The 110,368-nt window shown below is 50.4% G+C and carries 130 protein-coding genes and 3 tRNA genes (2 of these 133 running past the window's edge); 54 read left to right on the forward strand and 79 right to left on the reverse strand.

The features are described from left to right. From mgtA to AC3QL0_RS12035, 5 genes are all read left to right on the forward strand, one after another. Window positions 1-806 carry the 3' portion of a magnesium-translocating P-type ATPase gene (gene mgtA, locus AC3QL0_RS12015; RefSeq protein ID WP_493008685.1) on the forward strand. The gene continues 1,885 nt to the left of window position 1, outside the view, so 806 of the gene's 2,691 nt are visible here — the last part of the coding sequence; its start codon lies beyond the left edge, outside the window; it ends in the stop codon at window positions 804-806. Between the two features lie 146 nt (window positions 807-952). Continuing rightward, a complete protein-coding gene (locus AC3QL0_RS12020) occupies window positions 953-1,186 on the forward strand; it encodes a hypothetical protein (RefSeq protein ID WP_493008686.1) in 234 nt (77 codons plus the stop codon). 47 nt (window positions 1,187-1,233) lie between these two features. Then, entirely contained in the window at window positions 1,234-1,938 is a 705-nt protein-coding gene (locus tag AC3QL0_RS12025; protein ID WP_493008687.1) for an MgtC/SapB family protein, read from the forward strand. 30 nt (window positions 1,939-1,968) lie between these two features. Continuing rightward, window positions 1,969-3,033, forward strand: a complete 1,065-nt coding sequence (locus tag AC3QL0_RS12030; protein ID WP_493008688.1) for a sensor histidine kinase — start codon at window positions 1,969-1,971, stop codon at window positions 3,031-3,033. After that, window positions 3,033-3,665, forward strand: a complete 633-nt coding sequence (locus tag AC3QL0_RS12035) for a response regulator transcription factor (protein WP_430220765.1) — start codon at window positions 3,033-3,035, stop codon at window positions 3,663-3,665. Before AC3QL0_RS12030 ends, AC3QL0_RS12035 begins: the two co-directional genes overlap by 1 nt. Window positions 3,666-3,714: 49 nt before the next feature. Here AC3QL0_RS12035 and dnaJ read toward each other — a convergent pair whose 3' ends face one another. The 5 genes from dnaJ to hrcA form a co-directional block, all read right to left on the reverse strand. After that, window positions 3,715-4,848: a molecular chaperone DnaJ gene (dnaJ, locus tag AC3QL0_RS12040; RefSeq protein ID WP_493008689.1), complete on the reverse strand. Its 1,134-nt coding sequence runs from the start codon at window positions 4,846-4,848 to the stop codon at window positions 3,715-3,717. 101 nt (window positions 4,849-4,949) lie between these two features. Beyond that, the gene (gene dnaK / locus AC3QL0_RS12045) at window positions 4,950-6,872 is read right to left on the reverse strand and encodes a molecular chaperone DnaK (protein ID WP_493008690.1); all 1,923 of its coding nucleotides are present in this window, start codon (window positions 6,870-6,872) and stop codon (window positions 4,950-4,952) included. Window positions 6,873-6,989: 117 nt separating this feature from the next. Next, complete coding sequence (grpE, locus tag AC3QL0_RS12050; RefSeq protein WP_430220557.1) at window positions 6,990-7,553, reverse strand: nucleotide exchange factor GrpE; 564 nt, start codon at window positions 7,551-7,553, stop codon at window positions 6,990-6,992. Between the two features lie 93 nt (window positions 7,554-7,646). Then, window positions 7,647-8,702, reverse strand: coding sequence for a ferrochelatase (gene hemH / locus AC3QL0_RS12055; protein ID WP_493008691.1), 1,056 nt, complete (start codon window positions 8,700-8,702; stop codon window positions 7,647-7,649). A 50-nt stretch (window positions 8,703-8,752) separates the two neighbouring features. Continuing rightward, window positions 8,753-9,766: a heat-inducible transcriptional repressor HrcA gene (gene hrcA, locus AC3QL0_RS12060; protein ID WP_430223720.1), complete on the reverse strand. Its 1,014-nt coding sequence runs from the start codon at window positions 9,764-9,766 to the stop codon at window positions 8,753-8,755. A gap of 135 nt (window positions 9,767-9,901) precedes the next feature. Between hrcA and AC3QL0_RS12065 the strand changes: the two genes are divergently transcribed. After that, window positions 9,902-10,801, forward strand: coding sequence for an NAD kinase (locus tag AC3QL0_RS12065; RefSeq protein ID WP_493008692.1), 900 nt, complete (start codon window positions 9,902-9,904; stop codon window positions 10,799-10,801). A 9-nt stretch (window positions 10,802-10,810) separates the two neighbouring features. Further along, window positions 10,811-12,460: a DNA repair protein RecN gene (gene recN / locus AC3QL0_RS12070; protein WP_493008693.1), complete on the forward strand. Its 1,650-nt coding sequence runs from the start codon at window positions 10,811-10,813 to the stop codon at window positions 12,458-12,460. Between the two features lie 66 nt (window positions 12,461-12,526). On the opposite strand, the gene fur is transcribed toward recN, so the two are convergent. Next, a complete protein-coding gene (gene fur, locus AC3QL0_RS12075; RefSeq protein WP_135865641.1) occupies window positions 12,527-12,985 on the reverse strand; it encodes a ferric iron uptake transcriptional regulator in 459 nt (152 codons plus the stop codon). A gap of 158 nt (window positions 12,986-13,143) precedes the next feature. Here fur and AC3QL0_RS12080 point away from each other — a divergent pair, with 158 nt between their 5' ends. Further along, the gene (locus AC3QL0_RS12080) at window positions 13,144-13,626 is read left to right on the forward strand and encodes an outer membrane protein assembly factor BamE (RefSeq protein WP_493008694.1); all 483 of its coding nucleotides are present in this window, start codon (window positions 13,144-13,146) and stop codon (window positions 13,624-13,626) included. A gap of 14 nt (window positions 13,627-13,640) precedes the next feature. Continuing rightward, window positions 13,641-14,432: a 4-hydroxy-tetrahydrodipicolinate reductase gene (dapB, locus tag AC3QL0_RS12085; RefSeq protein ID WP_493008695.1), complete on the forward strand. Its 792-nt coding sequence runs from the start codon at window positions 13,641-13,643 to the stop codon at window positions 14,430-14,432. A gap of 9 nt (window positions 14,433-14,441) precedes the next feature. Here the strand turns inward: dapB and murB are convergent, their stop codons facing one another. Beyond that, the gene (gene murB / locus AC3QL0_RS12090; protein WP_493008696.1) at window positions 14,442-15,446 is read right to left on the reverse strand and encodes a UDP-N-acetylmuramate dehydrogenase; all 1,005 of its coding nucleotides are present in this window, start codon (window positions 15,444-15,446) and stop codon (window positions 14,442-14,444) included. A 317-nt stretch (window positions 15,447-15,763) separates the two neighbouring features. Between murB and AC3QL0_RS12095 the strand changes: the two genes are divergently transcribed. From AC3QL0_RS12095 to AC3QL0_RS12120, 6 genes are all read left to right on the forward strand, one after another. Continuing rightward, a tRNA-Gly gene (locus AC3QL0_RS12095) sits at window positions 15,764-15,839 on the forward strand. Window positions 15,840-15,950: 111 nt separating this feature from the next. After that, window positions 15,951-16,026, forward strand: a tRNA-Gly gene (locus tag AC3QL0_RS12100). A 160-nt stretch (window positions 16,027-16,186) separates the two neighbouring features. Further along, the gene (locus AC3QL0_RS12105; RefSeq protein ID WP_493008697.1) at window positions 16,187-17,110 is read left to right on the forward strand and encodes an alpha/beta hydrolase; all 924 of its coding nucleotides are present in this window, start codon (window positions 16,187-16,189) and stop codon (window positions 17,108-17,110) included. Window positions 17,111-17,457: 347 nt separating this feature from the next. After that, on the forward strand, window positions 17,458-18,405 hold the full coding sequence (locus AC3QL0_RS12110) for a 3-carboxyethylcatechol 2,3-dioxygenase (RefSeq protein ID WP_493008698.1): 948 nt from the start codon (window positions 17,458-17,460) through the stop codon (window positions 18,403-18,405). 51 nt (window positions 18,406-18,456) lie between these two features. Beyond that, complete coding sequence (locus tag AC3QL0_RS12115; protein ID WP_493008699.1) at window positions 18,457-19,257, forward strand: 2-keto-4-pentenoate hydratase; 801 nt, start codon at window positions 18,457-18,459, stop codon at window positions 19,255-19,257. 82 nt (window positions 19,258-19,339) lie between these two features. Continuing rightward, window positions 19,340-20,209, forward strand: a complete 870-nt coding sequence (locus AC3QL0_RS12120) for an alpha/beta fold hydrolase (RefSeq protein ID WP_493008700.1) — start codon at window positions 19,340-19,342, stop codon at window positions 20,207-20,209. A gap of 49 nt (window positions 20,210-20,258) precedes the next feature. On the opposite strand, the gene AC3QL0_RS12125 is transcribed toward AC3QL0_RS12120, so the two are convergent. The 6 genes from AC3QL0_RS12125 to AC3QL0_RS12150 are packed head-to-tail and all read right to left on the reverse strand — an operon-like array spanning window position 20,259 to window position 26,425. Further along, entirely contained in the window at window positions 20,259-21,131 is an 873-nt protein-coding gene (locus AC3QL0_RS12125) for a DNA-binding transcriptional regulator (RefSeq protein WP_493008701.1), read from the reverse strand. Then, on the reverse strand, window positions 21,110-21,922 hold the full coding sequence (locus AC3QL0_RS12130; RefSeq protein ID WP_135862732.1) for an IclR family transcriptional regulator domain-containing protein: 813 nt from the start codon (window positions 21,920-21,922) through the stop codon (window positions 21,110-21,112). The genes AC3QL0_RS12125 and AC3QL0_RS12130 overlap by 22 nt, the downstream gene beginning before the upstream one ends. Before the next feature lie 10 nt (window positions 21,923-21,932). Then, entirely contained in the window at window positions 21,933-22,718 is a 786-nt protein-coding gene (locus tag AC3QL0_RS12135) for an aspartate/glutamate racemase family protein (protein ID WP_493008702.1), read from the reverse strand. A 10-nt stretch (window positions 22,719-22,728) separates the two neighbouring features. Then, the gene (locus AC3QL0_RS12140) at window positions 22,729-23,490 is read right to left on the reverse strand and encodes an SDR family NAD(P)-dependent oxidoreductase (RefSeq protein ID WP_493008703.1); all 762 of its coding nucleotides are present in this window, start codon (window positions 23,488-23,490) and stop codon (window positions 22,729-22,731) included. An 11-nt stretch (window positions 23,491-23,501) separates the two neighbouring features. Then, entirely contained in the window at window positions 23,502-25,418 is a 1,917-nt protein-coding gene (locus AC3QL0_RS12145; protein ID WP_493008704.1) for a TRAP transporter large permease, read from the reverse strand. Window positions 25,419-25,420: 2 nt separating this feature from the next. Beyond that, window positions 25,421-26,425 (reverse strand): TRAP transporter substrate-binding protein, encoded by a 1,005-nt coding sequence (locus AC3QL0_RS12150; protein ID WP_493008705.1) that lies wholly within the window; start codon window positions 26,423-26,425, stop codon window positions 25,421-25,423. Window positions 26,426-27,208: 783 nt separating this feature from the next. Here AC3QL0_RS12150 and AC3QL0_RS12155 point away from each other — a divergent pair. Then, the gene (locus tag AC3QL0_RS12155) at window positions 27,209-27,868 is read left to right on the forward strand and encodes a response regulator (RefSeq protein ID WP_493008706.1); all 660 of its coding nucleotides are present in this window, start codon (window positions 27,209-27,211) and stop codon (window positions 27,866-27,868) included. 9 nt (window positions 27,869-27,877) lie between these two features. Here AC3QL0_RS12155 and AC3QL0_RS12160 read toward each other — a convergent pair whose 3' ends face one another. From AC3QL0_RS12160 to AC3QL0_RS12195, 8 genes are all read right to left on the reverse strand, one after another. Then, the gene (locus AC3QL0_RS12160) at window positions 27,878-28,810 is read right to left on the reverse strand and encodes an EAL domain-containing protein (protein WP_493008707.1); all 933 of its coding nucleotides are present in this window, start codon (window positions 28,808-28,810) and stop codon (window positions 27,878-27,880) included. A 186-nt stretch (window positions 28,811-28,996) separates the two neighbouring features. After that, complete coding sequence (locus AC3QL0_RS12165; RefSeq protein WP_493008708.1) at window positions 28,997-30,706, reverse strand: FAD-dependent oxidoreductase; 1,710 nt, start codon at window positions 30,704-30,706, stop codon at window positions 28,997-28,999. Next, the gene (locus tag AC3QL0_RS12170; protein ID WP_493008709.1) at window positions 30,696-31,490 is read right to left on the reverse strand and encodes an SDR family NAD(P)-dependent oxidoreductase; all 795 of its coding nucleotides are present in this window, start codon (window positions 31,488-31,490) and stop codon (window positions 30,696-30,698) included. Before AC3QL0_RS12170 ends, AC3QL0_RS12165 begins: the two co-directional genes overlap by 11 nt. An 11-nt stretch (window positions 31,491-31,501) precedes the next feature. Beyond that, window positions 31,502-32,236 (reverse strand): SDR family NAD(P)-dependent oxidoreductase, encoded by a 735-nt coding sequence (locus AC3QL0_RS12175; protein ID WP_493008710.1) that lies wholly within the window; start codon window positions 32,234-32,236, stop codon window positions 31,502-31,504. A gap of 23 nt (window positions 32,237-32,259) precedes the next feature. Further along, window positions 32,260-33,375: a C4-dicarboxylate TRAP transporter substrate-binding protein gene (locus tag AC3QL0_RS12180; protein ID WP_493008711.1), complete on the reverse strand. Its 1,116-nt coding sequence runs from the start codon at window positions 33,373-33,375 to the stop codon at window positions 32,260-32,262. Between the two features lie 21 nt (window positions 33,376-33,396). Next, window positions 33,397-34,701, reverse strand: coding sequence for a TRAP transporter large permease (locus AC3QL0_RS12185; protein WP_493008712.1), 1,305 nt, complete (start codon window positions 34,699-34,701; stop codon window positions 33,397-33,399). Between the two features lie 9 nt (window positions 34,702-34,710). Beyond that, on the reverse strand, window positions 34,711-35,223 hold the full coding sequence (locus AC3QL0_RS12190; protein ID WP_493008713.1) for a TRAP transporter small permease subunit: 513 nt from the start codon (window positions 35,221-35,223) through the stop codon (window positions 34,711-34,713). Between the two features lie 44 nt (window positions 35,224-35,267). Next, a complete protein-coding gene (locus AC3QL0_RS12195) occupies window positions 35,268-36,011 on the reverse strand; it encodes an SDR family NAD(P)-dependent oxidoreductase (RefSeq protein WP_493008714.1) in 744 nt (247 codons plus the stop codon). Between the two features lie 155 nt (window positions 36,012-36,166). On the opposite strand from AC3QL0_RS12195, the gene AC3QL0_RS12200 reads away from it, so the two are divergent. From AC3QL0_RS12200 to AC3QL0_RS12210, 3 genes are all read left to right on the forward strand, one after another. Then, a complete protein-coding gene (locus AC3QL0_RS12200; RefSeq protein ID WP_430222839.1) occupies window positions 36,167-36,880 on the forward strand; it encodes a GntR family transcriptional regulator in 714 nt (237 codons plus the stop codon). A gap of 48 nt (window positions 36,881-36,928) precedes the next feature. After that, on the forward strand, window positions 36,929-37,543 hold the full coding sequence (locus AC3QL0_RS12205) for a glutathione S-transferase family protein (RefSeq protein ID WP_493008715.1): 615 nt from the start codon (window positions 36,929-36,931) through the stop codon (window positions 37,541-37,543). Between the two features lie 132 nt (window positions 37,544-37,675). Next, window positions 37,676-38,287, forward strand: a complete 612-nt coding sequence (locus tag AC3QL0_RS12210) for a hypothetical protein (protein ID WP_493008716.1) — start codon at window positions 37,676-37,678, stop codon at window positions 38,285-38,287. An 82-nt stretch (window positions 38,288-38,369) separates the two neighbouring features. On the opposite strand, the gene AC3QL0_RS12215 is transcribed toward AC3QL0_RS12210, so the two are convergent. After that, window positions 38,370-39,344, reverse strand: coding sequence for a cyclase family protein (locus AC3QL0_RS12215; RefSeq protein ID WP_493008717.1), 975 nt, complete (start codon window positions 39,342-39,344; stop codon window positions 38,370-38,372). A 281-nt stretch (window positions 39,345-39,625) separates the two neighbouring features. Between AC3QL0_RS12215 and AC3QL0_RS12220 the strand changes: the two genes are divergently transcribed. After that, window positions 39,626-40,435, forward strand: coding sequence for an IclR family transcriptional regulator (locus AC3QL0_RS12220; protein WP_493008718.1), 810 nt, complete (start codon window positions 39,626-39,628; stop codon window positions 40,433-40,435). A gap of 16 nt (window positions 40,436-40,451) precedes the next feature. On the opposite strand, the gene AC3QL0_RS12225 is transcribed toward AC3QL0_RS12220, so the two are convergent. The 3 genes from AC3QL0_RS12225 to AC3QL0_RS12235 are packed head-to-tail and all read right to left on the reverse strand — an operon-like array spanning window position 40,452 to window position 42,009. Further along, window positions 40,452-40,922, reverse strand: coding sequence for a carboxymuconolactone decarboxylase family protein (locus AC3QL0_RS12225; protein WP_493008719.1), 471 nt, complete (start codon window positions 40,920-40,922; stop codon window positions 40,452-40,454). A gap of 29 nt (window positions 40,923-40,951) precedes the next feature. Next, entirely contained in the window at window positions 40,952-41,566 is a 615-nt protein-coding gene (locus AC3QL0_RS12230) for an FMN-dependent NADH-azoreductase (protein ID WP_493008720.1), read from the reverse strand. Then, window positions 41,563-42,009 carry a GNAT family N-acetyltransferase gene (locus AC3QL0_RS12235; RefSeq protein ID WP_493008721.1) on the reverse strand — a complete coding sequence of 149 codons (447 nt, stop codon included), beginning with the start codon at window positions 42,007-42,009 and terminating at the stop codon, window positions 41,563-41,565. Before AC3QL0_RS12235 ends, AC3QL0_RS12230 begins: the two co-directional genes overlap by 4 nt. Window positions 42,010-42,117: 108 nt before the next feature. Here AC3QL0_RS12235 and pdxR point away from each other — a divergent pair, with 108 nt between their 5' ends. Then, a complete protein-coding gene (gene pdxR, locus AC3QL0_RS12240; protein ID WP_493008722.1) occupies window positions 42,118-43,530 on the forward strand; it encodes a MocR-like pyridoxine biosynthesis transcription factor PdxR in 1,413 nt (470 codons plus the stop codon). 11 nt (window positions 43,531-43,541) lie between these two features. Here the strand turns inward: pdxR and AC3QL0_RS12245 are convergent, their stop codons facing one another. The 4 genes from AC3QL0_RS12245 to AC3QL0_RS12260 form a co-directional block, all read right to left on the reverse strand. After that, the gene (locus tag AC3QL0_RS12245; protein WP_493008723.1) at window positions 43,542-44,015 is read right to left on the reverse strand and encodes an RES family NAD+ phosphorylase; all 474 of its coding nucleotides are present in this window, start codon (window positions 44,013-44,015) and stop codon (window positions 43,542-43,544) included. Beyond that, window positions 44,015-44,521, reverse strand: coding sequence for an Xre family toxin-antitoxin system antitoxin (locus AC3QL0_RS12250; RefSeq protein WP_493008724.1), 507 nt, complete (start codon window positions 44,519-44,521; stop codon window positions 44,015-44,017). The genes AC3QL0_RS12245 and AC3QL0_RS12250 overlap by 1 nt, the downstream gene beginning before the upstream one ends. A 65-nt stretch (window positions 44,522-44,586) precedes the next feature. Beyond that, window positions 44,587-45,195: a hypothetical protein gene (locus AC3QL0_RS12255; protein WP_493008725.1), complete on the reverse strand. Its 609-nt coding sequence runs from the start codon at window positions 45,193-45,195 to the stop codon at window positions 44,587-44,589. 151 nt (window positions 45,196-45,346) lie between these two features. Beyond that, complete coding sequence (locus AC3QL0_RS12260; RefSeq protein ID WP_493008726.1) at window positions 45,347-46,735, reverse strand: FAD-binding oxidoreductase; 1,389 nt, start codon at window positions 46,733-46,735, stop codon at window positions 45,347-45,349. A gap of 169 nt (window positions 46,736-46,904) precedes the next feature. On the opposite strand from AC3QL0_RS12260, the gene AC3QL0_RS12265 reads away from it, so the two are divergent. The 6 genes from AC3QL0_RS12265 (at window position 46,905) to AC3QL0_RS12290 (ending at window position 52,498) form a co-directional block, all read left to right on the forward strand. Then, complete coding sequence (locus AC3QL0_RS12265) at window positions 46,905-47,900, forward strand: TRAP transporter substrate-binding protein (RefSeq protein WP_493008727.1); 996 nt, start codon at window positions 46,905-46,907, stop codon at window positions 47,898-47,900. A 100-nt stretch (window positions 47,901-48,000) separates the two neighbouring features. Next, the gene (locus AC3QL0_RS12270) at window positions 48,001-48,483 is read left to right on the forward strand and encodes a TRAP transporter small permease (protein WP_493008728.1); all 483 of its coding nucleotides are present in this window, start codon (window positions 48,001-48,003) and stop codon (window positions 48,481-48,483) included. Further along, window positions 48,480-49,760, forward strand: coding sequence for a TRAP transporter large permease (locus AC3QL0_RS12275; protein ID WP_493008729.1), 1,281 nt, complete (start codon window positions 48,480-48,482; stop codon window positions 49,758-49,760). Before AC3QL0_RS12270 ends, AC3QL0_RS12275 begins: the two co-directional genes overlap by 4 nt. Window positions 49,761-49,814: 54 nt before the next feature. After that, window positions 49,815-50,702, forward strand: a complete 888-nt coding sequence (locus AC3QL0_RS12280; RefSeq protein ID WP_493008730.1) for an acetaldehyde dehydrogenase (acetylating) — start codon at window positions 49,815-49,817, stop codon at window positions 50,700-50,702. Between the two features lie 28 nt (window positions 50,703-50,730). Continuing rightward, complete coding sequence (gene dmpG / locus AC3QL0_RS12285; protein WP_493008731.1) at window positions 50,731-51,753, forward strand: 4-hydroxy-2-oxovalerate aldolase; 1,023 nt, start codon at window positions 50,731-50,733, stop codon at window positions 51,751-51,753. A 115-nt stretch (window positions 51,754-51,868) separates the two neighbouring features. Continuing rightward, window positions 51,869-52,498: a LysE family translocator gene (locus AC3QL0_RS12290; protein ID WP_493008732.1), complete on the forward strand. Its 630-nt coding sequence runs from the start codon at window positions 51,869-51,871 to the stop codon at window positions 52,496-52,498. On the opposite strand, the gene AC3QL0_RS12295 is transcribed toward AC3QL0_RS12290, so the two are convergent. Genes AC3QL0_RS12295 through AC3QL0_RS12310 form a run of 4 tightly spaced genes read right to left on the reverse strand, consistent with a single transcriptional unit; the run spans window position 52,495 to window position 56,801 of the window. After that, window positions 52,495-53,328: an Lnb N-terminal periplasmic domain-containing protein gene (locus tag AC3QL0_RS12295; protein WP_493008733.1), complete on the reverse strand. Its 834-nt coding sequence runs from the start codon at window positions 53,326-53,328 to the stop codon at window positions 52,495-52,497. The two genes, AC3QL0_RS12290 and AC3QL0_RS12295, sit on opposite strands and share 4 nt — an antisense overlap. After that, window positions 53,318-54,457: a metallophosphoesterase gene (locus AC3QL0_RS12300; RefSeq protein WP_493008734.1), complete on the reverse strand. Its 1,140-nt coding sequence runs from the start codon at window positions 54,455-54,457 to the stop codon at window positions 53,318-53,320. The genes AC3QL0_RS12295 and AC3QL0_RS12300 overlap by 11 nt, the downstream gene beginning before the upstream one ends. Before the next feature lie 13 nt (window positions 54,458-54,470). Then, window positions 54,471-55,535 (reverse strand): alanine racemase, encoded by a 1,065-nt coding sequence (alr, locus tag AC3QL0_RS12305; protein ID WP_493008735.1) that lies wholly within the window; start codon window positions 55,533-55,535, stop codon window positions 54,471-54,473. Window positions 55,536-55,541: 6 nt separating this feature from the next. Then, a complete protein-coding gene (locus AC3QL0_RS12310) occupies window positions 55,542-56,801 on the reverse strand; it encodes a D-amino acid dehydrogenase (RefSeq protein ID WP_493008736.1) in 1,260 nt (419 codons plus the stop codon). A 129-nt stretch (window positions 56,802-56,930) separates the two neighbouring features. Here AC3QL0_RS12310 and AC3QL0_RS12315 point away from each other — a divergent pair, with 129 nt between their 5' ends. Both AC3QL0_RS12315 and azu read left to right on the forward strand, forming a co-directional pair. After that, window positions 56,931-57,398, forward strand: a complete 468-nt coding sequence (locus AC3QL0_RS12315) for an Lrp/AsnC ligand binding domain-containing protein (RefSeq protein WP_493008737.1) — start codon at window positions 56,931-56,933, stop codon at window positions 57,396-57,398. Window positions 57,399-57,567: 169 nt separating this feature from the next. Beyond that, window positions 57,568-58,017 carry an azurin gene (gene azu, locus AC3QL0_RS12320; RefSeq protein ID WP_493008738.1) on the forward strand — a complete coding sequence of 150 codons (450 nt, stop codon included), beginning with the start codon at window positions 57,568-57,570 and terminating at the stop codon, window positions 58,015-58,017. Between the two features lie 68 nt (window positions 58,018-58,085). Here azu and hpaI read toward each other — a convergent pair whose 3' ends face one another. The 3 genes from hpaI to nhaA all read right to left on the reverse strand — a co-directional run bounded on the left by hpaI (window position 58,086) and on the right by nhaA (window position 60,697). Further along, entirely contained in the window at window positions 58,086-58,889 is an 804-nt protein-coding gene (gene hpaI, locus AC3QL0_RS12325) for a 4-hydroxy-2-oxoheptanedioate aldolase (RefSeq protein ID WP_493008739.1), read from the reverse strand. Window positions 58,890-58,988: 99 nt separating this feature from the next. Continuing rightward, complete coding sequence (locus AC3QL0_RS12330; RefSeq protein ID WP_493008740.1) at window positions 58,989-59,348, reverse strand: thioredoxin family protein; 360 nt, start codon at window positions 59,346-59,348, stop codon at window positions 58,989-58,991. Then, window positions 59,345-60,697: a Na+/H+ antiporter NhaA gene (nhaA, locus tag AC3QL0_RS12335; protein WP_493008741.1), complete on the reverse strand. Its 1,353-nt coding sequence runs from the start codon at window positions 60,695-60,697 to the stop codon at window positions 59,345-59,347. The genes AC3QL0_RS12330 and nhaA overlap by 4 nt, the downstream gene beginning before the upstream one ends. Window positions 60,698-60,918: 221 nt before the next feature. Between nhaA and AC3QL0_RS12340 the strand changes: the two genes are divergently transcribed. Then, window positions 60,919-61,176, forward strand: a complete 258-nt coding sequence (locus AC3QL0_RS12340) for a DUF2789 domain-containing protein (RefSeq protein WP_493008742.1) — start codon at window positions 60,919-60,921, stop codon at window positions 61,174-61,176. Window positions 61,177-61,341: 165 nt separating this feature from the next. On the opposite strand, the gene AC3QL0_RS12345 is transcribed toward AC3QL0_RS12340, so the two are convergent. Together AC3QL0_RS12345 and AC3QL0_RS12350 are read right to left on the reverse strand one after the other, a co-directional pair. Then, window positions 61,342-61,683, reverse strand: a complete 342-nt coding sequence (locus AC3QL0_RS12345; protein WP_493008743.1) for a metalloregulator ArsR/SmtB family transcription factor — start codon at window positions 61,681-61,683, stop codon at window positions 61,342-61,344. 80 nt (window positions 61,684-61,763) lie between these two features. Beyond that, window positions 61,764-62,636: an MBL fold metallo-hydrolase gene (locus AC3QL0_RS12350; protein WP_493008744.1), complete on the reverse strand. Its 873-nt coding sequence runs from the start codon at window positions 62,634-62,636 to the stop codon at window positions 61,764-61,766. A 74-nt stretch (window positions 62,637-62,710) separates the two neighbouring features. On the opposite strand from AC3QL0_RS12350, the gene AC3QL0_RS12355 reads away from it, so the two are divergent. Then, complete coding sequence (locus AC3QL0_RS12355) at window positions 62,711-63,022, forward strand: ArsR/SmtB family transcription factor (RefSeq protein ID WP_493008745.1); 312 nt, start codon at window positions 62,711-62,713, stop codon at window positions 63,020-63,022. Window positions 63,023-63,069: 47 nt separating this feature from the next. Beyond that, the gene (locus AC3QL0_RS12360) at window positions 63,070-63,264 is read left to right on the forward strand and encodes a YgaP family membrane protein (RefSeq protein ID WP_493008746.1); all 195 of its coding nucleotides are present in this window, start codon (window positions 63,070-63,072) and stop codon (window positions 63,262-63,264) included. A 517-nt stretch (window positions 63,265-63,781) separates the two neighbouring features. On the opposite strand, the gene AC3QL0_RS12365 is transcribed toward AC3QL0_RS12360, so the two are convergent. The 4 genes from AC3QL0_RS12365 to AC3QL0_RS12380 all read right to left on the reverse strand — a co-directional run bounded on the left by AC3QL0_RS12365 (window position 63,782) and on the right by AC3QL0_RS12380 (window position 71,821). After that, window positions 63,782-65,176 (reverse strand): amino acid permease, encoded by a 1,395-nt coding sequence (locus AC3QL0_RS12365; protein ID WP_493008747.1) that lies wholly within the window; start codon window positions 65,174-65,176, stop codon window positions 63,782-63,784. Between the two features lie 233 nt (window positions 65,177-65,409). Next, the gene (gene putP, locus AC3QL0_RS12370) at window positions 65,410-66,903 is read right to left on the reverse strand and encodes a sodium/proline symporter PutP (RefSeq protein WP_493008748.1); all 1,494 of its coding nucleotides are present in this window, start codon (window positions 66,901-66,903) and stop codon (window positions 65,410-65,412) included. A gap of 89 nt (window positions 66,904-66,992) precedes the next feature. Continuing rightward, the gene (putA, locus tag AC3QL0_RS12375; RefSeq protein WP_493008749.1) at window positions 66,993-70,928 is read right to left on the reverse strand and encodes a trifunctional transcriptional regulator/proline dehydrogenase/L-glutamate gamma-semialdehyde dehydrogenase; all 3,936 of its coding nucleotides are present in this window, start codon (window positions 70,926-70,928) and stop codon (window positions 66,993-66,995) included. Between the two features lie 185 nt (window positions 70,929-71,113). After that, window positions 71,114-71,821, reverse strand: coding sequence for a peptidoglycan DD-metalloendopeptidase family protein (locus AC3QL0_RS12380; RefSeq protein WP_493008750.1), 708 nt, complete (start codon window positions 71,819-71,821; stop codon window positions 71,114-71,116). 331 nt (window positions 71,822-72,152) lie between these two features. On the opposite strand from AC3QL0_RS12380, the gene AC3QL0_RS12385 reads away from it, so the two are divergent. After that, a tRNA-Cys gene (locus tag AC3QL0_RS12385) sits at window positions 72,153-72,226 on the forward strand. A gap of 209 nt (window positions 72,227-72,435) precedes the next feature. After that, window positions 72,436-72,858, forward strand: coding sequence for a LexA family protein (locus AC3QL0_RS12390; protein ID WP_493008751.1), 423 nt, complete (start codon window positions 72,436-72,438; stop codon window positions 72,856-72,858). Between the two features lie 5 nt (window positions 72,859-72,863). Here the strand turns inward: AC3QL0_RS12390 and AC3QL0_RS12395 are convergent, their stop codons facing one another. Genes AC3QL0_RS12395 through AC3QL0_RS12405 form a run of 3 tightly spaced genes read right to left on the reverse strand, consistent with a single transcriptional unit; the run spans window position 72,864 to window position 74,096 of the window. Next, the gene (locus AC3QL0_RS12395; RefSeq protein ID WP_493008752.1) at window positions 72,864-73,376 is read right to left on the reverse strand and encodes a DUF2514 family protein; all 513 of its coding nucleotides are present in this window, start codon (window positions 73,374-73,376) and stop codon (window positions 72,864-72,866) included. Beyond that, window positions 73,355-73,870, reverse strand: coding sequence for a lysozyme (locus tag AC3QL0_RS12400; protein ID WP_493010989.1), 516 nt, complete (start codon window positions 73,868-73,870; stop codon window positions 73,355-73,357). The genes AC3QL0_RS12395 and AC3QL0_RS12400 overlap by 22 nt, the downstream gene beginning before the upstream one ends. A gap of 4 nt (window positions 73,871-73,874) precedes the next feature. Then, the gene (locus AC3QL0_RS12405) at window positions 73,875-74,096 is read right to left on the reverse strand and encodes a hypothetical protein (RefSeq protein WP_493008753.1); all 222 of its coding nucleotides are present in this window, start codon (window positions 74,094-74,096) and stop codon (window positions 73,875-73,877) included. Window positions 74,097-74,193: 97 nt separating this feature from the next. Here AC3QL0_RS12405 and AC3QL0_RS12410 point away from each other — a divergent pair, with 97 nt between their 5' ends. Then, window positions 74,194-75,189 (forward strand): tyrosine-type recombinase/integrase, encoded by a 996-nt coding sequence (locus AC3QL0_RS12410; RefSeq protein WP_493008754.1) that lies wholly within the window; start codon window positions 74,194-74,196, stop codon window positions 75,187-75,189. Here the strand turns inward: AC3QL0_RS12410 and AC3QL0_RS12415 are convergent. Together AC3QL0_RS12415 and AC3QL0_RS12420 are read right to left on the reverse strand one after the other, a co-directional pair. After that, window positions 75,174-75,389, reverse strand: coding sequence for a hypothetical protein (locus AC3QL0_RS12415; RefSeq protein WP_493008755.1), 216 nt, complete (start codon window positions 75,387-75,389; stop codon window positions 75,174-75,176). The two genes, AC3QL0_RS12410 and AC3QL0_RS12415, sit on opposite strands and share 16 nt — an antisense overlap. After that, the gene (locus tag AC3QL0_RS12420; protein WP_493008756.1) at window positions 75,379-75,750 is read right to left on the reverse strand and encodes a hypothetical protein; all 372 of its coding nucleotides are present in this window, start codon (window positions 75,748-75,750) and stop codon (window positions 75,379-75,381) included. Before AC3QL0_RS12420 ends, AC3QL0_RS12415 begins: the two co-directional genes overlap by 11 nt. Before the next feature lie 47 nt (window positions 75,751-75,797). Here AC3QL0_RS12420 and AC3QL0_RS12425 point away from each other — a divergent pair, with 47 nt between their 5' ends. Further along, entirely contained in the window at window positions 75,798-76,217 is a 420-nt protein-coding gene (locus tag AC3QL0_RS12425; RefSeq protein ID WP_493008757.1) for a hypothetical protein, read from the forward strand. Here the strand turns inward: AC3QL0_RS12425 and AC3QL0_RS12430 are convergent, their stop codons facing one another. The 31 genes from AC3QL0_RS12430 to AC3QL0_RS12580 form a co-directional block, all read right to left on the reverse strand. Further along, entirely contained in the window at window positions 76,218-77,012 is a 795-nt protein-coding gene (locus AC3QL0_RS12430) for a hypothetical protein (RefSeq protein ID WP_493008758.1), read from the reverse strand. 1 nt (window position 77,013) lies between these two features. Beyond that, a complete protein-coding gene (locus AC3QL0_RS12435) occupies window positions 77,014-77,229 on the reverse strand; it encodes a hypothetical protein (RefSeq protein ID WP_493008759.1) in 216 nt (71 codons plus the stop codon). A gap of 44 nt (window positions 77,230-77,273) precedes the next feature. Next, on the reverse strand, window positions 77,274-77,930 hold the full coding sequence (locus tag AC3QL0_RS12440) for a hypothetical protein (RefSeq protein WP_493008760.1): 657 nt from the start codon (window positions 77,928-77,930) through the stop codon (window positions 77,274-77,276). Next, window positions 77,930-78,262 (reverse strand): hypothetical protein, encoded by a 333-nt coding sequence (locus AC3QL0_RS12445; RefSeq protein WP_493008761.1) that lies wholly within the window; start codon window positions 78,260-78,262, stop codon window positions 77,930-77,932. Before AC3QL0_RS12445 ends, AC3QL0_RS12440 begins: the two co-directional genes overlap by 1 nt. Beyond that, complete coding sequence (locus AC3QL0_RS12450) at window positions 78,259-81,552, reverse strand: phage tail tip fiber protein (protein ID WP_493008762.1); 3,294 nt, start codon at window positions 81,550-81,552, stop codon at window positions 78,259-78,261. Before AC3QL0_RS12450 ends, AC3QL0_RS12445 begins: the two co-directional genes overlap by 4 nt. Window positions 81,553-81,620: 68 nt before the next feature. Beyond that, window positions 81,621-82,019, reverse strand: a complete 399-nt coding sequence (locus tag AC3QL0_RS12455; protein WP_493008763.1) for a DUF6950 family protein — start codon at window positions 82,017-82,019, stop codon at window positions 81,621-81,623. Continuing rightward, window positions 82,016-82,345 carry a hypothetical protein gene (locus AC3QL0_RS12460; RefSeq protein WP_493008764.1) on the reverse strand — a complete coding sequence of 110 codons (330 nt, stop codon included), beginning with the start codon at window positions 82,343-82,345 and terminating at the stop codon, window positions 82,016-82,018. Before AC3QL0_RS12460 ends, AC3QL0_RS12455 begins: the two co-directional genes overlap by 4 nt. A 908-nt stretch (window positions 82,346-83,253) precedes the next feature. Then, complete coding sequence (locus AC3QL0_RS12465; protein WP_493008765.1) at window positions 83,254-85,857, reverse strand: phage tail tape measure protein; 2,604 nt, start codon at window positions 85,855-85,857, stop codon at window positions 83,254-83,256. 111 nt (window positions 85,858-85,968) lie between these two features. Next, the gene (locus tag AC3QL0_RS12470; protein ID WP_493008766.1) at window positions 85,969-86,211 is read right to left on the reverse strand and encodes a DUF1799 domain-containing protein; all 243 of its coding nucleotides are present in this window, start codon (window positions 86,209-86,211) and stop codon (window positions 85,969-85,971) included. A gap of 62 nt (window positions 86,212-86,273) precedes the next feature. Beyond that, on the reverse strand, window positions 86,274-86,591 hold the full coding sequence (locus AC3QL0_RS12475) for a hypothetical protein (RefSeq protein ID WP_493008767.1): 318 nt from the start codon (window positions 86,589-86,591) through the stop codon (window positions 86,274-86,276). After that, the gene (locus AC3QL0_RS12480; protein WP_493008768.1) at window positions 86,591-87,256 is read right to left on the reverse strand and encodes a phage tail tube protein; all 666 of its coding nucleotides are present in this window, start codon (window positions 87,254-87,256) and stop codon (window positions 86,591-86,593) included. The genes AC3QL0_RS12475 and AC3QL0_RS12480 overlap by 1 nt, the downstream gene beginning before the upstream one ends. 46 nt (window positions 87,257-87,302) lie before the next feature. Further along, a complete protein-coding gene (gp17, locus tag AC3QL0_RS12485) occupies window positions 87,303-87,668 on the reverse strand; it encodes a tail completion protein gp17 (protein WP_493008769.1) in 366 nt (121 codons plus the stop codon). Continuing rightward, the gene (locus AC3QL0_RS12490; protein ID WP_493008770.1) at window positions 87,665-88,201 is read right to left on the reverse strand and encodes an HK97 gp10 family phage protein; all 537 of its coding nucleotides are present in this window, start codon (window positions 88,199-88,201) and stop codon (window positions 87,665-87,667) included. The genes gp17 and AC3QL0_RS12490 overlap by 4 nt, the downstream gene beginning before the upstream one ends. Next, window positions 88,194-88,529 carry a phage head closure protein gene (locus AC3QL0_RS12495; protein ID WP_493008771.1) on the reverse strand — a complete coding sequence of 112 codons (336 nt, stop codon included), beginning with the start codon at window positions 88,527-88,529 and terminating at the stop codon, window positions 88,194-88,196. The genes AC3QL0_RS12490 and AC3QL0_RS12495 overlap by 8 nt, the downstream gene beginning before the upstream one ends. A 1-nt stretch (window position 88,530) precedes the next feature. Further along, a complete protein-coding gene (locus tag AC3QL0_RS12500; protein ID WP_493008772.1) occupies window positions 88,531-88,869 on the reverse strand; it encodes a head-tail connector protein in 339 nt (112 codons plus the stop codon). An 8-nt stretch (window positions 88,870-88,877) separates the two neighbouring features. Next, complete coding sequence (locus AC3QL0_RS12505) at window positions 88,878-89,129, reverse strand: hypothetical protein (protein ID WP_493008773.1); 252 nt, start codon at window positions 89,127-89,129, stop codon at window positions 88,878-88,880. 11 nt (window positions 89,130-89,140) lie between these two features. Then, on the reverse strand, window positions 89,141-90,382 hold the full coding sequence (locus tag AC3QL0_RS12510; protein ID WP_493008774.1) for a phage major capsid protein: 1,242 nt from the start codon (window positions 90,380-90,382) through the stop codon (window positions 89,141-89,143). Continuing rightward, on the reverse strand, window positions 90,379-91,224 hold the full coding sequence (locus AC3QL0_RS12515) for a head maturation protease, ClpP-related (protein ID WP_493008775.1): 846 nt from the start codon (window positions 91,222-91,224) through the stop codon (window positions 90,379-90,381). The genes AC3QL0_RS12510 and AC3QL0_RS12515 overlap by 4 nt, the downstream gene beginning before the upstream one ends. Beyond that, window positions 91,202-92,488, reverse strand: coding sequence for a phage portal protein (locus AC3QL0_RS12520; RefSeq protein WP_493008776.1), 1,287 nt, complete (start codon window positions 92,486-92,488; stop codon window positions 91,202-91,204). The genes AC3QL0_RS12515 and AC3QL0_RS12520 overlap by 23 nt, the downstream gene beginning before the upstream one ends. Before the next feature lie 7 nt (window positions 92,489-92,495). Then, window positions 92,496-94,214 (reverse strand): terminase large subunit, encoded by a 1,719-nt coding sequence (locus AC3QL0_RS12525; protein WP_493010990.1) that lies wholly within the window; start codon window positions 94,212-94,214, stop codon window positions 92,496-92,498. Continuing rightward, window positions 94,214-94,702, reverse strand: a complete 489-nt coding sequence (locus tag AC3QL0_RS12530) for a terminase small subunit (protein ID WP_493008778.1) — start codon at window positions 94,700-94,702, stop codon at window positions 94,214-94,216. Before AC3QL0_RS12530 ends, AC3QL0_RS12525 begins: the two co-directional genes overlap by 1 nt. An 863-nt stretch (window positions 94,703-95,565) precedes the next feature. After that, on the reverse strand, window positions 95,566-95,943 hold the full coding sequence (locus AC3QL0_RS12535; RefSeq protein WP_493008779.1) for a hypothetical protein: 378 nt from the start codon (window positions 95,941-95,943) through the stop codon (window positions 95,566-95,568). Continuing rightward, on the reverse strand, window positions 95,943-96,305 hold the full coding sequence (locus AC3QL0_RS12540; protein WP_493008780.1) for a DUF1064 domain-containing protein: 363 nt from the start codon (window positions 96,303-96,305) through the stop codon (window positions 95,943-95,945). Before AC3QL0_RS12540 ends, AC3QL0_RS12535 begins: the two co-directional genes overlap by 1 nt. After that, complete coding sequence (locus tag AC3QL0_RS12545; protein WP_493008781.1) at window positions 96,305-96,748, reverse strand: hypothetical protein; 444 nt, start codon at window positions 96,746-96,748, stop codon at window positions 96,305-96,307. The genes AC3QL0_RS12540 and AC3QL0_RS12545 overlap by 1 nt, the downstream gene beginning before the upstream one ends. Beyond that, the gene (locus AC3QL0_RS12550) at window positions 96,745-97,392 is read right to left on the reverse strand and encodes a DUF6475 domain-containing protein (RefSeq protein ID WP_493008782.1); all 648 of its coding nucleotides are present in this window, start codon (window positions 97,390-97,392) and stop codon (window positions 96,745-96,747) included. Before AC3QL0_RS12550 ends, AC3QL0_RS12545 begins: the two co-directional genes overlap by 4 nt. After that, window positions 97,392-98,276, reverse strand: a complete 885-nt coding sequence (locus tag AC3QL0_RS12555; RefSeq protein ID WP_493008783.1) for an LvrA C-terminal domain-related protein — start codon at window positions 98,274-98,276, stop codon at window positions 97,392-97,394. Before AC3QL0_RS12555 ends, AC3QL0_RS12550 begins: the two co-directional genes overlap by 1 nt. Continuing rightward, window positions 98,273-98,617 carry a hypothetical protein gene (locus AC3QL0_RS12560; RefSeq protein WP_493008784.1) on the reverse strand — a complete coding sequence of 115 codons (345 nt, stop codon included), beginning with the start codon at window positions 98,615-98,617 and terminating at the stop codon, window positions 98,273-98,275. Before AC3QL0_RS12560 ends, AC3QL0_RS12555 begins: the two co-directional genes overlap by 4 nt. Then, the gene (locus AC3QL0_RS12565; RefSeq protein ID WP_493008785.1) at window positions 98,618-99,085 is read right to left on the reverse strand and encodes a Ref family recombination enhancement nuclease; all 468 of its coding nucleotides are present in this window, start codon (window positions 99,083-99,085) and stop codon (window positions 98,618-98,620) included. 78 nt (window positions 99,086-99,163) lie between these two features. Beyond that, entirely contained in the window at window positions 99,164-99,292 is a 129-nt protein-coding gene (locus AC3QL0_RS12570; RefSeq protein ID WP_493008786.1) for a hypothetical protein, read from the reverse strand. A gap of 2 nt (window positions 99,293-99,294) precedes the next feature. Continuing rightward, window positions 99,295-99,582: a hypothetical protein gene (locus tag AC3QL0_RS12575; RefSeq protein ID WP_493008787.1), complete on the reverse strand. Its 288-nt coding sequence runs from the start codon at window positions 99,580-99,582 to the stop codon at window positions 99,295-99,297. Then, window positions 99,575-100,153: a toxin YdaT family protein gene (locus AC3QL0_RS12580; protein WP_493008788.1), complete on the reverse strand. Its 579-nt coding sequence runs from the start codon at window positions 100,151-100,153 to the stop codon at window positions 99,575-99,577. Before AC3QL0_RS12580 ends, AC3QL0_RS12575 begins: the two co-directional genes overlap by 8 nt. A gap of 66 nt (window positions 100,154-100,219) precedes the next feature. Between AC3QL0_RS12580 and AC3QL0_RS12585 the strand changes: the two genes are divergently transcribed. After that, window positions 100,220-100,396 (forward strand): hypothetical protein, encoded by a 177-nt coding sequence (locus AC3QL0_RS12585; protein ID WP_493008789.1) that lies wholly within the window; start codon window positions 100,220-100,222, stop codon window positions 100,394-100,396. A gap of 283 nt (window positions 100,397-100,679) precedes the next feature. Beyond that, window positions 100,680-101,342, forward strand: coding sequence for a LexA family protein (locus AC3QL0_RS12590; RefSeq protein WP_493008790.1), 663 nt, complete (start codon window positions 100,680-100,682; stop codon window positions 101,340-101,342). An 81-nt stretch (window positions 101,343-101,423) separates the two neighbouring features. Here AC3QL0_RS12590 and AC3QL0_RS12595 read toward each other — a convergent pair whose 3' ends face one another. Then, the gene (locus tag AC3QL0_RS12595; protein ID WP_493008791.1) at window positions 101,424-101,786 is read right to left on the reverse strand and encodes a zinc ribbon domain-containing protein; all 363 of its coding nucleotides are present in this window, start codon (window positions 101,784-101,786) and stop codon (window positions 101,424-101,426) included. A gap of 448 nt (window positions 101,787-102,234) precedes the next feature. On the opposite strand from AC3QL0_RS12595, the gene AC3QL0_RS12600 reads away from it, so the two are divergent. The 16 genes from AC3QL0_RS12600 to AC3QL0_RS12675 form a co-directional block, all read left to right on the forward strand. Continuing rightward, window positions 102,235-102,585 (forward strand): hypothetical protein, encoded by a 351-nt coding sequence (locus tag AC3QL0_RS12600; protein ID WP_493008792.1) that lies wholly within the window; start codon window positions 102,235-102,237, stop codon window positions 102,583-102,585. After that, window positions 102,582-103,415, forward strand: a complete 834-nt coding sequence (locus tag AC3QL0_RS12605; RefSeq protein WP_493008793.1) for an SPFH domain-containing protein — start codon at window positions 102,582-102,584, stop codon at window positions 103,413-103,415. The genes AC3QL0_RS12600 and AC3QL0_RS12605 overlap by 4 nt, the downstream gene beginning before the upstream one ends. A 117-nt stretch (window positions 103,416-103,532) precedes the next feature. Further along, entirely contained in the window at window positions 103,533-103,958 is a 426-nt protein-coding gene (locus tag AC3QL0_RS12610) for a hypothetical protein (RefSeq protein WP_493008794.1), read from the forward strand. Further along, on the forward strand, window positions 103,955-104,194 hold the full coding sequence (locus AC3QL0_RS12615; protein WP_493008795.1) for a hypothetical protein: 240 nt from the start codon (window positions 103,955-103,957) through the stop codon (window positions 104,192-104,194). Before AC3QL0_RS12610 ends, AC3QL0_RS12615 begins: the two co-directional genes overlap by 4 nt. Before the next feature lie 332 nt (window positions 104,195-104,526). Then, window positions 104,527-104,724 (forward strand): hypothetical protein, encoded by a 198-nt coding sequence (locus AC3QL0_RS12620; protein ID WP_493008796.1) that lies wholly within the window; start codon window positions 104,527-104,529, stop codon window positions 104,722-104,724. 568 nt (window positions 104,725-105,292) lie between these two features. Next, window positions 105,293-105,493 (forward strand): hypothetical protein, encoded by a 201-nt coding sequence (locus AC3QL0_RS12625; protein WP_493008797.1) that lies wholly within the window; start codon window positions 105,293-105,295, stop codon window positions 105,491-105,493. 3 nt (window positions 105,494-105,496) lie between these two features. Then, on the forward strand, window positions 105,497-106,000 hold the full coding sequence (ssb, locus tag AC3QL0_RS12630; protein WP_493008798.1) for a single-stranded DNA-binding protein: 504 nt from the start codon (window positions 105,497-105,499) through the stop codon (window positions 105,998-106,000). Window positions 106,001-106,070: 70 nt separating this feature from the next. Further along, window positions 106,071-106,406, forward strand: coding sequence for a YfdP family phage-associated protein (locus AC3QL0_RS12635; RefSeq protein WP_493008799.1), 336 nt, complete (start codon window positions 106,071-106,073; stop codon window positions 106,404-106,406). Between the two features lie 14 nt (window positions 106,407-106,420). Further along, entirely contained in the window at window positions 106,421-107,212 is a 792-nt protein-coding gene (locus AC3QL0_RS12640) for a DUF2303 family protein (protein WP_493008800.1), read from the forward strand. 158 nt (window positions 107,213-107,370) lie between these two features. Further along, on the forward strand, window positions 107,371-107,604 hold the full coding sequence (locus tag AC3QL0_RS12645) for a hypothetical protein (protein WP_493008801.1): 234 nt from the start codon (window positions 107,371-107,373) through the stop codon (window positions 107,602-107,604). Window positions 107,605-107,829: 225 nt separating this feature from the next. Beyond that, window positions 107,830-107,976, forward strand: a complete 147-nt coding sequence (locus AC3QL0_RS12650) for a helix-turn-helix domain-containing protein (protein WP_493010991.1) — start codon at window positions 107,830-107,832, stop codon at window positions 107,974-107,976. After that, window positions 107,973-108,653: a hypothetical protein gene (locus tag AC3QL0_RS12655; protein WP_493008802.1), complete on the forward strand. Its 681-nt coding sequence runs from the start codon at window positions 107,973-107,975 to the stop codon at window positions 108,651-108,653. The genes AC3QL0_RS12650 and AC3QL0_RS12655 overlap by 4 nt, the downstream gene beginning before the upstream one ends. Window positions 108,654-108,666: 13 nt before the next feature. Further along, window positions 108,667-109,308: a hypothetical protein gene (locus AC3QL0_RS12660; RefSeq protein ID WP_493008803.1), complete on the forward strand. Its 642-nt coding sequence runs from the start codon at window positions 108,667-108,669 to the stop codon at window positions 109,306-109,308. A gap of 35 nt (window positions 109,309-109,343) precedes the next feature. Continuing rightward, window positions 109,344-110,069 (forward strand): DUF2786 domain-containing protein, encoded by a 726-nt coding sequence (locus AC3QL0_RS12665; RefSeq protein ID WP_493008804.1) that lies wholly within the window; start codon window positions 109,344-109,346, stop codon window positions 110,067-110,069. Window positions 110,070-110,091: 22 nt separating this feature from the next. Then, window positions 110,092-110,310: a DUF4224 domain-containing protein gene (locus AC3QL0_RS12670; RefSeq protein WP_493008805.1), complete on the forward strand. Its 219-nt coding sequence runs from the start codon at window positions 110,092-110,094 to the stop codon at window positions 110,308-110,310. A 4-nt stretch (window positions 110,311-110,314) separates the two neighbouring features. Then, a protein-coding gene (locus AC3QL0_RS12675; RefSeq protein WP_493008806.1) for a tyrosine-type recombinase/integrase crosses the window boundary here: on the forward strand, window positions 110,315-110,368 show its 5' end (the start). The gene runs 1,005 nt beyond the window's last position; the window shows 54 of its 1,059 coding nt (coding positions 1-54); it begins with the start codon at window positions 110,315-110,317; its stop codon lies off the right edge, out of view.

Genomic DNA, 110,368 nt, shown 5'->3' on the forward strand with positions numbered 1-110,368 from the left:
ACGGTCATACCGTAGGTTTTTTAGGCGATGGCATTAACGATGCCCCAGCCCTACGTGAAGCCGATGTAGGTATTTCAGTAGACAGTGCCGCTGACATTGCCAAAGAGTCGGCCGACATTATTTTGCTGGAAAAAAGTTTATTGGTACTAGAAGAAGGCGTTATCAAAGGTAGAGAGACCTTCGGCAACATACTCAAGTACCTGAACATGACAGCCAGCTCTAACTTTGGCAACGTGTTGTCGGTATTGATAGCCAGTGCTTTCATCCCCTTTTTACCTATGTTGGCCATACAACTGCTGATACAAAACCTGTTGTACGACCTGTCGCAGCTCTCGTTGCCATGGGACAAAATGGATAAAGAGTTTTTAGCCAAACCGCGTAAATGGGATGCTCGCAATACTGGCCGATTTATGTTGTTCATGGGGCCTACGTCATCCGTCTTCGACTTAGTTACCTACGCCGTATTGTGGTTTGTCTTTGCTGCGAACAGCACTTCGGCACAAGCGCTGTTTCAGTCGGGCTGGTTTATGGAAGGCTTACTGTCGCAAACACTGGTAGTACATATGCTGCGCACCCAAAAAGTGCCGCTCCTACAAAGTACGGCCACCTTACCGGTGTTGCTCATGACAGGTAGCGTTATAGCTTTAGGCCTGTATCTGCCCTTCTCCCCATTGGGGCCAATGTTAGGGCTAGAAGCATTGCCATGGGAGTACTTCCCGTGGTTGGTGGGTATTTTATTCAGTTATTGCCTGACTGCCCAACTGATGAAAACACTCTACATACGCCGCTTTGGCCGTTGGTTCTAACCTCACTCTAGGAGATTTCTATGGACGATGACCCGGGATCGTTGTGTTGTCTATGCGTTGAGACACACCCTCTTTACCCTTTTACTACACACTGGTTCCCACACTAAGCAACGCATAGTGGGAACCTCAACACAATGGAGGCTCCCATGTTCCGTATCGCTTTTTCTGGTGTTCACCACTCCCTGACTCGCCGCTTTACTGCACTGCATACACACCGCCTGTACTTCTCTGTCGTGGCGCTGTATCTGGTGTCGCTCTTTGGATTACTGGCCTTGTCATGGACAACCCAAGCCGCTACCGTGGACACAGCCGACAACGCTGCACAACACTCTGACACAACTCAGACATCCAAACGTGCTAGCGTCACACAGGCTTCGTAAACATATTATTGACCACGTTGGTTCTTAGTCTTGGAGGATTCGCCATTATGGATTTTCACGATCTGTCTTCTGTTGCCATCAACCTGTTCGGTGCTTTAGTACTGGGCGGGCTAGTAGGGTTTGAGCGGCAATGGCATCAGCGTCAGGCCGGACTACGAACCAACACCTTGGTGGCATTAGGTGCTGCTACCTTTGTGATTTTTGCAGGGCTATTTCCTGGTGAGGCTAGCCCTACCCGTATTGCTGCACAGGTGGTGTCTGGCATAGGTTTTTTAGGTGCAGGGATTATTTTTAAAGAAGGGATGAACGTACGCGGTCTGAATACTGCTGCCACCTTGTGGTGCTCGGCTGCCATTGGGGTGCTATGTGGTGCTGGCTATATATTCCACGCCACCATTGCCGCTTTTTTCATTATCGGAGTGAACGGCTTGCTGCGCCCTCTGGTACGTTTAATTGAGCGCCAAGCCATCAGCAACACTGACATCACTAACAGCTACAGCATCGCCTTGGTGTGCTATAGCGAAGCTGAGGCTCATGTGCGCGCCCTATTGCTGCGAGACCTAGGGCAAAACATCCACATCCAAGAGTTGGAAAGCACCAATATTGAAGACACCAACCGTGTAGAAGTAAACGCGTTGGTACGCGCGGAAGACAAACAAGATAGATTGGTAGAGCAAGTCATTGGTAGGCTGAGTTTGGAGCCAATGGTAACATCGGTACGCTGGCGTACAGTTTCTGATCACGAAGATTAACGACGCCATTTTGCTCACCAAGGACACACCATGACGGGTAGCCTGAACTTTCGCCGTATTCTAGGCGGCCTTACTATTGCGGTAGTAATGGCCGCAATTTTCATTGCTGATACCGTCACGGATTACGCGATTGCGTTCGCTGTGTTCTATTGCGCTGTACTACTCGCTGCCACGAACTTATACAGTGTACGTACTGTGAGTTGGTTATCGGCAGCCTGCATCAGCCTGACAATTTTGAGCTTCTATCTCACCAATGACGGCGAGTACGAAATAGGCCTGTTAAATACCGCCATCAGTTTGGTGGCAATTGGCATCACCTCGTTGTTAGGTATCAAAATCATGGCAGCCCGCACGGCGGCGGAAGTCTCGCAAGCACGGCTACAACAACTATCACGTATTACGAGTTTGGGCGAGATGGCCGCCTCTATCGCTCACGAAGTGAACCAACCGCTAGGGGCGATTATCGCCAGCAGTAATGCTTGCCAACGTTGGCTGAACTTTGAACCACCGAATATGGAAAAAGCACGCTTGGCCATTGAGCGCATTATCGCCGATGCCAACCGTGCCAGTGATGTGATCACTCGCATACGCGCCCTTACCCGAGGTGAAGCGCCACAAGCCAGCTTATTCGATATGAATCAAGCCATCGTAGAAGTGGTGCAGTTTTCGCGTAACGAATTAGACCGTCACAATATTTCGCTAAAACTTAGCTTGGCGGAAAATCTGCCTAAGGTATTCGCCGACCGCATACAATTACAGCAAGTTCTGGGTAACCTGCTGAATAATGCCATTGAAAGCATACGTCAGAACTCGCGCAATCCTCACCGTGAAATCGAGTTCACTACCCAAGTGGATGAACAAGGTGCGTTGTTGGTGGGGATTACCGATTCCGGCAAAGGCTTCAGCAACGATGCGCTAGAACATATGTTCGATGCATTCTGGACCGAAAAGGAAACTGGTGTGGGCTTGGGGCTAGCCATTAGCCGCACCATCATGGAGGCCAATCAGGGACGTATTTGGGCCTCCCACCGTCCTGAAGGCGGTGCCCGTTTTCAATTTATTCTTCCCCTGAATCACTCTGTTGCCAGCTCATGATGTCTACTCAAACCACAGATACCTCCAACGCCTTGGTCTACATTATTGATGATGACCCATCTATGCGCGCCGCACTGGACGACCTGCTGGCATCGGTAGGTTTACATACTCGCACCTACAGCTCGGTGCAAGAGTTTCTGGATCAAGGTGTGGAAGACACCCCCGGCTGTTTGATTCTGGATATACGTATGCCAGGCCAAAGCGGTATGGACTTCCATAGACACATGGCTCAATACGGTATCCAACTGCCTACTATCTTCATCACTGGCCACGGCGATATTGCTCTGGGTGTAGAGGCCATGAAAAATGGGGCAATAGAATTCCTCACCAAACCTTTCCGCGACCAAGACCTACTGGACGCCATCCAGTTAGGGCTGCAAAAAGACACGCAACGTCGACAAGAAGAGGCACAAATCACGGTGCTGCGTGATCGCTGGAATAGGCTCACTGCGGGGGAACAATCCGTCATGCGCTTGGTGGTACAAGGTTTGCTGAACAAACAAATTGCCAGCCAACTGCATGTGAGTGAGATCACCGTCAAAGTACGTCGCGGGCAAGTAATGCGCACCATGGAGGCTGGCTCACTTGCTGAACTGGTACGCATGGCAGATAGGCTGCAGTTACAGCCATAAAAAAACCGGTGCACGCCTAAACGTCACCGGTTTTTTGTGTGAGACACACTTAGGAGAAGAAGTTCTTCACCTTGTCTGTCCACGACTCGCTTTTGGGAGAGTGCTTGTCGCCACCTGATTTCAACGCCTCTTCGAATTGACGCAGAATTTTCTTCTGCTCTTCGCTCAAGCGCACAGGAGTTTCTACCTGAATGTGGCAGTACAAATCGCCGGGGTAGCTAGAACGTACACCCTTAATCCCTTTAGCACGCAAGCGGAAGGTTTTTCCGGTTTGTGTACCTTCAGGAATAGTGATCTCACCTCGGCCAGTTAGGGTAGGCACTTCCACTTCACCACCCAATGCCGCGGTCGTGAATGGAATGGTCAGACTGCAGTGCAGGTCATCGCCGTCACGCTGGAAAATACCATGTGGTTTCAGCTGAATTTCCACATACAAGTCACCGGCTGGGCCACCGTTCACACCTGGCTCACCATTCCCCATAGAGCGGATGCTCATGCCGTCATCAATACCGGCGGGGATCTTCACTTGCAGTGTTTTCTCTACACGTTTGCGACCTTCACCATGACATGCGGTGCAAGGATCTTTGATCTCTTTACCTGAACCATGACATGTAGGGCATGTTTGCTGCACGCTAAAGAAACCTTGTTGCATGCGTACAGCACCCGAACCACCACATGTACCACATGTAGTAGGTGAGCTGCCAGGCTTAGCACCAGAGCCGTCACAAACCGAACAGTTTTCCCAGCTAGGTACTCGGATTTCCGTGTCAAAACCTTTGGCTGCCTGCTCTAGGCTGATTTCCAACGAGTACCGTAAATCTGCACCACGGTACACTTGTGGTCCACCTTGGCCACGGCGTCCCGCGCCACCAAAGATTTCACCAAAGATATCGCCCAGATCACCAAACCCACCGAAACCTCCGCCACCACCCATGCCGCCCATACCGGCAGCACTAGGGTCCACACCAGCGTGGCCATAGCGGTCGTAAGCCTCACGTTTCTGATCATCGCTCAGAATTTCGTAAGCCTCTTTTGCTTCCTTGAACTTCTCTTCGGCCTCTTTGCTGTCAGGATTACGATCCGGGTGGTACTTCATTGCCATCTTGCGATAGGCTTTGCGGATCTCATCCTGGCTCGCATTTTTGGCGAGACCCAGTATTTCGTATAAATCGCGTTTTGCCATTTTGACTGTCAGGCTCCTAAAAGCCTTTTCATGGAAAAAAGGATGCCCGGAGCCCACACATAAGGTTGGCTACCGGGCCTGTTCAGTGCACAGTCACTGGATTACTGATCGCGCTTCACTTCTTTGAAGTCAGCGTCAACCACGTTTTCATCCGCGGGTTTAGCACCGTCTTCGCCTGCTTGCTGTGCAGCGGCCTGAGCCTGCATATCAGCGTACATTTTCTCGCCCAGTTTCTGCGATGCTGTGCTCAATGCTTCGACTTTGGCGTCGATGGCTTCTTTGTCGCCATCTTTCAATGCACCTTCCAGCTCAGCGATAGCAGCTTCAATCGCTTCTTTCTCGCTAGCTTCCAGTTTGTCACCGTACTCACCCAACGATTTACGTGTGGAGTGTACCAGTGCTTCACCGTTGTTGCGTGCAGTAGCCAGTTCAGCCAAACGACGGTCTTCCTCGGCGTGTGCCTCGGCGTCTTGCATCATGCGCTGTACTTCTTCATCACTCAAACCAGAGTTGGCTTTGATGGTAACTTTGTTCTCTTTACCTGTGCCTTTGTCTTTGGCGGAAACGTGCAAAATACCGTTTGCGTCAATGTCGAAAGTCACTTCGATCTGTGGCATACCACGTTGTGCTGGTGGGATACCTTCCAGATTGAACTCACCCAACGCTTTGTTACCCGCAGCGATTTCACGCTCACCTTGGAAAACCTTAATGGTTACCGCAGGCTGGTTGTCATCGGCTGTGGAGAACACTTGCGAGTGACGAGTAGGAATCGTGGTGTTCTTCTGAATCATTTTGGTCATCACACCACCCAGGGTTTCAATACCCAAGGACAGCGGTGTAACGTCCAGCAGCAATACGTCAGAACGATCGCCAGATAATACGGAACCTTGAATTGCTGCACCAGCGGCAACAGCTTCGTCAGGGTTCACGTCACGGCGTGGATCACGACCAAAGAACTCTTTCACACGTTCTTGCACTTTAGGCATACGTGTCATACCACCAACCAAGATCACATCGTCGATCTCTGACACTTTCACGCCTGCATCTTTGATAGCAATGCGGCAAGGTTCGATAGAACGCTCGATCAGATCTTCAACCAACGCTTCCAATTTGGCGCGTGTGATTTTCAGGTTCAAGTGTTTAGGACCGGAAGCATCTGCTGTGATGTACGGCAGGTTGATTTCAGTCTGTTGTGCAGACGACAGTTCGATCTTGGCTTTTTCTGCGGACTCTTTCAGACGTTGCAGTGCCAATACATCTTTGGACAGGTCTACGCCACTTTCTTTCTTGAACTCGTCGATGATGTAGTCAATGATACGTTGGTCAAAGTCTTCACCACCCAAGAAGGTGTCACCGTTAGTGGACAGCACTTCAAACTGTTTCTCACCGTCGATGTCAGCGATTTCAATGATGGATACGTCAAACGTACCGCCACCCAAGTCGTACACAGCGATTTTACGGTCGCCATCGGCAGCCTTATCCAAACCAAACGCCAATGCAGCAGCAGTAGGTTCGTTGATGATACGTTTTACTTCCAGACCAGCGATACGGCCGGCATCTTTAGTTGCTTGACGCTGGCTATCGTTGAAGTACGCAGGCACAGTGATCACGGCTTCGGTCACTTCATGACCCAAGTAGTCTTCAGCTGTTTTCTTCATTTTGCGCAGGGTGTCAGCAGAAACTTGCTGAGGAGCCAACGCTTTGCCTTGGGCTTCAACCCATGCATCACCGTTATCAGCCTTAACGATTTTGTAAGGCATCAACGAAATATCTTTCTGTACCGCTTTTTCGTCGAATTTACGACCAATCAAACGCTTCACAGCAAACAATGTGTTCTGTGGGTTTGTTACTGCTTGACGCTTAGCAGGTGCACCTACCAGTACTTCACCATCAGGCATGTAAGCAACGATGGAAGGGGTGGTACGAGTACCTTCTGCGTTTTCAATAATTTTGACCTGGTCACCGTCCATTACGGCAACACAACTGTTGGTTGTACCAAGGTCAATACCAATAATCTTGCTCATATTTTTGATTTACCTTGCAAAAATCAGCGTACCCAACTTAGGGATACGACTCAGTTATTACTATGATTTACAGATGGGGACTCGCTAAACATTTTCAAGCCCCCATAACAAAATAATTTAGGCTGGCGCTTGTCCGGAGGACACCATCACCAATGCAGGACGCAATACGCGATCGGCCAATACATAACCTTTTTGCAATGCCATCGCGACAGTACCTTCGGCTTGATCGGAGGGCACTGTAGAAATTGCTTGATGCAGATGCGGGTCGAATTTATCGCCTGCTTGTGGAGCTACTTCTTTAAGCTGATTGCGTGTGAACGCGTTATCCAACTGACGCAGCGTAGTTTCCACGCCTTCACGGAAGGCTTCAATCGTTTGTTCTTCTTGTGCCAGCGCAGCTTCCAAGCTATCACGTACTGGCAACAGGCTCTCGGCAAAGGACTCAGTCCCAAATTTACGTGCCTTAGATACCTCGTCATCCGCACGACGGCGAATGTTTTCCATTTCGGCTTTAGCGCGCAGCAACTGGTCGTAGTACTGGGCTACTTTAGCCTGAGCTTCTTCCAACTGCTGATCCAGTCCAGATTCGACAAGCGATTCTGCTGCCACATCAATGGACTCGTTTTCAGGTTGGTTGTCTTCAGGAATCTGGTTTTCGTTCTGGTCTGTTGATGCAGACATAATGGATCTCCACGGCAAAAAAACATCACTGTTTTCCATATGGGGATCACACACCCCATATTCAAGAGATCCACGGCTATTTTTACATTTAACTTATGAAAGCCAGCCTGCCGCGTGTTCGCGTACCAATTGCGCTAAGCCATCTACCCACTCTTTATCATCGTTCAAACAGGGGATATAGGCGAACTCTTGACCACCTTCTTCCAAGAATGCATCACGGCACATGAGTTTGATTTCTTCCAGTGTTTCCAAGCAATCCGCCAAAAACCCAGGACACACCACATGTACGTTTTTCACACCCTCCTTAGCCCACTGACGCAACAGCGGTTCAGTGTACGGCTCTAACCAACGCTCGGCTCCAAAACGACTTTGGAAGGCAGCTTGTACTGGCACTCCAGTGGCTTCCAGTTCACGGCGTAACGCTGCCGTGGTCAGCATACACTCGCGGTGATATGGATCGCCCTTTTCAGCACAACGACGTGGCAAACCGTGGAAGCTCAGCAGCAAACGTTCTGGTTTGCCCTGCGCTTCCCAATAGGTAGTAATAGATTGTGCTAACGGCTTTATGTACGCAGGATGATCGCAATAACTGCGTATAAAACGTAGCTCGGGTTGGTTACGCATTTTCGCAGCATAACGCGTCACAGCATCTACCGCCGTGGCTGTGGTACTTGCTGCATACTGCGGATACAACGGCACCACCAAGATGCGTTCACAGCCCTGTGCGCGTAATTTATCAACAGCACGTTCTACAGATGGATTTCCATAGCGCATCGCCAGTTCTACTTTGACGTGCTGGCCGGTTGGGTCCAAACGTTGCTGCAACCCATCGGCTTGTCGCTGGCTATACACCAACAGCGGAGCCCCTTCAGACATCCAGATCATTTGGTATTTTTCTACCAGCTTACGTGGTCTGAATGGCAAGATCGCCCCGCGTAAAATCAATTGCCACACAGGTTGTGGAATCTCAATTACACGCGGGTCCGACAAAAACTCTTTGAGGTAACGTCGTATGGATCCGGCATCTGGGTGATCCGGCGTACCCAGATTCATCACCACTATGCCTACTGGCGTAGCAGGACGACTGGCAATGTGCGCATCCAACAAAGATGGATCCGATGGTTCAGGCAAATAGGTAGTTAACAGCATATGTACGCCCTATGCGCCGCACTGAGCCCTCTCAGGCAGCGCCATTCTTATCAATTATTCTGGTTACAGCTCAAGGCATTGGACAATAACTTGGCGGTGATGTCCACGATAGGAATAACCTTGTCGTAAGCCATACGTGAGGGACCAATCACCCCCAAGGTGCCTACCACCTCGCCATCCACACCATAAGGCGCTGTCACCATGGAAACGTCGTCTAAAGGCAACAATGTAGAATCACCACCAATATAAATTTGTACGCCATGCGCATGACTGGAGGCATCCAGCAAATGCAGCAATTCAGTTTTCTTTTCAAACAACTGGAACAAGCGGCGCAAACGACTTAAGTCATCCGTCATTTCACTCACGTCCAAGAGCTTACTCTCACCGAAAATCACCACATCTTCTTCAATGTCGGACTCCGCCGTGCTGGCCGCTACCGCTGCTTGCATCAGCTTAGAAATGTCTACTTGCAAGCTAGACAGCTCGTCTGCCAACGACTCACGCACTACAGAAAACGACTTTCCTGAGAAGTGCTGATTAAAGAAATTACTGGCTTCGGTGAGCTCTTCTTCGCGATACTCTCGTGACATGAACAAAATGCGGTTTTGCACGTCACCGTCGGGCGATACCATGATTAGCAGCACCCTTTTGCCCGAGAGGCGAATGAACTCAATGTGTTTGAAAGTTTGGGCACGGCGCGGCACCATCACCACACCTGCAAATTGCGACAAGTTAGACAACAACGCTGCCGCTGATGACACCGCACGAGCTGGCTCTTCCATAGGCAAACGTAGCTGTAAGGGCTCGATGTGAGGCACCTCGAACTGCGGTACTGCCAAGAGCCTGTCCACAAACATACGGTACCCTTGAGGCGTTGGTATACGCCCCGCCGAGGTATGCGGACTATGAATTAACCCTAGGTCTTCCAAGTCAGCCATCACGTTGCGTATGGTGGCTGGCGACAAGTCAAAAAGCCTAGATAGAGTACGTGACCCAACCGGCTGACCGTCAGCTATGTAACGCTCAATTAATAGCGTCAATAATGCGCTTGATCTATCGTCCAGATATTTTGCCATGCTTATTTCATACACTCACATCAGGATCAAACTGCAGCATCAATGCCCTAAACCCTTACACAATTCTATAATCCAGTAATTCAGATTATCCTATTCCTATTCCATCATAAGGCAATTTACCTCATGCATTTCAAAACGGTCGCCCTCGTGGGTCGCTATCATGACTCGGGACTTGATGCCCCGCTGCGAGCCGTTGCCCACACGCTAAAGCAAGCGGGTTGCTCGGTCATTATAGAAAGCGATACAGCGCACTACACAGGTATACAGGATATCCCCTGTGTCAGTTTTGATGAAATCGGCCAACACGCTGATCTCGCTATCATCGTGGGTGGTGACGGCACGATGCTGGGTGCAGCACGTCAATTGGCGCACAGTGGCGTCCCCTTGATTGGGATTAACCACGGCCGACTAGGTTTCATCACCGACATCCCACTGCCACACGCTCACGAAGCGATCACCAGCGTCATCAACGGCCAGTACGAAACTGAACACCGCAGCCTGCTGGAAGGTCGCATCATACGCGATGGTCAGACACTGGTTTCAGGCATTGCGCTCAATGATATCGTAATTAACCGCGCTGGTCGTGGCGGCATGATCGAGCTGCGTGTAGAGCTGGATGGTGTGTTTATGCACCGCCAACGTGCTGACGGTATTGTCGTAGCCACACCAACCGGCTCCACTGCCTACGCACTGGCCGCTAACGGCCCTATTTTGTATCCCACACTCAATGCCTTCTTACTGGTGCCTGTAGCGCCGCAAACACTGTCTAATCGCCCTGTAGTGGTGCCTGACAGCAGCACCTTGAGTTTGACCATTACAGCGTTAGGCAGAGTTGAATCGGGTGCCAGCGTGCACTTCGACATGCAAGCGTGGTCTGACTGCCAGCCTGGCGACTGCGTAGAGATTCGCCGCGCTCAAAAAACAGTTTGTTTTATTCACCCCACCGGCTACAGTTTCTTTTCTACTTTGCGTCAGAAATTGGACTGGAACCGTATCCCACAACCCAACGACGCCAACGAATAATCCCTGCTTATGCTGCGATCCCTGCATATACGTGATTTTGTCATTGTGGATGAAGCCCTCATCGATTTCGAAGACGGCTTCACGGTTTTTTCTGGCGAAACTGGTGCCGGGAAATCCATACTTATAGACGCGTTGTCGCTGCTGCTTGGTGCTCGCGGCGACACCCGTGTCATACGTGAAGGATGTGAAAAAACCGATCTCAGTGCACACTTTGATCTGAATGACGACATTCGTGAATGGCTGAAAAATAACGATTTGGAAGACGGCGAAGATTTACTGCTACGCCGTGTCATCGACGCCCAAGGACGCAGCCGCGCCTACATCAACGGTACCGCCGCCACCTTGGGGCAACTGCGTGATGTGGGTGAGCACCTCGTAGACATACATGGCCAACATGCTCATCAAAGTCTGCTCAAAAGTGCGAATCAATATGCCTTATTAGATTCCCAAGGTGGGCACCTAGAGCTTTCCAAGCAAGTCGCTACAGCATGGAATACCTGGCAATCATTGCAGCAACGTTTGCGCCAAGCACAAGAGCAATCAGCGGGCCTACAAGCCGAACGCGAAAAGCTGCAGTGGCAATATGATGAGCTGCAAACCTTAGCGTTGCAACCAGGCGAGTGGGAACAAACCGGTGTAGAGCATCAGCGCTTAGCACATGCGCAATCGCTACTGGATGGTGCGACGCGTGCTTTAAATTTACTGGATGGTGAAGACCAAGCCGCACAACGTGCATTGTTTTCAGCCACTCAAGAAATCACCAAATTGCTGCACCATGACCCAGCGGCATTGCAGCCCATTCTGGACACCTTAGAATCCGCACGTATTGCGAGCTCTGAAGCTATTTCAGATCTGAACAGCTATGTCAGCGCGGTAGAACTAGATCCTGATCGTTTGTCTGTACTCGAAGAACGCATGGCAGACATTTTCAGTATGGCACGCAAATACCGCTGTGAACCCGAAGAGCTACTGGCGCTGTTTGAGTCTATTACCCAACAGCTAGAACAACTGACCGAAGATGCTGACTTAGAACAGTCGGAAGCCAAAGTCGCCCAAGCCAAAGCCAACTACAACACGGTAGCCACTCAACTCAGTGAAGCGCGAGCGCGCACCAGCAAACAGTTGAGCCTACAAGTCAGCCAAGCCATGCAGGAGCTTTCCATGCAAGGCGGCCAATTTGCTGTAGAGCTGAGTGCCTGCAAGCCCTCTGCGCACGGCAATGAGCAAGTGGAATTTCTCGTAGCGGGTCACGCCGGTGTACGCCCTGCTCCATTGGCTAAAGTCGCGTCTGGAGGTGAGCTAGCAAGGATATCCCTCGCGTTAGCCGTGATTGCCAGCCAAGCTGCCCAAGTGCCTACCTTAATTTTTGATGAGGTAGATACCGGTATTGGTGGCGCCGTGGCCGAAGTAGTAGGTAAATTGCTGCGTGAATTGGGGCAACGCCATCAAGTACTGTGCGTGACTCACTTACCGCAAGTTGCTGCTCAAGGCCAACACCACTTGCAGGTCAGCAAGCGTAGTCAAGACGGTCAAACCCGTTCACACATACAAGCACTGGACAGCAACGCACGTGTGGAAGAAATTTCGCGCATGTTAGGCGGTATCGCTATCACCGACACCACACGTCAGCACGCCAAAGAGATGCTATCTCGCCCATAAGAAAACGGCTTGCGCATTACTGCACAAGCCGTTTTTCATATTACTTACGGTACTGACTACTGCACCTTAGCGAGGCATGCCTCGGCCTGTAGCGCGGCCAGTGCTAGTGCAATCATTGCACAAGCCATACAACACCATGGTGTGGCTTTCTAGCTCAAAACCCAACTTATCAGCAATTTTGTGCTGACGTTTTTCAATTTCAGGATCAGAGAACTCAACCACTTTGGCACAATTGGTGCAGATGAAGTGATCGTGGTGATCCCCATCGTTCAATTCAAATACCGCTTTGCCACCATCAAACTGGCTGCGTGCCAAAATACCGGCTTGCTCGAATTGAGTCAGCACACGGTACACTGTGGCTAAGCCAATATCCACGTCGTCGGCAATCAGCAAACGGTACACATCTTCCGCGCTTAAATGGCGCAGTTCTTGGGTATCGTCGTTGCGGCGAAAAATATCAAGAATCTTGAGGCGTGGGAATGTCGCCTTAAGCCCCATGCTTTTCAGTTCGTTTTGATCGTTCATAGCTAAAATTAATATCTGAAAGGGGGAAGGGTTCGTGGCCCATCTGGCAACTAGCACCGACGGATTCCGAGATGGCTTACATCGTAGCATAATGCACGGATGTCCAAACTCATATCCCTTATAATAACGATTTTATTTAACAAGAGCACGGTAAGCTGATGAAAGCAAAAAACTACTCTTCTGTCCTACGCACCGGCGCAGCCATGTGTTTTACCGCACTATTACTGAGCGCTTGCGGCGGCACAAAGTGGGGATTTCCTTACAAAGCAGACATTCAGCAAGGTAACTGGATTACCTCTGAGCAGGTAGAACAACTGCGCGTCGGCATGACCCGTGAGCAAGTACGTTACGTACTGGGCACCCCTACTCTGCAAGATATCTTCCACTCTGATCGTTGGGATTATCCTTACTACAACAAACCCGGCTACGGCGACGTAGAGAAACGTTTGTTTACCGTTTGGTTTGATGGCAACACCTTGGTACGTTGGGATGGTGATCACCAACCTAACCACGAGCCATTCCAAAACCCAGCAACCATGGGGCCAGATACACCTAACGCTATTCAGCAAGACGTAGATGAAGCTCCATTGGAAGCAGAAAACCCCAATATTACAGACAGCTACCGTAGCCCTGATCAATAATTTCTGGAATTTGTATGCGTATCGCCATTGCTGGAGCAAGCGGCCGTATGGGCCGCATGCTGATTGAAGCTGTACTGAACAGCAACGACCTCACTCTTACTGTTGCCTTAGACCACGCTGGTTCTAGCTCCATCGGCCAAGACGCGGGTGCTTTTTTGGGTCAGAACACAGGTGTGCTAATTAGCGACAAACTAGATCAGTTGGCAAATGCTGACTGCTTGATTGACTTCACGCGCCCTGAAGGCACGTTGGCACACTTGGATGCGTGCGTGCGTCACAATACCCAATGCGTGATTGGCACTACTGGTTTTTCTGAAGAAGAAAAAGCCCGTATTCAACAAGCCGCTGAAAAAGTTGCCGTCATGTTTGCGCCCAATATGAGCGTAGGTGTGAACGCCACACTGAAACTATTGGAAGTTGCCGCAAAAATGCTGCAAAGCGGTTTTGACGTAGAAGTGTTTGAAGCCCACCACCGCCATAAAGTAGATGCACCTTCTGGTACGGCATTGGCAATGGGTGAAGCCGTTGCTAAGGCGTGGGACAAACCGCTAGACGAGATCGCCGACTGGGCACGCCACGGTCACACAGGCGCGCGCAAAGAAGGCAATATTGGTTTCTCGGTAGTACGTGGTGGCGACATCATTGGCGATCACACCGTATTTTTCTGCGGTGAAGGTGAGCGTATTGAGATCTCTCACCGTGCTAGCAACCGTACTATTTATGCACAAGGCAGCCTACGCGCCGCTCGCTTCTTGAAAGGCAAAACACAAGGCCTATTCAACATGCAGGACGTATTGGCAGGCTAACCGCCTCGGTTAGGCGTACAGCACGGGCTCTTGTTCCAGCTGTACGCCAAACTTCTGCTGTACATCACTCTGAATCTGCTGCGCCAGGTTCAACACATCTTCCAGCACCGCCCCACCACAGTTAGTCATCACTAACGCTTGACGTGGATGCATGGCTACTGCTCCTGCTTCGCGCCCTTTCCAACCGGCTTGATCAATCAACCACCCTGCTGCCAGCTTATAGCGGCCATCGGCTTGCGCATACGCCACCACATTAGGGTGCTGTGTACGCAGCACTGCGTACTGCTCAGCCTGAACCACTGGATTCTTAAAGAAACTGCCTGCATTGCCCACTTTAGCGGGGTCTGGCAACTTGGTACGTCGTACCTCGCACACTGCTTCAAACACGGCCTGCGCGCTAGGCACATTCTGCAGTGAAGCATGATCACGTAAATCGGGGTACTGCAACAATGGCTGCCACTGTCTGGGCAATCTAAAGCGCACCGCAACAATCAACCATGTGCCCGGCTTAGCGCGTTTAAACATACTGTCTCGGTACGAGAACTCGCACTCTTCTGCACTAAATTCGTACAGCTCACCTTCTAGCAAATTCCATGCCAATACGCTGTGTACGCGCTGCTCTAGCTCTAGACCATAGGCCCCAATATTTTGTACGGGTGCCGCGCCTACTGTGCCAGGAATCAACGCTAAGTTTTCTAAACCGTACCAACCTTGCTCTAAGGTGTAGGCCACAAAGTCGTGCCACACCTCGCCAGCACTAGCTTCCACCAACCAGAAATTATCGTGCTCACACAATAAACGTATACCTTTGTTGGCCACTTGAATGGTCAACCCAGGCAAGTCGGGATGCATAATGACATTGCTACCACCACCTAATACACGATGCTGCGCATACTCTTTAATGGCTGCGCTCAAGGCCGACAGCTGAGACACCTGCTCAAAACGAAACAGGGTCTGTGCCACACAAGGCAGTCCAAAAGTATTACAACGGGATAAATCTTGGTTATTCAACATAGTTAGGTGTGTTTGCTTGTCACGTCAGCAGAGGAAGTACAGCCTTGAGTATAAAGCAGGTACTGTCCCTACTTCGCTGCATAACCGGCCTTAGGCACATTTATTTCAAATCATTTCTCAAATTTGCTTGACACCGTAGAGCAAAAACAGCTATATTCACTTTCTCGCTTGATTGAACACCAAACAATCAAGTAGCCAAACAAACAGCAATGCAAGTGCGGCAGCGATTAGAAAAGTAGTTTCAAAGTTCCAGCAAGACACTTGCAAAACAAAAGAAACCAACTTATAATTCTAATCTTTCCTGAGAAGGAAAATATGCGGGAATAGCTCAGTTGGTAGAGCGCAACCTTGCCAAGGTTGAGGTCGCGAGTTCGAGCCTCGTTTCCCGCTCCAAATTCTTTAAAGAGCCCAAGCCATTGTTTGGGCTTTTTATATCAGCTAAGTTAGCGCTAGTTGAAGCCTGAAAACAGGCAGCAGTGTTAGCAAAGCAGGCAACGCTTAAATGCGGGAATAGCTCAGTTGGTAGAGCGCAACCTTGCCAAGGTTGAGGTCGCGAGTTCGAGCCTCGTTTCCCGCTCCAAATTAAAAAAGCCCAAACTTCGGTTTGGGCTTTTTTGCGTTTATTCCCTGCTCCTTATTACTTCACACACCAACTAACACTCTGATTCAACCTCACCTCCCCATCTTCTAGCATTAATGTGATAATAACGATTCCCATTTGCATCATTAGAAACACGATAATGCCTGTCTTACGCCGCCTTCTAGCTAGTATCGCTGCCCTCTCATTGGCTTACGCCACATCTACTTCCGCACAGCCAACACAACAAAACACACGTCAGGTAGAACGAGCATCTTCACCCTCTATCGTCGATCAAGAACACGCCACCTACCGCTTCGAGACTTTCACCCTCTCCTCAGAAGATGGCAAACGTCATTACAAGATAGAAGTAGGCATACCCAATCGCCCGGCCCCGGCTACCGGCTTTCCGGTGATTTATATGCTGGATGGCAATGCAGCGTTAACCAATATTGATACCTCCGACCTCGCCACCATTGATGCGTTGTCGCCTACGGTATTAGTGGCTATTGGCTATGACATTGATGGTAGCCACGATACGACAGCCCGCGCTTATGACTACACTCCACCGGTATTGAAAGATGGTGTTGCTCAAAATGTTGAAGTACGGGGTCGCCTAGGTGGTGGCGCGGCTGAGTTTCTGGAACTCATTGAAACCCGTATTAAACCGGAAGTAGATTTACGTGCACCTACTGACCACTCTCGCCAAACCTTGTGGGGGCATTCTTACGGTGGGTTGTTTACCTTGTATACCCTGTTCACTCGCCCTGAACTGTATCAACGTTACGTCGCTAGCGATGCTTCACTGTGGTGGCACGATGGTTTTTTGGTGACGGATACCTTTAAAGGCTTTGACCGCAGCAAGGCTCAGGGCAAGAAGATACGCATCATGGAAGGTGGCAATCGCTCTAACAGCAGAAGCGCCACGGATTCACGTGCCCAATGGTCAGCAAAGAATATAGTCAGGGATTTGCAAATGGCTGGCCTAGATATTAGCTATGAGAACTTTAGTGATCTGAATCACGGCCAGATGTTGAGAGCATCACTGAGACCCGCTCTACGACTAGCGGCTACACCAGCACAATAAGCGACAACACTCACAGCCTACGTCGTCTAGCACTTAGCCCCCATCAAGATCCTGCTTTTGCAGGATCTTTTTTTATGCCCTCTGGCGGTGCACAGAGTGCACCTGCAAACAACTATTTTTGTGCGGCTACAAGGCCATCCATAAAATCAGTTCATACAAATACGAGGGTGCATGAGCCCCTCCAAAATACAAGATACCGAGACAGAAATGACGCCCTCTTGCTAGCCCATGACTATACACATAGCGGCAAAGCGCATTTCCTCCCCTACCTGATTAAGACAAAAGCCATCCTGAATCGGCGATTTGCTGTAGAGCCTGCCGGTTCAGCCACGAAATCTGGAGATTCTATGAGTACCAGCGTTGTTAAGCTTAAGTGCCTGTCGCACACCCCATTGCGCGGTCTCAATGACCCTGCCCCTGGCGTTGTCGCCGAAGTTGATGCGGTGATTGCTGCCGCTCGTGCCGAGGTGGAAGCCTTTGATCCAGAGCTGATCGTGGTCTTTGCACCGGATCATTACAACGGCCTGTTTTATGACTTGATGCCACCCTTTGTAGTGGCAACTGCAGCGGAATCCGTTGCGGATTACAAAACGCTGCCAGGCCCTCTGTCTATTCCAGACAAGCTGGCCCTAGACTTAGTACGTCACCTGCTGGATAGCGATCTGGACGTAGCGCTGTCTCATCGCTTGCAGGTGGATCACGGCTGCACACAGATTCTGGAAGAAATGACTGGCAGCCTTACCCGCTACCCAGTGATTCCTATCATCATCAATTCCGTAGCGCCACCGTTTGCCCCCTACCGCCGTATTCGCCTGTTGGGCGAGGCTGTGGGTAAGTTCATCGCTGGCCTAAATAAACGCGTACTGATTTTAGGTTCCGGCGGCTTGTCACATGAACCTCCTGTACCCGTGTTTTCCGGTGCTAAGCCTGAGATCTCTGAGTTCTTGATTTCTGGGCGCAATCCTACTCCCGAAGCACGTGCCGCACGTCAGGCACGCACGCTGGCAACTGGGAAGATTTTTGGTACGCCTGACTGCGATCTAACACCACTCAATCAAGAGTGGGATCACGCTTTCATGGATCTGCTGATCAACCGAGATCTGCACAAAGTGGATGACTTTGAAATTGATGTCATCTCTAAAACAGCGGGCCGTTCCACCCATGAAGTACGTACCTGGATTGCCGCCTTTGCCGCGCTGTCTACCATGGGCCATTACGACGGCACTAAAGATTACTACCGCCCCGTGAATGAATGGATTGCTGGCTATGGCGTGATGAGTGCCGAACCTGCCTAACGCTCACAGCCCCCACGCCACTTCCTGATCTCGTCTGTAGGACACACCACTATGACACTCGATAACCAACTCTCGTCACTCACTGTTGCTGATGCCGCGCTCGCGCTACGGTTAGCTGCAGAACAAGGCCAGCCTATTGCCGCACTACGTGAGCGTCTGCAAAACGTCAGCGCTGATACTGCCTACGCGGTGCAAGAAGCTAATACTCGTTTCGCCTTAGAACAAGGCCGCCGCTTAGTGGGTAGAAAAATTGGCCTGACTTCGTTGGCTGTACAAGCACAATTGGGCGTAGATCAACCCGACTTTGGCATGCTCTTTGATGACATGCACGTAGGTGATGGCGACTCTATCGCCGCTGGCCGCCTGATTCAGCCCAAGGCCGAAGCAGAAATCGCTCTGGTGTTGGGCCGCGATTTAACTCGCGAACACCACAACTACGCCGACCTGATTAACGCCACCGAATACTGCTTACCCGCCATCGAAGTGGTGGACAGCCGTATTGCCAACTGGGACATACGCTTTGTGGACACCGTGGCCGACAACGCCTCTAGCGGCTTGTTTGTATTGGGTAGCCGCCCTGTACTGCTGCGCGACATAGACCTCACTGATTGCTTCATGGAAATGGAATGCGATGGTGAAGTGGTCTCACGTGGTAACGGTAGAGCCTGCTTGGGCAACCCCATGAACGCTGCCGTCTGGCTAGCTAACACCATGGTGCGTTGCGGACGACCACTGCAAGCAGGTGACATCGTGCTGACTGGCGCGCTAGGCCCTATGGCGGTAGCGAAAAGCGGCCAACACTTCAACGTCAAGATTGCCGGCATGGGCCCTGTGTCCGTGCGTTTTGAATAACTCTGTTGTGCAGGCTGAATAACCAGCCTGCTCCTCTCGCATTTCCCGGTGCTTAGGTACCGATCAATGACAAGGAATCATCATGACCACAACCGTGCTACATACTGAAGCCAGCACCAGCCGCTTCGCTCATATCAAAGAACAAGATCTAGACCTACAAATTCACTACAACGACACCGGCGGTAATGGCCCAGTAGTCGTGATGATTCACGGCTCTGGCCCTGGTGCTAGCGGTTGGGCTAACTTCAACCGCAACGTACAACCCTTGTACGACGCAGGTTTCCGCGTAATTTTGATGGACTGCCCCGGCTGGAGCAAAAGCGATCCTATCGTTTGTACCGGCTCTCGCTCTGACTTGAACGGCCGCGCACTGAAAGGCTTGTTAGATGTGCTGAACATCGAACGTGCTCACATCATCGGTAACTCCATGGGCGGCCACAGTACCGTTGCCTTCTCGTTGGCCAACCCTGAGCGTCTGGGCAAAATTGTCTTAATGGGTGGTGGTACAGGCGGCCCTAGCCAGTTTGTACCTATGCCGCCAGAAGGCATCAAACTGCTGCAAGCGCTATACCGTGAACCTACTATCGAAAACCTGCGTCGTATGATGCAAGTGTTTGTGTTCGATACCAAAAACCTGACTGAAGAACTGTTCCAAGCTCGTTTAGACAACATGCTGTCCCGACGCGAACACTTGGACAATTTTGTGAAAAGTTTGGAAGCTAACCCACGTCAGTTCCCTGACTTCGGACCACGCTTGGGCGAGATCAAAGCACCTGCATTGATCATTTGGGGCCGTGACGACCGCTTTGTACCGATGGATATTGGTCTGCGCCTACTGTGGGGCTTGGCCGATGCTGAACTGCACGTTTTCAGCCGTTGTGGCCACTGGGCGCAGTGGGAGCACGCTGATAAATTTAACCAGATGGTTATTGAGTTCTTCAGTAAAGACTAACTCCAAACGCGGCTTCGGCCGCGTTTCTTTTGCTAGTGACTCGCCACATCTACCACATACCGGAACTGTTCAGTTGTGCCTCTATTTCATCCACAGTAGAACGCAACACGGGTAATAAACGTTGCTCGGCTTCTCGGGTAGTCATCGCATTTTTAGTAAAAATAATATTAAGACATCCCAACACGCGCTGCTCATGGCAAATGGGTAAAGCAATCGCTCCCATACGAGTTTGCTCATGCCAATCCCCATCATTAGAGCCAAAACCTTGTTCCCAGGTTTTCTGCAATAACGCAGATACCAACTGCGGATTACGCGCTAATCGAGCCTGTTCGTCAGTGCCTGATCGCAATAAGTGCAGAATTTCCTCGCGCTCAGAATCCAAACAAGCACTTAAATACGCCCTGCCCACCGCAGTAAATAAAATGGGCATACGTCTACGTATCATGGCTTTATGAAACGACAATGGGCTAAACCTATGCGTAGTTTCTCGTACCACCATGTTGGCACCATCCAAGACGCACAAGTCCGATGGCCACACGGCTTTTTGCTGCAAGCGTTTCAAGGCTTCGCTGGCAATTTGAGACACCCAATCTTCGTCAGTAAAGCCGTCGCTCAACTGCCGTACTTTCTGATTCAAGCTATAGCATTCATCCGCTGCATTACGACGTACATAGCCTTCGTTCTGCAAGGTTTCCAGCATGCGGCGTACCGTTGTGCGATGTATGCCCGTGGCCGCACTGATTTCTTTGATAGAGGCGTATCCCCCTGCTGCCTGATTCAGGCTGCGTAGAATTTCCAAACCACGGCGCAAACTCTCAATAGGCCTATAGCACGATGGGTCATCTGACTCATCCCACTCTTTTACAACAATACTGTCGGCCACCCACGATGGGGAGGCTCTTAAGGCTTGTACCTGGGCCATCCATACTCTCCCAACGGTAAGGAATCGAGTTCACTTTCTATGTCGCGCACACACTTATGCAGTGCATCCAGATAACGCTCAGCGGCTTTGGCTGGTGTCATCGCACTTCTGAAAAAGATGATATTGATCGCCCCCAAAACACGATTGCGCCAGCATACGGGGTAGGCAATGGCGCTGATATTGGGTTCGGTACCGCCTGAAGATTCAGCGTAGCCCAAGCGGCGGGCTTCTATGCGACGTTGCAGCAACTCGTGCCGCATATCGTCTTTAGAGACACCATCAGGCTGCACGAGACTGGCAAGATCCAGCATTTGCTCTAAGCTCTCGTCTGCCACTTCACTCAGGATGGCAATGCCCATCGCTGAGCGCAGTAATGGCCGTGTTTTACCTACCATCGCACGGTTCACCGACATAGGGCTGAAACGGTGCGTGGATTCGCGAATTTCCAAATGCCCCGACGTAAAGGTCGCAAAATCGCTAGGCCACTGCACCTGTGCAAGCAAACGCCCCATATAGGGGCCAATGACCTGCACCACCCAGTCTTCGTCTTTCACACTATCGGCAAAACGACGAAAATGCTTGGTCAGAAAATAACGTCCATCACCGGATCGTAGGTATACGTAGCCCGCCTGTTCTAAGGTGAACAACAGGCGGTAAACCGTAGCTCGGTGTATGCCGGTGTACTTCGCCAGCTCCCCTGGCGTAGCCCAACCCAGATCACTCAGCGCACCAATGAGTTCCAAACCCCGCTCTAGGGCTCTGACTCTGGGGTAGATATCAGTTTCTGGCATAGTCTGTGTCTCAAATAGGAGGATAGAGCTTCAGCATTTCTTCGCTGGGCTTAACGTAATGCCACCGTCTCCCCGCATGCAAACCGGTGAGCTTATACAACTTAGCCAACATCTCTGCATACGATAGTGGCGCACCCACACCATCCAGCACACTGACGCCATCTATGTCATACACATCATTGGCGGCCAGCACTTCGGCTACCAAGCCTTCAGCGGGCACGATAAGATCAGCCCCTTCTGCAATGGCACGACGTGCAGTTTCTGTGAAGGCTGCAATGTATTCGCTAGGGTCCAGAAACACCTGCTCAATGCTGCGCTCTGGTAGCTGCGGCTCAATCACATAGATGCCACTGATACGTGCCTCGAAACGATGGCGGTGCATGGCGTTTTTTAGGAACCACTGATTTTCTTCATTCAGCGTCACCAAGCCAATTTGCTGTGCCATAGAGCATGAAATCAGCACGGTGCTTTCTGGCATGGAAATCACTGGAATATCCACCAACGAACGGCACTCACGCAGCATCGGCTCTGTGTAGGTGCCAATCACAAATGCGTCATAGCCTTCTTGTTCAGCTTGATGCACATTGTGCAAAAGCTGCCTGCTCATGGCTTTGTGATAGGCATAGGGTACTTTCATCACTTCACTGGGCGACTTGCCGTGCCACATAGACTCCGGCACCCCATGCAATACGATTTCTGTACCGGGGTTGGCAATGTGCGCATAGTGCTTTGCCAACGAGGCTTTATACACAGGGTAATTATCCAGATCAACGCTGGACTGATGCCAGATTCTCATCGCCATCTCCTTACACCATGTAGTAGCCGCCGTTGACGTCTACGGTGCTACCTGTCACATAGGATGCCAAAGGCCCTACCAAATACGTCACCGCAGCCGCCACTTCTTCCGGCAACCCCACACGCGCTAACGGGACCAACCCTACGGACTTGTGATCATCTTCAGGGGCTAAACGAGTACGCAACATAGGCGTGTCGATTAGACCAGGCGACACCACGTTAGCCGTAATGTTCATGGGGGCCATTTCACGGGCCAAAGCTTTAGTGAAGGCAATAACTGCTGCCTTGCTGGCCACATAGGCCGTGCAAGAACGGTAGCCACCTAACTGCGCCCCTGTTGAAGCAAAATTAATGATGCGACCATGCTGGGTATCTTGATCTACTTGCATCACAAATGCTCTGCAAATGGCATAGGTACCAAACGCATTCACAGCAAAGACTTTGTCCCACAGCTCTGGGGTAGTGCCTTTTACATCAATCACCGCACCGCCCTCACCTACCGGAGAAATAGCGGCGGTGTTCACTAATACTGACAAACGCACACCATCGTCGCGCAAACTGGCAAACAGCTGCTCTACAGACGTAATGTTGCTGATGTCCACGCTGGCTGCTCGGTGGCCGTGGCCTGGCAATGTTGCCATCACGGCCTGTACTGCAGTTATATCCAAATCGGCCAATACCACTTGCAAACCTTGCTCAGCCAAGGCTTTACATACGGCTTGACCAATACCACCAGCAGCGCCCGTTACTAGGGCAATACGATTTTCATTCATGTTTACTTCCCTCAATTACCACTCAGCACGCTAGGCAACCACATCGTAATGATGGGGAACGATGTGAGTAGAATGACGCGGATTAAATCGGCGACCAAGAAAGGCGTCACGCCTCGGAAAATAGTAGATAACGGTAGGCGATCACCCACCACACTGCGCATCACAAATACGTTCATGCCCAGCGGTGGCGTAATCATGCCAATCTCTACCAACGACAGCGTTACTACGCCCCACCAGATCAGGTCATAGTTCATGCCTAGGATCAGAGGCACTACCAGTGGTGTAGTCACCAACACGGCAGCCAAGGTATCGAACACCGTACCCAACAACAAATAGAACACCACCAAGCCAAATAGAATCAGCCATTTAGGCATAGTTTCTATGTCGATAATGCTCAATACCAACTGAGCAATATCAGTGAAGCTCATGAAACTGGCGAAGATATTTGCACCAATAAAGATGACGTAAATCGCCCCGGCATTGATGGCCGTATCCACCAACGAGGCTTTGAATTTTTCTAGCGTAAAACCTTTGGTGCTGATGGCAAACACAAAAGCCAACAGCGCACCAACAGAGGCTGCTTCTTGCGTCGTAAAGATGCCGCCATACAAACCGCCCAACACCAATGCGAATAGCAACACAGGACGCCATGCTTTGATTAACGCTGCACGCGCAACTGGCCAGTTAAACTCTTCTACATCGGGCGCTAAACTAGGTTTGAGTCGTACCGACACAAAAATCGCCAGTACATACATGGTCAGTGCCAACAGGCCAGGAACCAATGCTGCTTGGAAAGCGATCTGAATGGATTGCTCTACCACCACACAGTACACAATCAGCACGACAGACGGAGGAATCAACGCCCCCAACGTACCGCCCGCAGCAATACAACCCGCTGCCAAACTGTGCGCGTAGTTACGGCGTTCCATCTCGATGAAAGCCACTTTACCGAAGGTAGCCGTGGTCGCAATGGAAGAACCACAAATGGCACCAAAACCACCACACCCCAATACGGACGCCATCGCCAAACCACCACGACGCGATCCTAGCAAGGCTGTACCAGAGTTAAAAATATCGCCAGACAGACCTGCCCACGTTGCAAAGTTACCCATCAACAAGAACAGCGGAATTGCTGCCATGTCCATACTGGTCAACGCACGGCCTACTTCGTTTTGGGATACCACCAACGCCTGTTCACCGCCCATGGTTAACGCCAAACTAGCTACACCAACCAACATCAGTGACACGCCAATAGGAATCTGTGCCGCAATCAGCAAGTACAAAACCAAGAACGCCATACTGGCTTGCATGCCGGGGCTACTGTCTTCATTGATGAACAGCACCGTCAATACAGCACACACTGCAATGGTGCCTACGGTGACCAATGCACCACGCCAGAACCCTGGCTGTGCATAACCTCGGTCACGGCATAGCACATACCAATGTTTTACCGTTTGGATCAGCACAGTCAGCACCGCCAACGACATCAATGCACCAGCCACTGCCCACCAACCCGCAGTATGCCAACCCACTACCATCGTTTTTTCGCCGTACTCTTGTGCATCCATCGCACGAAACAGCAACGATGCCGCTAACCACCCAAACACCAGCACCTCAGCGATTTCACACACCAAATGCACGGCAGTTTGATTGCGGCCAGCCACTACCTTCATCACATCCATACGGATATTCAGATGGCGCACAAACACTAGCCCTGACAAGCCTGCCACGATGATGGCCATGAACAGGCCATTCAATTCGAATAGCCCCCTCACGGTGTAAGGCGTAAAGGCACGCAGCAAGATATCCACTAACGTTCCGGCTGATACCACCAACAGCAACGTCAATACCGCCCACGCCATTACCTTACAGAACAGGTCTGCCCAATCAGCCTTGGCGGAATTTTCCACAATATTGGCTGAACTCATGCTTATTGTGCTCCACGCTGGGACTCAATACCTTGGGTATACACCTCCCACACACGCTGACCATTCGGCGTACTTTCCACCCATGCGTCGATCACAGGTTGGATCGCTGCCGACCAACGCGCTACATCTGCTTCGCTAGGCGTCACAATAGTATGTGCTGGATTCTCGGCTAATTGAGCGCGTAGACGTGCGTTCTCACCGCCCAAGCCCTCAGACCAACGTGGCAAGAAGTTAGCACCACCGTGTTTTTCCAATGCGGCTTTAGCTTCTGGAGGCAGACGATCATACGCACGTTGGTTGATCACCAAGAACACGGTGCTAGAACCCATAGGCACATCGATGTGATACGGCACAAAGTCCAGTACCTGCCATGTGTACACAGCGTTCCAATCGTTTAAGCTGCCGCTCAAGGTTTTCTTGGACAGGTTTTCAGCCGTCTGAGACACTGGCAAGCCCACAGGAATAATACCCAGCGCTTCTACCGAGGCACTGGCCAAGGGGCCTGCAGCACGAATGCGGTGCCCTTTGAAGTCATCCAACGAGCTGATTTCACTCACGCTGTGGCCAGTCAAAATACCGGACGACACCATGGCAAATACTTTCACATCATCAAAGCCATCCAATAAACCCTCTTCGTACAAGCGCCATACGCCAGTAGAAGCTTCGCCTACGGTACGGGCTTGGAAAGGAATTTCGGGAATATCCGCGACTTTAAAGCGACCGGGTGTATAGCCTGTTACGCCCCACGCCATATCCACTAAACCACGACGCACAGCGTCAAAAGTATCCTCGGCTTTGACCAATGAACCACCTGAGTACAACTGAATTTTCAGCGTACCTTGTGAGTCTTCCTCTATGTCTTTGATCAAGGGCTCAAACATCCCTTTGGTCAAGTAAGCGTTTGGCCCCGCAAAGTTGGCGAATTTTAGTGTTGTAGGTTTAGCCGTCGCCGTCACCCCGCATGTTAAAGAGAAGGCGCAAAGAGCTGCCATGAGGATTCGTTTCATCGTTATCTCCGTATTTTGGTTGGCTTACCGTGCTGAGCTAGCTCGCACTGCGCGCATCTGTGGCGGGATACGCTGCCGTGCCATTCACTTTTTTTGATCGCTTACCTAGGGTTAGGTCCGGCAAGAGTTCGTATTACACACACTCGCGTGTAGCAGATCAATCGAAATCCTTGAGGTGTTCATCTGGTAAACACATCTTCAGGGATAACCCCATAAGCCTTTATTTGCTTTGTTCTGCTGTGTTTTCAGGGTGTTTACCAGATGAACTTTACATATACTTCAAGAATATAAAGCGAGCTTTACACCCTTAATGGCAAGACACAGAACGTGAATTAGCACAGCACTCATCGCGAAGATCTCCCTTATTAACGGGGTGAGAATGCACAGATAACGCTCTCATTACCTGAGCCAGCAAGAACCAGTTCGTTGCCTTACACCTACAGGCATTCGGCACTGCTCTGCTCTATGACAATACTTAACAAAGCCGTGTTTTCGTCCACACTATCACCGCTACCTCACCACGTTGTTACGTCATACGCCCAGAAACTGACTTAGCAAAAGCCAGACACCCGCCTAGCAGCCTTGTACAATCACCTAACATCAGCGGCGCGCGCAGTGAAAGGGCTACCACATGCGCGCTAGATACTAGGAACACGACTTACAAGGTCGTTTTCCCCTATGTTCTGTTGGTAAAATAAAGATTACTCATCCCACAATTGCTTCTACGCAGCACTACGCGGTCCGCTACGTAAAACGTAGCCAAAAATACGCTAGGAACCTTGCATGTTAACTTTGAAGAAACTACGAGTCGTCATTGCTGATGACCATCCATTGATTCTTATGGGTATACGCGAGTTACTTAGCCGCGATATCAACATCGCCGTAGACGCTGTAGCAGCGACGCCATCCGAGCTCGTACAACAGTTGGAGACATCTCCACCAGATGTGGTGATTACCGACTACTCTATGCCGGGCGACGAGCAATACGGTGATGGAATTCGCTTTATTTCCTACTTGCAACGTCGCTTTGAGAACGTTCAGCTTATTGTGTTAACCATGGTGTCTAACCCCATGATTATTTCGTCGTTATATGATGCTGGCGTTCAAGGTGTAGTTCTCAAACAAGACGAGCTTTCAGAAGTGCTGGTCGCCTTGCATCTGCTTCGCCAAGGGGTCAAATACTACCCGGCGACCTTCAAGCAGTATGCGTCTAGAGCGGTGTTGCATAGTTCTGTACAAGAACGGCTTAACACGCTTAGCCCACGAGAATTTGAAGTGCTACGACTTTTTGTACAAGGCAACTCTATTAGCAACATTGCCGAGCAATTAAATCGTAGTATCAAAACAGTCAGCTCACAGAAAGTGACTGCTATGCGCAAACTCAATGTGGATAACAATCAAGACTTAATTACATTCTGTTCGCAGCACAATCTCTTTACATAGCGAGCGCTGTCACACTACGACATGCTCACATATCCATGCTTCTAGCGCGTCAGCATGTAGGGGTTTAGCAAACATATAGCCTTGAGCGTAATCACAGCCCGCTTGCTGTAAAAACGCCATTTCTGCCTGCGTTTCTACCCCTTCTGCGGTGACTTTTACACCGCGCTGTTTACTGGTACGAATAGTGGCTCGCACCAGCTCAGCGCGTTCAGGTTTCTCGGCAACGCCCTGCACCAAACTACGGTCTAACTTTAGTTCCGAAAAAGGCGCTAACAACAGGCGTTGTCTAGAACCATAATCGACACCAAAGTCATCCAACGCTACACCAAATCCAAACGCAGCCAAACTACGTACCCCCGTCAATAACGCATGAGTAGTGGCAGTATCTGAGGTCTCTAGTAATTCGAACGAGATATCGCTATGTCGTCCTTGTTTGGCCTCTACAAACTGCCCCAACCTTTGTGGCAAGGTGGAATCATCTAATAAATGGGTAGGTAAATTAATGGCGACAGGAATCACTACGCCCTGTTCACGCCACTGCGTTTGAAAAGCCAATGCCTTTTCCAACATATACATCAGTAGCATCTCGTCCAAACCATATGAACTAAACCAAGGCAGAAACACATTGGGTGTTAGTACGCCCCATTCAGGGTGTGACCAACGCGCCAACGCTTCCATGGCGACGAGTTGCTGCGAGTCCAGCGCTATCTTGGGCTGTAACCACGCTTGGATCTGTTTTTTCTCTAAGGCACTGATCAAGGTATTGCGTGTGATGAGTAAGCCAACCTGCGCACTCTTCCACAGCACATTATTTTTATGCGGCCTAGTTGCCCCATCCATTTGTTTACGCTGAGTTGCACGCCACCCTGTACTGGTGTGTGATGGCGAACTGAATAGCGAATACATAGGAATCCCCGAAAACAGACGGGCATCTGCAAACAAAAGGGTTTGCTCTCTAGGCCACCGTCAATGTCCGTAGCATAGAACTCTTAATCAGCGTTTTAACTAAGAGAAGTCTGAAAGTTCGGTCCTGCAAATCTGATACCTAGGTACGAAGCCCAACCATGCAAAACTGGGCATACCCTATAAAAAAACAGGGTGCAAAACCTTGCACCCTGTTGATCCTACTTAGGCCTGCACACGTGCAGCACGCCTACCGACTAAATAACCGAAGGTTAATGCCGGGCCTAACGTAATACCGGCCCCCGGATAGGAGCCTGACATCAGTGAGTTGGCATCATTACCCACCGCATAAAGACCAGGAATCACTTGCCCTGCCTGATCGCGGACTTCACCGTGTGCCGTAATATCTACGCCCATGGTTGTACCTATATCGCCTGAGAATAGCTCTACGGCATACAACCGACCTTCCAAAGGCTTAACACATTGATTAGGAGTATGGTCCGGATCGCCTAGCGCTGTTTGATACGGCGTAGAGCCTTTACCAAAAGCAGGATCTTTACCCTGTGCCGCATGTTCATTGAATTGCTGAATGGTTTGCGCCAACCCTGCAGCATCAATACCTGTGACCTTAGCTAACTCGGCCGCTGTAGCGCCTGTTTTCAAATAGCCAGAACGCAAATAACGCCCTATGCGACCAGGTGAGCAAGGCACGGCCCCCAAGCCATAACGTCGCAAAGCTGCATGATCACAAATCAACCATGCTGAGTGGCGCTTTTCTACCAACAGCTTAGCCACCATGTTTTGTACAAAGTCGTGATAACTCAGCGCTTCATTGGTAAAGCGTTGACCATCATGCCCCACGGCAATAATGCCCGGCTTGGCTCTATCCATAAACAAATGTGGAAATGGCCTCTTAGAACCATCCGCTTGAGGAATCAATGACACCGGCGCCCAACTGGCTGCATCCGAGTTAGTGTCCACAAACTTGGCCCCAGCTTGCTCGGCAATGCGCATGGCTGCGCCGGTAGAACTTTCAGGAGCCATAGAGTAATGTGGCAACCCTGCTTTCACATGAGGCACTGTTGCAGCACGACGCTCGGCGTCTTGTGGATAACCACCTGCCGCCAACACCACACCAGACGTAGTAGCGATACGCTGCTCACCTTCTAGCGTGCGTACTACCGCTGCCACCACTCGCCCCTCTGCATCACGCTCTAGGGACTGCAATGTGCAGTTAGTAAATACAGGAATGCCCATCTCAAAGGCTGTTTCAGCTAAGGGCGCCACCAATGCCGCACCCAGTTTGATTTTGGTATCACGCCCATGTGTTAGACGATCTTTGTAATACGCCGCCACCGCTTTCGCTGCCCACACAAAAGACGCAAACTGCCTCGTCATACGAGGGAAGTGGAACAGCCCCATACGGCCCAGTTGTAAGCCGCCCAAAATGGTGAACTCACGAATGGGGGGGCGCAAGCGTGCCAACTCTTTACCCAAGCGCTTGCCGTCGTACTCCACGGGGTCCATCACCCGCCCACCTAACGCCGCCCCCTCTACTTCAGGGTGATAATCAGGTGAAAATGGCCTATAGGACAATTTCAGTGCGGTGTTCTCATCGAAAAAACGTATGGCGGTAGGCGCATTTTCCAGAAAGCAGTCTACCAACTCGGCATTGAAACGCTCGCCCGTTTCATTCTGCAAATAACGTCGGGCCGCAGCAGGATCATCCTGCATGCCCGCTGCTGTCATCAAATGATTCTGTGGACACCAGATTGCACCGCCCGACAAGGCGGTAGAGCCGCCGAACCACTGCGCTTTTTCAATAATGATGGGCTGCAACCCATGTTTCGCTGCAGAAATAGCGGTGGCAAAACCAGCCGCCCCCGAACCTACTACTACTAAATCACACGATGTAGGCAATTGCTTACTCTGCATCAACAGCCTCCTGCCTAGGGAATCGGCCAATGGTCCAACCACCATCAACGGTAAGTACTTGCCCCGTAATAAACGAGGCTTCATCTGACGCTAAAAAACGCACCGCGCGCGCAATGTCTTGGGGCGTTCCCACTCGCGGTAAAGGTGTCTGCTCAATCATAATTTGACGACGCCACGGCTCTGAACGAATACGTTCAGCCGTTAAAGGGGTTTCAATAAGCCCTGGCGCTACGGCATTAATCCGTATACCGGATGGTCCAAAATCAGTAGCCATTTGACGCGTTATACCCACCACAGCAGCTTTAGACATGGAGTAACCAGCCGAGTTATGCGCCCCCACCAGCGCGTACACCGATGCGGTATTCACAATGGCACCGCCCTGCTTACGTTGCACCATACGTGCAATCGCCCAGCGAGATAACGCAAAAATACTTTTCACGTTGATGTCGAAATAGCGCTGTACGTCGTCGTCGGTAGTGCCCAATGCGTGGGTGCCACGAGCTACCCCTGCATTGTTAATCAAGATATCTACCTCTAGACCGGATGCCGCCAATACAGCATCTAAGGCGTTGGGTAAGCTGGTATCGGTCACATCACCCACCAACGGCGTAATGCTGCCAGGGTTAGCGGCTGCCAATGCGGTAATACCCGCCGCTTCACAATCCACTGCAATCACGTGCGCGCCCACTGCAACCAAAGCGAGGGAAATGGCTTCCCCTATGCCTTGCCCGGCTCCGGTAACAACCGCCGTGCTCCCTGCTAATGAAGTAGGTTCAATAGACATTGTTTACCTCCTTAAAACGCAGCGGTGCCACCAACCGAACGGCCACCATCCACAATCAGCACTTGGCCGGTCACAAAGTTGGCACGAGAATCAGCAAAGTACGACACGGCATGCGCGATATCTTCAGGCACACCCAACTCACCAGTAGGCTGTTGATCACGCAATAAATGCAGATCTGGCCTAGCCAACAACATATCCGTTTGGATCACACCGGGGGCGACGGCATTCACCGTAATTTGCTTCTCGCCCAAGTCCAACGCTAAGGCTTTGGTGAAACCTGCTACGGCGGCTTTAGAGGCCACATAGTGCGCATAATTACGTGCACCAAATGCAGCACGCGATGCCAAGTTGATGATGCGCCCCCAACGTGGCAGCTTGCGAGCTGCTTGCTGGGACAAGGTAAACATGCTCACCAAGTTGATCTCGTACATGCGACGGAAATCGTCTACTGTGAGCGAGTCAAAGGCTTTCACCTCAAAGATGCCAGCGTTATTCACCAACACCCGTAGGTGCGCAGCATCATCGATCAACTTTTGTGTAGCGACGGCATCGGTAATGTCCAAGATTTCAGCTCTGGCCATAAAGCCACGCTCTTGCAACTGACTCACCGTCTCCAGTGCAGGAACTTCTGCCCTATCTGCCACAATCACATAGAAACCATCTTCCGCTAAACGGTGAGCAATGGCCCGGCCTATGCCGGAGCCTGCTCCCGTTACGATCGCTGTTTGTTGAATGGAAGCATTCATTAGTGTGTTAGTCCTTGAATGCTTCACAGCCCGTAGCTGTTTTCATCGATTTTTTTGTAGATTTCCGCATCGATCAGTGCGGTCAATGCATCTTCATCATAGCGGTCGATGTTCGCCAGCAACTTGCTCCATTTGTCTTGCAGTGCCAAGAATTCATTAGCCAATGCGCTTGGGTCTGCCACACGACGCTCTGTTGCGGTACGGCCAGGTGTACGCTCAATTAACCCTTGGCGGAAACTTGCCAACGCCTCTACCAAACTAGGATCAGGTTCATTAATAGCAATACCGCGTTCTTTAGACTCTTTCAGGCCAGTATCTACAAACTGAGAGTAGGCAATTTGGGTACGGGCCACATTACGCGCTGTGACATCTAGCAGTGCTCTGCGGTTTTCTGGACCAATCTCTTCCCAGAAATCTTTGTTGTACACATAGGTCAGCCCTAACACAGTACCTTGCTGCAGCATGGTGATCGTCTTCACGACTTCGGCCAGCTTGTAGCCTGAAACCAAGTTAGTAGGGTCAGACAAGGTGCAATCAATAGAGCCACGTTCTAGACCGGAATACACATCACCCATAGGCACAGCGACAGGAATAGCGCCCAAGGATGCAATCCATTCATTTTGTGCTGTACCGGCGGTACGTACTTTTTTGCCTTTGAGAGAGTTCACATCACCCAGTTCGCTCATGCAGAAAAACAGGTACGTAGGCGTGGAGTACCCACTCAAGGTCACTGTATTGTGTTTGGCGAACTCTTCCACCAATCTAGGGTTGTTCAGCGTAATTTCTGTAACGGCTAATGCAGTCGCCATATCGTCATCGGCCACAAACGACAAGTCGTTAATCATGCCGGACAACGGTAGCTCAGAAGGTGTGTAGGAAGATGCCACCACGCCCAACTGCGCCACACTATCGCCCACCGCACTCAATGTAGTTTGTGCAGGTACCAACGATGCTGACGAAAACAGCTCGAAGTCTATCTTGCCTCCTGTTGCTTCTTTAACATCGGCAATAAAACGTTCGTAAGCCACACCATTCAAAATATGGATGGGTGCCATCCAATTCGTGGCTTGGTAAGTTTCAGCCTGTACAGAGGTAGCAAATACCAACGACGAAATAGCAGTAACCAAAATCTTTTTCATGTCTCACTCCTAGAGTTTTTATTAGCCTTGCATGAAGCTAGGCAGCCACAACGAAATGGCGGGGAACAGAATTAACAAGGCCAAGGTGACAAAATCGATGGCAATAAACCAACTCACGCCTTTGAAGATTTCACCCAGCGTGACGCGATCGCCCATCGACGACTTAATGACAAATACGTTCATACCCATGGGCGGCGTGACCAAACCAATTTCCAGCAGTTTGATGGTCAGAATCCCGAACCAGATCAGGTTGATGTCGTGTGCCATCAGCAGTGGCCCCAATACAGGCAAGCACAGCAGCATGATGGAAATGGATTCCAAAAATGCACCCAGCACCAAGAACAGTAAACAAATCAGCAGCAGTACTTGCAGCGTAGAGAAACCATCAAAGGCACCCACAATCCATGTAGGAATGGTGGCAAAGCCCACAAAGCGCGAGAACAACGCAGCCCCCAGCATCACCATGAAAATTTCTGCTGTGCCGGCTGCGGTATCAATCAAGGCTTTACGCATGATGCTGTAGCTCAAGCGTCGACGAAGCAGGGCTAATACAAAGGCCAAGAACGCGCCTGCAGCACCGGCTTCCGTTGCCGTGACGATGCCGGAGAAAATACCGCCCATCACCCCAAGAATCAGTACCGGCAATGGCCATGAGTCACTAATCAATGCCCATTTCTCGGCTTTAGTGACCTCAATCTTCACAGCAGGTGCCAAGTTAGGATTGAAGTAGCAACGAACGGTAATCAGCAGCAAGAACATCACTGCCGTCAAAATTCCGGGAATAATGCCTGCGATAAACAGCGTTTTAATGGGCGTGTCCAACATCATCCCGAACACAATCATCAGAATAGAAGGTGGAATCAATGCACCCAGCGTACCGGCTGCCGCTACTGACCCTGTTGCCAACCCTTTGTTGTAGCCCGCGTTTAGCATCTCGGGCACAGCAATGCGGGAAAAAGCCGCCGCCGTTGCTACTGATGATCCCGATGCAGAAGCAAACAAGGCCGACGCCACTGTCGTCGACGATGCCAACCCGCCCGGTAACCACGACAGCAATACACGTGCTGCCCCAAACAAGCCTTTGGTTAACCCCGCTTCAACAGCAATAAAACCCATCAACAAAAACATAGGTACGGCAGACAAGTTCCAGTCGCCGATCAAGTGAAAAGGCACCGCCTTCACAATACCTACTGTGGCCTTCCAGCCCATCATGGCCCAGATACCCACAAATGCCGTCGCGCCCATCGCTGCCCCTATAGGCACACGTACACCTATCAGGCCCAGTAAGAGAGCAATACCTAGAAAACCAATTTCAATGCGATCCATGCTGCTTCCTTACAGTTCTGGAGTGGACTCAACAGGCTGCTCTACCAGCTTGACTCGGTCGCCACCAAAAATCTTCAGCAGCAACACGATGCAAGCAATAGCCAACCCCAATGGCAGCAAGAACTTTGCAGGCCACACAGTCACTCGCCATAAGCCATCTACGCTTTCATTGATCCTGAAAGCACGCATGGATACATCCCACGAGAACCAGCCTAACCCGGCATAAAACGCCAAAGTGCCTATCTGACCTACCTTACGCATCCACGCTTGAGTACGTGGGCCCACGCTGTCGTAGATCAGATCCACAGAAATAGCAGAACCGCGCGCCTCTATATACGCCAATGCCAAAAACACGCAGGCAATCATGTAGTAGTTAGCGACTACCTCGGCAGTGCTGGGTACAGGCATGTGGAACAAATACTTGCCCAGTACATCGGCCATGACATGAAACATCATCAAAGCCACCGACAAACCCGCTAACCACGCTAATGCATTCGTTAGTGTTCTTATCGTTTTAATCATCTTTCCTCCTTTGACGGTTGCCTGCAGAGCAGGCAACCAACCTGTTACTGCATCCGGTAGCCACCGTTCACGTCAATCACTGACCCCGTGATGTACGCGGCATCGTCACTCATTAAGAAAGCGACTGCTCCCGCCACATCAGCCGGCGTACCCACGCGTTGCAGTGGGATATTGCCGGTGACGGTGTGGTAATCCTTTGGATCCAATGACTGGTGCAACATGGGAGCATCAATCAACCCAGGTGCGACACAATTCACGGTCACGCCCAAGTGAGCAGACTCACGCGCGGCGGCTTTCATGAAACCCAACACCGCAGATTTGGATGCAATGTAGGCCGAGCTGGATCGGTAGCCACCCAGCTGTGCCGCCACAGAGGCAAAACCTACGAATCGGCCATTAGTAATGCGTTGTTGATTGGCTCTACGCAAGAAGGCACGCGTCAGCAAAAACGTACCGGTGGAGTTAACACGTTGTGTGAGTTCCCAATCTTCCAGGTTCATTTCTGTGATCAGTGGTCTATCGCCATTGGGGGCAAACAGCAGAATGCCCGCAGCAGCCACCACTTGGTCTATGTCATACTTTGCAAAGAGCGCGTCCACTGCCTTTTCGTCGGATACATCCAATGCAACTGCTTCATGCCCTGCACCGGGAACTCCTGCTAAAGACTGGGCCGCTTTTTCTTGCGACAAGTCTGCCGCTAACACCTTGAACCCATCCGCCGCCAAACGGCTAACGACTGCATTGCCTATGCCACCACCCGCACCTGTAACCAAACAAAAACCTGACATTTCGCTTAAACCTTCATCTCATTGCAAAGAAAATGTATCCAATCTATAGTTAAAAAAGCCTCTAGATCGAAATTTACGGCTAATATACCAATTAATGGATACATTTTTTCAGATCAATCCATAATCGAGGGAAAACCCCGAACAGGAATACCGTCATGACTGGAAACCAAACCAACGCAGAAGCCGCCGCAGAAAGACTACGCGAGGCCATACTGTCTGGGGAGTTACAACCAGGAGAGAAACTGCATCAGAACCAAGTAGCAGAAATGCTGGGTGTGTCGCGCACGCCACTGCGTACTGCTTTATCTATGCTGGCGCAGTCCGGCTTAGTGGTTTATGAAAGCAACAAAGGCTTTCACGTGAGGGAATATTCGCCCGCTCATATACGGCACGCCTTTGTCGTGCGTGCAGAGCTAGAAGCGCTGGCCTGTAAATTGGCCGCCGACAACATGACGGAAGAACGCGCAGAAGATTTACACAATTTGGTCGTTGAGGGCGACAGGCTCTTGGCCAGTGAAACACTGCTGCCTGAGCACCATGCCGCCTACCGCCAAATGAACGTCTCGTTTCACGGCAACATCATGGAATACTCGGCCAATCCGTGGGTCAAAGAAATGATCGACCAGATCTACAACGTGCCCCTGATTTCTGATCGCGTCATCATCTGGAAAAGCCGCGAGATTTTCATTCGTACACACGATGACCATCACCGTATTGCGCGTGCCTTAGCCAACCGCGACGGTGCTCGTGCCAGCGCCATCATGCGTGAGCACGTCAGTTTCTCTATTGAATACATGCTGAGTCAGCTTCAAGAACACACAGACCTAGCAGGGTCTAACCACGGAAAACTTCATCATATTGGCCTTTGATGCCAATCCACTCGTAGCAGTGCAATTTAGACAATAAGGATAATCAACATGAGACTATTCCACTCCCCCGCCTCACCCTATGTACGCAAAGTCATGGTGGCTGCTTGGGAACGTAACGTACAAGATTCTATTGAGATTCTGAGCTCGGCCGCAGGCCCTGTGGTACGCGACCAAACTATCGTTGCCGTGAACTCTTCCGGCAAAGTACCGTGTGCCATTTTGCCTAACGGCGCGCCGCTGTTTGATAGCCGTGTCATTTCGCAATATGTAGACAGCCTAGGTACACCTGAAAACAGTCTGTACCCCGCTGACCGACGCTTCGAGATTTTGACATTAGAAGCCTTGGGCGATGCCATGTTGGACGCTTGTCTGCTCTGCCGCTACGAAACCGTGATGCGTCCCAAAGAGCTGTATTGGGAAGACTGGTTTAACGGTCAAATGGCCAAAGTTGATTCAGGCTTGGACGACCTAGAAAACAAATGGTTTGAGTCCCTCACCAACGGTGGCTTCCACGCGGGTGCTATTGCCGCTGCCTGCACACTAGGCTATTTGGACTTCCGTTTTCCAGATAAAGACTGGCGCACTCACCACCCTAAATTGACGCAGTGGTTTGCGGATGTATCCAAACGGACATCCATGAAAGAGACCTTTCCAAAAGGCTAGGCATCACCTAGATTTGGGTCACAAGTGCTACAATCGCCGGCACCCATATAGGTCGAATACAGGCCCAAACTCGTGTTTGGGCTTTTTGTTGTACGGCGCTATGTTTCGTGGACGATTAAGGAAAATCAAGCAATGGATATTGCATTAACCCTATTGGCAGTCTTTGTGGTTTGGCATGTGCTACGCACGAAGTATCAGCGTACGCATATTGCACTGCTGGGGCGACATTTATCCAATCTGCAACTGGAGCGCCACATGGAGACGCTAACGCAGGGCTATACCCGCGCCATCAAAGAAACCGACGAAATGCGTCAGTTGCAGGTGCTGGAAACCTATGCGCAAACCGAACGTGCTGTGGCTGCACAAATTCAAACCTTGGCCACTTCCATACAAAACGAAAGCCTAGAAGCCGCTAGTATGGTGTCATTGCCCATGTGTGTTCCTTATGCCGAGCGTTTCTTGCCCATGATTACCCGCGATTTTCGTGAGCTACTGGCTATTCATGCCGTTGGCCTGCGGTATGTGGTGGATAACGAAGAGGGTTTGGATGCAAAAGGCCGTGCCTTCCATTTGTCGGCTGAACTCTACTTGTTCCAACACAGTTGCCACTGGTTTTGTAAATCCAAAGCCGTGGCCGATGCGCGCTTGGCGGTACGCCATCAAGTCACCCATCAGAAGGTACTGGAATCGGTATCTAGTGTGACGCGTGCAGCGTATCAGAACTGGTTAAAAAACCGTGCGTAGTTGGCGCAATACCAACCTTCGCAATAGAATTACGGCCACACTTTGTGTGGCCGTATCTCTTTATGCCTTCCCTCTACATTCACTATTTAATCACCACTGGATTTACCGGTGAGCCTGATGCTTGGTGAATTTTCAGTGGGGCCGCTACATACAAGAATGTGTATTGCCCATCGGTCGCACAACTGTGCGCCAATGACTCTAAATCGCAGATCTCGGTTAAGGTCACACCCAAGTTACGCATTAGCGCGCAGTGTAACGGTAACGCTACCCCTGTTTTAGGATCGTAGGTAGTTTCGTTAGCGATCGTATCCGTGACTAGATTAGGGATTTCTTTCTCATAAAACCATTCTACTAATTCGCGAGAATAACAAAGCCCTGGCTCGCAAAAGTCGTCATAAAAACGCTCTTGATCCTCAAAAAATTGCGACAGGAAGTTAGTACGAATAATCACAATATCGTGTTTATCTATGGTGTGCCCTTGTGCTCTGGCGCACGCTTCTAAATCTTTGTGGGTAAAGATTTCTTTTTTATCCAGCGATGATTTACCTCTAAACCTAGCCATATCCAGCAACACACCACGCCCCACTATGCCACGCTGCGCTAAGGGCTCTACACTGGCTTTATGCATGCCTCCTACTGTGGTGCGTGCATCGTAGCCATTCCAGATTTTGCCATCGTACCAAACATGCCCCAATGCATCGTATTGCGTAGAACCCTGCAAAAAGGCTTCTATTTTGTCATCAGAATAGTGCATGCCACCCGGAAACTGCGGTGCCCCTGTGGCATCACCGTCCCAACTGGACTCATCCATTACCATGGTTCGTACTGCAGGTGTACGACCCGGCCAAACAGGATCCCCTCTGGGATCTCCAATCAATCGCTGCAGAGTAATCACCTTACCTTGCTGTATGTGTTTTACCCCTCGCAGCACCTCGGCTGAGGTTAAGAAGTTTAAAGCCCCTACCTCATCATCAGGCCCCCAACGCCCCCAGTTGCTGGGAGTATCTTTAAGCAATTCCCCCATAGCGGGCACATCATGCGCATGGTTATGTCCCATTACCGTCTCCTTGTGCGAACCGTTAATGACGCAACACCCTACGCATTCAATCTAGCATAGAGCCTTAGGTGTACCAAGTTAGGGCTCTCCCGCAAGTAATACGAGCTGGTGGTAGACCAAAGCCACTACGCATCACACTCGTTATTACAGCCTAAGACTATATATTCTCTTGGTATCTATGTTATATAGTCCTGCTTGCGAATGGTTACTGATCCATTGCATTGCCATTTGCGCTATGCTAAAAAACGGCGCTCAATCAAACATAGCGGGAGACATTTGCTGTGATAGACCAAGGTCATCGGTCTGGGGAAGCCCACTGGCCCACACCTGAAGAGAAAAAAAGCAAAACCCAAGCCAGCCAAACGCTGCTTCGTGGGTTAGATATTATTGACGCCGTCGCTAACGGTATCGATGATCTGTCTGAGATCGCTAAGGTCACTGGCATGACCTACAGTACTGCCCACCGTATTCTTAGCGCCTTACAACAACGCCACTACATACGCCGTGAACCCGACCAAGGGTACAGATTAGGGCATGCGCTGTTAGGGCTAGGCTATCAAGCTCAAGCCCAAATTGACCTGGTCAAACTAGCTAAACCGCTATTGGTAGAGTTGGCCAGACAAACCTCAGATACTGTGCATCTGGGTATGCCTTCGCAAGATAGCATTGTGTATTTGGAAAAAATATCCAGCCGCCGCCCCGTGGAAATCAGTTCGCGCGTTGGGGGCAACAAGCCGCTATTTTCTACCGGTATTGGTAAAGCGCTGTTGCTAGACCAAACCGAAGAACAATGGTTAGCGCTGTATGACCGCAGCCCTGCTAATCTGCAAGCTATCTGCGATCGCGATAAATGGCTACAAATGATGCGTCACTATGCACAAGGTGGCTATGCATTTGACTTGGGTGAAGATGAATCCACCATTCGCTGCGTGGCCGCCCCCATCAGAGACGGCCGCAGCCATATTGTGGCAGCCGCTAGCGTATCCAGCACAGTAGAGTACATGCCACCAGGACGTATGCAGCAGTTAGTGGCAACCGTACAAGAAACGGCGCAGAAAATCAGTACTGCATTGGGCTACCGTGCCGTTTAAGTGGCTGGTTGCCGCATTATTCTGTACGCATCGACGCCTCAGCTACTGCTTGAGGCATTTTTCTAAAACTCACACCCATGCGGTTATACGCATTCATCACACTGATCGCAATGGTCAGGTCAGCGACTTCTTTCTCGTTAAAGACCGCACTCACGGCCACGAAATCGGCCTCTGGTACGCCAGTGATCGCAACGTTAGTCACGCTTTCGGTCCATGCTAACGCCGCACGTTCTCGTTCATCAAACAAGGGGCCTGCCTCAGCCCACGCCTGTACCAAGGAGATTTTGTCTACTTTCACGCCACGTTTCAGTAAGTCACGGGTATGCAGGTCTAAGCAGTATGCGCAGTTATTGATTTGCGACACACGCAAGTACACCAAATCAACCAATACCGGCGACAAGCCTGATTGCGCCACGTAACCATAAACCGAACTCAGCGCTTTAGCACCGCCAGGGGCAACGTGAGCATAATCTAGTCGTGTAGTCATGTGATCATCCTTTGAAAATGTGAACTGCATTACTTCATAGCGGCAAAGTGGCGGGCGATTTCGGCGTGAGCATCCTGCTGGGCTGCTTCACGTGTAGTCGCTTCTAAGGCCGTGCCCTGTACCGAAAAGAAGGTTAGGTTGTGAATGCCAATCGTGGCAAAAATAGTGCGTAAATACGGCGTAAGAAAATCGGGTTGTCGTGCTCGCTCACCCGTTACCATGGCCCCAGACGACATGGCCACAAACACGGGTCTATCCGTTAGTGTGCCCACCTTGCCTTCCGCTGTGGCATGAAAGGTATGGCGTACACGCACCACATGATCTATCCACGCCTTCAAGCCAGAAGGCACGGTGAAATTATGCATGGGCGTAGCAATCACCACGTAATCCGCCTCTGCTAAGGTCTGCATCAGTTGCTTGGATAAGCTCAGCGAACCACCCTCTTGGTATTCAAGATCTACTGCTGAACCCAGCGTAATAGCGTATTCCTCATCCACATGGGGCAACGAACTGGTGTGCAGCTCAGTGACCTCTGTCGCCCGCGCAGGGTCAAACGCAGCTAAGTGCTGAAGGACATGCTGTGATAGCAAATAGCTTTCTGAACGCTCACCCTGAGGGCTGCACGTTAAACGCAAAATACTCATACTGCCGCTGCTCCCAACCATTTGCTAAACCGAATGGCCCCAGTCAACAAACCCTGTCTGAAATAAAAACGCTGTGCCAACGCATTATCAATGCCGGTATCTAACACCAGTTTGGCACAACCTTTTTCTATTGCCATGTTTTCTAAAGTATCTAACAGCAACGCGCCATAACCACTGCTACGGTGCGCTGCCGTCACCACCAAATCATCCACATACATAAACGTCCCATAGATCAGATTTTCTTGAAATCTATAACCAGCTAACGCAACGGGCTGATGATTATCCCAAACGGCTAACAATGCATAATTTTGCTGACGCATACGGGCTATACGTGCGGCAAAGTCGGTTTCATCCACCAAATGGGGGCGTAGTTCTTGCATGACTGCAAAACATGCATGCAATGCCTCGGTTGTTTCTATGTGACGAATATCGTGATGACTCATGGTAATTCCCAAGTGATGATGCTCTAAGTAGTGCACCAGTTTGAGCATCCATTGTAGGAGTCACATGCTACACTCTAAAGAGCCATAAATTGATCTTTTGTCTAGGCCATGATTTCATCTATTCTTGTCACAACGCTATCTACCAATCAAGGTGATACGCCTATTTATAGGCAGATTTATGATCGATTTCTGGCTGCTATCGCTCAAGGTAACTTACAACCCGGCGATCGCATTCCTTCTGCTCGAGCACTGGCCAAAGAGTTAGGTGTGGCACGCGGTACGGTAGAACTAGCGTACTCATTGCTGCATGCCGAAGGCTATGTACAACCCAAAGGCCAAGCTGGCACCGTCATTACTCCGGGGCTACTTGCTGCCTCAATGAGTAAAGCACAACCCGTCGAAAATACCACCATATCCACTGGGCCAGCACTGCCTACTCTGCTGCCCTTTCAAATGGGTATCCCTGCGCTAGATGCTTTTCCACGAAAAATATGGGCACGCTTGGGAGCACGACAATTACGTGCCACACAAGCGGTAGATTTGTCCTATCCACCCGTCAATGGTTTGCCAGCTTTACGCGCTGCTATTGCCGCGCACTTGCAAGTGGCCCGTGGCATTCAATGTTCACCTGCACAAGTATTTATCACCTCTGGCTACCGCGAAAGCGTCAATCTGATCATACAAACCCTGTTGAAAACAGGTGACCAAATATGGACAGAAAACCCTTGCTACCCACCCACTCGTGAACTGCTACAGCACACTGGGTTAACCAACGTTCCTCTTAGCGTGGATGCTCAAGGCATGGATATTGCTAAAGGGCTAACACTCGCCCCGCGTGCCAAAGCAGCCATTGTGACACCAGCACACCAAAGCCCGCTAAGTGTGACGCTATCACTGCCACGACGCCAAAGTTTATTGGAATGGGCTGAGCAGCAACAAAGCTGGATTATTGAGGACGATTACGACGGCGAATATCGCTATATCAGTCGTCCATTACCCGCACTGAAAAGTTTGGATAGGCATGGTCGAGTGCTGTATGCCGGCACCTTTAGCAAAGTGCTATTTCCCGGAATTAGATTGGCGTACTTAGTGGTGCCCGAAGCACTGGTATCGCGCTTTGATGCGATGATCCGTGTTCTAGGTAATGGTGCCCCCGCTCTCACGCAAAGCATCGTGAATGCCTTCATGACAGAAGGCCACTTCGCCCGCCACATTCAGCGCATGCGTAAGTTATATGGTGAACGCCGCACCGTCACGGCAACAGGGTTAGTTAAGGTTTTGGGTAAAGCCATGCGCATTGATCCACAGCCAGGCGGCATGCATTTGATTGCGCGCTTAACTGGTGGGCATAGCGATACCGAACTAGCACAACGCCTACATGAAAACGGGCTCTATGCGCACGCTCTATCACGTTGGTTTTCTGGCGTCCCCCACGAGTCGGGCCTGCTGCTAGGCTTTACGAATATACGCTCGCAAGACGAAGCAGAAGAGTTGGGGCATAGGATTCGCGCACTGCTGTAGCAAGCCATTTTTTATTTGGCAGCACGATCCGCAAACATTCGGTCGTCATACATGAACTCGTATTGTTCCTCTATCTGCACCTGTTTAATCTCAGGGTGCAACGGATTGATCACAATATTGTGTTCCAACGGTAATACTGCCGACGGTACAACCAAGCCTAAGTACTTCCCTTCACGCAACCATGCTGTGCCATAAGCCATACTTCCTCTATCGGGAGGAATACTATTCCAGCCTTTGGGCAAGGTGTGCGGGTCGGGGGTTAAATACAGCGAGTCATCATCAGGCAATAGGAAACGTGTGATTTTCAGCGGCAACATGGGGTAGCTGTTGGTATGCACAAAAGTTTCCAGACAGCAGATGGCTGGCGATAAGCCCATGTATACCGCCCGTACATCGGCTTCATTCCACCGCCCGCCTTCTAGGGCCGCCCCTACGCCGGATAGGTCGTTCGCGCGTTTGGCTTTAGCGATCCGCCATGCAATCATCAGGCTACACCGCCCCACTCTAGTGAGTTCAAGATGCGCAGCACTTGCTTAGCACCAATGGCGGTTTCGCAGTTCATCACGGGGCTATTACCGTTTAACGCTTTATGGGGTGTAGACATCCACTTGGCTGCTGCTGCACTGTCCTCAAACACACTTTCAGCTTGCAGTGCTACCGTGGCAACCCTATCTAAACGCTCTGATGCGGTAACGTCCAACGGTTTATCAGCAACGCGTCGCCTCTCGTAGGTGGCAGTAGAAACGTTTAACAGTTCTACCAACGAACGCATATCCATATTGAAGGTTTCGCGTACGGCATCAGCCATGGCCACGGAATGGCCCGCTTTGATAAAGCTGATACGGTCGGACTCACTCATTTGGCCTACCGAATGCGCCATCGCCCAAAAGCCGGCATCCTCTGCGCGGCGTCGAGTGCGACGCTTGCTACCATCTGCCGATACCCCAGCACTTCGTGTCGTGCGGCTGCTACGTACAGGGTTGGTTAGCATGGTTTTCTCCTACAGAGTGACAACAGCAAAATACATCAATTGATTGAAACTATACCATCAAAAGATCAAATCAATACACAAAATGGGCCATTAGCTTTCAAATACAAGGACTCTGTTTTGACCTTTTCCAGCATGTGTTTTCCTATCCTAAAACCTGAAACCGCATAGCCGGCTGTAGCCTGCACTTTCGCTGGCAAGGTAGTCTGCTGAAACACTTTCCAAATCAACTTAAGCTGTGCAGTCAATTCTGCTTGAGCGGCCTCATCACCATCTTGCGTATTCCAACGTATAGCCATGCGACCACACTCCACCATGTTTAGCGTTGGCGGGTAACGGTAGTCAGGCGCGTAGTTATCAATCACATGGCTAATTGTCTTGGGCGGGAAGAGTAGAAACTGCAAAACAGAGAACTCAAACTCAACAAAAGCTTGGCTCACAAACGGTGACGCGCCGCAATGCAATGCGTCACTCAAGCTATCAAAGTGGTGCACCACCAAATGATCGGGGCTGGGGTGCGAACACCGCCACGACAAACTAGGCAAGACTTCACGCAGTTTGTCGCTGAACTCTGTCACATCGTCTTCACTTAACCAAAAATAAATAGATTTAGTTTTCTGCCCTTTAGGTCGCATAGCTGTAGAGTGCTGAAAAGTAGATTGGAAGGCTGTACTCATCAAAACGCCTAGCGTCTTGCCATCCCTTGTATTGTCATCTGCCTTGGCGCCATTCCCAACCAGTATTTGTATGCCTACAGACAAAAAATACCCCAACGATTGATATTTCTCAGTCGTCGGGGTGCTTTACCTAGCGTTGTGTACTACACGCTTAGTCCTGAATTTTGCCGGGGTTCAGAATATTGCGTGGGTCTAAGGCTTGCTTCATTAGTTTCAGCGTGTGCAACTCGGCTGCGCTACGGCTGTATGGCAGCCATGGTTTTTTATGCAACCCAATACCGTGCTCAGCTGACACAGAACCTTCGTTGTTGCGCACAACTTCGTAGAATGCCGTTTCAATGGCAAGGCCAGTTGCTTCGTCTGGGAATGGGCCCACCACTACGTGTATGTTGCCATCGCCCACGTGACCAAAGAACATCGCGCGAATACCATCAAACTTGGACGACATCACGTCTTTCAAAGTCTCTACACAACGGCCAATGCTAGAGATTGGGAAGGAAATATCGAAGTTAATGGTCGGTGCGTACGCTTGCAGCAACTCAGCAATCGCATCACGCAATTCCCAAAATGCTTCTGCATCAGCGTGGGATTGTGCAACCGCTGCATCCACTACCCACCCTTCTTCCAAGGCATGCTCCAACACCGCTTCAAACTGAGCCGCTTGCACTTGTGGATTAGCACTTTGCTGATCCATCAACACGTAGATGGGGTAATCAGCAGGTAGCGGTGCACGAATACCGCCATCGGTGGTGGCTTCTTTGTAGTAGTCGTTCCACATTACTTCGAAGGCACTCACTTGGCCTGACAACTGCTGCTGTGCATACACCAGCAGTTTTTCTACACCCTCAAAGCTTTCCAATGCCATCAACGCCGTGTTGGCACCATTCACTTGAGGATGCAATTTCACTACCGCTTTGGTGATCACACCCAGCGTACCTTCGGCACCAATAAAGGCTTGTTTGATATCAGGACCCGAATTATTTTTGACCATTTTGTTCAGCATGGTTAGCACAGTGCCATCAGCCAACACCACTTCCAAGCCCAACACCAAGTCACGCGCCATACCGTAACGGATCACACGGTTACCGCCGGCGTTGGTGGAAATATTGCCACCAATCTGACACGAACCTCGCGCACCCAAATCCAGTGCGAAGAAGAAACCGGCTTTCTGCGCCGCCTCTTGCATCACTTGCAAGGGAGTACCTGCCCACACTGTCATGGTGCCTGAAATGCCATCCAGCTCTAGGATGCCATTCATGCGTTCCATGGAAATGGCTACACACCCATCAATAGGCGTTGCGCCACCAGCTAAACCTGTTAGGCCACCTTGAGGCACCACTGGGCACCCGTGCTCATTACAAATTCGCAGAATTTGCGATACCGCTTCGGTGCTACGCGGCAGCACTACCGCGCTCAAATCACCGCCTTTTTCACCGCTCCAGTCTTGGCGGTATTTGTCGCTGATGGCGTCACCAGTCAATAGCTCGTCTGCGGCTAATACGCTGCATAGCGCATTGATGGCCTCTACATTACTGCTCATCTTTTACGTCTCCCTGCTTTACGATTAAATTCTCATATATTGAGAACAAATATCAATAGTTGAAAAATTTTACCACTGATACTAGAATTTCCTCATTAATAACGATGACAGGTCGATACAATCGCTGTCACATTTTGAACCACCACCCTTGTCACACTCGGAGACTCTTATGCTGACAAAAACTTTGCGTAACCGCACTTTGACCTTGGGCTTAGGCCTCTGTGTATCCCTTTTCGCTGGCTTAGCAAACGCTAACACTGTTCTGAAAGCCGGTCACGCCTCCTCCAATACTAGTACTGGGCAAGCAGCATTTGAGTTTCTAGGCAAAGAACTTGCCGAAAAATCCAACGGCCGCATCACCGTAGAAATTTTCCCTAACTCCCAGTTGGGTAGTGAGCGTGAACTGATTGAAAGTATCCAGTTAGGTAACGTGGATATGGCGTTTGCGTCTTCCGCTGTGCTGGGTAACTTCAATAAAGAATTTTTTGCACTGGATATTCCATTCCTGTTTAAAGATCGTGAAAGTGTGTACCGCGTTCTGGATGGTGAAATTGGTCAACAACTGCTGCAAAGTTTGGAACCTGTAGGCATCAAAGCCGTCGCCTACTGGGAGAACGGCTTTCGCCAACTGACCAACAACAAAAAAGCCATCACGTCGCCTGACGACTTGAAAGGCATGAAAATGCGCACGATGGAAAACGAAGTGCACATTGCCGCGTGGAAAGAAGAAGGCGCAAACCCTGCTCCTTTAGCTTTTGGTGAACTGTTCACAGCCTTGCAACAAGGCACATTCGATGCACAGGAAGGCCCAATCAACCTGTTCTACGACATGAAATTCTATGAAGTTCAGAATCACATCACCAAAACCAACCACGTGTACTCACCATGGCCTTTGATGATCAACCCTGATGTCTACAACAGCTTCAGCGACGAAGACCGTGCAATTTTTGACGAAGCCGTAAAGAAAACCACTGAATACCAGCGTGCTCAAGCACAAGAAGCCGACGAAAAAGCAGTTGCCAACATGCCCAACGTCACTATTACTGAGCTGACACCAGAACAGCACGCCGCCTTTGCTGACCGGATGGGCCCAGTGCACGAACTGGTAAAGAAAAAAATCGGCGCAGATATTGTTGATCGTATTGTGGCAGAAGCCAGCCGTTAATACCCCTGATCAGCCTCTTCAAGGCTGATTCCCTTTCTCGAAGCAGGCAAGCAACACGCTTGCCTGCTTGCCGACCCTCAAGTCGGTACCGGAGATCCCCATGCTCAAATTCCTAGACAAGCACTTTGAAGAAAGTATCTTGGTGCTGTTGCTTGCGCTCATGTCCATTTTAATTGGCGTGCAAGTATTCATGCGTTATGTATTGAACGACTCTCTGACATGGTCTGAAGAACTCGCACGTTACTGTTTTATCTGGGCTACCTATATTGGTGTGTCCTACGGTGTACGCGAAAACGCCCACATCTGTGTGGAAGCCGTGACCAACCGGTTGCCGGAGTTATACCAACGCTATGCCGCCATTCTTGCCCACATCATCTTTATCATTTTCGCGGTATTAGTGATGAAAGAAGGCTATGCCCTGAGCATGAAAGTCTTCAAATTTGGTCAAACCTCCTCATCCCTCAGTATCCCCATGGGCTACATCTACTTGGCTCCTACCGTAGGGTTTGGGCTGGTTATCTTGCGCCTGCTGCAAAAAATCGTGCAGGAAATCCGCATTATCCGTATTGAGAGGCAGTCATGATTTCATTATTGCTATTTGGCTGCTTTGCCCTGCTATTAATTATCCGCGTACCAGTAGCCATTTCGCTGGGCTTGTCATCAGCATTGGCCTTAATTTACAGCGGGAAAGTCAGCAGCACCTATATTGCTCAAGGTCTGGTGACCTCTATTGATTCATTCCCATTGATGGCTGTGCCGTTCTTTATTTTGGCCGGCGACCTGATGGGACAAGGCGGGTTGTCTCGCCGTCTGCTTAGCGTTGCTAACGTATTTTTTGGCCGTTACACCGGCGGCTTGGCCATTATTGCCGTAGTGACCTGCATGTTCTTTGCAGCGATCTCTGGTTCAGGCCCTGCTACGGTTGCCGCGATTGGTGGTTTGCTGTTACCAGCCATGGCTAAAGCGGGCTACGACAAAGGCTACTCCGTTGGTTTGATTGCGTCTGCAGGCAGTATTGGGATCATTATTCCGCCTAGCATTCCTATGATCATCTACGCGGTATCTGCCAACGTATCCATTACGCAAATGTTCTTGGCCGGTATTGTTCCTGGTTTGCTGATTGGCGTGGGCCTGATTGTTACCGCCTATTTGAAAGCTCGCAAAGAAGGCTACAAGGGCTCTGAGAAACGCTATTCCGCTACCGAAATCTGGCAAACCGTCTGGGATGCCAAATGGGCCCTGCTCGTACCCGTCATCATCTTGGGCGGTATTTACGGTGGTGTATTCACCCCTACCGAAGCCGCTGCTGTGGGCGTGATCTACGGTTTTGTTGTGGGCGTGTTTGTCTACAAAGAACTGAAATGGTCTGACCTGTACCGCGTGATTGCAGGTTCTGCTCTGACTTCTGCCACTGTGATTGTGATTGTAGGTACCGCCACGATCTTCGGTCGCATGCTGGCGATTGAACGTATCCCGTTCATGATCGCTGACTACATCGTGCAGTTGACCGATAGCCCTATCCTGATTCTGTTGCTGATCAACGTACTGCTGCTGTTTGTGGGCATGTTCATGGAAACGTTGGCCGCCATCATTATCTTGGTTCCTATCTTGCTACCTGTGGTAACCGCTGTAGGCATCGATCCGGTGCACTTCGGTATTGTGATTATCGTCAACTTGGCGATTGGCATGGTGACTCCACCTGTAGGCGTGAACTTGTTTGTGGGTTCACGAGTAGGCGAAACCTCTTTGGAAAAATCCATTGTGGGTGCCATCCCCTTCATCATCTCGATGCTGGCCGTGCTGTTACTGATTACTTATGTTCCGTGGTTGTCGCTGTTCCCCTTGAGCCTCATAGGCTAAAGACAGCCCCAACTCCTTAACGCATTTATCTTTTGTTTTACCCTGGAGACATACATGGCTGAGAAAATTCGTACTGCCATTATTGGGCCCGGCAACATCGGCACTGACCTGCTTGCCAAGCTAATGCGCAGCCCTGTACTTGAACCCGTATGGATGGTGGGTGTAGACCCACAATCCGACGGTCTGAAACGTGCTGCTGAACTGGGCCTGAAAACCACATCCGAAGGTGTGGACGGCCTGTTGCCACACGTAGAAGCGGACAACATCCAAATCGCGTTTGACGCCACCAGCGCCTACGTACACAAAGACAACTCTGACAAGCTCACCTCCCGTGGCGTCATGATGATTGACTTGACCCCTGCAGCGATTGGCCCATTTTGCGTACCTCCTGTAAACCTGCCAGAACTGCTGGTTGAAGGTGCCCAAAACGTCAACATGGTCACCTGCGGTGGCCAAGCCACTATTCCTATGGTGCACGCCGTATCCCGTGTGCAATCTGTGGAATACGCAGAAATCGTAGCTACTGTGTCCTCACGTTCTGCGGGCCCTGGCACACGTAAAAACATTGATGAATTCACCCGTACTACCGCCGGTGCTGTAGAGCGCGTGGGCGGTGCCCGTCGTGGTAAAGCCATCATCATCTTGAACCCTGCCGAGCCACCACTGATCATGCGTGACACCGTTCACTGCTTGACCGACGACACGCCAGATCAAGACCGCATCACTGAATCCGTACACGCCATGATCGCCGAAGTACAAAAATACGTACCCGGCTACCGCTTGGTGAACGGCCCAGTATTTGATGGCAACCGCGTTTCCATTTACTTGGAAGTGGAAGGCTTGGGCGATTACCTGCCTAAATACTCCGGCAACTTGGACATCATGACTGCCGCCGCAGCACGTACAGCAGAAATGTTTGCTGAACGCCTGCTGGCCAAGTAATGACACGCGCTTTTGCAAGGATTGTGTAATGAGCAACAAAAACATTATTTTGCATGACATGTCGCTGCGCGACGGTATGCACCCAAAACGTCACCAGATCTCTCTGGAGCAAATGCGTAACATTGCTCGTGGTCTGGACGAAGCTGGTATCCCTCTGATCGAAGTCACTCACGGCGATGGTCTGGGTGGCGCATCGGTAAACTACGGTTTCCCTGCACACAGCGATGAAGAATACCTGAGCACAGTTATCCCTGAGCTCAAACAAGCTAAAGTGTCCGCTTTGTTGATTCCCGGTATTGGTACCGTGGACCACCTGCGCATGGCACACGGCTTGGGCGTAAACACCATTCGTGTGGCTACACACTGTACCGAAGCTGATACCTCTGAACAGCACATCAGCCTTGGTCGTGAGCTGGGCATGGATACTGTGGGTTTCTTGATGATGAGCCACATGAACAGCCCTGAAGGTTTAGTGCAACAAGCCAAACTGATGGAAGGTTACGGTGCAAACTGTATCTACATCACCGACTCCGCTGGTCACTTGCTGCCAAACACCGTTAAAGAACGTTTGCTTGCGGTACGTGATGCACTGAAGCCTGAAACTGAGTTGGGTTTCCACGGTCACCACAACTTGGCAATGGGCGTAGCAAACAGTGTTGCTGCTATCGAAGCTGGTGCAAACCGTATCGATGCTGCTGCCGCTGGTTTGGGCGCTGGTGCCGGTAACACACCAATGGAAGTGCTGGTTGCCGTATTGGATCTAATGGGTATTTCTACTGGCGTAGATGTATTCCGTATTCAGGACGTTGCTGAGGATTTGGTTGTTCCTATCATGGACTTCCCCATCCGTTTGGACCGCGACGCTCTGACACTAGGTTATGCCGGTGTTTACGGCTCATTCTTGTTGTTTGCTAAACGTGCTGAACAGAAGTTCGGCATTCCTGCTCGCGAAATTCTGGTCGAAATGGGCCGTCGCGGCATGGTTGGTGGACAAGAAGACATGATCGAAGACACCGCCCTGTCTTTGCTGCGTCAGCGTCAAGCTGGCTAAGCAAAAAACGAGCATATCACCCTACCCCAAAAAAGCCTCAAGGTTCACGCCTTGGGGCTTTTTTAGTTTTACACTATAGGCACTTTGCACCGCACACATTTAGGCTGTTGGACTTATGGATTGGATGACACTCATGCTGTATAGCGTAACCGTTGCGGTTGTTACGGTTACGCCCGGCCCCACCATGCTGTTGGCACTGAATAATGGTGCTCGCGGTGGCATGCGTACAGCGGCCTGCGGCATTGCAGGTGCAGCCTTGTCTGATTTAATTTTGATCTCTGCCGTAGGTTTTGGGCTGGGTGCTGTGCTGCAAGCCTCTGAACTGCTGTTTAGCGTGGTGAAATATGCGGGTGCTGCCTACTTGTTGTACTTGGCTTGGCTGTTTTGGCACGCCCCCGTACAACTGGTGAATGCTTCTACCACCGAACTACAACTGCCACCCAGTGGTCGCACAGCGTTCATACGCTCATTGTTAGTAGCCTTATCCAACCCCAAAGGCTTGCTGTTTTTCTCGGCCTTTTTGCCGCAATTCATTCAGCCCAACGGCAGTGCTTTTCAGCAATACGCCACACTAGCCATCGTCACCGCTCTGATTGATATCGCCTTGATGACGCTCTACGCATTCAGTGGTAAACAAGCCATGCGCGTGTTATCTGGCAATGCGTTGCGTTGGTTAAACAGAAGTTGTGCAGGTTTATTGGCCGGTTTGGGCGCAGCACTAGGCTTTTATCGCCGACACGATTAAATACCGGGTACGCCCTTACGGATGGCGCTAGAGAAATTTTCGCCAGTTTGGTCGGCCTGCAACGCCCGCTCATTAATGTACCCGGCTTGCTGCAAGGCTTCATACGACACGTTAGGCGTTAAACCGTTTTGCTCTTGCACGTATTCGGCTATATGGCCCGATAACAGTAAGCGGTAATCCATAGGCAACGGAGCGATCACTTTTGCCAACTCATAAATCACTGTTGTGCAATTACTGGTCAGGGTGTTGTAGAACTCTGGCTGCTGCTCTAGCTCTTGGGCTTTGGCCACATAAGCTAAAAATAAATGCTGTAACGCCGGCTTATCTAACTGCACCCTATAGATATAGACATCTTCTCCGCGTGCATTGCTACGGGTACGCACAATATCGCTTTCTTCTGCAGCCACTAGTACCTGTTCATATTGGCGGAAAAAACCTTTCCACGCCGAAAACTGCTCATGGCTTTCTTTACGTATTTCTAGTGAAAACGTTAGGTAGCGACCATCAGCAAAGCCGAAAGACACTAAGGTATGGGCAATGTGTGGCCCCATCCAATACGACAGAATCAGATCGGCGCTTTGTAGCTGATCTAGTGGGTATGCTCGCGATTCCCACCTAGGGGTGTAATCATCCTCGGTACGCCAGGTGAAATTACGTACGTTATTCAGATGCACGGTATTACCGTCTACCCGTGCCTCTAACAACCTTGCTACATCGTCTGCCCAAATACGATCATGTGATGGTGTTTGGCTAAACCACCACCCCGCTGCCAGTGCGAACAGCAATGCTATCCACGGCAAACACCCTATGCGACGCAATTTACTGAACATCGCTGCGCAAGGTAATTTCAGCGATTTCAGATGGGCGACCTAAGCGCAATGGAAAACCTGACCACAGTCCTGCCCCATTACCTACGTACAACTGTCGCCCCCCAACGCCCACTTGGTACAAGCCCGACACAAAGCCCTCGTTTGCCATACGTACCACTTGGTCTATGCCCAAAATGTGGCCACCATGCGTATGGCCTGACAATTGCAGGCTCACCCCTTTGGGTTCGTTACGCAGAATATTGCCTGGTCTGTGATCCAGCAAAATCACGGGTACCCCTTTTGGGGCGTTAGCTAAGGCCTTAGTAATATCGGGCTCAACCTGCCCAAAGTTAGCGCTGATGGTATCGGGTACACCGGCTAACACTAACTGAGCGCCGTCTTTATTCAGTACCACATGCTCATTTTCTAGCATGCGTATGCCTAGCTCATTAAACACACGCATCCAGCGTTTGAAGTACGCATAGTATTCGTGATTACCGGCTACGGCATACACCCCATCTTTAGCGCGTAAATCACCCAAAGGGGGATAATCGTTTTGGCGTGCTTCGGGCGTACCGTCAATCAAATCCCCCGAAATCACAATCAAATCTGGTGACAGTGCATTCGTGCGCTCTACCACCTGCTGCGCCCACGGCCCTTGCAACAACTTGCTTAAGTGCAAGTCTGTCAGATGCACCACCTTGTAGCCATCGAACTCTTTAGCCAAACCGGGAATGGTGATTTCCAAGCGTTTTACCTGCGGCACACTCACCGCCTGCCATACGCCAATCACCGCCAGCGCGCACGCTAACACACCTAAGCTATGTGCTACTGGCATGCTGCGCCATAACGCCCTCGCTTTAGGGCGCGACACCACAAACAGCAGCAGCCCTACTACGTCACGCAGCAGCAAGAAACATGCAAATAAAATGACGGCGCCTAAGCAAGCGCCTAAGACCCATAGCGCTTGAGGCGCAATTTCTGGGGATGCAATGCTGCCACCAAATAGGTATTTCACTATCCTATGCTGCAAGACTATTAGTATAGGCACGGCGCTCAACAGCACTCGCCATGGCCATGCCAGCTTGAGTCTCCACACATAGCGCCAAAGCAAATACAGCCCAATCAGCCCTGCAGCATTCAGAATCACGTTACAACACTTCCTATTCGGATTGGTACACCAGCGGCACACGCTTCACATTACACATCAGCTCGTAAGAGATAGTGCCTGCAGCATTTGCCACTGCATTCACATCAACTTGCTTGCCCCAAAGCTCCACCTTACTGCCTATGCCAGCATCCGGCAAATGAGTCAGATCGACGGTCAACATATCCATGGATACACGCCCTATCAATCGAGATGGTTGGCCATCAATACTCACTGGCGTGCCATTAGGTGCGCGGCGTGGATAGCCATCGGCATACCCCACAGCCACCAACCCCACACGTACCAGATCTTCTGCTACAAACGTGCCGCCATAACCTAATGCCTCGCCGGGTAACAAGGTACGTACGGCAAACACTTCGCTCTGTAAGCTCATGACAGGCTGCAAGGCATGCTCAAAAGGAGTAGGGTCAGCACCATACAACAAAATACCGGCACGTCCCCAACCTTGTCTGGCCTCAGGCCATTCCAATATCCCTGCTGAATTGCAAATACTGCGTCCTCCTGCCAAGCCTTCCACTGCTGCTTCAAAGACAGCCAACTGTGTTTCGGTGGCCCCACTGTCTGGTTCATCAGCCCGTGCAAAGTGCGTCATGAACGTGATGTCCATCACTTTGCCCGTCTCCAGCAAACGCTTATAAACATCTGCAACTATTTCTGGTCTGAATCCCACGCGATGCATGCCGCTATCCACTTTCAGCCAAATGCGTAAACCATGTACATCATTCAACTGCTCGATCATGCGCACTTGGGCTTCGTGATGCACCACAGTCCACAATTTATGGGCCTGTACCAGCTCTAGTTCATCGGCATGAAACACCCCTTCCAACAACACGATGGGCTGTGTAATACCCGCCTCGCGCAGTGTCAGTGCCTCGGCCAGAAAAGCGACGGCAAACCCATCTGCTATATCGGCTAATGCCTGGGCACACTCTACCGAGCCGTGACCATAGGCATTGGCTTTTAATACAGCCAGCGTAGGACCATCCTGCAGACGACGTGCTAACAGGTAGTTATGGCGCAAAGCGCCCAAATCAATCATTGCTTGAGAAGGACGAGTCATAATGAATCAGACAGAAGTGTGATAGCGGTTAATCGCCAAACCATCCGTAGGGATTTCCGGCTTCTGGCCTGCAATCAGGTCGGCAATAAGCTTGCCTGATCCACATGCCATGGTCCAGCCTAAAGTGCCGTGACCAGTATTCAAATACAGATTAGGGTAACGCGTTGCTCCTATGATAGGAGTACTGTCTGGTGTCATGGGTCGCAGCCCTGTCCAGAATGTGGCTTTAGGCACATCGCCTCCTGGGAACAACTCGTTAACCACCAATTCCAACGTGGCTCGTCGGCGCGGATCTAACTGTGTGTTGTAGCCTGCTAATTCGGCCATGCCACCTACACGTATGCGTTGATCAAAGCGCGTTACCGCAATTTTATAACTTTCATCCAACACTGTGGACTGTGGTGCTAAGGCAGGATTCACTAATGGCACAGTCAATGAATAGCCCTTGACGGGATACACCGGTAGGTCTATATCCAGTTGCTGCAAAGTCTGGCGTGAGTAGCTACCAAAGGCCAAGACATATTTATCGGCTTTCAGCACCTTGCCGCCTATACGCACACCAGCGATTTGCCCTTGCTCAATCACAAAGCCATCCATACTTTTCCCAAGCATGAATTCCACACCCAACGCTCGTGCTTTCTCAGCTAAAGCTTGGGTGAACAGGTGACAGTCACCCGTTTCGTCATTGGGTAAACGTAAACCTCCAGTGAGCTTTTCTTTGGCTTGTGCCAACGCAGGCTCATACTGACACAGCCCTTCTCTGTCTAACAACTGATACGGCACGCCGCACTGCTCTAATACTGTGATGTCACTTTGTACGCCGTCCAATTGAGCTTGTGTACGGAACAACTGTATCGTGCCGCCAGTACGTTGCTCGTACTGAATATTGGTATCGGCGCGTAGCTGTTGCAGGCAATCACGGCTGTACTCCGCCACACGCATCATACGTTCTTTATTCACGCTGTAACGCTCGGGTGAACAGTTGCGCAGCATTTGTAGCATCCAACGTAGCTGAAACAGGCTGCCATCTAATCGTATCGCCAATGGCGCATGCTTTTGAAATAACCACTTCAGCGCTTTGGTAGGGATACCCGGAGCCGCCCATGGTGTGGAATAACCGGGCGATACTTGACCGGCATTGGCAAAGCTGGTCTCATCCGCCACCCCTGGCTGCCTGTCTATCAGCGTCACCTCCATGCCGGCTTGACGCAAGTAGTAGGCGCTGGTGACACCCACCACGCCACCACCCAAAACAATGACATTCATCCCCATCTCCACTCTCTATAAGTATTTTTACTATTTTAAGTAATGACTTATAGTTAGTATGGCTAAAATTTAGCCCTAAAGCAGTGTTAATCACTATAAAAAATCACACTATTCTTCTTTAAAAGTGAAATGCACCAGTTAGACAGAATCGATAAAAAAATCCTGCATATACTGCAGCGTGAGGGCCGTATTCCCATGACGGAACTAGCAGAGCGCGTCGGGCTATCTGCTTCGCCCTGTACCGAGCGTGTAAAGCGTATGGAGCGCGATAAGGTCATCACCGGCTACCACGCAAAGCTTTCTCCTGCCGCCGTAGATAAACCCATGTTGGTGTTTGTAGAAATTAAATTAGCGTCTAAATCAGAAGAAATTTTTGATAAAGTAAAACAAGAGCTTTCGTTAATTCCAGACGTACAAGAATGCCATTTAGTATCAGGCAGTTTTGATTATCTGATCAAAGCGCGATTAAGCGGTATGCTGGAGTACCGCCGCCTGCTAGGTGATATACTAAAACGCCTGCCTGTCGCGGCAGAATCTCAGAGCCACGTGGTCATGGAAGAGGTAAAAGAAAGCCTAGGTTTAAACCTCGATCGGTAAAACCTATTAAAATGCCCTTGAATATAGTTGGCTTCTGTATTGATCATTGAGCGCTGTCAATTACACTTGAGAGAAGAGCGTGTTTCAATAGCTCTATCTGATTTCATGACATGGTACACGCCATTTTGCGTCTGCCTTTTTCTTGTTTTAAGCATGGAGATTGTGACTTATGTCTATCAAATATATTGCTGCAGCTTTGTTGACCGCTGCTAGTTTGCCTGTTTACGCTGCACAATGTGATATCACTATTGAAGGCAATGATGCCATGCAGTTCAACATGCAGGAAATCGTTGTAGATAAAACCTGCACCGAGTTCACCGTAAACCTGAAGCACGTTGGTTCCATGCCTAAAGTAGCAATGGGCCACAACTGGGTACTGACAAAAACAGCCGATTACCAAGCTACAGCCACTGAAGGCATGTCAGCAGGCATCGATAACAACTACGTTAAGGTTGATGACGAGCGTGTTATCGCTCACACAGACATAGTGGGTGGTGGTGAGAGCACATCCGTAACGTTCGACGTAGCTAAACTGGCTGCTGGCGAAGACTACACATTCTTCTGCACCTTCCCTGGCCACTGGGCTATGATGAAAGGCACACTGAAACTGAGCGAATAACCCCCCTAGTCTCTTGCATGCCAAAAGCGCCGCTATTGCGGCGCTTTTTTGTGTCTGCTAACTACGTATTAGTAACCAGGGCCAGAAGCTGCTTTAGTCACTGGTGTGCCGCCCTTATAGCGAGCCGACATGCTGCGCAAACCAGAAGCCAGCACCGATGTATCTAAGCCTACCGCTACAAATTCGCAACCCAAGTCTAGATAATGTTGAGCGTACTCTTCGCTCACCGACAAAATACCAGCGGCTTTTCCTGCAGCTTTAATGCGTGCAATAGCCGTATCAATCGCTTCTTGCACATCAGGATGGCCAGGGTTTCCTAAATGCCCCATAGTTGCGGATAAGTCAGCAGGGCCAATGAAGATACCATCCACGCCTTCTACCGCCGCAATCGCTTCGATGTTTTTCAGCCCTTCTAGGCTTTCTACCTGTACCAATAAGCACATTTGATCATTGGCTAGCTCTGCGTAGTTTTCAATAGCATTCCAGCGAGAAGCACGCGCTAATGCTGCCCCTACGCCACGTATCCCTTGCGGTGGATAACGCATGGCTTGCGCCATTAAGGCTGCCTGCTCTGCTGTATCAACCATAGGCACTAGCAAGGTTTGCACGCCAATATCCAACATCTGCTTAATCAACGCCACATCCCCTACCGGCGGACGTATCACCGGGTGCGTAGCATAAGGCGCAACCGCCTGTAGCAATGGCAATAATGAGCGCACATCGTTAGGGGCATGCTCGCCATCCAACACCAACCAATCAAATCCAGCGGTTGCCGCAATTTCTGCTGCAGTGCTATTGGGTAAACCTACCCACACACCCACTTGTTGTTCGGTACGTAGACGCTGCTTAAACGTATTGACGGGGAGATCCATACTTCAACCTTAGAAAGAAAAAACCATTGAAGTAAGGTAGCACACTACACTGTGCTTATCGCCTGCATAGTGCAATGTTGTTGGATGGCAGCACGAAAACTACAACGTGTGACGTTGCTCGTGCAACAGTCGCTCTAACGTGGATAGCGCAGCTAACTGGCCCGGCAATTGCGCAATCACACTGCCCTGCTTGAACACCACAATTACCGGCACAGAGCGTATGCCATAACGCTGACTAATCGCCGAAGACGCTGCCACATCCACCTCGCCGTAATAGGCTAACTCAGGATGTTGCTGTGCAAAGGCTTGCACCGCTGGGCGCAATTGATGACAAGGCTGACACCACGGTGCCGAAAAATACACCACAGCAAGCTCAGCCTGCATAACTGTTTGTGAAAAATTATCCAGGGTTAGCGCATGCCAACCCTGTTGTGTAGAACTGGAAGACGTAGTCGTCATGCCTGAGCGGCGTTACGTTTAACATTACGCACCACAACGGCGCCCATACTTAAACCCAAGATGGCAGCCAGCAGTGAAGCGGTCAACACACCCAACTTAGCAGCACCCAGTAAGCTTTCATCTACAAACGCCAGCATGGCGATAAAGATGGACATGGTGAAACCAATACCTGCCAGCAAGCCAATCAATGCAATACCAGACCAGCTCACGCCTTCAGGCAGCTTGCACAGCGTCAGTGTCACCATCAACCAGCTCACACCCATGATGCCTATAGGCTTACCCAGCACCAAGGCTGCGATCACTCCAACCATCACCCAACTTGCACCATCTTGGCCTAGGTCTATACCATCAAAGCTCACACCCGCATTAGCCAATGCAAACAGTGGCATCACCCCAAACGCTACCCATGTGTGCAACGCCATTTGTACACGAGTCACAGGTGCCAACATATCGCGTTGTGCACGGCGTACATCGCTCAATGCATGGGCAAGCTCTTCGGGCTCAACAGAATCTCTACGCTTACGCAGGTCTTGTACCACACGCTCTAAGGTTTGCATAGGGCGCTCAAGACGACGGCTAGGCAGCACTGGCGTCATCAAGCCCAATACCACACCCGCCAAGGTAGGGTGCGCGCCAGTCATCAGCACACCGCCCCAAATAATCAACCCAGGAATCACGTAGGCATAGGCACTACCGATACCAATGTGCTGTAACCCCAATACCATCGCAATACCCAGCGCTACCACCAAAAAGCCGCTGTAGTCCAAACCGCCGGAATAGAAGAAGGCAATAATCAGCACCGCAACGATGTCATCAATGATGGCCAACGCCAGCAAAAAAACGCGGATATTAGAAGGAATGGAACGCCCCAACAAGGCCAACACCCCTACCGCAAAAGCAATATCTGTCGCGGTAGGCACAGCCCAACCGTGACTCTGCGGGGATTGGCTATTGAACGCTACATAAATCAATGCCGGTGCAGCCACACCACCAAAAGCTGCTGCAATAGGCAGCATCGCTTGGCGTATATCGCTCAACGCACCTTCGTGCATTTCACGGCGTATCTCCATCCCCACCACCAAGAAGAACAACGTCATCAAGGCATCGTTAATCCAGAAGTGCAACGGACGGTCGAACACATATTCGCCCAAACCAATGGAAAACGAGGTATGCCATAACGCGTGGTAGCTATCAGCCCAAGGCGAGTTCGCCCAGATCAATGCCACGGCCGCTGCAAGCAACAGCACCATGCCACTAACGGCTTCAATGTGGAGGAAACGACTTACTGTAGAAAAGGCGCGCTCGGTCAGTACCTGAGCTTTAGGCAGGATGGGTGTATTCTGGTTCATTGTCTTTGATACTTTGCGTGGCGGCCCGACCAACGCTTGTGAACCTGTCTCACTGCCGGATTGCAGCTGACACCCAGCTGAAAATTTTAACGCGTCTTCCCATTTCAAAAATTAGGGTTTACCACTATTTTCTGTTTTATATCAGGAAATCACGTAGAAATAGCCCCAAATCAGCGATCAACGGTAGACTATTTATTTCACCTATTGCTTTGGAGCTGACCATGACTTCCACTACGCCCCGCATGACCAATTTGTTTCTGCAATTAGGGCTAGACGCCAGTGAACAAGCCATTGCCGACTTCATTATCAGCCACCAATTACCTGCCGACACCTACATTGCGGATGCCCCTTATTGGGATGAAGGCCAACGTCAATTTCTGGCAGAACAACTCAAAAGTGACGGTGCTTGGGCAATCATTGTGGATCAACTCAATGAATCCTTGCACGAAGACGCCGTCAAAAAAATCACTGGGCTATAAACCCCACTAATACCGCATCACACGGTAGAATCTGCCTCGCTAAATTCCTTGTATGCTGCCACCGCATTGGCGGCATACATTACCGATGGAGCAGCGCCCATATACACCCGCTGCACTACCTGCTTTATTCAGCTCGTTCAGCCTTTGAGCACCTGCGGAATGTTCTTACTCAACCGGTGTAGTCACCTCGGCAGGACCACAATAAATGTCCCACAAGGTTTGCATTAACCGCATCGTGCTGGGATCTGCCAACCGGTAATACACGTATTTGCCTATCTTTTCTGTCTCTACTACGCCCTCTTGCCGCAGCACAGCTAGCTGCTGCGATAAGGTAGGCTGATGTATGCCTGTCCGCGTTTCTAACTGCCCTACATTCAATTGCTCCAAGGCAATCTGGCACAGCAACATCAAACGATCTTCATTGCCCAAGGTTTTGAGCAAGGCACATGCTTTGCCCGCGTGCTCACGCATCTTTTCTGGCGATAAATGAATGGAAGGTGTGGTCATGGCAAAAATTCACTGAAAACAATATATCTAATTATATATTGTTAAATAAAAAATCTACCACCATCCTTCTAGATAGCGGTTTAACTCGTCCACTTCACTGGAATTTTCAGATACGAGACGCCATTATTTTCTGGCTCAGGTAAGTTCCCTGCCCTGATATTCACTTGTACCGATGGCAACAACAACACAGGCGCCGCCAGCGTTGCATCACGAGTTTCGCGCAACGTCACATAGGTGGTTTCATCCACCCCGTCGTGTATATGTATGTTCTTGGCACGTTGCTCAGCCACCGTGGTTTCCCATGCATACTCATCACGCCCTGCTGCTTTGTAGTCATGGCACATAAACAAACGCGTGTGGGGCGGCAACGCAAGTAATTTGCGGATGGACTGATACAACTGCTTGGCACTACCACCGGGGAAATCTGCACGAGCAGTACCGTAATCTGGCATAAACAAGGTATCGCCCACAAACACAGCATCGGCAATGTTGTAGGCCACACAAGCAGGTGTATGACCTGGCGTATGCAAGACCTCTATACGCAAATTACCTAAGCCTATCACCTCGCCATCACTCAGTAATTTGTCGAACTCCACACCCTCACCCGACACATCACTCACATTGAACACATCGCTAAAAATGCGTTGTACCGTACAGATATGTTCGCCTATGGCTACCTTGGCACCCGTGTGCTGCTTTAAAAATGGTGCAGCGCTTAAATGGTCCGCATGAGCATGGGTTTCTAAAATCCATACAATCTTCAAACCTTGCTCGCCAACATAATCCAGTAATTTCTGTGCTGAGCGCGTAGACACAGCGCCGCTGCGGTGGTCGTAGTCCAAAACAGGATCAATCACTGCCGCCTGCTTAGTCGCGGGGTCAGACACCACATAACTTACGGTATTGGTGGGTTCATCAAAAAAAGCCTGTATATGAACAACATCCTTAGACATGGCATTTTCCTTTCACTGGATTTTTTAATTTAGGATATGCTAAATTAGATATAACTAAAATACAAGACCACACCATGACAGCATTACCTGACTCCATCACCTTCTTACAAGAAGGCGCCAGCCAAGCGGCTGCTATGCTGCGTACCGTTGGTAACGAACACAGGTTACTGATTTTATGCTTATTAATAGAACATAAAGAAATGACGGTAGGTGCATTAAATAGTTACGTAGACTTAAGCCAATCGGCACTGTCGCAACATCTGGCCAAGATGCGAGAAGAAAACCTAATCACCAACAGACGCGATGCCCAAACCCTACATTACCGCATCGCCGATCCCAAAATCGAGCAATTAATCAGTACCCTGAAAACCATTTTCTGTCCGTGACAAAACGGATCACACCCATTACGTACCTGTGTATAACTGGAGTCCATATGAAAACCAACGTAGGCGGTATAGATAGAATTTTGCGCGTCGTTATAGGGCTAGTCTTGGTGATACTTGCTAGTAGCGGCACGGTAGGCTGGTGGGGTTGGCTAGGCTTGATTCCACTGCTAAGTGGCTTGTTCCGTGTTTGCCCGTTGTATTCGATGCTGGGGATTAATACGTGTAGTTCCTGCCGTAAGTAAGAGAGTTAGCTAGCTGACTGCTAGCGTATGTGTAAGCCACTTCTTGATGAATTGAGAGGTGGCTTATTTTTTGAGCTTGTGTCTTGCTTTACTGCAGTTTCCAACGTGTGTGATGAACGTAGCACCAACTTACTCACCACTGGCTGCTGTAGCTAGCACTGCGAAAAGTATTTTTTAATTTGTACACCAAATAAAAAAATACTTTCCTCCGTTTTCCCTCCATCGCTTGCCACGGTTTTAGTGTGGTTGCCGTTGCGGCTAATGCGTACTTCTGTGACAAACAAAAGCCGTATATTTACCAATTGGATCAAACCGTGCCAACGCCCCAAAAGAAAGGGCTGTAAGCATCATCACATTCAGAACAATCGGGTGGTGGAGGGAAACTTTTTTGATACAGCATATCAACCTACTCAGCCCTTCGCATAAAACATACTCTTCACACATAGCCACCTTCGCTAACAGCCATAAAAAAACCGCCCGTAATCACGAGCGGTTTTTCTTTGCGAATAGATCAGCGTTATTCTGCTTTAACGGTAGGAGTAGCCGTGGCTGCCTGTCGGCGGTCCACAATCACACCTAGCAGCACAATCACCAATGCCAAACCTGTGGTGTAGAGCACTTCTGTACGGTATGTACCTTCAATCACCATCACAATCAGCGCACTGATAATAGTGACGATAACCGCATAGGTTAACCACGGGAACAACCACATTTTGAAGGTAAGCTCGCGCTTTTCTTTTATCAGCTTACGACGCATACGCAATTGCGAGAAGGCAATGCATAGGTACACATACAGCGCAATAGTACCGGTAGCTTGCATCAGCACATCGTAAATATCCATCGTTTCAGTCGCAGTCAAATACACAGCCACCAGCGCAAATACACTGGATGCCACCACACCTACGTACGGCGTACCTGTGCTGCGACCTACTTTCTGGAACGACTGAGGTGCATCACCGCGTCGCGACAAGGAATACAGCATGCGGGATGACGTATAAAGTGCCGAGTTAAAGCAACTACACACCGATGTCAGCACCACAAAATTCACAATTTCGCTGGCATGCGGGATACCCAATGCATTCAAGGTAACGGCATACGTACCTTCAGTGGATAACCCCAAACCTGGGCTGTTATAGGGAATCAAACACACTACGATGAAAATCGAACCCACGTAGAACAGCGAAATACGCCATGCTACGGAACGTGTAGTTTGCACAATAGCTTTACTGGGGTTTTCGGACTCTGCCGCCGCAATGGTCACGATTTCCGCACCAATAAACGCAAACATCGCCCCCAGTAACGCTACCACCACCGCTCCAAAGCCATTAGGCATGAAACCTTGAGATGTTAGGTTAGACCACCCTTGGGTAGTGCCAGAAGGCCATAGATGCACGATCGCCAGCGAGCCAATGATGATAAACAGCACAATGGCAACCACTTTGATCAAAGCAAACCAGAACTCGAACTCACCGTAATTGCGTACGTTCATGAAGTTAACAACCATTAACCCCACGGTCACAATCAACATGTAGCCCCAGATAGGAATCATTGGGAACCAGCCGTGCAAGATCGCACCGGCCACATAGGCTTCCCATCCCATCAATAATGACCAGAAACTCCAATACAGCCAGCCAATCGTAAACCCTGCCCAGTGACCAATAGCTCGGTCGGCATAGGTAGAGAAAGACCCAGTATCAGGCTGAGCAACGGCCATCTCACCCAGCATTCGCATTACTAAGATTACGAGCGCTCCACCGCCCATATACGCCAGAATGGCAGCCGGTCCAGCATTCGCAATTACTTTCCCGGATCCTACAAATAACGCTCCACCAATGACGCCTGCTATAGATAGCATGGTCAAGTGGCGGGATTTCAGCCCACCCTTTAACTTATTTTCTTCTGCGCAACTCATTTGTGCCGCCTTTTAAAACGGATTAACTCTTAATGCCCATTAAGCGTTTGACAAGATAGTCATGGAATGTGTTTTGCCCTCCTTTGCAGACAATTGAAACCATAATAATTATTTTTTAATGCCAAAACTATAACGCCATATGCCTCAACAGTACGATTTTTTCTCTGAAAAATTATGATTTAAGACAAGAAAACGGGGCTTACACCCCGTTTTCCTGAGCACTTCTAGCCCTGTTAATGACTAACGTGACTGAGATCTTCTTTAACAGAATCAAAGACTTCCGTAACACTATGCTGCGGCTCTTTACCCATCAAGCTCACTACCACGATTGCGATAGCGCCCAAGATAAAGCCAGGGATAATCTCGTACAAGCCGAACCAAGCGTAGTGATTCCAGATCAGCACTACTACAGCACCCACGATCATGCCTGCTAACGCGCCGTTGCGAGTCATTCTGCGCCACAACACGGACAGCAAGATCACTGGACCAAAGGCTGCACCAAAACCTGCCCATGCATAGCTCACCATAGACAGCACACGGCTATTTGGATCCCATGCCAAGATGATGGCCACAATGGCTACCAGCAGTACCATCGCGCGACCAAACCACACCAATTGCGCATCAGTTGCATCGCGTTTGATGAAGGTTTTGTAGATATCTTGAGTCAGTGAGCTTGAGCACACCAGCAACTGTGCCGACAAGGTGCTCATCACTGCAGCCAGAATGGCGGCCAACAAAATACCGGCAATCCATGGGTTAAACAGCAGCATAGACAACTCAATGAACACGCGTTCAGAGTTCTCATTCACGCCAGCGGCTTGACTTGGGTTCGCAGAGAAGTACGCAATACCGAAGTAACCCACTGCCACCGCACCAGCCAAACACAGAATCATCCATGTCATACCGATACGACGTGCGTTAGGGATAGTTTTTACCGACTCTGCTGCCATGAAGCGCACCAGAATGTGAGGCTGACCAAAGTAGCCCAAACCCCATGCCAACAAGGAGATCACACCCACGAATGAGGCGCCCTGCCACAAATCAGCATGCAAAGGATTAATAGCAATCACTGCAGCGTTTGCATCCGCAAAGCCACCAGCGCCCAAGATCACCACCAGAGGGGTCAAGATCAGCGCTGTAAACATCAAGGAAGCCTGAATGGTGTCTGTCCAGCTCACCGCCAAGAAACCTCCAATGAATACATAAGCAATGGTGCAGAATGCGCCCACAAACATCGCAGTGGTGTACGACATACCGAACATGCTTTCAAACAATCTGGCGCCTGCCACCACACCGGATGCACAATACAGCGTGAAGAACACCAGAATTACCACGGCCGACACAATACGCAGCACGTTGGATTTGTCTTCAAAACGATTTGAGAAAAAGTCGGGCAATGTCAGCGCATTCCCAGATTTCTCGGTGTACACACGTAAACGTGCAGCCACGAAGCGCCAGTTTAGATACGCCCCCAAGGTTAAGCCAATGGCAATCCAGGATGCGGAGATCCCGTTGTCATAGACCGCGCCTGGTAAGCCCATCAGCAACCAACCGCTCATATCCGAAGCCCCAGCGGCAAGTGCCACCACGAAAGGCCCCAGTCTGCGTCCGCCCAAAATATAGTCGGACAAGTCATTTGTAGCCCTGTAGCCCAGCCATCCGATCAACAGCATTCCCACGATATAGATTACGAACATCGTCGTAATCTGCATATTGGCTAATTGCATAGCATTCTCCCTTTTGAGGCAGACAAGGGGTGTAAAACCCCTTGTCCCTGCACATTGCTATCCGTGCATATCGCTTGTTGTAGTAAAAATTAGACTACTGCCATTAGCGTGGCATTCCCTCCCGCAGCCGCGGTGTTTACGCTAAGAGAACGTTCTGCTACCAGCAGCTCCATCCTATAGAGCTGACCATCAGCCAACTCTGCACTGGTGCGACCCTGCGCTTGTAACACGGGGCCATCCTGCTCCGCTAAGAACTGCGATAGCGATTTCAGCGCATCACAATCCCCCTCGAAGACCACACCCCCTACGCGACGTGTCATCGCGTCTTTCAGGGAGTCCACCACGACCACCTGCTTACGAGCAGCTTCAGGCAGTTGGGTTAAAACGGGTTCCAAAACTTCTGCAGCAACGCCTTCACGCACGATCAGTGCTTCGTTACCACATGCCAAGCTAGTTGCTACCTGCACCAGCAAACCATGTTTGGTGGCTGGCACACACACGACTGCACCACGGCCTTGTAGGCTGTAGGTGTTCGTTTCGCCGGTAGGGCCTGGCAATTCAACGCGTGTGTTGAACAACGACACAGCAGACAAGTGTTTCAAGCTTTGACTTAGATCTTTTTCGCCATGTTTATCGGCCCACTGTTGCAGGCTTTCCAAGGCTTCGTTGCTAGCTGCTTTTTGTGCTTTACCACCCAGCACCAACTGGTCTGGACGCTGGCTTAACAAACGATTCAAGTAAATAGGACCGCCCGCTTTAGGACCAGTACCCGACAAGCCTTCACCACCAAATGGCTGTACACCTACTACCGCACCCACAATATTGCGGTTCACGTACATATTGCCGGCGTGTACTTGGGCTACCAAACGGTTGATGGTTTCATCAATACGGGAGTGCACCCCAAAGGTCAGACCGTAGCCAGTGTCATTGATGGCTTTCAGCAAGGCATCTTGCTCGGCACGCTTGTAGGTCATGACGTGCAGCACAGGGCCGAACACTTCACGCTCTACATCCGCAATGCTCTTGATCTGGATGATGGTTGGTGGCACAAACGTACCGTGCTGGCATGCGTCGCCCAATGGCAACTGCTCTACATCAAAACCACGGCTGCGCATAGTGTCAATGTGGCTGCGGATATTGCCTTGTGCTTCAGCATCAATCACGGGGCCCACATCGGCGTACAACACGTCAGGGTTACCCACACGCAATTCACGCATCGCACCACGCAACATGGTGATCACGGTGTCAGCCACGTCTTCCTGCACACACAAGATACGCAGTGCCGAACAACGCTGACCAGCCGAGTCGAAAGCAGAGTTCAGTACGTCAGCAATCACTTGCTCTGGCAACGCGGAAGAATCCACGATCAACGCGTTCTGACCACCGGTTTCAGCAATCAGCGGGATAGGTTGGCCATTGTTATTCACACGCTGTGCCAAGGTAGCCGAAATACGTTTAGCCACTTCGGTAGAACCGGTGAACATCACGCCTTGAACACGATCATCGCCCACCAACATCGCGCCCACATCACCCTCACCAGGCAACAGTTGCACAACGTCGTGTGGCACACCCGCTTCGTGCAAGAAGCGAATACCTTGGGCGGCAATCAAACCAGTCTGTTCAGCAGGTTTAGCCAACACGGTATTACCGGCAGCCAATGCCGCAGACACCTGACCCAAGAAAATAGCTAGCGGAAAGTTCCAAGGGCTAATACACACCACAGGACCCAAAGGACGGTGGCTGTCATTAGAGAAATGCTGGTCGATACGGTTAGCGTAGTAGCGCAAGAAGTCTACCGCTTCACGAATCTCTGCTACCGCATTCGCAAAGGTTTTACCCGCTTCACGCACGATCAAACCAATCATGGTGGTTTGCTGGGCTTCCAATAGGTCAGCCGCACGCAGCAAGCAACGAGCACGTTCTTGCTCAGTTGTGGACTGCCAAATTGGTGCAGCAGCTACCGAACGTACCAACGCGGCATCTACTTCAGCAGCAGAGCTGAAAATTACTTTACCCACCACATCACGGTGGTCAGCTGGGTTCAGCACAGCCTGCTCACGCGCTTCATCTACCACAGCCAATGTGGCTGGGCTGGCGTGCCAGTTGTTGGTGGTGCTGGACAACAATGCTGCCGACAACGATGCCAAACGGTGTTCGTTGGACAAGTCCAAACCTTGGGAATTCTGACGGTTCTCGCCCTGCGCTTTGTACAACTCTGCTGGCAGCGGAATCATAGGGTGAGGTGCGCCTACTGGGCTGATGCTTTCAGCTTCATCAATAGGATCACGGATCAGCTCATCAATAGAGACGTTTTCATCGGCAATACGGTTTACGAACGAGGAGTTCGCACCGTTCTCCAGCAAACGCCGTACCAAGTACGCTAACAGTGTTTCGTGTGTACCTACTGGTGCGTAAATACGGCAAGGACGTGCCAATTTACCTTGGCTAACAGGGCCTACCACTTCTTCGTACAACGGCTCACCCATACCGTGCAAGCACTGGAACTCGTACTGACCCAAGTAGTAGCTAGAGCCTGCCATTTCATAAATAGCAGCCAACGTTAAGGCGTTGTGTGTTGCAAACTGCGGGAAGATCGCATCCGGTGCGCTCAACAGTTTTTTCGCACATGCCAAGTACGCGATGTCGGTGTAGATTTTGCGGGTGTAAACAGGGTAGCCTTCCAAGCCATCAACCTGCGCACGTTTAACTTCCGTATCCCAGTACGCGCCTTTCACTAAACGCACCATTAAACGGTGGTTAGTGCGTCTACCCAAATCGATCACATAGTCGATCACGTATGGAGCACGTTTTTGGTAGCCTTGAATCACAAAGCCAATACCGTTCCAACCGGCCAGATCTGGGTCCTGACACAGGGCCTCTAACAGATCCAACGAAATTTCCAGACGATCCGCTTCTTCGGCGTCGATATTCAGACCCACATCGTATTGGCGCGCCAACATCGTCAATGCTTTAACGCGTGGCAACAGCTCGCTCATCACACGGTCGTACTGGGCACGAGAGTAACGAGAGTGCAGCGCAGACAACTTGATAGAAATACCAGGGCCTTGGTAAATACCTTTGCCACCTGATGCTTTACCAATCGCGTGAATGGCTTGCTCGTAAGACGCGTAGTAGCGTGCCGCATCTTCTTCGGTCATCGCAGCTTCGCCCAACATATCGTAAGAGTAGCTAAAGCCTTTGTTTTCCCATTTTCTGCCATTTGCCAAGGCATCAGAAATGGTTTCACCACACACAAAGTGCTCGCCCATCAAACGCATCGCCATGTCCACACCTTTGCGGATCAATGGCTCACCACCTTTGCTGATCAGTCTACCAATGGCGGAACTCAAACCTTTTTCGCTGCTGGTGGTCACCAATTTGCCAGTCAGCATCAAGCCCCATGTCGCCGCGTTCACAAACATAGAACCGGAGTTCAGGTGAGCTTGCCATTCGCCTTTGCTCACTTTGTCGCGAATCAATGCGTCGCGTGTGGCACGGTCAGGAATACGCAGCAATGCTTCGGCCAAACACATCAAGGCCACGCCTTCTTGGCTAGACAACGAGAACTCGTGGATCAAACCATCCACACCACTGCCTTGACCTTTAGCACGCAACGCTGTCACCAGCTTACGGGCTAACTCGCGTACTTTAGCTTGGTCTTTGCTGCGTGCTTGGCTAATCAAGCCAGGCAAACAGTCTTCTTCGGCGCGACGATAGGCGCTAGTAATCGCAGCACGCAACACAGATTGTGGTGCAATAGATTGGGCAAATTCCAAGAACGGCTGTGTAGGCTCATTGTCGCCCACGCTCAAACCGGCTTGCTCCAGATCCACCCCTTTCTCACCCTCTGTCTGGGCAAGATAGGCTAAGGATGGCGGTAACTTACCCGACTCGATTTCTTCCAAGAACGAAAAAATGGCTTGCTTGATGAACCAATGCTGAGTTCTTCCAATGCGTTCAGCCGCCTCGCGTATACGCCCACGTAATTCGGCGTCTACTTTCACCCCTAGTGTCGTTGCACTCATAACCCTCTCACTTACAGACAGAGAGGTTGCAACCTTATAAATTTAAAAGGTGCAACCTTAATGATAGATATGCGAATTCTAGGTGCAACCTTTTTGAAGTCGTATAGGTACTTACCCTAGATCACAGAGAGAACTGTTGCGTACACTTACAAAAAAGCCCGGATTTACCAGGCTTTTTTACATCATCACTTCTTAGGCAGATAGCGCAGTGCATCTACCGGTTTACCGTTATAACGCAGCTCAAAATAGAGCTGCACCTGCGATGTACCCGAATTTCCCATCTCGGCAATGGTTTGACCTTGAGTCACCGTAGCCCCCTCGGACACCAGCAAACGGCGGTTATGCGCATATACCGTTAAAAAGTTATTAGCGTGGTTCACGATCAACAAATTACCGTAGCCGCGCAATCCATCACCTGAATAAATAACCTTACCTGCCGCCGCCGCTTTGACCGGCGTACCTGCCGTATTAGCGATATACACACCTTGAGAGTGCGCCGCCGACACACCACGCTTAGACGTACCTGCTGCCGGCCAAATCAAATTAATATTGCGCGGCGCGGCCACTGAATTGGTAGACGCATTACGCGGCGGCAACGCAGTGCTGCTGCCTGCACTGCCTGTAGGCCCGCTTGACGCTGCCGCAGGCGCTGCTGAACCACCTTGTACTTTCAAGCGCTGCCCCACCGTTATACGGTTAGGGTTAGAAATATTGTTCATGCGCATCAGTGACGACAAGCTTTGATTATGCTGACGCGCCACCTTACTTAAGGTGTCGCCACGCTGCACCACATAATAGCCATCCTTAGTTCCACTCGTACTTCCACATGCCGCCAACGTCACTGCCACAGCGCCATACAGCACCCAGCGCAATACAGAAGTACGACCAGACATGAAACGGGAATAAAGCGATAACAAAGACACGGTATCAGGCTCACACCAAAGTAAAAGCAGTCTTAACACTGCGCAAACAGTAGCATAGCAAGAATTACAGCTAGGCAAAAACCCCGCTTGTAACGTTGACGGAACCTAACAATGACGGCAACACATGAAATTTCATGTGCACAAAAGGCCAACATTAGCGCCACACACCTTGCCAAACCGTCGTATACACGCTATAGTTCTTTTCTTTTGGAGCAACGCGCTCAGGTCTGCATCGTACTTGTACGGCTGCATGAAACCATCGCGAATTACTCCAAAAACAATTTCCGCAAGGAAATGCTATGGCGCAATGGCAGATAGGTTATGCACCGGATTGCAAATCCGTGTAGGTCGGTTCGATTCCGGCTTGCGCCTCCAAGAATACCAAGGGCTTAGAGAGAAATCTCTAAGCCCTTTTTTTCCGCATATTCTGCACTTTTCCGCAAATAACTCTCGTCGGCGGGAATTGAGGCGGCCAGTCTAAAAAATTTAGGTAGCCGCCGCATACCCTCTACGCACACACTCGGTAACTTTTTCACCATCAAACCGCACTAAAATACTGGTTTTTTAATCAGTACCAGTGCGCCATGTCTAAACCCATCCCTATAACACCAAACTCCCCCTGCCTAGTCACAGCACTAGACGCTACTGTGCAGTGCGGCTTCCCTCTCCCATGCACAACTGAAGTTGGCAAAACATTAGACATCAGCGATCTACTAATCAAGCACGCAGGCACAACATACTGTGTTGCTGTGCGCGGCGACTCAATGCGTAATGCAGGCATTTGGGACGGTGACCATGTAATGGTCGATACATCCCTCATCGCAAGACATGGCAGCATCGTTCTAGCCATAGTTGACGGTGACTACACTGTGAAGCGCCTGTACAAGCAGAATGGCATCATCAAACTGCTGGCCGAAAATCCAGACTTTCCAGACATCGAGCTTAATGATGGGCAAGAGCTGACTGTGTTTGGAGTCGTGACGTGGACGCTTAAACCTCTTCTATAAGCCGTCTACTGCGTCGCGCCACGTTTTCTGATGCTATCGTACCCAACCTCACACGCTAATCCTGCTACTCGCCGCCTGTCAGCCTCTGCTGCGTAGATTTCCGCCAACCCATCAAGTTCTCCAAGCAGCTCGGTAAACATTCGGATGGCGGTGTCTGCTGCCTCGCGCTCTGCGGCAGCGGTGGCAAGCGCAACGTCTCGCCTGTAGCGGGCAGCGTATTCTTTTGCGGCGTCCCGCACGCGCTGATCAGCAGCAAGCCGCTCAGTAATAGCAATTTGCTTAATCTGCTCTTGTGTCTCACGATCCCTTATCTCCATTGCTTCAGTTAGTTCATGCTCTATCTGACGAGCCAAGGCCTCTGCATGTGCAACATCAGTCATGCGTGCAGCCAGCTCTAGTGAGTGCTGAGCCTTTAAATCAGAAAGCTGCGCCTCATACCGCCAGCCCTGCACCCACCAGCCAGCCAAAAAAATAGCCGCTGCAATAGCGGCCCCTGTTAATCCAGACTTGATATGCATAGTTTCTTCCTGTCTAGAGCGCGGTGATAAAGCCCACGGTAGAACTGTTGGCCAACATAGGACCAAACAGGGCGACCGCTCGGAGCATGAGCGAAAGCGTCGCATGCCTCCTCCCATCTCCCCTCCCACATCAAGCCAACAGCTCTGCTTGCACACGTCCGTGGGTTTCCATAGTGATGCCCCATATCGCTGGCAGCATCAAACGCCCCTTGCCTGATATCTGCTGGTAAGCATTCAGCCAGAGAAATTTGCCCTTTCTCTACAACGACACGCTCCACCTCTTCGCATCTTTCTGGCGACCAATAATCCCCAATAACGATAGGCTCGTTTACTGTGTGTTTGGTTAGCCCTCGGCACACTGTGGGCAGGTTTCCAGCTAGTTTGTCTGGGTACACAATGTTCTGCCCCTCCCCTTCCCAGCGGCTAAGCATATTGTTTAGGTCGTCACTATAAAGAGTCAGCGATCCAGCCGCGATTGCTACCGCAGCTGTCATTGCTTTAGTTCTTAGATCCACGCCACCACTCCTTTAGTCTGGCACAACGGCCCTGCACACAAACATAGATGCGACTTACTGCCCTATGCAGCTCCGGCAACTTCGTCACAATCAAAATGACCACATACAACGCCCACAAGATCAGCACCAACTCTTGCAACGTCCATCCATAAATTAAAAAAGCCGACCCCGTAGTGATCGGCAGATGCATCGCATCGTTGTGCATCGTGTGTATCCTTTGGGGCTGCATAGTGGCCTCCAATAAAAAAGCCCCTACAAACGCAGGGGCGACAAAAATGGTTCAATAGCGGCTTTTGCTCGCAATGAATCAACGTACAAAAAGAATCGCTAAAGCCTGCCCTGTTCTAAAGGAAGCCTTTGAGCGCTATAAATCTGAAGTTTCCAGTAAGAAAAAAGGACACGCACAAGAAAATTCACTAATCAATGTATGGTCTGAAACCCTGCTAATCGGTAGACCGCTAAACAGAATCAGTCAAACTGACATACAGAAATTACGTGATGAATGGCTTGAGGATCGAGCACCAGCCACAGTGACTAGACGCCTCGCTTTCCTCTCGCACGTCTATACTGTTGCCGCAAAAGATTGGGGGATGCCAGGACTAACAAACCCTGTCGCCCAAGTTCGATGGCCACAAGCAGACAATGCCCGCGACCGCCGCGTATTTGATCGCATCCAGCACCGAGGCATACCCATTACTGAGTGCCCACGCTCCGAGCTGGAATGGCTTATCCGCAATACGAGATCCAAAACACTACCAACAATCATGATGTTGGCCGTCGAAACTGGAATGCGTCGATCTGAAATAGTAGGACTGCAACGCCCACAGATTGATATGACCTCTGGCGTTATCACGCTAACCGAGACAAAGAACGGGAAAGTACGCTATGTCCCCTTATCCCCGTTTGCAAAAGATGCCCTGCGCCGCTACTTAGCTGATCGAAGTCCTAAAGGAAAGGTCTTTGATATATCCACTAGCGCCATCACCCAAGCATTCGCCAGAGCTGTTAAAAACTCCCGTAAGGCATATGAGGCTTTATGTAAGCAGTACAACCGCATGCCCCGAGACCACTACTTTAAAGACCTGCACTTTCATGATCTACGCCATGAGTCGACATCACGCCTAGCTAGCGTATTTCAAGCCGCCGACCTAGCTAAAGTGACGGGCCACCAGTCCACGCGCATGCTACTGCGTTATTACCACCCGCATGGCCGTGACCTAGCCCGCAAGCTATCCCGCAGCACACTGGGGCGAAAACAAGCCGCAATACTACGCGCCAGAGGTCAGTCGTCAAGCTGAATAACACGGTCGCGGGCTGCTTGGCGCTTTACACGCACATCCTCGGGGACTTCAACACCAGTTTCACGAAATCGCATCACGTACCAGTCCGTGCTGTCTAGATACTGCCGAGCCTCTGCATTGATACGCTCTTGCTCGGCCCGCGCCGCTTGAGAGGCTTTTTGCTCTGCTGTAATCAAACCCGTTAGATCAATTGCCATGCTGCTCTCCATCACTCTGCTCTGGTACTAGAATTGGCCAATTCGTTTCTGGTAACGGCACAACTCCATCTACGGGGTTAACAATCGGCACTGGAAAACGTGCATCACGCGGTGCATTTGCCGCATGCGGTAAGAGAAGCGTGATTTGCAATTGCCCTTCTTCGCTGCGCTCAATGTCACCCACTACGTATGGGCATCCTGTTTTCTCTGCGCCGTCTGGCAGCGTAGCACCACTTGGTATTACGCTAAAATCCAAACGCATCCCATTGATGATTAATACCTCGCCCTGTCTTTCTAATAACAGAGCATCGCTAAACGGGTGGCCGTATGGCTCTCCCGTTGGTGATAAGGTGATTTTCATAATTTCCTTAGATATAAAAAAACCGCATTGCAAATGCGGAACAGGCCATGCTGACCAAAATCGGCAACCTTGCTGGCCTGCAAAACCTCAAACAAAGCCAGCTCAATTTGGGCGTGATTCAGTCGCTAGCAGGGGAGGTTTTTAATACCGACAACTGCACGGTCTTGGAAAACTCTAACGGGGTGTCGTATCGACATCCAACGGGGCTTCAGCTGTGTTTGCACTCTCTTAGTGCAGTCGCAAGCACCAATCCAGAAGGTGCATTATTTTCTTCTATCAATCAGCGTTGGGATTTTCCACAGCCATTCTCTAGCGGCCCATCAACCGCCGCAGTGTCAGGCACAACAATGGGTTGGGCCAATGGAACAGGGCAAGCCATGGCATTCGGAAACTTCAAACGATGGACAATCGTCAGTCATAACACGCTTATGCCTCTGCTAGTTTTAGCAGTGGGTAAATGGAAGTGATCAGCGTTTCCATTGTCCTACCCCAATAACAAGAGGCCAGCCGCCTGCAGAGGCTTGGGCGCCCATCATGTTGACGCTGTAGGCTGTTGCGTTAGTCGCACCAAAAACGCAAGAAATGCCGATATACCCTGCTGTAGTTACCTCTCCTGAAAGCGAGACGTATGAGGGCGTTGCTGCCCCACCTGGTCGGCGAATAAAAGGTTGTGGCCAATTGAAGTTTTTCTCAGTGCCACGATAGATATTTCCGTATGCAGACATTGAGGTTATTTGTTCTGGTGTCGCTATACAAAGCTGCAGCCCTTGGGGATGCCTAAACGATATGCCATGTGCGTTTTCCAAGACCGTGCAGTTGTCGGAATTAAAAACCTCTCCCGCTAGTGACTGAATCACGCCCAAATTGAGCTGGCTTTGCTTCGGGTTTTGGAGGCCCAAAAGGTTGCCGATTTTGGTCAGCATGGCCTGCTCCGCATTTGCAATGCGGCGTTCATTTGCTGCCACATTACCCGGCAAAAGTCCCACAGCACCCACCAATTCAGCAGCCCTATCTGCTAATCGTTTTTGTTGGCCAAGAATAGGAAGAATCTGGTACCACTGACCCGATGCCGTGTTTCCCATATATGCTGGCTCTATAGATAGTGCTGTATCACTTGCCACATTCGTGACTTCGTAATATCGCCCATCCGGCCCCTGCAGCGCATCACCAACACGAATATTCTGCACCCATGCTGTGCCGCCAGCGCCAGTGACCGTCTTGCTGCCCTTCGTGACTGTTATCGTCCCTGCTCTATGCCACATATCAGCTTTCCTCCTGCTGCTCTGGCTCCACAGCATGCTCTGTGGGCTGTCCTATGCCTAGCTTTTCGCGTAACTCATCACGCTCAGCTTCAACCGCCAGCAATTGCGCATGAACCTTGTCAAACTCAGCCTTGATTGCGTGATTCATCCCATTGAGCAACTCAATTGTCATGCGCTGATTAACATTGTTCATCAGCATTTGTGTAATGGCTTGCATATTTCTTCCATAAAAAAAACCCGCTTTCGCGGGCATTCAAGTTATTAGGTAACACCGGGATACCCCGTCATATCAACGACCAACAGTTCTATGTATGGGTCACCGCCCACCTGCCCGGCCAATCCTGGTGGGCCGTCAAAAATCTCGCCATCAGACTCGTTGAGCTGCGTAATAGTTAAAGTGCTATTGCTAATCTGGTACTTCATAGAGCGAAAACTCTGCGTATACAAATTTCCAACCCACTGATCCCAGCCAGCATCTTTGATAATATCTAGACCTCTCCACGCAAGAGGTGCCACACGGTACTTTCGCCCGGCAGGGTAAGTTTTTATAAGGTTGCTACCAGTACGCACATAATCGACAATGCGCAGGTAACGGTGACTACTGTCAAAAACAAGTTTTCCAGTTAATGGGTTGCGTACCCTTTTTCCTGCCACACCCGAAACCGAAACCTTATCCGCGGGCTTAAACACCCAGCAATACCCCCAGTTCCAACCGTAATACGGCTGATCATAAAGGTTGTCAGAAACAATGATGGAGTCTGCCGTAGTCCCTGATGGGGGATCGCTATTGTGTAAAAAACCCGTTGGTCTAGCGATAACAGAGAAGTTTTTTCTACCCCCATCTAAAGCAAAGTTTGAGTAGTCTTGGCCTATTTGAATCGTTCCATGGCGATTCCTGACTTTAATCCCCGCAGCCATCAATACACCCCGTAAAGAATCTGGTAGGAGTAACCTGCCGGCAGCCCTCCTTTAGACCATTCAAAACGCCAAGAAAGAGTTTGGCCAGAAGCGCTCACACTCAAGATTTTTAACTCTCGCACGAAGTTTGTGCTTGGATAAGCACTAGGGCTAGAAACAAGACCCACCCTAAAAAAGAGTTCGCCCTCCAATAACCCAGCACTAACGGCAGTCCCCGTACCCGATGTGGTTGTAATCACATCAATAACCCTACCGGCACGAATTTCTGTATCCAGTTTCAGTTCGCCCGTTAGGTGGTCGCGAACCCTAACACCTGCCAAACCATCGCTCACATGCTATGCCCTCCAAATACACCATCTTCAGTCACCCATACACCTGTCGGTACGTATTGCGTATAACTACCGTACCCGTTACGCACCACCAGCCAATCTCCTGATCTAGAACGTGTCACTTGCTGACCCGTTCTGGTATTCCACTCCATGACCGGTTGGTTACCTACCATGGATGTGGATCGAATCCACTCCGCAAGTTTCAACGTCCCGATGGTCGCGTCACCAATCAAGGCGGTGTTAATTGAAACGACGCCGTTTTGGATAGAGAACACGGCCATGGGAGTACCATTAGGCGCGTACATCACAGCAAAGTTATCTGCTATCACCACGAACTGTGACTGCGTAACACCGGACTCGTTAGAAAGACTTATGCCATACCCTGCTGTGTAAAAAGTGCCGTTATCGTCTACCGACACACGCACTGAACGGGTGGCATTAAACTTACCCTCGATATCAACAACCGATTGGCTAATATCCTCGACCGTCGACACCACACCTGCAAGCTGTGCACCTACCTGCTGCTGCACAATGGCTTCGGCCTGCTCAGCTGTCACGCGAGTCCTGCGTAGATCGCTAATCCACGCCATAGCATCCCACGTGTTCAATACATCAGAAAGCAGGCCCTCGCCGTCGTCATTGTCTCGATAAGCAGACATCAGCGTAGAAGTGCTGGTGGCCGTTGCCGTAACAACACCCTCAATTTCCTCTATCTGCTGCGTGTTTTCGCGGGTTTGCAAAGCCAGTGCTGCAATCGCGTCATTAATCGACTCATAGTCACCGATGTACTGCCAGTAAGCCTCGTTGGTAATGGGCGTCTGTGCGGGCACGTCCTTCTTTGCCCTGTACATCTTCCCGTTATCAACGACTACGCTTCCAGACAAATACGCTTGCTCGGGGTCATGCTGACCAGCTCCGCTCAGTTCATCAAGCTTTTGCTGAATGTCCGGCAACGATTGAATACCGTTCCAGATCTGATCGCCAAGCGCTGACTCTAGGATCTGCTGAGTTATTAGCTCGTTGTATCCCTCAGCATCAGCTGACACCATCCCCCTGATACCAGGCGCACTAACATCTGGAAACCATGGGCCATCAGTGCCGTTCGCATCTACCAAACGCGCCCAAAAAAACTCTACCCGCCCCGGCGGCAGGAAAGCCCTAGTGTGCATATTCGTTGGATAGGCGAAATCACCAAGCGGCACAGAGTCAGCAAACTTGTTAGTAAGGCCGTGCCTGATTTCCGTATGGCGCAATGCATTCTTTGTACTAGGGAATGACCATGCAAGATCAATACCGTACAGAATCCCCTTAGCGGTCAAAGACGTTATAGCTGGCGGCGGTGGACGTACCCCATCGTAATCAATCCAGTTGTCCGTCCAATTGGAGGCCGCACCTACACCATTGACTGCACGCGCCTGAAATTGGTACTCAAGCCCATTTTCTAGAGCGGCCGTAAAAGATGTGCCTGTTTCGCTGCCAAGAGCAGGCGGCACGGAAATCCAATCCCCTGAAGGAATGCGATACCTAACCTCAATCCGGCCACCTTCTCTAACATAGGGTTGAGAATGCAAGTCCCATGTCAGATCAATTCTGATAACTGCTGTGCCATCCGCTAACGACTGAGGCTGCTGCGCACCAACCATGAAATTGGTGATGGGTGCCACGTTCCACAAATAGCTAGTGTCTGGTACCGGCGCAGGATCCGTTGGCAGGAAAGTATCAGGGTCAAGCGACCACACATTAGCGCGGATTTCTTGAATCGTTAGGTTAAATGTGCCGTCCCAATTATCAACGCGATTAACAATCTGGAAAGTTCTACCCGCGTATTCAGGTCTATTGGACAAATCCAACTGAACCGTGTCCATGACAGCCAGATCCTCACCAACACCAAGCACTGGAATCTCACCTGCCATAGACGGGCGTGCCGACTCTAACGCCACCCCCATCAAGTACGCTGCTTGACGCTCATCCGTCGTTGCTGGCAGCGATAAATCTAAAGGTGACTCTGCACCATCAGTTTGGACATACGCCTCATTTCGCACAGGCCGCGGACTGGACTCAAGCCAATTACGGCTCTCATTAATGAACGTTGAGGTGACCACGTTTGCCGGCGCATCATCTTGCCCCGACTTATCTAGCGAAATATCTTTATCACCGACAATATCGTCATCAGTGATGACCACCATTGCCGGCCGGAATGCACCCGCAAAAATGCGGTACCGCCCTGCTGTAAACACATAATCACCCGCCATGGACGACAGAATGATGTTCAAGTTATCGGCGGGTGGGCTTCCAGTGTCTATAAGCGTGTTGCACTCGTAACGCTTGATGCTCTCGTGGCCGTTACCATCCAGCTTTTTGACCGTTATCAGCTCATCACAAATATTTGCAGCAGCAGAAACATAAGGCCAATCAACCCACTCATCAGGAATACCCATGCCGCCTTTACTGCGCGGCAACGTCATATACCAAGCAGCTAGGATTGCAGGGTTCGTCGTGTACTGTGGATTGCTGCCGGTTCGAGGGTCGAAATACGGATGACCATCAACCCAACCACCTTTAAGGACTGCGCCAATTTGTGGCGCTCCAGAGTGGTAGATATCCTCGTCCCATAAGTTCAGCATGCGCAAGTACGCTACACCACGCAGCCTATGCTCACTCGTCCACAATGGCGTTTCCACATCAGCCCAACCATCCGTAAGCTGGTTCGGATCACCGTCCTTAAAGATCATCCGAATTTTGTGCGGCCCGAAATACTTATACGTAATAATGACGATGTTTTTTGACGTGCCTTTATGATTGATGGTGACTGTATCACCATTAACCGATACATCATCTTTAGGGTACGGAATCCCTAACAACTGCGATACTCGCACAGAGGTCGCATTAACAGGCATATGCGTCAGTGTGATTTTATTGGTACCAGGCACCACTTCAGCCGACTGACGAAAATCTATCTCTTTTCGATTGCCATACTTATCCCCGGGGAAGGCGCTAACAGCAACAAACTCATCCCCCAAGTAATAACCATCTAGTGCGCACCGGTTGCACGCCATCGCGAGTATCGAATCTAACGCTGTATTGTGCTTGCCGTTTGATTCAATATGCATCAGCGTCCCGCCAACGCGAACACGGCCAAGCACATACTTACGTGTAGAAACGCCCGACCGCACTGTGACGTGCCTGTCCTTGAGGCTACGGTTATAGGCATCACGCTGCGCACGTTCAGCCTCGCGGGCCTTTTTACGCGCACGACTCTGCTGATACGACCCCAGCGCCAACGACAGCGCCATTGTCGCGACGAACTTGCCAACAGCCGTTGAAAGGGCTGCGGCAATAACAGGAACAACTGCTGCCATGCCTACACCTCAAAAACTGCTACCACATCCGACATAGGCCGGAACACTAAACCATCCATACCCGGACCACACCAAACCCCAGCGCCAACAACAAGACCAAATGACTCACGCCCATCCACATCGGCCAAAACCAAATCACCACGCTGGGCAAGACCCACAGGCTTTTCAGGAAACGATGCCGCCAACTCACGCATTCCGCCTGCCTGCTTAATCCGCTTTGCTGCGCCACTCGCAGACCGATACCCCCGCAGGCCTTCCGCCGGATCAACGCCTGTCATCACCAAAATTCCGTCAGCGGCAAACAATGCACAATCTTGCTGCCCCCACGAAAAAGCCCGCTTGCGGCGGGCTTCTATAAATTCGGCCAACTTCTCTGGCCAATCGCTATGTCGTTTCATCATTTCATCAATGCCTCTCGCGCTGGCCACACCACAACCTTGTCCTCTAGCAGATCAGCGTATTCAGCCCCCTTATCACCGGAGTACAGGCGCTCCTGATCGGCATTGTTCAAACGCAAAGGAGCAGGACGCTGCAGCTCTGCCTCGTAATGCTCAGCACGTAGTGAAACTGTGCACTCGTTATTGTTCTCAGCAATCGGCATAGAACGGACACGGCCAATAAATTGCACCTTTGGGTCACCAATAAGATCGCCATTCTCAGGATTGATATACGCCTTCAACACGCGAACCAGCCTGCCGCGGTAAGGCTCATTTGCCGCAAGCGCCATGATTGAAGAATCAAGCCCTGACATTGAAATAACGATGCCCTCAAAAGATTTTGAGGATTCATGCGCTGCCTCGATCTTCATTAAAGGCCCTGTACGGTGATACGTAACACCGCTATGGCTCACATCCCACGGTGAAAGCGCCAGTGCTAGCCTTCCAGATGAAAAATGGACATCCACAAGGGCTATTACCATCCTATGCGGCGCCTTCGCTGCTATTCGCTGCTCAGTTGTTAGCCCCCTGCTCATGACCAGTCCTCAATCAAATCAATGGCAAAACTTGGCCGGTACATTCCAGATCTGTATGGGAACTTCACCGGATCCTCATCCTCTTTTAAAACCCAGAGAATATGCGGCCGGTCCCATACTATGGGAGTCCCAACAGGCTGCGGCAACCGCACTGCCGGGTTTACTTGAACAACCATGCTCCCACTAACTGGAGCAACATCGCTCTCAACCATCAGTAGTTGCCCGCCCAAACCAATAAAGTCACCCGCCCTCAACGTCCCGTTGCAGTTCTTTAGCGATAACGTGCCATTACCTGCCTTCACAGCAGATGCTAGAACAGGGACCCCGCTTAGTGTTCCATTCGGATAAGGTCTGCCAAAATGCGGAGCAGACAACCGATTCGCACCGCCCCGCAAACTTGTAATCAGCGCCTCTAGGCGCGGCCTACCCGACCACTCCGATGAGTCTGGAAATGTAAGCGTCATCACCCACGTAGCACCCGGCATTTCAAATGTGGAGGTCTTGCCAGAACGTGACCGATTACGCTGCACGTCTTGCTTTAGACCTACATCTGCAGACTCTGGGGAAATGCTGGTCGGCCAAGTTTTTATTGCCATAACTCACCAACAAAAAACCCCGGATGCACCGAGGTCTGATAATAAAAAAACCACCCGCAGGTGGCGCTATACCTCAACTCGGCCACGCCGAAGCTCTTCGTAAATCTGGTAACGAAGCTGCTTATCGCGCTGATCCAGCATGGCGCTTAGTTCTGCCGCGTTAGTACCAGGCGCAGCGTGTACGGTTGAATAGATGTTTATAGGTTGCTGTTGCTGCTGCTTTGGCGCCATTAACTGAGGCGTGGCAACTGGCTTACTTGCCATCCCACCCATTGAGTGCCCAATGCCACGTATGCTTTGACGTAAGGCATTAAACCCAGCCTCACCACCAATGGCTCTGATTTCATCGGCATTTAAAACGCCCTCTCCTTTGTGCACTATGCCCGCCGGATCATACTTGCCACCGTCACCGGTATAGCCGCCACTCCAAAGCTTGGCCAACCCAGATAACCCACCACCGCCAACAGCCGGGGTGCCAAACCACGTAGCCCCTGATAGGCTACCGCCAGTCAGGTTTCCTGTACCAGCGCCGCCGCCAAACAACCCACCAAACATACTGGCTAGCGGCCCCATGACGGATTGCTGGATCATAATGCGCATCAAGTCACGAATAACTGAATCCGCCAAATCAGAAAAACTGAGCTTACCGGTACGGGCGAACTCAACTAACGAGTCCTCCATCGACTTGAAGGACTTGTTAACCAGATTGCTCGTATTCAGAAAAGCGTTAGCCGCCTCGTCCGCGTAGTTGGCAAGGCCATGATTCGCACCTAGCAACCAACTGCCCTGCATTTCATCAATCGTTGCGTAGTAGTTCTGCTGCATCAATAATCGACGCTGCAGCTCAGCCTCGATCTTGGCTGTTTCTTCAGCGTACTGCGCTGCCGCACCAGCCTTTGAGAAATCCGTAGCGTTTGCCAACTGGCGCTGGTACCGCTCAAACTCCTTATAGATCGAACGCTGATCTTGCAGGCGTTGCATGGCTTTATCACCCATGCCATACGCATCTAGTTCCCGCTGATATTGAGCATTAGTGTTATCGCGGCTGGAAGCCATCTGCTCGATAATCTGAGCAGAGCGCTCCTGCACCTTAACAATGGCCTGATGAGTTTCCTGCTCCTGCTCCAATGAGGCATTGATTTTCAATTGCGCACGCAACTTGCCTTCATTTAGAAGCAAGGACCGCTCGTCAGCAGTAAGGGTTTTCTTCGTTTTTAGATCAACAATCTGCTGCTCAAACTCAACCAAACGTTTTTGATGGGTACCGAGTTTGTCATTGACCTGAAGCTGCGCTCTTAGCGAGGCCTCCTGCTGTTGGTAAGACTGAAGCAAACGAGTAGCCTCATCGTTTCTCGCACCACGCCCACCCCCTGTTTTGCGATCCTTGTACTTCTCATTGATCTGGGCAATACGTTTAGCGAGATCTTCTTCAGTAGCTCCAATGTCAGCAGCCCATTTTTTAGCATCAGCAATTTCTTTTTCACGCTGTTGCTGGCGTGACCGAACCTGCTCGCCTTGTTTACGCCAAGATTCCGAAGCCTCAATCTTGCGTTGTGCATCAGCCGCAGCTCTGCCTTGTGCCTCCGCCTCTGCTTCGGATTTAGCTAGCTCCGCTTTTTGCCGTGCCAACTCATTCTTTGCAACTCTTAGCGCCCCAAGACTTTCCTTGGCACTACTTTTAGTAGAGTTATCGATCCCTCCCAGAGCGTCAACATCAGCATCGCTCATACCCTCCCTGACGCCAAATCGACTAAGACTATCTATGTTAGCTAGATAGTCTTGAATCTGCTTTTCTTGCGCAGCAATAATCTCTCTAGCCGTACTCTCACGACCAAGCCCTTTAAACTTGTCCCACGCATCACCGGCCATCCTGCCTGCAGCATTCCACGCCCGCTCAACAAAACCAAGTGACTGCTCAACTTCACTTAGACGCTCATTAGTAACGCGGGCTAATGTTTCCTGCGCAAGACTAGCAGCCTCCTGCGCGCGCCCCTGCTGTTCTAAAGCGCGGATTTGCTCATACAACTCAAGAGTCAGAAAGTTGTACTGCTTATTTAGCTTTGCAGCGCTCTCTGTTGGCGCGTCACCAAATTTTGCAAACTCATTGATGGTCGCAGAAATTTCTCGGCCTAGAATGTGATTTGCTCGTAATGCTGTCTCTGCTACAGCCTCAATCTGATCTTTTGCAATTTTGCCATTACTAATTGCTTGCGTAATCGCGCCAACAGCCGCCCCCCGTGTGATGCCCTTTAGGTCATCAAGTCGGGCAGCCATGGTGGAAACCTGATCAACAGTAAACCCAGCAGAGTTGCCCGTCATGATTAAGTGCTTATTTAACTCTTTAAGCTCGCTCGCCCCCTGTGCCGCCGCAATGCCCATAGCCGCTATTGCCCCTGCTCCTGCAGCAATCGGGACAGGCAATCCCTTTAGTGCATCGAACAGTACGTCGCTTGCTGACTTCGTCCCACTTAGCGCTTCACGCAAACTTTGCCCTTGACGCATAAGGGCATCAACGCGCTTACGTTCTACCTCAGACAAAGAGCGGTACTCTGCTCGAGCGGCCTTCGTCATGTCACGAATGCTCTCACTCGCTTTGACCGTTGCTGCCTCAATCCCTGACGCGTCGCCCGTGATATCTATCCGAGCTGTACCAACTTTCTGTTCACTCATTTAGCTAACCAAAAATAGATAGACGTAAAAAAACCCGCCTGAGCGGGTGCTATGTTTTTGAAACAAGAGCGCTACCGGAAACGCAAGTTTGGGGCAGCGGGAAGTAACAATTTAGGAATAGAAGTGCTCCAGCATGGCCGACTCAATCACTCTGACCCCATCCATAACTTCATCAATCCCTTCTTGATCTAATCCCTGTCTAATCAAGTCCTCAATGAAAATCTGGTAGTTAAGTCCGGCTGGGCCGGCAGCTCCCTGCAACCATTGCGTCTGGTACCGCAAGTACAGCGAGAATGCAGGCCAGTTTTCTGGGAAAACATCTACATTAGGCTCTTTGTAGTGCTTCGGTAGCATCCCTGTGCCTTTAAGCTGCTCGGCTGTCGGAGCCTTCCAGACAAAAGCTGCGACAGCCTCTTTTAGTTTCCCTGCAGTTTTGTCCTGCGAGTCTGGTGAAACCCAGCAATAATTGCATCGCAGATACCAGGGCGCTCGTCCTCCATTTCCATAATGCCTTCAAGTGAAAGAGAGTAATCTGTCTCCATATCTTTCACTAGATACACCACCATGGAAGGCATAAAGGGAGCACTAGAACCCTCTAAGTCCTTGAGCCAGTTCTCAAGCTCACTTGGCTTGCGGTTGTGGTATGTCAGCTTGAGCTTGATGCTTTCGCCACCACCAACCAACTCTAGCTCAGCAGGGAAGGACTTTGGCGCATGACCTTTTTTAATCGCCATTACGCACCTGCTTCAATCAAGGTACCGCGAGAACTGCGCAAATAGAAATTCGCGGCGTTCTTCATAGGTTGACCAGAGTTCAAGCCCATGCTGGGGTTAAAGTGGAGATAGCCGCTTTCATAAATCGTATCCCCATCAGGCAATTGAATACGAAACACCGTCAACAAGCGCTTCACCGATACCGCCTCTGCTGCTGCATACCAAGGCAACTTAGAGTCATGATCCAAGCTTAGAGAAAGCTGTCGAGCAGTCTGGCCCACTGGAACTTGAAACTCTTGTCCCTGAGGATCTTCGAGATACTTCCCTGTGTAGGTCTGCGGCTCACCACCAGAACTGGTCAGTTCACCTTGCTGACTAAAGTCCACAAACTCAGTAGCAATCAGAACAGCCCCTGCACCACGGCCTTCAACAAACATTGTTGTGTCGGTCGTATCAATGCCAAGCAATTCTGTGCCTGCTGTCGCATCCACTTTCCCTGCGACAGATACACGGTTCGCAATCCCACCCCACGGCGATTCGATCAAAAGAATATCGCCTTTATTAATTTTTCCTGCAGCATGTTTAATGATGGCTGGCTTTGCATTGGAAATCTCAGTAAACGGAATAGCAACACCAATCTTTGTCGCGAACCCCACTACCGAACCATCTGGAAATTTGAGTGCCATTTAAGGCTCCTTAAATAAAAAAACCACCTAGATGGTGGTTGTGTTTTTAACGTTCTTTAATCCAGACACTGAAATCCTGTCTGGTACCGTAGAGCTTCAATACATCTTCGTACTGCGATACACGCTGCCCCACAGTTGAAGCAGAGGGAAAGATCTGCCCCTGCACAATGATTTTTTCACGGACTTTCAACGCCAAGGCACTTGCCTCTAGACGTGTTTTTGCCCAACAAAAAATCTGCACCCGATAGTGCTCACAATCTGGTAAACGTCGTTCAAGGTAATCAGGTGCTTTACCACCTACAACCTGGTAAACAATTAATGGGAAGGCTGGCTTTTGTGGTGTTATATCCGAATAGCAACGCCCATCAACAAGACTTCCCAGCAAAGAGGACACAGCGGCTTCAACACTCATACATACTTCTCCAGCTCTTCTGGTTTTGCTAACAGCTCTGCTGTACGCTCCCGCCCTCTAGCAAATCCAATTTCAATAGCTAGCGTGCTGACCGCCTCAAACGCAGGCCTCAAAAATGGTTTAGCCTCAACCCATTCTGGATTGGCCAACTCAGCCTTTCTTGGGAAGTCTCCTGCCACTACGTTGTAGCGCCAATGCCCAAACTCAAGCAGATGACCGTGTGGAGCCTTGGATGCATTCCATGAGACTGAATACACTACCAAGCCCTTTGATGGCTGCGATCGGTTATCTGAAAATGCCAGATAGATAGCATCACGCAGCAGACCCGGCTTAGGCGCCTTTTTAACGTTTGCCCCACCTTTTAGGCCTGTTGAACCGTCATAAACAGGTGCTCTATCCTTGGCCTCATCACGGAATACCTGACCTGAAGCAACAGCCATTGAACGGGGCAAATGCTCCCGCGCTGCTACACCAAATCCTTCGAGCCGTTTGATTGCTGTATCAACATCAAACCTAAAAGAGGTTTCAACCATCAACCCCTCCCTGCTGACACACCAAATCAGTCCACTCTAGGTTTTTAATATCGTGCCGAACCTGTTTGATATCGAAGATTAGGCCGCCATATAAAATACGCATAGCATCGGTAATATCAGTGCGATAGCGCACACGAAACGAGTAAGCATTGATTGACGCAGAAACATTAGAAGCATTCCGCGTAACCCCCATGCCTGTCTGCGTTTTAGGCCAAGCCCATAACTTAGCAAACTCAATCCACTCATCCAGCGGTTGGCCCGTCGCATCCTGCTTATCGGTTTGCTGCAAAACTTTAATGAGCCTGTTCCGTTTTCCAGCTGGAAGCATGCTATACCCCGTTATTTAATCTATGAGGCCACAAAAGGTTGCTGGCGATGGAAAGCTCGCTGACTGAAGTCGCCCCCATCACGATAGTTTCCCTTTGCATGTACAGATCACCGGCAATTAGAAGGATGGCAGCACGAATTGCAGCATTCACCACAATAGGCGATTGGCCGGCACGCCCAGCAGCTACCGCTGTATCTAAATCCTCTTGCGTTTTAAACACCGAGCGATTCAGATAATCAACAGCACTCTGCTGGGCAGCTGCCACATACTGCTCTAGCAATTCGTCATCCTCATCATCAACCCGTAAATGTTTACGAGCTAACTCAAGAGTGACAAACATAATTACCCCTACTTTTTGGTGGTTTTCTTTTCTTCAACCACCGCCGGTTCAACCACGGCAGGTTCTGCTACCGTAGGTTCGGCAGCAATGGGGTCAACAACCACAGGCTCACCTGCTGGTGGTTCGGCACTCTCAGCCTCGACAGCACCAACACTAGCCGCTGCACCTTGAAGCTCTCGCGGGCAATCTTCGCCCGCCTCAAACCACTTTGGGTAAATACCGCCTGCGGGAACACCATAGAAACGTTTAATGAATTTCATTGCGCCCCCTATTACTCGCCGGTGCCAATTTTCATGGCATTCATGCACTCTGGGTTCTGAACACCACCGCCAACACGCTTGGTTGTATAGAACAACACATAAGGCTTTTTGGTATATGGATCACGCATAACACGGACACCGACACGATCAATAATCAGGTAACCACGACGATAGTCACCAAACATCAGTGGAGTCGAATTAGCCGCAATGTCTGGCATATTTTCATCTTCTGCCAATGCATAACCATGCAGCAGTGATGGCTGGCCAGCCTGCGCCGATGGCTGCCATAAATAATTGCCTTGACCATCTTTCAGCTTACGAAGCTCGCCCAATGTCAGAGTATTGGAAAGAAATTGAGCATTCTTACGATATGCCTTCTTCAGCCTATACACCATGTTGAGTACAGCATCTGATGTAATTGCCGTTGCGGCGCCGCTATTCACAGCCTTAATAGCACCAAACGGATGCTTGTTTGCATTGCTGCCGCCCGCAACATAGGTCAGAATTCCTGCAGGCTTCTTAGGGCTATCACCACTAATAAATGCCTCACCTTCCTGCTCCGTAAACTCTGCCAATACCTCATCAGCCAACCAGGTTTCAATATTGATTTCCGAGTCGTCCAGCATTTGCTGTGTAGCAGCTGGATTGGCATAGATTTCACCATGCCCGAAACCCAGCAAAACCAGATTTGGCGTCGCTGTTTCTGGGCGCTGGTCGGTTTCTCCCACCCAGCCACTACCGGTTCCGCCCGTATTGAACAGCTTCGACCAACCGGCTAAGCCAGTTTTATGCACTTGCGCAAGCCCACGCATAGGCGATTCATCACGCAAACGGCTCGTAATAGTACGGTCCCACTCAACCGGAGTCAGGTAACCACCCTCGGAATCTACGCCTTTATTCAGCGCTGCCTGCACCTCACCTTTACGCATGTGTGCTTGGAAGGCGTCTGAATACTCTGGGTCTTTAGGACCGTTGCCGCCAGCACCGCCCATTTGTGCTGATGCTAAACGCATGTTTAGCTCATCAACCGTTTTCTGCAGGCTGCCGATATCCGCATTGATACGGTCTACCTTTAGTGCTTGCAAAGCATCAGCATTGCCCTGCTTTACATCATCCAACTGCTTGGTGTGCTCAGACTTAAAATCAGCAAATGCTTTATTCAGAGCATCGATTGCTGTTTTTACTTCTAATGGGCTTGGTGCGGCCTCAGCGTGTACTGAAATAATGCCGCGTTGAATTTTTTTCTGTTTCATACGTTACCTTTAACTGTAGAAAGTAGTGTGTGCAGCGACGCTGCTAGATCAGCACCAGCGCGCGGCATGGTGTCTCGTCCGGCAGCGCTCGGCGTGCCAGAAAATAGGTTCTTGAAAATATCGCGACGCATAGAACGCGAATGCCCAGCCTTAGCCATTGACGCTTCAACCAGAGCGAGGTATTTCTGCTGGCCCTGCGCATTTGCGTTACGTGTGATGTCGCTGTCACTCAGCAAGCCCGTAGCAAATCCATCATCAACAGCACGCTCTGAGGAAAGCCATGTTTCCTCATCCATTAGCGTTGCTGCATCCTTAACGCTCATGCCAGAGCGCGCGGCATATAGCCTTGCCATCGCCTCATCAAACGGCGCTAAGGTTTTGGCTACAGCTGCCATATCGTGACGATTACCGACTGCCACGGCCCACGCGTTATGAATCATCAAAAACGCGCCCTCACCCATGAGAATGTCGTCACCAGCCATAGCAATGACCGACGCGGCCGAAGCTGCCAGCCCCATTACGCGGACTGTCACTCGGTATGGGTGCTCTCGTAGGAGGTTGTAGATTGCTACCCCCTCAAAGAAATTCCCCCCTGGCGAGTTAATATTTACCATCACATCTTGGTCGCCGATGCTATGCAATGCTGCGCTGATGCGCTTTGCGGTAACCCCCTCACCATCCCAACGCTCACCAATGGGGTCATAAATGGAAATCGTGGGTTCAGAGCTTGCTGAAGCCATAACCTGTGGCTCCCAGCGCTCCAAAGCATCTGGCCGCATATCAAATTCCGCAGAGCTTAATTTGCTATCAGCCTTTATTTCAGGAAGTTTTAGAAGGCTCATTACCCTTACCCTTGTCTGTTAATCTTGGTGGCAGTTTTGCTGCCTGAGGCTCACCACTGATTGGCAAATCCAGCCAATCACGAACTTCATCTTGCGTGTGCCACGGAGCATGCCCACCCGCACCTAAGCCTTTAGCGAATGCTTCTGACTGGTCTTTTAATGTCCCTCGCAGCAGGGCGCGCTCGTTGAACTTGAAGCGCATGATTTCCATTTCCGCGTCTGTAAGAAAAACGCGTGCAAGCGCTTCCTCCCAAGCTGTGAACCAGTGCTGCAATCCGTACTGAATAAAATAAATATTCAGCTGTTCGATCCCGCTGCCCCAGCCGGTGTCATCCATCATCATCAAAGGTCGCGGTACGCCAAAGGCCCTACCTGCCTCTTCAATCTGATGGTTTCGGTTTTCTATGTTTTGGGAATCTGCCGCTGAGCCTGGGAACTTGACCGCCTTCGCCCCTTCCTCCAAGACCATCCACTTACCAGCGTTTTCTGCGCCTGAGTGGTTCTCTTTCAGTGAGCCTTGGACTCGGTTAAAAGCTTGATCTGATAACGCCTTGGGGACCTCTATCGCTCCACCAGCCATTACCCCGGTCTCAAATAGCCGTTTTGCGGCGCGCTGCGCTTGCAGAGCTAATGAAACAGCCTCTCTAGCTAGCGTGACCCTGCTTAGCCCCTTAACACCGGTAGGGCTTAGATCGCGTAAGTGAAAGACCTCTTTTGCCTGCAGTGTTATTTGCCCACCATCTTTTCTCGTGTACTGGTACTCCATTTCCCAGTTATCAGTCAGACGAGGCTCTACACGCTCATTTTCTAGGGGGATTAATGCTATTGGCCGCCCCCTAGACCAAATCACCCGCGCATATGCATTACCGTGCACCAATGCATTGAGCTGCATCTGCGACTTAAACTCATAGGGCGTTTGCCAACCGTTGGGGCGGAGCCGTAAGCGCTTATACGCTTCATGCTCTTTCACGACTCTCTTGGTTTCGTCCCGCATCTGCAAATTCAGCGGGAGCATTCCGATAGACTCAGAAATCAAGGACACACACCGCAAAACAGCCATGTTCCGCAGCGCCTTCATGCCCTTTACATAACCATCGAGTGCCGGCGAACCGTCTCGAATAAACTCTAAAAGCGCTGGATCATTCAATCCTTCAAAAGTCTGCGACTCAGCACCATCAGAGCTTGTTTGGCTATGGGCATTAACCTCTGGACGTGACTCCGCCTCCGGCTCACTCTTTCGCCGGAAAAAATTCAAAATTCCCATAGATTCCTCAGACGAAGCGAACGCCCCGCGTCTCGTATACTGAATTGCCTTGCGCTTCAGGCTCTAAGTTCATCATCGTCACTGCATCGAACAACGCCATAACTGGGTCAATCTTTGCCTTACCACTTGCGGCCTTAGTAACTAAGATGGCGTTACCTTTGTCCTCAATGCGTGCATTACTTACACACCACGCCATCATTTCCTGACCAGCGTGCACCAGATCACCGCCAGCTAAACGGCGTTCAGTTGTTTTGATAGCACCGTTCAAGGTGAAGCCCTGACGCACTGCTGTTATTTGATCAACAGTGAAACCGCACTCTGGGGCTGTTAGGGCTGCAACAATATCGGCAATACCTGCAGCATCGACGCCGATACCGAACTTCTCAGGCAAAAGGCCTACATCACGAATGCGACAAATAATCCCCGCAACCTCTTCCACATCATCACCAGGGCGAGGCACGATAACCAAGTCCCCAGCCGACTCAAAATCCTGCAACCTTGGAGCAATCTCCAACCGACGCTCAAGCACGATCTTATGCGCCCATGCTCGCCCCCAATGTAGCCACCGCCTAGTACCTATTTCACGGCCTAAGACAGCTAGTCCGAGCAAGTCATCTAAGCCGCCACCATCAATCCCGACAGTAACCACCTCACTACGGCGCAGTAGCTCATCAAGAGATAACGTCTTATCTGCAGAGGACTCCCAAAAGTCGACACCAGCCCAACGGTCAGAACGCAGGCTTAACCCGATTTCAATGTTTAAGTGCTTAGCCAAGAACTTCTGAAATGAGCCGTCCTGTCGTGCTTGGAACTTACGCATTTCATGCTCAATCCAGTCAGCATTGATTGACCTGCCTATGTTTGGATTGGTGATGTAGAAGTTCTCTGGCTTGAGATACGCCTTAGACTTGACCATAGCCTCTGGAAACTCATACAACACACCCAGAGATTTAGGGTCGTGTATTACCCCATCGCGCACGTTTCGGTAGTAGGCCAGTTTTTCTTTAAAGACACCGGCAGGCGGATCATCGCTTTGTGTCGAGAGGAAAATCACCCACCCCTCATTACGGGAAACTTGACCGCCTGTTGCCTCCATAAGCATGGCGTCAGCATTAGCGCGCTTACCAAACACCCATAACTCATCCACCAATATCCGGCCTGACTTCTTGCCTGATACCGTGTCAGTGTCTGCCGCGACCACCTTGAGAAGTGCGCCAGTAACCCGATGCGTAATTGTTCTAATGTGGTCTTGAACGTGAAAGATATCCTGCAGTTCTGGATCTGCTCTCACCATTGCCGCTGCAGGCTTAAAGCTGTTATCTGCCACTTCCTTAGTAGGTGCCAGAATCAGGTGTTCTTCGCCTGTACGCCAGCAGAGGATGACCGCCGTAAGCATGATCCCTGCGGCAATAGTAGATTTAGTGTTCTTCTTACTAATCAGCAGGAAAAACTCTCGAATCAGCTGGTTGCCTGTTTCTGCGTCATATGCCCCAAAAATTGCGGCTACAAAATCAAACACCCACTGCTCTGAACACTCGCCAAAGTTTGGGCTTCGGTGTTCACCTAAGTATTCATCCCAAACCGTTTTGGGTAGATCAGTAACCTGCAGTTGCTTAAAGATGGCTAGCGCTATTTCTGCTTGGTCCAAAAAAATGGGCGCCGGAATAATCGAGCGCCCATCTTTTAATCTTTGCCCCCAGTCTAGGCAGGCCGTACTCCATTGCATCATTTCGGCACCATCCTAAGTGGAGGCGGTTGCGGAGTAAAACGACCTGCAGCCTTTTTAGCGCTATCGTCTTTTGCTTCCTTTTTACCCTGCGGAGCAATCCTGCCATGAGTAAACGGCATTAAGGCTTTTGCAGCCTCAAGCCTTAGCTTAGGATCCTCGTCTATATCATTCATGATTGCCACGAGAACCTTCTTTGGGTCTGATGTCAGCCCTAAAGCAGCCAACGTACCAGACGCAGGAACATTAGCCACCTCGCTACCTGTTTCTGGTTTTTTCTCTGGCTGCTCTTTGTTAACTTGGTTGTTAACCTCGTTAACTTTTTTTTTACGCCCAAGTGCAGCCAGAACATCAGCATCTTTCATTAATCTAGATGCTGCTTGTGAGGCTCCATTTTTGCTGTAGCCCGCCTGTACTGCCGCTTCGGCTCCTGACAGCCCCGACTGGAGCGCTTGTACGAAACGGCGCTTTTTGTCGGTTAATGCCATTAACAACTCCGGTTAACAAATTCCTGAAAAGCAAAATTTTCTACGCGTGCGAGGACGGGTGGTCTAGGAAATGAGGGTATATGAGACTTTTACCCCCCCTCCCCCTTTCGGCTCGCTGTTTCTCGCCGCTGTGGTGAGTAGAGCAAAGCCCCTGCCATCTAGATTTATCCCAGAACACGCGCTCATTGCCTCGATGCGGATCACTATGGTCAACCACCGATGCCAGCGGCACATCAGACCCCTTCTCTGCGCACTCAAGCACTATCGCTTCTATTGGCTGCTCAGCATCAATACCCAGATCACGCAAGCACATCACACAGAACGGGCGAAGCCTCAGATACTCAGCACGCTCTTTCTGCCACCGGTACCCATAACCTCGCGCACTACTACTCTTCCCTGCGCGCCAGCTACCGGATGACACCGTCTTAATAGCGGCAGGAGCTGAAGCCAATAATGTTGGAACACTCGATAGTTTTTTACTCACCACAAAACCCAAAAGAAAAACCCGCCAACCTTGCGATTGACGGGTTTCTTCACCGTTGCACTTTCAATAGACGCGACTTCTCAACCCCTATGTTACCGTTTGCGTTACCGAATGTGCGATGCGATGTTATCGTTCGGTAACATTTGCCCAGCCGGACGCCAAACATACATATCCCCATAGCGCCCCGGCTCTGGTTTAACTATCTCAACTAACCCGTGCTCTGCTAATGCACGCATTGCCCGTTGAATCCCTCTCTCATATTTAGCGCGCTCCCCTTTAGGTAGTACACGCCCTTTAGATACGTGACGGACCAACTCATACATCCGAAACTCGCGACCGGGATAGCAAGACAACAAATCACCGGCATTGGCATAGATACTCACTTAAACGTCCCCCAAACCTTTTTCCTAAAACTCAACAGCGCTAGCTTGTAGTAGTCCACTGTTATCCCTATTTTTCTGCTGGCTACCTCTGCCCTGATGTGGTCGGGCATATTGCCGTACTCTTTGACCCTCGTGTACTCAGCGTGCAATACCCTACGATCTTCATGCGGCAGCTTCTGGTAAATCCCTTCCACCAGCTGCGCACGCTCAAAGTTCACCTGCGCGCTGTCTTGTTCTTCATCATCTATATCTTGGAGAGGGTACATGCACTGGCTCGCCTCCTGACCGATGCGACGCGGCCCCGGCATGCTCCCTACCCAATGCATACGCGCCCAGTTCTGTATCTCTAACTCTACCCATGAAGGTATTTGCATCACACCTCCTGTATTTCAATTCCGTGCACCTGCAACATCAAAGCTCTTTTGAGTGCGTACACATCAGTGCGCATCCCTTTCACATCCTCTACAACCTGCACACCATCACGCATATAAACGAAGTCAGCGTAGTAAGTGACAACTCGCACGGCAGTACCATCAGACTTACGCTGCGTAGGTATCAGCTCGTAGCGTTTCTGTAGTTCAAGATCAGTAATCCGCCCTGCCTGAAGCAATAGCTTTAGTGCTTGGTACCGCCGTGCCTCTTTCTTGCTATCGAACTTATGGCCGTCCACAACGGTTTTAATGTTCTTGTACTTGGATGCCTTCTTGCGCCCCCGCGCTGTTATGACTGCTACCATTACAGCCTCCACAGCATTGGCTTGGTGCTTTTGAAAGCGTTGAATACCTGAGGCACACCACCCTTTAAACCAAAGTGGTGCAGCGTATTGCGGAATCCAAAGTCACACACCAGTTTGAGGTACTTATCAACTATTTCTGTTCTGCTGTGCAAATCCCACCAGCAAGCAATTACTGGCTGACATTGCTCAAGCTGCTCTAATGCCCATGTGCCTACCTCTGGCCAATACGCATCACGCACTACATCTGGATCCAAGAACAACAGATCAACACCGCCCCCGCCCATAGCCTTAGCTTTGATTTCACAGTCACGCACGGATACGCGATCAATGCTCAGCGGCTCACGCAAGAACACAAACCCAACTGATGGCACAGAAGCATCCCACTGATTACGGTACCCAATGGTGCAGCGATGATCTTTTGACCTGATATACACCCCACTCATGCCACCTTCCTCATTGGCGCAGCTAGCTGCAAGTACTCTTCGGCATCCATTTGCTTCCAGCCAATAGCGATATTGTCTGCGCCGTTGGCAAGCACCTGCATTGCTTTGGGCGTATTGCCAATCAGCACAGGCGGCTGTGAACGCATACCGTTCTGACTGTTCTGCGCCTCTGCCAAGCCAACCAAGGATTTCACATACTCACGCGCCCCACCTTGTAAACGATAGCCGCGGTACCGGTTCTGAAACTCTTTGCCTACAAACGGCCACTCGTCCTCAGACTTCATTCCAAATGACACCCAGCCACCCATGTCCATAATCACGGCATGAATTATTGGATCGTCAAACACCACTGTCTGGTAAGTGCCCACGCTACGCAACGCACGGTCTACCTTCGCCCAAGCAACCAGTGCACCATCCTGCGATGTGCCGCCAAGCAGTCGAATAATGTCCGCTGGCTTTGGCAAATACTGGCCGTTATCGGGGTTCATGCAATGGCGTGTGAATGCTTCGCTAACGGCCGCAAAATCAAAACTCTTGCAGGTTTCCCACCAAATACTGATCAGTGCGTCACTTAAATCGCTTTTGTACATCGCGTATACGCCGCTTAACGTTGTTGCGAACTGAGGTTGATCTGATATCTGCATCACATGCCCCTTTGCGCCCAACGCTGGGCAACGTCCATGTTTCGCGCTTCCAGCGCTTCCTGTTTGTTCATGCCACCACTAGGCGCAGCGGATCTGCCGATCACGTGAACTCCCTGCACTGGCACCACCTCCGGCAGCCCATCCTCCCAACGGCGTTGGTTTAGGTACGTCAGTGGTGCAGGCTCGTAGCCGGTCGTCCACTGCTGCGTAGTTTTCACGGCTCGTAGGTGATCCAGAATGTCGTCAGCAACGGATTCAAGCTTTTTGTCTTTCCAGACTTGGGCACACTTTGCTTTTGCAACCCTGCGACCAGTGCTTGGATAGATTTCCCAGAACTCTTGAAACCGGCTTTTAGGCTCAGACACCTGGTCTGGTTCGGCAGAACCGGACGAAGGAGTTATTACTTCTGTTTCTTTATCTGTATCTGTTTCTTTATCTGTACCCGTTACGGTTGCGTTACGTAACGCGTTACCATCACCAGAGGGGACGTTTTCCTGCTTGTGCTCTGGATTTTCAGGTGCTGCAGGTGCAGTTTTTTTCTTCTGGCTTTCACGGTAACGACGCTGACGCTCTGCATTAGTCGGGTCTACATCACTACGCATCTGGCGTTTATCCCACGCCAATGGCTGCCAGTCGTTATCAATTAACCCGGCGGCTACCAAACGCCTCTTCACATCGCGAATGATGGCGTGATCAATCCACAAGCGCTGCGCAACGATTCGATCCAGTAGGTCATCACTACAGTCTTGATCCAGTGCGCCATCAGACTTAAGCGCTAGAACACCCATAAAGTGACGCTGATCCTCAAAGGCCAAAGAAATCATCTTTGGATCATTCAGGAAGTCCGTGTACATACGGAACCATGGCATTTTCTGGATACTCATACCGCCCTCACATACGTTCTAACTGAATGCCCCTTGGTGTAGCGGCAGATCGAAGGCATAGAGCCTGTGATGCGCACTAAACCACGCCTATGAGCCAAACGACCAACCGCCCCCCAAGCGTTTGAGCTTGGCGGCACCAGATCAGGATGATGCTCCGCTACGTATAGACGGAAGTGTGTAATCGTGAATTGCTCGTCTTGCTTGCGCACCCATGCTTCAAACAGAGACATAATCCGTTCGCCCCAATTAGGCGTTACAAACTCAGCGTGGCTTTGTGCCAGCGCTATTCCTTCATCTGCCAATTGCTTGCCAGTGAGTTTTGTTGGTATCATTTGAGTCATTCAATAGACCTCCGCGTAACGTTGAATCACTCCCAGAACTGTTCCACCAGTTGCTGGGTTTTCTTTTTTCATGCCTGCAGCTTCTATCGCTGCCTCTGGCACATCTACACCACGCGCTAGTAGCATCTGTATGCACTCGCGTAGTAAATCCATTTGCTTGCCGTAACGAGCCTCAAACTGGCCTTTGTTTGGGTGAACTGCGATGCGACCAGGTGCGCCAGTGCCGTACTGATGATTTCCTGCAGATAGCGGCAACACTAACCAGTGCGCGTTCGGCTTTGTGCGGCCATCAATGTGATGAATACTCACCATCGGGTCAAAGAAACCGTCTTTAAAGCTGGCAATACAACCCAAGCTGGCCATCTGATCGTGAAAGCGCTTTTGCTCTGCCGTAACTGGACGGCCTTTCATCCCGCGTGACGCCATAGGCTTCTTCTTGTTTGCTGTAGGCTTTTGGGGGCGCTTCATGCCTCCCTTCGGCTCCCACGGCTTCTTAGCGCGTAGTGGCTTCTTGCTGGCACGTAGAGTGCTGTTAAAGGCTTTCATTTACTCACCCGCCCAAAGAACAAAGCCAAACAACGCCAGAAAAAGTGCCAGATCATAGGCGAATTCTTCCGAGATATGAGGGGCCAAAACAATAACCGCCATCAGGAAAACCATTTCCGAGCCTTTCATCACTACACTCCCGCAGCTGCTTTTAAAGACGTTGGCAATGTGAACACCAGCCCTTTACTCGCAATCAAACGCACAAAGTCGACAGGTGGCAGCTTCGCTAAGCTATCAACACCAGTGGCTTCATAAATTGCAGCCTTGATCGCAAAGGTGCGGCTTGCCTTGTCTTGGTCATGATTCACACCAAACGCTTTCGCTACACGCGGATTGTTAAACCAACCCAGTTTGAATAGGTCTGTGTAGTCGGTACCGTAGGCTGGCCGTTCGCCCCCAATGAAGCTTGATTTAGTCATTTGGTACCGCCATATTTCGTGCAGCCATGATCTGCTCAATGGCAGCACGCGCAGCGCGGCTAGTGCCAATAGACTCACTAAGCTCTTTATGGGCTGCATTCAGGGCTTCATCAGATGAGTCCGTGGTAAGCGTCATCACAGCCTGTAAAGCCTCCGCCCCCTCTTTGCTAATTGACATTGCCCGTCCAATTGGGTCCAGTGATTCCCCCACACAAAAAATGAATTTTCTTGGTGAGTACCCCAAAGGACGCAATATTTCGCACACATAGGCATAGCGCAAATCCTCTGGCATAGCCGCCAGCACAGAGTGTTCAAAGTTTGCAGGCATGTAGTTGCTGTCTTTGGACTTGTCATCCAACCAGCGAAAAATACGGTCAGCCGCATTCTTGGCCAGCGTGAAGTGGTCGCCCTGCGTTTCAAAGCGAATACCAGTCACCTCAGACATACCGTTATGTGTATGCGCCTCAACAATGGCAACTGCCACTGCCTCCCTGCTCCCTACTCGCGCACGCCACTGATCCACGTAGTGCATCAGCGTTGCTAATTTCGAGCGGTGCGATTCATTTCGCATGACCATGATTCCTGTGTTGAGTAAAGTGCTTTCATGCACATAAATGAATAGATAGAGAGCTAACCCATGACTCAGACCGAACGACTACTGCAACAAGCCAAATCAATCTGCGCCGGTGTCACTGAAAACTCAGAAATCAGTGACGAACTGCTGTGCTCTGTGTTTGAGCGGTTATGCATGGAAAATGACATGACAGAAATGCCAACCAGCACGTCAACGGACAGCCCAACTACCCTGCACTAATGAGCTGTTTGGTTTTGGTTGAGGTCTGTTTCTTCATTGCCTGTCGATGAAGTTTTCGTAACTTCTCACCGTCTGACCACTTAATGTCCTTGTAACGGCCACTCAAAACATCAGCGACCCAAGATTGGGTACGCCCCCCCAAGGCTGTTGCTATTTGTGCCTGAGTCCAGCCAGCCAACATCAGATCAGCTATAAGTGTTTTCCAGTTCATGGGGGTATTTAATCGCATTTGCGCTTAATAAGCAAGCGCCAATGCGATTGATATATATATCACAATTGCGATATGAATAATTTAGCGAACCGCCTTAAACATGCCCGCGAACAAGCGGGACTTTCTCAAGCCTCTCTAGCCAAACTCATTGGCTCGGGTCAATCGACTATTGGCAGTATTGAAAATGGTCGTAATCAAGGCAGTGGGAAGCTCTTGCAAATCGCAAGAGCTCTGCACGTGCGACCAGAGTGGCTAGAAACAGGGCGGGGAGAAATGAGAGATAACGGCAACACTTCATCTAACGTGATGCCAGCATCGATAGGAGATCGCCGTATTCCGCTTTTAAATTACGTACAAGCAGGTGCATTTGCTGATTGTGGGCAAAACTTCACCATGGAAGATGTTGAGTACCTGCTGACAGACCTAGATCTATCCGAGCGAGCGTTTGCCCTGCAAATCAAGGGAGACTCGATGCTTCCTGATTTTAAAGAAGGGGACCGCATTATCGTTGATTGTGAGGTTACGCCTCGACCAGGCGACTTCGTGGTAGCAAAGAACAGCGAACAAGAAGCCACTTTCAAAAAGTACCGTTTGCTTCGTATTGATGAAGAAGGTAAAGAGATTTTTGAGCTGGTACCACTTAATGAGGATTACCCATCAATTAACAGCCAGCAGCACCAAGTTCAGATCATTGGAACAATGATTGAGCATCGGAAGTACTACAGAAGAAGCTAAAGACAGATCCCCCTAACGAAGCGTCACTCTCTATATAAAAGCCCTTGCCATTAGGGCTTTTTCTCTACGCAGCATAAACAACTATGCGCTCACAGGCTCTACCTCTGCCCCACAGTGTTTACACTTCTTAGCCTCAGCGCGAATAGACTCTGCGCATTGAGGGCATTTTCGCTTACCACGATATGATCCATGCTCAGCCGCCATCTGGTCGCCTGAGTTAACAATCATTGAAGCGATCACAACAATAAAAGGGAACCCCATTAGCCCAATCATCATGGCTGTTTCATTCCCCTTAGACCCATACGACATTCCTGCCGTTGCCGCAATGGCACCAACGATAGCGATCAAGAAAAAAATCCAGCCCGATCTACCTCGTTTTGCTGCAATTACAGCGGCAAGCAAAGCCAATACAAAAGCAATGATGAACATAGTAATTGGTTCCACCCCACCCTCCTTTAGAGATGCATGTAAACGGTAAATCTTAACACCTATCCACAGCATCGACTTCCCCTCTCTTCGCTTCCTGCCCCCTCATAAGAAAGACCTCGCGTGAGGTTTTTCTGTATCTAAGTTGTATATCCAACAGCCAATAATCACTTTTGCGTTTGTTTAATCGCATATGCGCTTGATATTTTTAATCGCATATGCGATTATTGATTTAACAGCAACTCAAAACAGCCACTAGCTGCCTAGAGTTTCAAACGATCTTTAAAAACTCAACGTGTGGACCACACCGCCCCAGCAGCATCGGGGCGGCGAATAACGGCACACAAAGACGCTACGCGCCACGCTGTGAAGCGATTGGTGCGGAAGGGAAACGGCTGCGCCCAGGCACAAAGAAAAGCAAAAAACCGAATAGATGCATTCCTGCGATTGGCGTGAGGCCTACAACATGCGCAGGGTTCGGCGCCCCCCTGATGATTTTGGTAGGGGGCGGTTAGGAAACCGTACCGCAGCATTTACGGAACCACACAGTACCAACGGCTTGGAAACAGGCCGCTTTGGCAAGCATCAATGGTGGTGCTTGTTGAAGCGAGAACACATGAAAGACTCAATTCTCAAGCTCATCAAGAGCGCACTCAAATCCAGACCACTGTTTATCGCCCTGCTGCTGATCTTTATTGCAGTAGTAGGGCCTGCACTGTTTTCAGCAAAGAGCACCGCACTTGTGTTGCTCGGCATTGTTATCGGGCTAGCTCTAGGGTGCTGGGGCTACGCTCTTTTCTCTAAGGGTAGTAAATGAAAATGCTCAAAAAAATCGGGATGGTGTTGGCCGTCTTAACTCTTGCCGCTTGCAGCAAGGTGCCGGCTGGTCATGTAGGTGTGAAGGTTCACCTGCTAGGTGGTGAAAAAGGTGTCGATACCGAAGAATTGGGTGTTGGCCGCTATTGGGTGGGCTGGAATGAAGACCTGTTCTTATTCCCTACCTTTACCCAAAACCATACATGGACGGGTGCTGACCGCCTGTCCTTCCAGACCGTTGAAGGCTTAGCCGTATCTGCTGATATTGGTATCTCGTATCACGTTAATCCTGAAAAGGTAACGGCTGTATTCCAAAAGTACCGTAAAGGCATTGATGAAATCACCGATATCTACCTGCGTAATATGGTGCGCGACGCTCTAGTTAAACGTGCTAGCACTCTTGGTATTGAGTCAGTCTACGGCGCAGGCAAAGCAGCTCTGATCGAGCAAGTTCAAGAAGATGTTGCCCTGCAAACAGGCGATATCGGCATCACCATTGAAAAGATTTATTGGGTTGGTGACTTAGGCCTGCCAGAAACCGTGGTCGGCTCTATTAACGCCAAGATTCAAGCCACACAAATGGCTGAACAGCGCCGTAATGAAGTTGCACAGGCACGAGCAGAAGCTGAAAAGGTAGCAGCTGCCGCACAAGGTGAAGCACAGGCGCGCATCACAGTAGCAGAAGCTGAGGCCGAGTCCATCCGAATTAAAGGCGAAGCCCTGCGACAAAACCCAAATGTCGTATCCCTCTCTGCAATTGAAAAATGGGATGGGAAGCTGCCTGTATACGCAGGTGCTGGAAACCCTGTCCCCTTCCTAGATATTAAATAACGCCCCCTCTAAGCCCTCTCTGTAGGGCTTTTTGGCAGGCGCTCTGCATGGGGGTCGGTTCCCCATTGCTTACGTAGGCTTTGCAGAGCGTCTACCAAAATTTAATAGGAGGTCAGCATGGCCAATATGACTGTTTTGAGTGATGAATGGCGGAAAGACATTTTAAGGAAATTTCAGGAATTTGAAATTGGCATAATTGATGCCGTAAAAATGGCAGAACAAGCCGTACTGCAATCCCCTGAGATACATCAAGATCAACGGGATGCGGCGCGATACCGAGCATGGAGACAAGCAACCGTAAACAAACGGCGTGAGTTTATTGATGCTGCTAGGGTATACAAAAACACGCTAGGAAATGGGGGGTTAACTGAGGATCAATTTGATACTGGAGTTGATTTGTCTATAGCGGCAATGGAGAAAGAACCTCAGTGCGAGTACTGCGGCGGTTCGGGTGATGTTAGCAGCATCACTGGCGAATGGCTGGGTGTTTGCACTTGTGAGTGTGGTGATTCTATACGCGCCAAAATGGAGCAAAAGCCATGACAATCTACGCCAAAAACCTCACGCCAGCACAACGCGCTTGGCTTGAAAACTTCGAGCAGGTTACCGAGTATGAGCCCATGAACCAAGAAGAACTAGATACTGGTGCAATGACGTTCCATGAAGTAATGCAAGCCAATCTAAGCTGGTACGAGTGGCATACCAAAGATGCCTACTTACGAGCAAGCGCGTTTCATGAAGGTCTAACAGATGCAGATAGAGGATTGGATTTGATATGAGCAAGGTAACGATGCCGGAGCCAGTGGCATGGCGAACATACCGTAGTAAACGGTGGTGCTTTGCTTACTCTCCAAATCGGCAATTATGCCAGTGTGCTGGAGATTGGCAGGGGCTATCACCACTGATCAAACCGAAGCCTACGTAAACGAGCGAGTGCGGGAAGCGTTGGAGGAAGCAGCAAAACAGCCAAGGGAGTACGCGATGCTTCTGGATAGAAACGGGTGGGGAAATAGATTCCCTGATGAGCTGACTGCCATTTTCAATGCTGCCGATAACATGGCTGATCGCATACGCGCCCTAATCCCCAAGCAGTAACCACCTAGGAGAAAGCATGAAACTTTTACCATGCGTAAATTGCGGCTGTCCCGATGAGGTTTATATCGACAGCAACAGCCAAGCAGAAGCAAGTTGGATTGAGTGCGCATATTGTGACCATAAGATTCAATTGCGGGTTGATGAGGAAACGCTTGCAGAGCGCTGGAATGCACTAGATAGAAGTAAAACACCAGAGTTCAAATACGATGATTAACCCCCCCGCCCGCGTAAGTGGCGGGGCTATCAAGACCGATCATTTCCCACGGCCATGTCGCGCATTGGCTAGACGTTGGAAACGTGTAATACCGCCATAACTCCTGTGCTGTGATTGCAGCCAATACTGAAAAGACGTTGCGGAGACGAATGGAAGTGATCGGCCTTGATGGCAGCAGTAAGCGCAGGCAAAGCGCGGAAGGAACCTCCGGCGGATAGGAAAAACGGGTCGCAACCGTACCTTGTAACGCCGCCAAGCTGGACGAAGGATGCAACCAGCGCCATCAACCAAAACGCACGTTTGAGTAGGACAATAAAACTCCTACTCTTGATGCGACTCGCTGGCAGACGAGAGATAAAGACTTTGCTCCCGCGCCTCAGAATTTGGCTTGGCAAGCTGCGGGAAAGGCCAGAGGACGGTCAGCCGCCGACTGACGCCGGAGACGTAACCGGCACAAATTAAAACACCTTGCCACATGGTCCCTTCATTTATGAGGGTACCAAATCAATAGTACGTAACTAACGTACACCTCACGGGCACACCGCCCACAACTCAACAGGAAATCATCATGAGCGTGCTTCTTAGCCTGCTCCTATGGACCGTGCCCTTTGTTTTTGTGGGTGGCGGTTCATGGGTTTGGCAAACATATATCCAGCCACCAATCAATCCAAGCGACCGCATACCACCATGGAGTTTTGTTGGCGGCTATGTGTTCTGCATTTCCTTTTTTGTATTCCTGCCCTTCATAGGCCCCTACCCCGGACAATAATTCATGGCTTCAGTTAACAAGGTCATTCTTGTAGGAAATTTGGGACGTGACCCAGAAGTACGCTACGGCGCAGAAGGTAACGCCATCTGCAATATCTCAATCGCTACCACCTCCAACTGGAAAGACCGCAACAGCGGTGAACGCCGTGAGGAAACAGAATGGCACCGTGTGGTTTTCTATAACCGTCTGGCTGAAATCGCTGGCGAGTACCTGAAAAAAGGTCGCTCCGTTTACGTAGAAGGCCGACTACGCACACGCAAATGGCAAGGCCAAGACGGTAAAGACAACTACACCACCGAGGTCATCGCAGACCAAATGCAAATGCTAGGCGGTCGTGATGGTGGCAGTGATGGCGAGTACAGCGCGCCCGCGCAGCAACGAGCACCAACCCAAAACCAAACAAACAACCCGTACCAAGCTGCAAGTCAGGGCGGTGGCGGCATCACCGACATGGACGACGATATCCCGTTCGCTCCGCTGCTCGCTCGCTGTGAATACGTAATTTAAGAAAAAACCACCCTGCCACATACCCCAACAACAGCCGCTTATCCTGCGGCTTTTTTAATCCGAGGAAATCATGAGCAATAAAACCTTTGGCGAGGTTCTTCAAGACCTCCGTTATGGAACCCTCCATGACGAACTGACCGAAAAAATGCAGGAGGTAGTGAACGCTTGCATCAATACCGGAAAAACCGGATCACTGACTCTGCAAATCAAACTCAAGCCGGGGAAAAGCGGTGAACTGGAAATCACAGACGCCATTAAATCCACGGTGCCTGAACTCGAAAAAGGCGGATCCATTATGTGGGCCACACCCGAAGGCAACCTCCAGCGCGAGGATCCACGCCAAATGACTATAGAAGGCTTGAAGTCTATTGGTTCCGAAAAACCCCAAACCCTTAAAACCGTATAAGGACAAAACAAGTCATGGAAAAAATCGTTTCTGATTCACTAGCCGCTGGCGCAGCACTTGGAAAGCCCGTTGCTATACCAGGCGCACCCAGCACATATGCCATCGTGCCTGAGGGTTATCTCCTTTACTCCCTAGAGAAACACTTACTAACCCCTAACCGAGCGACCGGCACAGTTTTTATGGATGACGCTGATAGCTTCATCCAATACTTCAACAAGCATGCTACTGACTCTAGCCAAATCTACGCAAAGCTGAATCCCCCCAGCTTCACTGGTGTACTGAACGATCACACCCTTGAAAGCGCTGGCTGGAAAGATCACTGCGTTAAATACGCCTGCCCATTCTCTGCTGAGTGGCTGGAATGGTCCAAGAGCGATGGCAAGGCTATGAAGCAAGCTGAGTTTGCTGACTTTATTGAACGCAACCTACCTGACATCGTAGAACCTGCTGGCGCTGACATGCTGGAAATCTCGCGCAGCCTACAGGCCAAAAAACAAGTGAACTTCTCGTCTGGTATCCGTCTACAGAATGGGCAGACAGAGCTTACATACGAAGAAGAAATTAAAGGGACTTCCTCCAAGGGTAAGTTGCAAATCCCTGAAACTTTCAAAATAGGTATTGCTGTTCTCGACGGCGGCGAAGGCTACAAAATTGAATGCCGCCTGCGCTACCGCATCAACGATGCCAACTTGGTGATGTGGTACGAAATGGTACGCCCCCACAAAATCATTGAAGATGCTGCGCGTGATGTGTTCACCAAAATCGCGACAGAAACCGAACAGCAGATTCTACGTGGCACCCCTTAATCCTATGGCAAACAAACCCCGCCAGCGCGGGGTTTTATGGAGAAACAAAACGTGTGGTGTAAGAAGTACGCGGGCTGGTCCATCCTCGGCGTTGTTTTAGCTCTAGCAGCTGCCGTAGGTCTAGCCTATTTCAATGAAGTAGTGAAACGTGGTGGCCTATGAGCGAACCAGAAAACAAAACAACATCCGATGGATACAAGCCTAAGCCCCGCATTCAGCATATTGAACCGGGGCAATTTTTTACCCTTACCGCAGCTGACGGCGGACACAAGCTAAAAATGCTCAGCCGCTGCAAAACATACTGCTATCACTCAACTGGAAAAATCGCCCTCGGTACCGAAATCTCATCAGATGGCCTGGTGTTCGCCGAAGGCGGATGGAAGCATCTATGAAACGAACAAAAAAAGCTGTTACCCCTACCCTATCGCCGCTTGCTCAATACAACCTTCAACGAGCGGAAGAAGCGCAGACAGCGCATGGCGGGAAGCCGGTGCAAACAATCACCACCCGCGCTAGATACAACGAGCACCGGGAAAGCAAATACATCTACTGACTTTAGCCCCCACTCAGCAGGAGCTATTTACATGACAGCTATACAAAACATGGCGGCTCAGCTCATGAGCCTGCACGGTAAACCCGACCGCAAGACACGCATCATCCAGTTGGCCAAGTCAGGAATGAGCCAGCGAAACATAGCTTTTGAGGTGGGCATATCGAGAACAACAGTTTTTAACGTGCTAAGAGCACAGAGGGCCAAGGCATGACACAAATACAAGCACTCGCAAGCATGAGCCAGCCAGAAGTCGTGGCTCTATATCAAGATCTCCTGCGACTGCACGACGATGATATGGCTCTGCTGTCTAAGGAGTTAGCAGAACGGCCCCACGCAAAAATTGATCGCCCCATGGCTATTGGCTGCGTTCGCTTTAATGTCGGAGTAAAGGCATCCACTGTCCTCGATGCTGCTGCTCGTCATTATGACTTTGTGACCAGCGAAAAGGTCGGTGGCGTAGCTGCACCTACCGCACAGGCTTTGAGCGACACAGACCGTGCTGAGCTGGCAGGCGCTATGGGCTTGCTTGCAGGGCATGGGTACAAGGGTAGCGCAGCCGCCATTAGGCGCGTACTTGATAACGCCCCCATCGCAGCCCAAGCTGTAGACCTATTGCATGACAGTAAAACCCTAGCGGACTGGTTAGCGGAAGCCCCCTCATCGTGGGATGAAGAATACCGCTCTCTATGGGCAAAGTTGCAAGTGGCGGAAGAAAAGGCGATGCAATATCGCAAAAGGTGGATGTCCGCTATAGCTGAACGAGTTGCTGGCGATCAATTCACTACCTGCTCTTGCCCATCCGGCAATGGATCTCTACGTCCTTGGCCTTGCCCTGTGCATCCACCTGAGTCCGGCAACTTGACGAAATCGTCAAATCAGCAAGTTTGAATAAGGAAGAAAAATGGGAAACACCTACGAACCCACGCTTGAGCATTTCACGAAAGAGGCTGAAGCAGCAAGTATGGAAGTTCTGCTGGATAACGGGCTATACCGACACCTACGAGTCAGATTTAAAAATGGTGGCTTTGGTTGGTTCGACATCATGACTTGGCCGGGCAATCTCACAATCACCGGCGACTGCGAAACATTCACCTTTTCCCGACTAGAGGATATGTTCGCGTTTTTCCGCACAGACTCTCAACGAATCAACCCCGGATACTGGCAGGAGAAAGTCGTGGATGGTCGCGACCGATGCAAAACATTTGACTGGGATCATTTTCGCAGTCAAGCGCTTGCCATCTTTGACTCAGCCAAAGCCAATGCCGATGACCTAGAACTACGTGCTATCGCTCGCCAAGATCTTGAAGATGAGCTAGACGGAACAGACCCCGATGAATGGGGTGCCGTAAAACTGATTAGAGAGTATCAGTATGCGCCAGATGGGTTTGGCTCCCCTGCTTACTTCTTCTTTGATCTTTCCGATGGAGCGCCAGATGGTAAGGGCTGGGACTATCACTACATATGGTGCTGCCGCGCTATTGCATGGGCAATCAATAAGTATGACGAGCATCACGCAGCCGCCCCCACTACAGACACAGACTAACACCCCGCAAATGCGGGGTTTTTACTGGAAATAATATGACGGAAAACGAAAACGATCGCTCTCGTTACGTTGAGCGTATACGTAAATTATTGGCGCTGGCTGGATCCAGCAATGAGCACGAAGCCGCTATTGCACGCAAGCGCGCTGACGCCATGATGGAAAAATATGCCATCACTCACATGGAATTGGGCCAAGCAGAGTTTGGAAGCGGCGATTTTGAAACCGCTACCAAAGACCGTGGCAAGTGGAAAACCGGACTCTACGTAGCTATTGGATTTATCTTTGGCTGCCAGACCGCTTACCACACCAATTGGCAGCAAAAGCTAGTCATCACCTTTTACGGCAAAAAACCCATGGTAGAAATCGCACTCTATATCAGCGATGTCATCACCAGGGCACAAGCCAAAGCGTGGGAGAACCACAAGCAGTTCCTAAAGGAACACTCTATTCCCTTAAACCCAGCTGCACGCAACAGTTTCTATGAGGCTTTTACAGGCGGCGTGATTACTACCGTTAACAGAATCTTTAACGGCATGAGTGACGAAGAGCGAGACACGCATAGGGCCGAGGTGGAGGCTTCAACGCATCTAACTGAAAACATCCCTGTAAAGAAAAGAAGAGATAGCAAGCCCAAAGATCAGGATGCTTTGGCTCTTACTGCGGGCTATCTCGCCGGCAAAGCGCAAACCATCAATATTGGAGTTGGTACCGCCGCCCCCAACGAGCAGGTAACCACAAACGCAACTACACACCCGGCATAGCCGGGTTTTTGTTGGAGCAATTATGTTTTTAACCGACGAAGAGGTTAAAAAGCTGACTGGAATCAGGTCAGCCAAAAACGGGAAAACTCGCGCCGAAAGGCAAATCGAACACTTGCGCAAACACGGCATCCCTTTTTGGAGGGACGCAAGAGGCGAGCCGGTAATTGCAAAAGATGCTTTAATTTCTCGCCAACACGCATCACAGCAGCCGGAGAAATGGACACCCGCCCCCTTGAGGTAAGTTTATGGGAAGAAAATCATACAGGCACAGCAATCTCCCGCCAAGGATGCGCAGGAGG

It is taken from the genome of Paenalcaligenes sp. GW821-LYS-B07-1 (assembly GCF_058803365.1).

Excerpts from the sequence above, each read along its gene's own strand:
- fur (WP_135865641.1), bottom strand. The coding sequence starts at position 12,985 with ATGAACGATCAAAACGAACTGAAAAGCATGGGGCTTAAGGCGACATTC.
- AC3QL0_RS12505 (WP_493008773.1), bottom strand. The coding sequence starts at position 89,129 with ATGAAATTCATTAAACGTTTCTATGGTGTTCCCGCAGGCGGTATTTAC.
- AC3QL0_RS12230 (WP_493008720.1), bottom strand. The coding sequence starts at position 41,566 with ATGAGTATTTTGCGTTTAACGTGCAGCCCTCAGGGTGAGCGTTCAGAA.
- AC3QL0_RS12315 (WP_493008737.1), top strand. The coding sequence starts at position 56,931 with ATGCACCAGTTAGACAGAATCGATAAAAAAATCCTGCATATACTGCAG.
- dmpG (WP_493008731.1), top strand. The coding sequence starts at position 50,731 with ATGAGCAACAAAAACATTATTTTGCATGACATGTCGCTGCGCGACGGT.
- AC3QL0_RS12110 (WP_493008698.1), top strand. The coding sequence starts at position 17,458 with ATGAGTACCAGCGTTGTTAAGCTTAAGTGCCTGTCGCACACCCCATTG.
- AC3QL0_RS12225 (WP_493008719.1), bottom strand. The coding sequence starts at position 40,922 with ATGACTACACGACTAGATTATGCTCACGTTGCCCCTGGCGGTGCTAAA.
- AC3QL0_RS12545 (WP_493008781.1), bottom strand. The coding sequence starts at position 96,748 with ATGAGTGGGGTGTATATCAGGTCAAAAGATCATCGCTGCACCATTGGG.
- AC3QL0_RS12615 (WP_493008795.1), top strand. The coding sequence starts at position 103,955 with ATGACAATCTACGCCAAAAACCTCACGCCAGCACAACGCGCTTGGCTT.
- AC3QL0_RS12640 (WP_493008800.1), top strand. The coding sequence starts at position 106,421 with ATGGAAAAAATCGTTTCTGATTCACTAGCCGCTGGCGCAGCACTTGGA.
- AC3QL0_RS12025 (WP_493008687.1), top strand. The coding sequence starts at position 1,234 with ATGGATTTTCACGATCTGTCTTCTGTTGCCATCAACCTGTTCGGTGCT.
- AC3QL0_RS12540 (WP_493008780.1), bottom strand. The coding sequence starts at position 96,305 with ATGGTAGCAGTCATAACAGCGCGGGGGCGCAAGAAGGCATCCAAGTAC.
- AC3QL0_RS12175 (WP_493008710.1), bottom strand. The coding sequence starts at position 32,236 with ATGAATGCTTCCATTCAACAAACAGCGATCGTAACGGGAGCAGGCTCC.
- AC3QL0_RS12535 (WP_493008779.1), bottom strand. The coding sequence starts at position 95,943 with ATGCAAATACCTTCATGGGTAGAGTTAGAGATACAGAACTGGGCGCGT.
- AC3QL0_RS12255 (WP_493008725.1), bottom strand. The coding sequence starts at position 45,195 with ATGAGTACAGCCTTCCAATCTACTTTTCAGCACTCTACAGCTATGCGA.
- AC3QL0_RS12270 (WP_493008728.1), top strand. The coding sequence starts at position 48,001 with ATGCTCAAATTCCTAGACAAGCACTTTGAAGAAAGTATCTTGGTGCTG.
- AC3QL0_RS12360 (WP_493008746.1), top strand. The coding sequence starts at position 63,070 with ATGAAAACCAACGTAGGCGGTATAGATAGAATTTTGCGCGTCGTTATA.
- AC3QL0_RS12620 (WP_493008796.1), top strand. The coding sequence starts at position 104,527 with ATGAAACTTTTACCATGCGTAAATTGCGGCTGTCCCGATGAGGTTTAT.
- AC3QL0_RS12200 (WP_430222839.1), top strand. The coding sequence starts at position 36,167 with ATGACTGGAAACCAAACCAACGCAGAAGCCGCCGCAGAAAGACTACGC.
- murB (WP_493008696.1), bottom strand. The coding sequence starts at position 15,446 with ATGTTGAATAACCAAGATTTATCCCGTTGTAATACTTTTGGACTGCCT.
- AC3QL0_RS12065 (WP_493008692.1), top strand. The coding sequence starts at position 9,902 with ATGCATTTCAAAACGGTCGCCCTCGTGGGTCGCTATCATGACTCGGGA.
- AC3QL0_RS12565 (WP_493008785.1), bottom strand. The coding sequence starts at position 99,085 with ATGAAGCGCCCCCAAAAGCCTACAGCAAACAAGAAGAAGCCTATGGCG.
- AC3QL0_RS12195 (WP_493008714.1), bottom strand. The coding sequence starts at position 36,011 with ATGTCAGGTTTTTGTTTGGTTACAGGTGCGGGTGGTGGCATAGGCAAT.
- AC3QL0_RS12660 (WP_493008803.1), top strand. The coding sequence starts at position 108,667 with ATGGGAAACACCTACGAACCCACGCTTGAGCATTTCACGAAAGAGGCT.
- AC3QL0_RS12585 (WP_493008789.1), top strand. The coding sequence starts at position 100,220 with ATGACTCAGACCGAACGACTACTGCAACAAGCCAAATCAATCTGCGCC.
- AC3QL0_RS12575 (WP_493008787.1), bottom strand. The coding sequence starts at position 99,582 with ATGACTAAATCAAGCTTCATTGGGGGCGAACGGCCAGCCTACGGTACC.
- AC3QL0_RS12380 (WP_493008750.1), bottom strand. The coding sequence starts at position 71,821 with ATGTCTGGTCGTACTTCTGTATTGCGCTGGGTGCTGTATGGCGCTGTG.
- AC3QL0_RS12570 (WP_493008786.1), bottom strand. The coding sequence starts at position 99,292 with ATGAAAGGCTCGGAAATGGTTTTCCTGATGGCGGTTATTGTTTTGGCC.
- AC3QL0_RS12440 (WP_493008760.1), bottom strand. The coding sequence starts at position 77,930 with ATGGCTGCGGGGATTAAAGTCAGGAATCGCCATGGAACGATTCAAATA.
- AC3QL0_RS12080 (WP_493008694.1), top strand. The coding sequence starts at position 13,144 with ATGAAAGCAAAAAACTACTCTTCTGTCCTACGCACCGGCGCAGCCATG.
- AC3QL0_RS12665 (WP_493008804.1), top strand. The coding sequence starts at position 109,344 with ATGACGGAAAACGAAAACGATCGCTCTCGTTACGTTGAGCGTATACGT.
- AC3QL0_RS12515 (WP_493008775.1), bottom strand. The coding sequence starts at position 91,224 with ATGAGCCTTCTAAAACTTCCTGAAATAAAGGCTGATAGCAAATTAAGC.
- AC3QL0_RS12450 (WP_493008762.1), bottom strand. The coding sequence starts at position 81,552 with ATGGCGCTGTCGTTGGCGCTGGGGTCGTATCAGCAGAGTCGTGCGCGT.
- gp17 (WP_493008769.1), bottom strand. The coding sequence starts at position 87,668 with ATGAGTGTTGAAGCCGCTGTGTCCTCTTTGCTGGGAAGTCTTGTTGAT.
- hpaI (WP_493008739.1), bottom strand. The coding sequence starts at position 58,889 with ATGGATCTCCCCGTCAATACGTTTAAGCAGCGTCTACGTACCGAACAA.
- AC3QL0_RS12290 (WP_493008732.1), top strand. The coding sequence starts at position 51,869 with ATGGATTGGATGACACTCATGCTGTATAGCGTAACCGTTGCGGTTGTT.
- AC3QL0_RS12475 (WP_493008767.1), bottom strand. The coding sequence starts at position 86,591 with ATGGCGATTAAAAAAGGTCATGCGCCAAAGTCCTTCCCTGCTGAGCTA.
- putP (WP_493008748.1), bottom strand. The coding sequence starts at position 66,903 with ATGCAATTAGCCAATATGCAGATTACGACGATGTTCGTAATCTATATC.
- AC3QL0_RS12525 (WP_493010990.1), bottom strand. The coding sequence starts at position 94,214 with ATGCAATGGAGTACGGCCTGCCTAGACTGGGGGCAAAGATTAAAAGAT.
- dnaJ (WP_493008689.1), bottom strand. The coding sequence starts at position 4,848 with ATGGCAAAACGCGATTTATACGAAATACTGGGTCTCGCCAAAAATGCG.
- AC3QL0_RS12350 (WP_493008744.1), bottom strand. The coding sequence starts at position 62,636 with ATGTCTAAGGATGTTGTTCATATACAGGCTTTTTTTGATGAACCCACC.
- AC3QL0_RS12610 (WP_493008794.1), top strand. The coding sequence starts at position 103,533 with ATGGCCAATATGACTGTTTTGAGTGATGAATGGCGGAAAGACATTTTA.
- grpE (WP_430220557.1), bottom strand. The coding sequence starts at position 7,553 with ATGTCTGCATCAACAGACCAGAACGAAAACCAGATTCCTGAAGACAAC.
- AC3QL0_RS12395 (WP_493008752.1), bottom strand. The coding sequence starts at position 73,376 with ATGCATATCAAGTCTGGATTAACAGGGGCCGCTATTGCAGCGGCTATT.
- AC3QL0_RS12140 (WP_493008703.1), bottom strand. The coding sequence starts at position 23,490 with ATGAATGAAAATCGTATTGCCCTAGTAACGGGCGCTGCTGGTGGTATT.
- nhaA (WP_493008741.1), bottom strand. The coding sequence starts at position 60,697 with ATGAACCAGAATACACCCATCCTGCCTAAAGCTCAGGTACTGACCGAG.
- AC3QL0_RS12275 (WP_493008729.1), top strand. The coding sequence starts at position 48,480 with ATGATTTCATTATTGCTATTTGGCTGCTTTGCCCTGCTATTAATTATC.
- AC3QL0_RS12470 (WP_493008766.1), bottom strand. The coding sequence starts at position 86,211 with ATGCTACCGAAGCACTACAAAGAGCCTAATGTAGATGTTTTCCCAGAA.
- AC3QL0_RS12390 (WP_493008751.1), top strand. The coding sequence starts at position 72,436 with ATGTCTAAACCCATCCCTATAACACCAAACTCCCCCTGCCTAGTCACA.
- AC3QL0_RS12405 (WP_493008753.1), bottom strand. The coding sequence starts at position 74,096 with ATGCACAACGATGCGATGCATCTGCCGATCACTACGGGGTCGGCTTTT.
- AC3QL0_RS12455 (WP_493008763.1), bottom strand. The coding sequence starts at position 82,019 with ATGATGAAACGACATAGCGATTGGCCAGAGAAGTTGGCCGAATTTATA.
- AC3QL0_RS12590 (WP_493008790.1), top strand. The coding sequence starts at position 100,680 with ATGAATAATTTAGCGAACCGCCTTAAACATGCCCGCGAACAAGCGGGA.
- AC3QL0_RS12420 (WP_493008756.1), bottom strand. The coding sequence starts at position 75,750 with ATGAAAATCACCTTATCACCAACGGGAGAGCCATACGGCCACCCGTTT.
- AC3QL0_RS12495 (WP_493008771.1), bottom strand. The coding sequence starts at position 88,529 with ATGCTTCCAGCTGGAAAACGGAACAGGCTCATTAAAGTTTTGCAGCAA.
- AC3QL0_RS12235 (WP_493008721.1), bottom strand. The coding sequence starts at position 42,009 with ATGAGTCATCACGATATTCGTCACATAGAAACAACCGAGGCATTGCAT.
- AC3QL0_RS12400 (WP_493010989.1), bottom strand. The coding sequence starts at position 73,870 with ATGACAGCTGCGGTAGCAATCGCGGCTGGATCGCTGACTCTTTATAGT.
- ssb (WP_493008798.1), top strand. The coding sequence starts at position 105,497 with ATGGCTTCAGTTAACAAGGTCATTCTTGTAGGAAATTTGGGACGTGAC.
- AC3QL0_RS12310 (WP_493008736.1), bottom strand. The coding sequence starts at position 56,801 with ATGAATGTCATTGTTTTGGGTGGTGGCGTGGTGGGTGTCACCAGCGCC.
- pdxR (WP_493008722.1), top strand. The coding sequence starts at position 42,118 with ATGATTTCATCTATTCTTGTCACAACGCTATCTACCAATCAAGGTGAT.
- AC3QL0_RS12115 (WP_493008699.1), top strand. The coding sequence starts at position 18,457 with ATGACACTCGATAACCAACTCTCGTCACTCACTGTTGCTGATGCCGCG.
- AC3QL0_RS12465 (WP_493008765.1), bottom strand. The coding sequence starts at position 85,857 with ATGAGTGAACAGAAAGTTGGTACAGCTCGGATAGATATCACGGGCGAC.
- AC3QL0_RS12645 (WP_493008801.1), top strand. The coding sequence starts at position 107,371 with ATGAGCGAACCAGAAAACAAAACAACATCCGATGGATACAAGCCTAAG.
- dapB (WP_493008695.1), top strand. The coding sequence starts at position 13,641 with ATGCGTATCGCCATTGCTGGAGCAAGCGGCCGTATGGGCCGCATGCTG.
- AC3QL0_RS12580 (WP_493008788.1), bottom strand. The coding sequence starts at position 100,153 with ATGCGAAATGAATCGCACCGCTCGAAATTAGCAACGCTGATGCACTAC.
- AC3QL0_RS12520 (WP_493008776.1), bottom strand. The coding sequence starts at position 92,488 with ATGGGAATTTTGAATTTTTTCCGGCGAAAGAGTGAGCCGGAGGCGGAG.
- dnaK (WP_493008690.1), bottom strand. The coding sequence starts at position 6,872 with ATGAGCAAGATTATTGGTATTGACCTTGGTACAACCAACAGTTGTGTT.
- AC3QL0_RS12190 (WP_493008713.1), bottom strand. The coding sequence starts at position 35,223 with ATGATTAAAACGATAAGAACACTAACGAATGCATTAGCGTGGTTAGCG.
- AC3QL0_RS12185 (WP_493008712.1), bottom strand. The coding sequence starts at position 34,701 with ATGGATCGCATTGAAATTGGTTTTCTAGGTATTGCTCTCTTACTGGGC.
- AC3QL0_RS12510 (WP_493008774.1), bottom strand. The coding sequence starts at position 90,382 with ATGAAACAGAAAAAAATTCAACGCGGCATTATTTCAGTACACGCTGAG.
- AC3QL0_RS12435 (WP_493008759.1), bottom strand. The coding sequence starts at position 77,229 with ATGCAAGCCATTACACAAATGCTGATGAACAATGTTAATCAGCGCATG.
- AC3QL0_RS12425 (WP_493008757.1), top strand. The coding sequence starts at position 75,798 with ATGCTGACCAAAATCGGCAACCTTGCTGGCCTGCAAAACCTCAAACAA.
- AC3QL0_RS12180 (WP_493008711.1), bottom strand. The coding sequence starts at position 33,375 with ATGAAAAAGATTTTGGTTACTGCTATTTCGTCGTTGGTATTTGCTACC.
- AC3QL0_RS12560 (WP_493008784.1), bottom strand. The coding sequence starts at position 98,617 with ATGACTCAAATGATACCAACAAAACTCACTGGCAAGCAATTGGCAGAT.
- AC3QL0_RS12490 (WP_493008770.1), bottom strand. The coding sequence starts at position 88,201 with ATGGTTGAAACCTCTTTTAGGTTTGATGTTGATACAGCAATCAAACGG.
- AC3QL0_RS12280 (WP_493008730.1), top strand. The coding sequence starts at position 49,815 with ATGGCTGAGAAAATTCGTACTGCCATTATTGGGCCCGGCAACATCGGC.
- AC3QL0_RS12625 (WP_493008797.1), top strand. The coding sequence starts at position 105,293 with ATGAGCGTGCTTCTTAGCCTGCTCCTATGGACCGTGCCCTTTGTTTTT.
- AC3QL0_RS12035 (WP_430220765.1), top strand. The coding sequence starts at position 3,033 with ATGTCTACTCAAACCACAGATACCTCCAACGCCTTGGTCTACATTATT.
- AC3QL0_RS12635 (WP_493008799.1), top strand. The coding sequence starts at position 106,071 with ATGAGCAATAAAACCTTTGGCGAGGTTCTTCAAGACCTCCGTTATGGA.
- AC3QL0_RS12415 (WP_493008755.1), bottom strand. The coding sequence starts at position 75,389 with ATGGCAATTGATCTAACGGGTTTGATTACAGCAGAGCAAAAAGCCTCT.
- AC3QL0_RS12210 (WP_493008716.1), top strand. The coding sequence starts at position 37,676 with ATGGATATTGCATTAACCCTATTGGCAGTCTTTGTGGTTTGGCATGTG.
- AC3QL0_RS12105 (WP_493008697.1), top strand. The coding sequence starts at position 16,187 with ATGCCTGTCTTACGCCGCCTTCTAGCTAGTATCGCTGCCCTCTCATTG.
- hemH (WP_493008691.1), bottom strand. The coding sequence starts at position 8,702 with ATGCTGTTAACTACCTATTTGCCTGAACCATCGGATCCATCTTTGTTG.
- AC3QL0_RS12020 (WP_493008686.1), top strand. The coding sequence starts at position 953 with ATGTTCCGTATCGCTTTTTCTGGTGTTCACCACTCCCTGACTCGCCGC.
- AC3QL0_RS12170 (WP_493008709.1), bottom strand. The coding sequence starts at position 31,490 with ATGTCTATTGAACCTACTTCATTAGCAGGGAGCACGGCGGTTGTTACC.
- AC3QL0_RS12345 (WP_493008743.1), bottom strand. The coding sequence starts at position 61,683 with ATGACCACACCTTCCATTCATTTATCGCCAGAAAAGATGCGTGAGCAC.
- AC3QL0_RS12430 (WP_493008758.1), bottom strand. The coding sequence starts at position 77,012 with ATGTGGCATAGAGCAGGGACGATAACAGTCACGAAGGGCAGCAAGACG.
- AC3QL0_RS12150 (WP_493008705.1), bottom strand. The coding sequence starts at position 26,425 with ATGAAACGAATCCTCATGGCAGCTCTTTGCGCCTTCTCTTTAACATGC.
- AC3QL0_RS12245 (WP_493008723.1), bottom strand. The coding sequence starts at position 44,015 with ATGATTGCATGGCGGATCGCTAAAGCCAAACGCGCGAACGACCTATCC.
- AC3QL0_RS12125 (WP_493008701.1), bottom strand. The coding sequence starts at position 21,131 with ATGGCCCAGGTACAAGCCTTAAGAGCCTCCCCATCGTGGGTGGCCGAC.
- AC3QL0_RS12130 (WP_135862732.1), bottom strand. The coding sequence starts at position 21,922 with ATGCCAGAAACTGATATCTACCCCAGAGTCAGAGCCCTAGAGCGGGGT.
- AC3QL0_RS12155 (WP_493008706.1), top strand. The coding sequence starts at position 27,209 with ATGTTAACTTTGAAGAAACTACGAGTCGTCATTGCTGATGACCATCCA.
- AC3QL0_RS12650 (WP_493010991.1), top strand. The coding sequence starts at position 107,830 with ATGAGCCTGCACGGTAAACCCGACCGCAAGACACGCATCATCCAGTTG.
- AC3QL0_RS12165 (WP_493008708.1), bottom strand. The coding sequence starts at position 30,706 with ATGCAGAGTAAGCAATTGCCTACATCGTGTGATTTAGTAGTAGTAGGT.
- AC3QL0_RS12655 (WP_493008802.1), top strand. The coding sequence starts at position 107,973 with ATGACACAAATACAAGCACTCGCAAGCATGAGCCAGCCAGAAGTCGTG.
- putA (WP_493008749.1), bottom strand. The coding sequence starts at position 70,928 with ATGAGTGCAACGACACTAGGGGTGAAAGTAGACGCCGAATTACGTGGG.
- AC3QL0_RS12295 (WP_493008733.1), bottom strand. The coding sequence starts at position 53,328 with ATGTTCAGTAAATTGCGTCGCATAGGGTGTTTGCCGTGGATAGCATTG.
- AC3QL0_RS12670 (WP_493008805.1), top strand. The coding sequence starts at position 110,092 with ATGTTTTTAACCGACGAAGAGGTTAAAAAGCTGACTGGAATCAGGTCA.
- AC3QL0_RS12205 (WP_493008715.1), top strand. The coding sequence starts at position 36,929 with ATGAGACTATTCCACTCCCCCGCCTCACCCTATGTACGCAAAGTCATG.
- AC3QL0_RS12340 (WP_493008742.1), top strand. The coding sequence starts at position 60,919 with ATGACTTCCACTACGCCCCGCATGACCAATTTGTTTCTGCAATTAGGG.
- AC3QL0_RS12555 (WP_493008783.1), bottom strand. The coding sequence starts at position 98,276 with ATGAGTATCCAGAAAATGCCATGGTTCCGTATGTACACGGACTTCCTG.
- AC3QL0_RS12480 (WP_493008768.1), bottom strand. The coding sequence starts at position 87,256 with ATGGCACTCAAATTTCCAGATGGTTCGGTAGTGGGGTTCGCGACAAAG.
- AC3QL0_RS12355 (WP_493008745.1), top strand. The coding sequence starts at position 62,711 with ATGACAGCATTACCTGACTCCATCACCTTCTTACAAGAAGGCGCCAGC.
- AC3QL0_RS12460 (WP_493008764.1), bottom strand. The coding sequence starts at position 82,345 with ATGGCGCTTGCGGCAAATGAGCCTTACCGCGGCAGGCTGGTTCGCGTG.
- alr (WP_493008735.1), bottom strand. The coding sequence starts at position 55,535 with ATGACTCGTCCTTCTCAAGCAATGATTGATTTGGGCGCTTTGCGCCAT.
- AC3QL0_RS12500 (WP_493008772.1), bottom strand. The coding sequence starts at position 88,869 with ATGTTTGTCACTCTTGAGTTAGCTCGTAAACATTTACGGGTTGATGAT.
- AC3QL0_RS12145 (WP_493008704.1), bottom strand. The coding sequence starts at position 25,418 with ATGAGTTCAGCCAATATTGTGGAAAATTCCGCCAAGGCTGATTGGGCA.
- AC3QL0_RS12260 (WP_493008726.1), bottom strand. The coding sequence starts at position 46,735 with ATGAGCAGTAATGTAGAGGCCATCAATGCGCTATGCAGCGTATTAGCC.
- AC3QL0_RS12215 (WP_493008717.1), bottom strand. The coding sequence starts at position 39,344 with ATGGGACATAACCATGCGCATGATGTGCCCGCTATGGGGGAATTGCTT.
- AC3QL0_RS12330 (WP_493008740.1), bottom strand. The coding sequence starts at position 59,348 with ATGACGACTACGTCTTCCAGTTCTACACAACAGGGTTGGCATGCGCTA.
- AC3QL0_RS12120 (WP_493008700.1), top strand. The coding sequence starts at position 19,340 with ATGACCACAACCGTGCTACATACTGAAGCCAGCACCAGCCGCTTCGCT.
- recN (WP_493008693.1), top strand. The coding sequence starts at position 10,811 with ATGCTGCGATCCCTGCATATACGTGATTTTGTCATTGTGGATGAAGCC.
- AC3QL0_RS12030 (WP_493008688.1), top strand. The coding sequence starts at position 1,969 with ATGACGGGTAGCCTGAACTTTCGCCGTATTCTAGGCGGCCTTACTATT.
- AC3QL0_RS12600 (WP_493008792.1), top strand. The coding sequence starts at position 102,235 with ATGCGCAGGGTTCGGCGCCCCCCTGATGATTTTGGTAGGGGGCGGTTA.
- AC3QL0_RS12410 (WP_493008754.1), top strand. The coding sequence starts at position 74,194 with ATGAATCAACGTACAAAAAGAATCGCTAAAGCCTGCCCTGTTCTAAAG.
- AC3QL0_RS12135 (WP_493008702.1), bottom strand. The coding sequence starts at position 22,718 with ATGAGAATCTGGCATCAGTCCAGCGTTGATCTGGATAATTACCCTGTG.
- AC3QL0_RS12250 (WP_493008724.1), bottom strand. The coding sequence starts at position 44,521 with ATGCTAACCAACCCTGTACGTAGCAGCCGCACGACACGAAGTGCTGGG.
- AC3QL0_RS12605 (WP_493008793.1), top strand. The coding sequence starts at position 102,582 with ATGAAAATGCTCAAAAAAATCGGGATGGTGTTGGCCGTCTTAACTCTT.
- AC3QL0_RS12530 (WP_493008778.1), bottom strand. The coding sequence starts at position 94,702 with ATGGCATTAACCGACAAAAAGCGCCGTTTCGTACAAGCGCTCCAGTCG.
- azu (WP_493008738.1), top strand. The coding sequence starts at position 57,568 with ATGTCTATCAAATATATTGCTGCAGCTTTGTTGACCGCTGCTAGTTTG.
- AC3QL0_RS12550 (WP_493008782.1), bottom strand. The coding sequence starts at position 97,392 with ATGCAGATATCAGATCAACCTCAGTTCGCAACAACGTTAAGCGGCGTA.
- AC3QL0_RS12365 (WP_493008747.1), bottom strand. The coding sequence starts at position 65,176 with ATGAGTTGCGCAGAAGAAAATAAGTTAAAGGGTGGGCTGAAATCCCGC.
- AC3QL0_RS12265 (WP_493008727.1), top strand. The coding sequence starts at position 46,905 with ATGCTGACAAAAACTTTGCGTAACCGCACTTTGACCTTGGGCTTAGGC.